Origin of the sequence: Streptomyces sp. NPDC050610, from assembly GCF_040654875.1 — a bacterium.
Lineage (GTDB): Bacteria > Actinomycetota > Actinomycetes > Streptomycetales > Streptomycetaceae > Streptomyces.
Genome location: NZ_JBFAIV010000003.1, coordinates 1 through 115343, shown reverse-complemented (window position 1 = coordinate 115343; position 115343 = coordinate 1). Strand labels below are relative to the sequence as shown.

Here is a 115343-nt window from a genome sequence, read left to right as displayed (position 1 = left end):
CTCGCTGACCTGGAATGTGGGCTCGGCGGGTGGCCTTCCGGTCGCCTGGTGTGACGTACGCCGTTGGGGAGCTTGCCCCGACGTGGTCGTAACCGGCTCGTGGTCGTGGGCTCGTCGCTCGGCGGCCTCCTGAGTTCGTCACTTCATGCCTTTTCGTGACTCTTCATGACTTTTCGTTCGCGCTTGAGGCTGGTCGCTCTCTCGTCTCGGCTTCGCCTAGGTCGGCCTTGCCAAGCGGAACGTCGTTCCGTATCATTAGCGGAGCGATGTTCCGCTTCATCTATGGAAGCAGAACAGGGGCGATCGGCCGGGCCTGCGGTGTTACGGACCGCCGGCCCCGCCGAACTCAAGAGTGCGAAGGCATTGAACGGAGTGCGAAAGCACTGAATGGAAGGCGCGTCCATGTCCGACCCACGGGTCAAGGCGGGTGTGCTGCTCGCCCTGACCGGTCTGGGCGGCAGCCTGACCCCGTTCGCGGCCGAGCACCTCCCCTTCATGAGGCCGTCCTTCGGCACCATGACCGCGCCGGCTCTCATCGTCGCCGGGGACCGCGACGACTCCGCGCTGTCCACTCGCGGACCGGACTGGTTCACCGACCCCTACACCTACAGCCCGGGAGACAAGAGCCTGCTCACACTGTTCGACGCCGAGCACTCCCTCGGAGGCATCCCCGGATACGAGGCCGCCGAGACGACGGACGAGAGCCCCGCACGCGTCGCCCTGCTCCAGCGGCTCACCACGGCCTTCCTGCGCAGCGCCCTCAATCCCGAGGACGCCGGCTGGCAGGCAGCGGCTGCCGCTCTGGCGGAGGACCCCGACCCGCTGGGTAAGTTGCAGAGCAAGTAGCCGACCAGTTCCGAGCCTTACGGGCGCCGGCTGGGCGGGTCCGCCACGGCGGTCGGCGTCCGTGGCGGTGTCTCGTAAGGCGGCGCCGAGCGGGTCGAGCGCGGCGCCGCTCGGCTCGGCCACGCGTGCCCGCGCGCAGGCAACGAGAACTGAGCCTGTGCCGCAGCCCGGTCACGGGGCGGACAGCCATGGCTCAGGACCGGTGGCGGCGGCTCGTCACCTTGCCCGTTACGCGGCATTGGCCGGCCGGCGATCGGGCAGGGCACCGCAGCGGTGTTCCTGCCGACCGCCGGTGTCTCAACTGTCGATCTAGTGTGGTGTTTTGGCCTCGGCGTCGGATCAGGGGAGGCGGTCGCGCGTATTCCGTAGCGAGTGCGGGATGGAACGGCTAGGCGTCGACCAGCCCCAGGACGCGCAGTCGCAGCTTCGTGGCCTCGGCGAGGTCCTCCGAGACCACGCAGAAGCAGACATCCTGATGGGCGGTGTCGAAGGCGGTGCTGATGACGACACCGGTGCGCGTGTCCTGGCTGTAGGCGAGACCGGCCTCCGTCAGCGCGGTGACCGCCTGGTCGAATGAGGTGACCGGCCAGGCGACGTGTTCCAGCAGGACGCGGCGGTCCGGGTAGTCCGGTCCGACGATGCGCGCACCGATCTCCGCGTAGATGTGGGTCGAGCCGGTGGTGCGGCTGTTGAACTCGGTGAAGTACAGCTGCCCGTCCGGGGTGACGATCGCGTCGGTGCTGACCGTGCCTCGGTAGCCCATTGCGCGCAGGGGCTCGCAGAGTTCGCGGCCTCGTGCGAGGAGTTCGGCGGTCAGTTCCGGGCGGACGGTGCGTACGGGCATGATCTGCGCGCTGGGGGTCGGGTCGTAGATCATCTCCCCTTGTCCGGCCGGCTCGGTCCCCGTGTCGGTGAGCTTGAACTCGGCGAAGAGCGCGGTGGAGTCGGGGAAGTACCGTTCCACCACCAGGCGGTGGCGCCCGCCGCTGGTCAGCCGGCCCCAGTTGTCCCGTAGGTGTGCGGCGACGGCGCGCCGGTCGCTGAGGACGGTCAGATGTTGTGCGCCCCATGCGGTGATGCCGCCGAACGGGCTGAGGATTTCGTTGCCCCGGGTGGCCTGGCGGTACTCGTGCTTGACGATGACGGGATGTTCTCGCTCGAACAGGACGTACACCGCCCGTGCCGCGGTTTCCACGTCGGCGCACACCGTGCCGTCGGGGATCGGGGTGCCCGTACCGGCAGCCAGGGCGCGGAAGACGGCCTTGCTGTTGGCCAGAGAGCCGCCGCCCTGGGCGATGAAAGCGTGTCCGGCCACCGCGTCCAGCAGGCCGAGTCCACGGGCCAGTTCCACCGCGGCCGGGTCGGGGTGCAGCGGGATCACTTCGTCGACCCGGCGGCCCGTCAGCGCGGCGCGCACGCGCTCGTGGAGGGCGGGGTCGGCGAGCGTCGCCGAGGTCAGCGCTGCGGAGCCCGGTGAGGTGACGACGGCGAGGGAGGCGGGGTCGGTGCCGGTGAGGGCCGTCACGTAACGGACGAACGAGTCGTCGGGAGCCTCCGGGAGGACGAGGACGTCGTGGTCCCGGGCGAAGAAGAGGGCGCGCTTGGCATGCCAGCGCACGGTGGCCAGCCGTTGTTCACCGGCGTCCTCCAGATCTTCGGTGAAGTCGTTGCCGATGAGCAGGCGAGACATCGAAGCGTCCCTTCTCAGAGGTATCGGAGGTTTCGGAGTTCTCGGGGTTCTCGGAGTGTCGAAGGAGGCTGCGGGGCGGGGGTGACTCCCGAGGGCGTCGGCGGGCGGGGATCACAGCGGTTGTCCGGACTCCGTCTCGGGGCCGGGCGGGGTGCGGGACTGGAGACGGGATGCTGTGTAAGGGCCGGACGGGGTACGAGGTTCCGACTCGGGTCCGGGTGGGAGGCGGCTGTCCGCCGCGGCCGGCGCAGCGTCGTCGACGGTGGGCGGGACGGCCGACCGGGAACAGCAGACGGCGATCAGGAACGCGAGGGCCGCCGTGGCGGCGGGCAGGGCGAGGGCGCGGGCCGGGCCCAGGGCCTCGACCACAGTTCCGGAGAGCCAGCCGCCCGCCGCCGCGCCCAGCGCCATGGCCGCGGTCTCCGCCGCCATGCCTTCGGTGAGCAGGTGCGGGGGCAGCAGCCGCTCCATCAGTACGAGGCCGGAGATGCCGATCGGGGCGACGGTCAGACCGGCGACGAACATCGCCGCGGTCAGCGCCCACACGCCCGGGGACAGGGCGAGGGGGACCAGGCCGACGACCTGGACGCCCAGGCAGCGGAGCCACAGCACGCGCGGGGCGGTGCGCCAGGTGCGGCTCCCGTACCAGAGTCCGCCCGCCATGCTGCCGAGAGCGAGCATCGCGAGCAGGGGACCCGACAGGGCGCGCGAGCCCAGGTTCTCGGCGCGGGCGACGACGGCGAGGTCGAGGACGCCGACGCCGACGAGGTTGCAGAAGGACACGGCGAAGATCACGGTCATGCCGGGCACGGCGAGCGCGGTGCCGCGGTGCGCGGGGTTCCGCCGGGGCGGGGGCTCGGTCGCGCGTTGCAGTGCGAGTGCCGTCGAGCCGCCGACGGTCAGTACCAGGCAGCACAGCAGTCCGGCCCAGGGGCTCAGACGCGTGGCCAGCGCGGTGACGAGGACGGGGCCCGCGATGAAGGTCACCTCGTCCAGCACCGCCTCGAAGGAGAAGGCGGCCTCCAACGTGACCGACGGCGGTGGTGACGGGCTTGGGATTCTCTCTTCGGTGGTCACCTGGCCGTTGGCGTCTGACGATCCTTTGGCTTCTCTATCCCCTTTATCCCCTTTGGCTTCTTCGGCCTTTTTGAGCCCTTGCGGTCCTTGAGGTCCTTTAGGTCTTTTGGGGCCTTTTCCGGCCGACGGTCCGGGCTCGGCGAGACCTGGGACGGTTGAAGGGAGTACGTGCGCCCATCGCGTACGCACCATCGTGCCGGTGGACGGCCGGGAGGCGCCCGTGACGGCTCCCGCCAGGCACAGCAGCCACACCGAGGCGGTCGTGGCGGACATGAGCGTCAGCAGGCCGGCGCCGTGCGCGGCGGCGGAGGCGAGCAGCACGCGGCGTTGTCCGAAGCGGTCCACCAACCTGCCCGCCAGCGGTGCGGTCAGCGCGTAACCGAGCATGGTCACGGCGGCGACGACGCCGGCCGTCCGGTAGGAACCCGATCGCGCGGAGATCAGCAGGACGACGCCGAGTCCGAGCATGGGCACGGGCAGCCGGCCGATGAAGGCGGCGGCGCTGAAGCGGGCGGCGCCGGGGACCGCGAGGAGAGACCGATAGGTACGGATCAAGAACGAGCCCTTTCGAAGCGGCCCGGCGGTGCGGCCACGCCGTCTGTGTCCATGCCGTCTGTGTCCGTACCCTCTGCGGTCATGCCACCTGTGACCAGGCCGTCCGTGTCCACGCCGTCTGTGGTCGCAGAGGTCTCGGACTCTAGGCGGTCGCGCAGAGCCCGGAGGAGCGCGAGGGCGTCCTCCGCCTTGGTGTCGGGTGCGCGCTCGGCGAAGTAGGCGGCGATCCCGTCCGTCGCGAAGCCTTCGGCCGCCAGCATGCGCAGCACGTTCACCACTGTCCGCCGGGGGAAGTGCAGCGACTTGGCGAGGGCCAGGAACCGTTCGCCGGCGGCGGCGTCGAGTTCGCCCGTGGCGATTCCGGCCCGGACGGCGAACCGGAGGTTGATCAGCGGCTCGGAGGTCGCGCGCAGGGTGTCGGGATCGTAGACGAGGGCCACTTCGTCGTCGGCGTCGACGGCCCCGGAAGCGTAGGCGTCGAAGATGCGGCCGACGCCCGTCACCCCGAACGGGAAGCACTCGGCGGCACGGAGCGCCCCCATGCTGGACGAGCCGTAGACAGGGATGCCCGCGTCGACGGCGCGCAGCACCTCCTTGGGGGAGACGGCCAGGCTGTCGAGGAACCGGCCGTCCACGATGCCGATCAGACAGGGCGGCCGGGGCCGGGCGAGCAGGGCGTCGATGTCGCCACGGACGACGGGCGGCAGGAATTCGGCGTCGAGCGTACGGGCCGCGACGGCGCGGCCGAGGCTCGGGCCGAGGAAGACCACCGGGTCCAGGTCCATGCGGAACGCTCCCAGATGTCAGGCCGAGGGGATGGCGGAGAGGTCCGGCGGGGTGACGAGCAGCTCCTGAACGGCCGTTCGCCACGCGTGCGCGGCGCGCGGCCCGATCCGGCAGTAGTCGGTCGCCCAGGATTCCAGCCCGGGCGCGATCACCCGTACGACATTGACCGGAATCTGCGGGGGCGACAGGTCGACCACGACGACCCGCGGGATGCCCGCTTCGCACAGCCGGCCGAGCATGAGGTCGATGTCCGCCCGTACGTCGTCGGAGGGGAAGGCGGGGACGTCCGCCATGGCGACGGTGCGGCTCGCCGGCTGCCAGGCCCAGGTGCTCTTGTCCACGGACGCGGAACGCCGCACGTGCAGCTCGTACTTGGTGACCCGCGTGCCGGGCAGGGTGATGTCCTCGCGCATGGCCTGGATGTCGACGGCCCGGGCCTGGGCGCATTCGCTGAGTGCGCGCAGCAGCGCCACCTCGGGGTCGGGGTGGGTTCCGTAACCGCAGTGTCCCTGCGAGGTGGCGGGTCCGATGTCCTCGCTCGTCGCCGCGAAGAAGGTGGGGATGCCCAGGGGAGAGGTGACGTCGATGGCGCGGACGTCGATGCCGGCCGCGTGGAAGCGGGCGAGCATTTCCTGTGCCGCGGGCGGCGCGGTCTCCAGCCGCAGATGCGGGTGGCGGCCGCGGAGCCGGTCGACGGTGCCGGGCGAGGCCCGCTCCTCGCCGGCCAGCACCTGCGGGAGGTAGTTGCTCACGAGCTCGGCCAGGGTCATCGAGTCGCGCTCGATCAGCTCGCACAGGGCGTGGCAGATCGCCTCCTCAAGGCTGTTGCCCGAGGCCAGGCCCGTGGTGGTGGCGATGCGGTAGCACGGTTCCTCGTGCAGGCGGGCCTGGTAGACGGCGCCGTCCTGCGGGACCAGGACGTGCTCTTCGCCCAGGAGGTCCCAGCCGCGGAGCCAGGACATGGGGTTGTCGTCGCGGTATCCGGGGGCGAGTTCGAGGGTGTATTCGGCGGGGTGCATGACGGTCTCGCCGGCCGCGGCGAGTTCGTCATAGGAGGCGACGAGGTCGGGGCGGACGGGCAGCCAGGCCGAGTACCGCTCGATCGCCTCCATCGCGGCGCTGACCTTCGCGTCGATGGGGGTGGCCCCTTTGCCGCTGTACACCGAGATGCTGTCGTTGGACCTCGGGATGACGGCGCTGTACACGGGGATACCCAGGTAGTCCAGTCCGGTGATGTCGGCCAGCCGGGTGATGCCGGCCCGGCGCAGGTGGGGGCTGATGCGCTCCCAGGTCTCCCGGGTGGTGACCTCGCGGTGAACGCCGGGACCTGCGGCCTTGGGGGCATGAGCCCGTATTCTCACGCTCTCTCCGTCTCCTTCTCTTCCTCTTCCCGCTCTTCCTCTTCCCTCGTTCTCTCCGCCTTTTCCGCCCAGCCCTTTTCGCCTCCTCTGCCCACTCGTCCGAGCCGCGACGTGAGACACCGTGAGGTGCCGCGAGATGTGGCGGGGGCCGTGGAGGGGTTGTGCAAGGACGCGCCGTGCGAGGACGGTCGCGAGCCCCTGCCCGTTCTGGGGCGGACAGGGGCCGGTCCCCGGGGCAGCCCTTCCGCGGCCGCGGGCGGTGAGACCCGACGCTCCGGCCCCCGGGGCGCGGAGGGTTCAGCGAACGGTCTGGGCTCGCGGTGCCGAGAAGTGGGCGTCGCTGGTGCCGCGTACGGTCTGGGCACGGGGCGCCGAGAAGTGCGTGTCGCTGGTGCCGCGTACGGTCTGGGCTCGGGGCGCCGAGAAGTGGGCGTCGCTGGTGCCGCGTACGGTCTGGGCTCGCGGCCCCGAGAAGTGGGCGTCACTCGTGCCGCGCACCGTCTGCGCCCGCGGCCCCGAGAAGTAGGAGTCCGTCGCGCCGTGGACGGTGGCGTTGGAGCGTTCCTCCAGGAAGGCTTGCAGCTGCTCCGGGTTCACGTGTGCGAGCTCGTCGAGCCTGAGATCCGATTCTTTCCTCATCAAGGGCCCTTTCCTTTCCTTGCGCGTTTGGACGGCCGACCACGGTCGACAGCGTCGGGAATATCGCACTGCCCCGCACGGGAACGTCATTCCGACTCCACTCCTGCCGAGTCGTGCGTCAATTTCCATGCCACCGTTGGTAGTATTGCCGGCCGGATGCGTATGGAGGTCGAACGGTAATACGCATTCTCCGGACTTCCTGGATGGCGGGAAGAAGGCATTTCCTCCGGCAGGAGGCCATTTCGTCACGATGGCACAGTGGGCAAGTCCAGTCAACACCCGGTCAAGATGGTGGAGTTGGCCCCCGAGAGGCGTCGGTCTGGCGGGCGTAACATTTCAGCCATGTTGCGCGGCTGATGGTTTCGCCCGTGATCCATCTGTTTTCAGGGAATCCGAACGCCCGGCCGCCGAAGATCAAAAAGTCCGGCGAGGGGGTCGAGAGCTTCCGTGGAGGAAAGTCGGGATCTTCGGATTGGGCATTGCCGAACCTCCTGGCCGCTCTGTATAAAGGGAAACCCGCCAGTCCTCGGCACTCCGTCACCCATCCATTCATCAGTCCCGGCGTCCGCTATCGGGTATCGGGATTCGGTGATCTTCGTTACCCGCCGCCGTTCCCACCGCCGCGATGTCGTTTCCGCTGCTCGCGATGGGGTGCGCCCGGCGTCTCGCGGGCCGCTGAAAGCCCAGGCCCCCGGCAGCACCGCACGTCCGCGACACTCAGGCCCTTCCGCGACACCCAGGCCCTTTCGAAGCCCCGAGGAGAGCCCATCGATGCGGCTGAACAGCTACGACGAATGGTCGCCACTGCGTGAGGTCGTGGTCGGATCGGCGTCGAACTACACCTCCCATGAACGCGAGCTGTCGTTCGAGCTGTTCTTCCACGAGAACTTCGCCGAATCCACCTGGTATTATCCCCGGCTCACCACGGGCGGCGGGCAGTCCGCCGCGACCGGCCGCGCACTGATCAAGCAGCGGTATGTCGACGAGCTGAACGAGGACATCGAGGGCATCGTCAAGACCCTGGAGGATCTGTCGGTCACCGTCCTCCGGCCGCTGGAGCTGGACGCCCGTACGACCGAAGTACGGACCCTCGCCTGGTCGGCGGCCGTGGTGCCGCCCCTGAATCTGCGGGACAACACGCTCATCGTCGGCGACGAGATCATCGAGACGCCTCCGATGATCCGTTCCCGCTACTTCGAGACGCAGTTCCTCACTCCGGTCTTCGCCGACTATTTCCGTCAGGGCGCCCGGTGGACGGTGATGCCCCGGCCGCTGATGACCGACGCCTCTTTCGACCCCTCCTACGCGAAACGCACGGCGACGGCCGAACCGATCGGCGAACCGCAGGCGTCCCCGTACGACGTCGGCCACGAGATGATGTTCGACGCCGCGCAGTGCCTGCGGCTCGGCCGGGACATCGTCGCCAACATCTCGACGGCCAATCACGCCCTGGGCGTCGACTGGCTGGAACGCCATCTGGACGGCCGGTTTCGCATCCACCGGGTGTACGGGATCAGCGACAGCCACATCGACAGCATGGTCCTCGCCCTGCGTCCGGGCACCCTGCTGGTGCGCTCCGCGGAGATCGCCGACGTGCTGCCGGAGCGGCTGCGCGCCTGGGACCTCATCGTCGCCCCGCCGCCGCAGTCGGACAGCTTCCCGCCGTACGACGATGACGACCTCATCCTGACCAGCCCGTTCATCGATCTGAACGTCCTGTCCGTCAGCCCCGACACCGTGCTGGTCAACGAGGCGTGCCCGGAGCTCGTCCGGACGCTGGAGCGGCACCGCTTCACCGTCGTGCCCGTACGCCACCGGCACCGGCGGCTGTTCGGCGGCGGCTTCCACTGCTTCACCCTCGACACCGTCCGGGACGGCGGCCCGGAGGACTACCTCCACGGCTGCTGACCGCAGTCCGCTGACCGTCGATGACGTCGATGACAGAGCGAGCCCCTCGGCCACGGGAAGAGAGCGACGATGGACAGGACGACGGAGAGACTGGACCGGGCGAAGCTGGAGAACCTCGCCCTCGAACTCACGGAGCGTCAGTTCGGGGCCGTGCCCAGGCTCCGCGAGTGGCACGAGGGCACGTGGACCGACCGCGAGTTCTACAAGCGGTACATGATCGAGGTCGTCCTGCAGATCCGGCTCAACAACGTGGCCGACGCCTACGCCCTGTACAAGGCGAGCTCCGGCGACTACCGGCTCGCAGGCAAGCTCGCGCGTTACCTCGCGGACGAGATCGGCCACGAGGGCATGTTCGTGAAGGACCTGGCGGGGCTCGGCGTCTCCCTGGAGCAGATCGACGCGACCAGGGTCCTTCCGGCGACGGCGAAGACCATGGGCTATCTGCGCCTGGCCACCGACGAGCGCGGGCCCGCGCCGGTCGCCTTGTGGGACTGGTATCTGGAGTGGTGGTCGGACCGCTATATGCAGGCCATCACCGACGCCGCGGCGAAGGAGTTCGGCATCGCCTGCACCAGGGGAGCACAGGCCCACATCGAACTGGACGACTCCCACGGCCACGACGACATGATGTTCCAGACGACCGCGCAGGCCGTGGAGGCCTACGGGTCGGCGGCAGATGCCTACGCGGACCTGGAGATCTACATCGACCTGGGGACGGAGCAGTACCGCCAGCTCTTCGCCGCCGCCGCGGCGGTCGCTGAGGGGAGCGACATGGCAAGCGACAAGGCGGTCGCTGAGGGGAGCGACACGGCAAGCGCTACGTCCGACGCCCAGGGCACGTGAACACGGCCGCGGCACAAGGAGATACGACCGGGCCGGCCGTCGCCGAAATATCCCCGGCGGGGCTCCGGTGAGTGAAGCGCCGCGCGCCGGTCGCCCGCTGCTGACCGATCTGACGGAGGCGGCGGGTCTGACGGCCGCTCCCGAGGCGGCCACTGTGGTGTGCCTGCCGTACGCCGGCGGCGGGGCGTTCGGCTACGTTCCCTTCGCCCGCGCCCTGCACGAGGCCGGCAAGCCGCTCCGGGTGCTCGCGGCGGATCTGCCGGGGCGCGACCGCGACGACGGCCGGCCGGCCGTTCCGGCGGACCGGCTCACCGCGGACCTGGCCCAGGAGATCGCCATGGCGGTGCCGAGCGATACGGATGTGGTGTTGCTGGGGCACAGCTCGGGCACCGGGCCGGCCCTCACCGCCGGTATGGCCCTGCGCGCCATGGGCCGTCCCCCCGCCCGCTTCGTGGCCGTGGCCGCCCTTCCTCCCGCCCCGGGCCCGGACGGCCATCCCGCCCGCGCGGCCGCCGCCCTGACGGACGCGGAGCTCTTCGCCCGGTTCGCCGCCGAAGCCGAAACCGTCCCCCACGCTGACGCCGACCGGCCCGGAACGGACCAACTGCCGCCCGAAGAACGGGCCGACATCGCACGAGCCTTCCGCTACGACGTCCTCACCGCGCTGGACTGCTTCGCCTCGGCCCGGCACGAGGCCGGCCGGAACGGCGCCGCCGCCCTCGGCTGCCCGGTCACCGTGCTCCTCGCGGCGGACGACCGGTCTGTAGCGGACCGTCGGCGCGACACCCGGCAGTGGGCCGTGTTCGGTACGGCCCTGCACGTCGAGTGGACCGCCGAGGGCGGCCACTACCTCAACACGAGCCGCCCGCGGTTCCTCGCGAGCGGCATTCCGTACGAGTATCCCGAGCATCCCGAGCGTCCAGAGTGTCCCGACGCCGTCCCCCGTCCCGAGGAGCCAGGCCATGCCCCGTACGACGGACCCTGAATACGACGTGATCGTCGTCGGCGGCGGGCCCGGCGGTTCCACCGTCGCGACACTCACCGCGATGCGCGGGGCCAGGGTGCTGCTCCTGGAGAAAGAACGGTTCCCCCGCTATCAGATCGGGGAGTCCCTGCTGCCCGCCACCGTCCACGGCATCGGCAAGCTCCTGGGCGTCCTGCCCGAACTGGAGGCGGCACGTTTCACGACCAAGCGCGGCGGCACCTTCCGCTGGGGCAAGAACCCGGAACCGTGGACGTTCGCCTTCGCCGTCTCGTCGAGATTCCCCGGCCCCACCTCCACGGCCTACCAGGTCGAGCGCATGAGGTTCGACCAGATCCTGCTGGACAACGCACGCCGCAAGGGCGTCGAAGTCCGCGAGCGATGCCCGGTCGTGGACGTCCTGGAAGCGGGCGGTCGGGGGACGGATGCGCGTCGCGACGGCCCTGGTGAGCGGGGGACCGGCGAATGTTCCGACGACCCTGACGGGCGGGGGACGGATGTGCGCTCCGACGACTCTGACCGGCGGGTGACCGGCGTGCGCTTCGACGACCCCGACGGCACTCGCCGAGAGGTCCGCGCACGGTTCGTCGTCGACGCCTCCGGCAATGGCAGCCGCATCCACGGCCGCACCGGCGGCCGGCGCGTCTACTCCGAGTTCTTCAAGAACATCGCCCTCTTCGGCTACTTCGAAGGCGGCAGCCGCCTCCCGGAACCGAACAGCGGGAACATCCTCTGCGCTGCCTTCGACTCCGGCTGGTTCTGGTACATCCCCCTCACCGACCGGCTCACCAGCGTCGGCGCCGTACTGCATCACGACGCCCTGGACCGGGTCCAGGGCGACCGCGAGAAGGCACTGGCCGGGCTGATCGAGGAGTGCCCGCTCATCGCCGCGTACCTGGCCGACGCCCGCCGCGTCACCACCGGGCCCTACGGCGAGGTCCGCGTCCGCAAGGACTACTCCTACTGCCAGGAGAAGTTCTGGCGGCCGGGCATGGCCCTCGTCGGCGACGCGGCCTGCTTCATCGATCCGGTCTTCTCCTCGGGCGTGCACCTGTCCACCTACAGCGCGCTGCTGGCGGCCCGGTCCATCAACACGGTGCTGAGCGGCGGCGCCGGAAGCCCCAGTGAGACACGGTGCTTCGAGGAGTTCGAGGCGCGCTACCGCGACGAGTTCGGACGCTTCCACGACTTCCTGATGTCCTTCTACGACATGCGCCAGGACTCGGACTCCTACTTCTGGTCCGCCCGCCGGATCACCCACGCCACCGGATCGCCCCTGGAGGCGTTCGTCGAACTGGTCGGCGGCGGCGCCTCCGACGAAGGGGCCCTGTTCGACTCGCCGTTCGTCGACGCGACGCTCGAAGCCGGCGCCAAGGTCCAGGTGCAGGCCGCCCTGGGGGAGAGCTTCGACGACGAACCCATCCGCGAGAACGGCCTCGTCCCCTCCCTCGACGGCATGCACTGGACCGATCCCCGGACCTGATCCCGCGCCCCCGGGGGCCACGGCCCCCGGAGCGGCGTCCGCGCTCCCCACCGGAAGGCGATCTGTCACGTGAGAATGCCGCGCCCCTCGACGATCCACGGTCTCTTCGCGGAACAGGCCGCGTGCTGCCCCGACGCCGTCGCCGTCGAGGACGGCGAGCGCGCGCTCACCTACGCGGAGCTCGACGCCCGCGCGGACCGGCTCGCCCACCGGCTCCTGAGCCTGGGCGTGGGAGCGGAGTCCCGCGTCGCCATCCTCCAAAGGCGTTCCCCCGCCCTCGTCGTCTCCCTCCTGGCCATCCTCAAGGCGGGGGCCGCCTACGTCCCCCTGCACACCGGCTACCCGCCCGCCCGCCACGCCCTGGTGGCGGCCGAATCCAGGGCTGCCGTCCTGCTCGTCGACAAGAGCTTCCACCCCGTCGGCTTCGACCACGACGCGCAAACCGTCGTCGTCGACGAGAACCCGCCCCTGGACCCGGCGCCGCACGCGCCGCCACCCGCGCCGGGGGACGGCCAGACCCTGGCGTACGTCATGCACACCTCCGGCTCGACGAGCGCCCCCAAATGCGTCGCCGTGACCCACCAGGCAGTCATCGGCCTTGCCACGGACGCCAGTTGGGTCGACGACGCTCACCGGGCCGTGCTCTTCCACGCGCCCTACGCGTTCGACGTCTCCACCTACGAGGTGTGGGTACCACTGCTCAACGGCGGACGGATCGTGGTCGCCCCCGACGAACCCCTCGACGGAGCGCTGCTGAACTCCCTGCTGACCCGGCACGGCGTCACGGCGGTGCACGTCACCGCCGGCCTCTTCGCCGCCCTCGCGAACGACACCCCGGAAGCCTTCGCCCCCGTACGGGAGGTGCTCACCGGCGGCGACGTGGTCCCTCCCCAGGCGGTGAACCGGGTCCTCGCGGCCTGCCCCGGAATCCGGGTCCGGCACCTGTACGGGCCCACCGAGACCACGCTGTTCGCCACGCACCTGGTGGTGGAGAAGTCCTGGGACAACGGGCGTTCCCTGCCGTTGGGCCGGGCGCGCACCGGCACCAGGACGTACGTGCTGGACAGCGCGCTCGCCCCGGTGGCGGAGGGGGAGACCGGTGAGCTGTACGTCGCGGGCCATGGCCTCGCGCGCGGCTACCTGGACCGCCCCGGCCCGACCGCGGAGCGCTTCGTGCCCGACCCCTACGGCCCGGCGGGCGAACGCATGTACCGGACCGGTGACCTGGTGCGCCTCGGTCCTGGGGGCGCGTTGGAGTACGTGGGGCGCGGGGACGGCCAGGTGAAGATACGGGGCTTCCGCGTCGAACTCGGCGAGATCGAAGCGGCCCTCGGCAGGCAGCCCGGCATCGGCCGCGCCGCCGTGGCGGCGGTCCGTGACCAGGACGGGACGAATCGGCTCATCGCCTACGTGGTGCCCGAGCCGGACCACGCCCCCTCCGAACCAGCGATCCTTGAACTCCTGGGGACCACCCTCCCCGCCTACATGGTCCCCGCGGCGGTCGTCGTGCTGGCAGCCCTGCCCCTCACCCCCAACGGCAAGGTGGACCGCGACGCGCTGCCCGCCCCCCGGCGGACAGCCCCCACCGGCCGGGGCCGCCCGCCGGGCACCGAGCGGGAGAAGCGACTGTGCGCGTTGTTCGCCACCGTGCTCGACGTCCCCGAGGTGAGCGTCGACGACAACTTCCTGGAACTGGGCGGCGATTCCCTGCGCGCCTTCCGGCTGGTCCGGCTCGTGACGTCGCACTTCGGCATCCGGCCGAGCCTGCGGCAGGTACTGCGCACTCCGACGGTGGCGGCCCTCGACGCGTGGCTGGAGCGGCAGAGCGAGCAGTAGAACGGGCGGCGGGTGAACGGGCAGCGGGAGAACGGGCGGTGGAACGAGCAACAGGCCCACCGTCTTGGCGACTTCGCCACTGCGCACCCGACGCCGTCCACTCCGCCCGGCCGCGAACCCACGCCCGTACGGCTGACACGCCGGCTGAGGACCTACGGGCCGGGCGGAGGTGATCAGGCCGCGGCCCGGCTGCCGATCGTCAGCTCGACCTCGTTTCCCTTCGGGCTGAACTCCCGGATGATCCAAGTGCGTTGACCGATCTCCGTGCCCGCGCCGGTGGTGTAGGCCGGGACAGCGAGGAGAGGTCCCGCCGGGTCGTCGGTACGCAGCTCCGCGTCGGCGCCCACCGCATCGGAGAAGCGCAGGTCCACGCCGATAGGCCAAGGGGCGGCGGCGAAGCCCTGCGGATCGGGCAGCCCCTGTAGCCGGCAGCGGGCGTCCGGGAACAGGTGGGTGTGACCGCACAAGGCGGGGAAGGTCTCGCCCTCGGTCGGTCCGGTGGCGGGTTGCGGCATGGCGGGCTCCGGGAGGCGCGGCGGCGGCGAGGCTTCGTAGTGTGGCGGACCGTGCCGGTGCATCCCGGTATGCCCGGCCGCGCGATTCCCGCCGTCACCTGGTCGGAGCCGCGGGAAGCCGCTGCGCGCCCGGGCACGGCGGGCAGCGGCGCGGGTACCGATACCGGCTCTACGGAGGGTCGATGCCGGGTTGTTCCCCGCCATCCTGGGCCGCGCGGGCGCGGCTGGTGGTGATGGTGCTCGCGCCGCAGGAGGTGACGGTCAGGGAGTGGTGGTCGATCGGAGGGCGTCCGAGTCGGTCCCAGGCGGTGTAGGCGGTCTCGATCTCGTGCCAGAGGCGGCGTGGTCCGTGCTGGCGGACCCGGAAGGAGGCGGCGTCGAGGCCGTCGTAGTCGACGCTCGCCCAGGACGTCCCCTCGGTGTCGGCGATCCACAGCCGGGTGTGCACCGCGTCGGGCTCGGGGGAGTCGTCCCAGGAGAACCAGGCGCCGGGCACGGTCAGGCCGAGGTGGAACTCGGCGTCGAGGTCCCCACCGGCCACCGCCCACGGTGAGAGCGGCGTGCGCGTCTCGTCCGGTTTCCGGCCGGGGCGCAGGAGGTCGCGGTCGAGTGCGACGTCGGTGTCCTGGCCGCGCAGCACCATGTAGGAGCCGAAGGCGGTGAACGGGCCGGAGGCGGTGCCGTCCGGGCGCCGGGTCAGGGCGAGAGTGCCGTAGCAGCACCACGGGCTGTCCCACGGGGTGATGATGCGTCCGTCAGGGGCGGTCTGGGCCGGCCAGGCGGGCGGTACGGCGCGCACCGAGCAGGTGGCCAGGATCCGCTCGTAGGGGGCGGCGGCAGCCCAGCCCGCGGCTCCGTCCGCCAGGACGCGGCGGGGCGCGAACCCGGCGGCTGTCAGGTTGCGGCCGGCCTGGGCGTACAGGGCGGGGTCGAGTTCGACGGTCGTCACCTGGTCCGCACCCAGCCGCGCGCACAGCAGTGCCGCGTTGAACCCGGCGCCCGTGCCGATTTCCAGGACCCGCATGCCGTCGTCGAGGGCGGCCAGTTCGAGGGCGCGGACGACCATGGACGGCATGGACGCGGACGACGACGGGAGGCGGGTCCCGTCGGCGGCGGTCCGGAACCGGGTGACCAGCGGGGTGTCGGTATAGGCCGCCGCCAGCCACCCACGGGGGTCCGCTCGCCGGTCGCGGGGCGTGTAGCCGCCGTGCCCGTCCCGGACCCACACCCGGTCGGGGAGGAAGAGGTGGCGGGGCACAGTCCGCAGGGCGTCCGCGTACGGAGCGGGAACCGGCCGGTGCAGTTGCTCGGCGATCTGCCCGAGCAGCCCCTCCGTCAGGTGCGTCGGCGCGCCATCGGCCGCGGCCGGACCGGTGTCGGGCACGGCCACCGCTACTGGTCGTCCGGCGACGGAGCGGGTGAGGGAGACGGGGGCGGCGGCACGGGCCGGTTCGGCTGATGCCCGTCGTCCCCGATCGGCGACCGGTGCTTCCAATCCATCCTGACCTCCCGCTTTCCGCTCTCACGGTAGAGGCCGCGGCCCCGGCCGGGCAGGGCGTACCGAGGGCGGTTCGGAGATGACCTCACGCCCCTGGCCGGTCCGTGTCGAACACGGGGCCGCGAACGGCACGGTCGCGAACCCAGGGCCGTGAACGCGCGGTCGTGAACACGGAGCCACGAACGCACGGTCGCGAACACGAAGCCGACCGCGAAGATACAGATCTGCCGCCCGCCCCCGGGGAGCGCCCGTAGGGCTCAGTGCCCGCCGACGGCGGCCGGTGCGCGTTCCGGCAGGTGGCGGGCTTCTCCGGTCAGGTGCGTGTGAGTGGGGCAGGGCGGCCGGGCCCCGCGTCGTACGGCTGAGCCTCAGCCGACCACGGTGACCCGTACCCCGAGGTCGCCCATGGCCGAGAGTTCCCCCGTAGGCGCGTCGGAGTCGGTGATGAGGGTGTGGACGTCGCCCGTCGGGCAGATCTTGGCGAAGGTGGTTCTGCCGATCTTGGAGTGGTCGGCGACCACGACCGTACGGCTGCTGTGGAAGGCGAAGGCGCGGTCGGTGGCGGCCTCCAGCTGGTCGTGTGTGGTGCAGCCGTGGGCGGCGCTGATGCCGTCCACGCCGAGGAACGCGATGTCGGTGTGGTGGTCGGCGAGGGTCTTCTCGGCGATGGGGCCGACGAGTTCGTAGCTCTGGCTGCGGGCGGTGCCGCCGATCACGATCAGGGTGACGGTGGGGCGGAGCACCAGGTTCGCCGCGATGTTGACGGCGTTGGTGACGATCGTGACCGGCCCCCGGTCGGCGAGGATTCTGGCCACTTCCGTGGTGGTGGTGCCGCCGGTCAGGCCGACCACCGCCCCGTCGGGCACGAGGGCGGCGGCCGCTCTCGCGATGGCCTGCTTCTGCGGGGAGCGCTGGTCGGCGCGGTGCTGGAGCGGCAGTTCGATGCTCAGCCCGCTGGGGAGCGCGCCCCCGTGCGTACGGTCGAGGAGCCGCTGCTCGCTCAGGTGCCGCAGGTCGCGGCGGACCGTGGCCGCCGAGACGCCGAGCAGCCGCGAAAGCTGCGTCACGTCGGCACTGCCCTGCGCGGCCACGTGGTCGAGTATCCGCGCGTGGCGGTCGTTTCTGAGCACGGTGCGAGCATAGCCATGACGAATACGTCCGCTCATGAACGCGCACAGAATGCGCGTACTGATGCGCGGATCGACGGTAGTTAAGTCAAAACCGATCTATTGACATGGCTGAATACGCTCGCTTTACTCCCTGACAACGCCGGTGCCGAGCACTTGGCGCAGAGGTACGCCCAGCCGGTAGTTGGCCCCACGCCATGAGCCCGGACTGAGTCGCCAGGGCCCTTTCCGGGTTCCGAGGCGGGGACGTGCCCCCTCCACAGCTGGAGCTCAACGATGAGTTTCAACCGCATGGTGCGGAAGTCCATGACGGCCGCCGCGGTCCTCTCGGCCACCGCGTCGGCCTGCCTGCTGGCCCCGGCCACCGCGTCGGCCGCCCAGTCCGGCATCACACTGCCCACGCCGCACGTCAACTTCGATTACCAGATCGGCGGCGCGTACACCCCGCCCTCCGGCGTGAAGGCCGTCAGCCGCGACTACACGGCGGACCCCGCGCCCGGTCTGTACAACATCTGCTACGTCAACGCCTTCCAGACCCAGCCGAAGAAGGAGGGCGACTGGGACTCCGACCTGTTGCTCAAGGACGGCAACGGTGACGTCGTCTACGACGGCAAGTGGGGCGAGGCCATCCTGGACATCCGCACCCCCGCCAAGCAGAAGCGGATCGCCGCCAAGGTCAACGGGTGGATCGACACCTGCGCCGCCAAGGGCTTCCAGGCCGTCGAGCCCGACAACTACGACACGTACGACCGCTACAAGAAGTTCCTGAACAAAGACCAGGCCAAGGGCCTCATCACGCTCCTGTCCCAGCACGCCCACGCCAAGGGTCTGGCCGTCGCGCAGAAGAACTCCCCGGACCTGGCCGCCGACCACAAGGCGACCGGGCTGGACTTCGCTGTCGCCGAGGAGTGCGGCCGGTACGACGAGTGCGAGAAGTACACGAAGGCCTTCGGCTCCCGGGTCTTCGTCATCGAGTACACGGACAAGGGCATGAGCAAGGCCTGCTCCGCCTGGGGCGACCAGCTGAGCATCGTCCAGCGCGATGAGGACGTCACCCCCAAGGGCGACAGCGAGTACGTCCGCAAGACCTGCTGAGTCGAGCGCCGGGTTCCGGGTGGCCGGAACCCGGCGTTTTCCGCGTGCCGGCCGCTCCGCCGCCCACCTTTACCGTCCCCTCCCCTTCCGCTCCCCCTTTGCCGTCCCCTTCTATGTTCCCCGCCGGCACCGCCCCGTCCCACGGCGGCGCCGGCCCGACGCAGGGCGCCAAACCCCTGGAGGTAGTGATGACAGCAGTCCCCCGAGCGCCCGGCCGACCGTCGCGGCGCGGTGTGCTGCGCGTCGGCGGCGTCGGCGCCCTCGCGGCGGCGGCCGGCGGCGCCCTGTCCGGCTGCGCGGCGGACACCGCGAGCGGGGTCGGCGCCGACGGCCGCGTCACGATCCAGATGTGGCACGGCCAGAACGACACCGCCGCCAAGGTCATGAAGAGCCTGGCCACCGAGTTCGAGCGCACCCACCCGAAGATCCGGGTGGACATGGGCGGCGGCGTGCTGTCCGACACCATGCTGCAGAAGGTGACCGCCGCGCTCGCCTCCGGCTCCTACCCCGACATCGCCTATATCTTCGGCTCCGACCTCGCGAACGTGGCCCGCAGCCCGCAGGTGGTCGACCTGACCGAGAAGGTGCACCAGGGCCCGATGCCGTGGCGCAACTTCCACGCGCCGGCCCGCGAGGCCGTCACCGTCAACGGCAAGGTCCGCGCGCTGCCCGCCCTCCTCGACGCCATGGCCGTGGTCTGCAACAAGAAGGTGTTCGCCGACGCCGGGGTCGACCTGCCCAAGCCGGGCTGGACCTGGGACGAGTTCACCGACATCGCCCGCCGCCTCACCAGCCCGGCCAAGGGGCGGTTCGGCACCGGCTGGCCCGGCACCGGTGACGAGGACACGGTGTGGCGGCTGTGGCCGTTGGTGTGGGACCTGGGCGGCGACGTCATCGCCGAGGACGGGAAGAGCATCGGCTTCGAGAAGGCGGGCCCCCGCGCCCTGGAGGTCCTCAAGAAACTGGCGGACGACAAAAGCGTCTACATCGACCCCAAGCCCGGCAGCGAGCAACTGGACCAGGTCTTCCTCTCCGACCGGATGGGCATGTCGCTGTCCGCTCCCTGGGCGCTTCCGGACATCGTCCAGGCGAAGCTCGACTACCACGTCGTGCCGATGCCCACCTTCAGCCGCCGCCCCGTGACCATCTCCGGGCCCGACACCTGGGTGCTGTTCGACAACGGCGAGGCCCGCGCGGAGGCCGCGTTCGAATTCGCCTCCTGGCTGACCCAGCCCGCCCAGGACAGCCGCTGGGACATCGAGGCGGGCAGCCTGCCGCTGAGCCGCCGCAGCGAGGACCGCCCCGCCTGGCGCGAGCATGCCGCCCGTACGCCCGGCATGTCCGTGTTCACCGAAGCGGTCACCTCGGCGCGGGTACGCCCCGTGCACCCGGCCTACCCGCGCATCTCGCGCTCCCTGGGGCAGGCCATCATCGCCGTGCTGCTCGGCCGCAAGAGCCCCGCAGCCGCGGTGCGCTCCTGCGCCGAGGAGTCCAACGCCGCCCTGCTCATACCGCGCTGAGGACCCGATATGCCCCAACTCCCCTCGCCTCTGACCCTGCCGCGGAAACGGTCGGAGCCGCGCGCCCTGCGCCGCCGGCGCCGCAAGGAGTCGGCCACGGCCTGGGCGTTCATCACGCCCTCCGTGATCGTCATCCTCGGTCTGAGCGTCCTGCCGGTCATCTGGTCGCTGCTGCTGTCCTTCCAGGCCGATGACCTCGTCACCCCGAGCCGCTGGGTGGGCCTGGAGAACTACCACGCGCTCAGCCAGGACCCGAACTTCCACCAGGCCGTGCGGAACACCCTGCTCTACACGGTGCTGTACGTGCCCCTGAGCATCGCCGTCGGGCTCGCCCTGGCCCTCGCGCTCAACCGGCGCATCCGCTTCGTCGGGCTCTACCGGACGCTGTTCTTCGTCCCGTTCGTCATCTCCGCCACCGCGCAGGGCGTGCTGTTCTCCTTCATCCTCGACCCGCAGTTCGGCGCGGCCAACTCCGTCCTGAACCACCTGGGCATCTCCCCGCAGGGCTTCCTCACCGACCCCTCGCAGGCGCTGCTCGTCCTGGTCGCCATCACCCTGTGGAGCGGTACGGGCCTGTGCACCGTCATCTACCTGGCGGCGCTGCAGGACGTCCAGCCGTCCCTGGTCGAGGCCGCGCGCCTGGACGGCGCGGGCCGGCTGCAGATCCTGCGGCACGTGACGCTGCCCTCGCTGGCGCCGGTGAGCGTGTTCCTGCTGCTGTGGCAGACCATCCAGTCCCTCCAGGTCTTCGACCTCGTCTACGTGACCACCAAGGGCGGGCCCCTCGGATCGACCACCGTGATCGTCTACTTCATCTGGGAGCAGGCCTTCAAGGAGTTCACCGCCGGGTACGGAGCCGCCGCCGCCTACGTCCTCGCCGTGGCGCTGATCGTCGTGGGCGTCGTGATGCGCGTGGTCCGCCGCGAGCGCACCCCCCGTCGTACGAAAGCAGCCGCCTCATGACCGCGACCACGACCGAGTCACGGGTCTCCTCCCGTCCGAGCGCCCTGCCGGCCGAACGGCGCCGCTTCCGGCTCCCGTTCAGCGGCTGGCACCTGGTGCTCGCGCCGCTGGGCCTGCTGTTCGCGCTGCCGCTGATCTGGCTGCTGCTGAGCTCGTTCATGAGCAACGCCGAGATCAACCGCTTCCCGCCGGCGCTCTGGCCCTCGAAGATCGACTTCGGCGGGTACAGCTACGTCCTCGGCAACGCCAAGTTCGTGCGCTGGCTGCTGAACTCGGTCATCGTCTCCGCGGTCGCCGTCACCTCCAACCTGGTGTTCGGCGTGCTCGGCGGCTACGCGTTCGCCCGGATGCGGTTCTTCGGCTCGCGGTTCCTGCTCGTCCTGATGATGGCGACGATGGCGATCCCGTTCCAGCTCACGATGATCCCCACCTTCCTCGTCATGAAGAAGCTCGGGCTCATCGACACCCTCGGCGCGCTGATCGTGCCCGCCCTCGTCACGCCGTTCGCGGTGTTCCTGCTGCGGCAGTTCTTCCTGTCACTGCCCCGGGAACTGGAGGAGGCCGCCTGGATCGACGGCTGCTCCCGGCTGCGCGTCATCTCCTCCATCATCCTGCCCCTCGCGCGGCCCGCGCTCTCCACCGTCGCGGTGCTGACCTTCCTGACCACGTGGAACGACCTCACCTGGCCACTGATCGCCATCAACCACGACACGCAGTACACGCTGCAACTGGGCCTGACCACCTTCCAGGGGCAGCACCACACCAGGTGGTCCGCGGTGATGGCGGGCAACGTCCTGACGATCCTTCCGGTGCTCGTCGCGTTCCTCTTCGCGCAGAAGGCCTTCATCCGCTCGGTCGCCTCCAGTGGCCTCAAGGGCTGACCGCCCGGTTGCCTCCAGCGGCCTCAAGGGCTGACCGCCCAGTCGCCTCCGGCGGTCCCGAAGGCCGACCGCCCGCCGCCGCACCCGTTCTAAGGACCGCGATGCCCACCGCGTACGACCTGCTCGTCATCGGGGACGCCAACCCCGATGTCGTCCTCGGCCCGCTCGCCGAGCCGCTCGCCTTCGGCCGGCGCGAACAGCTCACCGACTCCGGCTCCCTCACCGCCACCAGCGGCCGCGACGTGCCCGGCGAGCTGTTCGCCGCGAGCCGGCACGTCCACGCCGCCTCGTACTTCCCGCAGCCCAAGCTCGCCGAGGACCTGCCGGAGCCGCTGCGCGCCGCACGCGCGCACGGCGCCACGACGTCCCTGGACACCCAGGACGACCCGTCGGGACGCTGGGACGGGGCCGCCCTCGACGCGGTCCTCGCGGAGACCGACATCCTGCTGCCCAACGCCCAGGAGGCGATGCGCCTCGCCGGTCCCACCGCCGATACGCCGCGGCAGGCCGCCGCGGTCCTCGCCGGCCGCGTGCCGCTCGTAGCCGTCAAGAACGGCTCGGACGACGCCCTGTGCCACGACGGCCGCACACTGATGAGCGCACCGGGCATCCCCGTGACGCCGACGGACACCGTCGGCGCCGGGGACAGCTTCGACGCCGGATTCATCGCCGCCACTCTCCAGCACCAGCCTCCGCACCAGGCACTGCGGTTCGCAGCCGTCTGCGGAGCCCTGTCCACGAGGGCCCACGGCGGCACCGCCGCCCAGCCCACCTGGGACGAAGCCCTCAACCACCTCTCTCCCATCGGAGCGCTCACGTCATGACCCAGCCCAAGATCGCATTCATCGGCGCCGGAAGCGTCGTCTTCACCCAGGGGCTGCTCGCTGACCTCTTCGCCTTCCCCGAGCTGAAGAACGCGCACATCGCCCTGCACGACATCGACGCCGAGCGGCTGACCACCGCCGAAGCCGCGGCCCGCTACATCGCGCGCGAACTCGACGCCGACGCCCGCATCACCGCCCACGCGGACCGCCGCGAATCCCTGGCCGGCGCGGACTTCGTCATCAACATCGTGCAGATCGGGATGGGCGAGTCGACCCGTACCGACTTCGACGTCCCCGCCCGCCACGGGGTGCGCCAGACCATCGGCGACACCCTCGGCATCGGCGGCATCTTCCGCGCCCTGCGCACCTTCCCGTTCCTCAAGCAGCTCGGCGAGGACATCACCGAACTCTGCCCCGACGCGTGGCTGCTCAACTACACCAACCCGATGGCCATGAACGTCCAGTACCTCACCGAGGCCACCGGCCTGACCAAGGTGGTCGGCCTGTGCCACTCGGTGTACTGGACCATGCAGGACCTGGCCAAGCTCGTGGACGTCCCCTACGAGGAGATCACCTACCAGGCCGCGGGCGTCAACCACCAGGCATGGGTGCTGCGCTTCGAGCACAACGGCACCGACCTCTACCGCCGCCTCGACGAACTCATCGCCAAGGACGAGCAGTTGCGGCGCCGGGTGCGCGTCGACATGTACCGGCGGCTCGGCTACTACCCGACCGAGACCAGCGAGCACTCCTCGGAGTACGTGCCGTGGTACCTGCACCACGACAGCGAGATCGACCGGCTGCGCCTCCCGATCGGCGCCTACGTCGGCATCGTCGACGAGAACGTCGCCGAGTACCACCAGACCCGTGACGCCCTCGCCGCCGGGGCCCCGCTCACCGTCGAGGGCACCATGGAGTACGCCCCGCAGGTCATCCACAGCATGGTCACCGGCACCCCGCGCACCATCTACGGGAACGTCCCCAACCGCGGCCTGATCGACAACCTCCCGGCCCACGGCGTGGTCGAGGTGCCCTGCCTGGTCGACGCGGCAGGCGTCCAGCCGACCCGCGCCGGCGCCCTGCCGCCGCAGCTGGCCGCCCTCAACCGCACGTATCTGAGCATGAACAACCTCGTCGTACGCGCCGCCGTCGACAACGATCCGCGGCACATCCGGCACGCGGCCATGACCGACCCGGCCACCGCCGCCACGCTTACCGTGGACCAGATATGGCGGCTCTGCGACGACATGGTCCGCGCCCACGGGGACCTCCTCCAGCCGTCGCTGCGGGTCGCGCTGGCCGACGACTGATCCGGGGCGGGCCCGGTTCCCGAACGGGTCGAGGCGGCGGCCGCTCTCGGTTTCACGTCCGTGATGTACGACGGCGCCGCCCTGTCCTGGGAGGAGGACGTCGCCAACACCCGCCGCATCACGCACCACTGCCGGGAGCACGGCGTGTTCCTGGAGGCGGAGCTGGGCGAGATCGGCGGCGAGGACGGCGCCCACGCGCCGGGGGTGCGTACGGACCCCGGCGAGGCCGTGCGGTTCGTGGCGGACACGGGCGTGGACGCCCTCGCGGTGGCCGTCGGCGCCTCGCACGACATGACGGAGCGCACCGCCCGCCTCGGCCCGGAACTCGTAAGGGAGTTGCGCGCCGCGGTGCCGGTGCCGCTCGTCCTGCACGGTTCGTCCGGGGCCGCCGCCGCGACCCTGGCCGCGGCGGCGGCCGCCGGAATCCGCAAGATCAACATCTTGACGCATCTCGACGCACCTCAACGCGGTCTTCACCACGGCCGTGCGTGACGTACTCGACAGCGGGCCCGTCCTCGACCCCCGGCGCTACGTGAGCCGGGGGCGCGAGACGGCGGCCGCCGAAGTCGCCCGGCTACTGCGGCTCTTCGCCTCTCCCGCACCGGCCCCGGCGGCCTCGCAGCCAGGTCCGGTCCTCGCCTGAGGCACCGGCGGCCGCGTGCCGGAAGACACCGGGAGTACGTCCGGCAGACCAAGCTCCGCGTCCGCGCCGACGGTTCAGGTGCGGCCGGGCACGCGGGCGCCGCTCGCCGGCGGATCGCGCCGATGCCACCGGCCCGACGGCCGTGTACTCCACCGCGCTCAGGCCGCCGCGGGCGCGTGGCGCCGGGCGCGGTCCGGGACGGACCGCTGCCGTTCCGCGGTGACGCCCGCCGACAGCGGTGAGGCGGTGGTGGGTCGGCCCGCCGGCGTGAACCCAGGCGGCGACGCCTCTCACGGCATGCCCTGACCCGCGAGCCCCGCCTTCACCGGAACCGGACACCGGCCCTGGCCGGTCCAACCGTTCTCCACGCGCTCCTTGAGCCGTTGCGGCACGAACTCATCGCCGCCGGACGGGCCGTGGCCATCGGGCCGCCCCTCGACTACGCGACCGGCCTGCGCCCCAGCCTCACCACCATCCCGCTGCGCGGAGTCGAACCCAACCAGGTGGTGCTCGCCACGCGCGCCGGCGACCGCAGCCGTCTGGTCACCGCTCTCCGTAGACACGCCGAAGCGCTGCTCACCGGAACCCACCAGACCGGAGCCGTACGCAGTACGTGATCCGGTTCGCGCCGGACGCGAGGACGGCCTTCGGCTGGTCCTGCGCTCTCGATCGAGGGTGCACATGACCAGCGCGAAGGCCGTGGAGAGGCGACCGAGCCCCGATAGGTCCGGTGGCAGCCGTCTGCCGTCTGCCGTCTGCCGTCCTCAGGACCGCGTCGGCGAATCAGCTCACCACGTTGTGGCGGGGCGCCTTGACCCGCAGGACGATCAGCAGCGCGGAGGCGACCAGGACGATGCCGGAAATGGTGAATACGGTGACGGTGCCGCCGATGCCGAACATCACGCCGCCCGCGGCAGCGCCGCCGGCGATGGCGGACTGCACACCGATGACCACGAGCCCGCCCGCGCTCTCCGCCTGGTCGGGCGCCATGCGAGTGGCCCAGTTCGACAGAGCCACGGCTCCCCTGGCCGGGGCGGCGAGGGCCAGCGCCGGATGAGAGGGCGGAGCCGGGCCGCGTACCGGGCGGGCCGCTGACCGTTTGGGCTTCCGGGAGCTGCGCGACGTCCGAGAACCATCAGCAGCGGCCTATTCGGTGCCCGCCGGCTCGAAGTGGTGTCCCGCCTCCGCGAGCCCCTTCGGCACGGCCTCGGCGAACGCGGCGATCGACTCGTTGTGGCGGCTCGGCACCCACACCACGGACGTCTGCCACGTCAGCGCCGTCCCGTTCAGCGGCCGCCACACCAGCCCCTCGGTGAGCGGGGAGGACGGGGCCTCGTTGAGGTGGATGCCGCGGCCGGCGAGCACCAGGCCGTGGACGAAGTTCGGGTTGCGCGCGTGGCGGATGGAGCCCGGGAGGTAGCCCTCGTCGCGGCAGATGGTCAGCATGTGGTCGTACAGGCGCGGGGCCATCGCCCGGGGAAAGATCACCAGCGGCGCCCCGTTCAGGTCGCGCAGCCGGATGGGGCCGTCGCCCGCCGCGGCGGCGTGGTCGGCGTGCAGCACCACGCCCAGCTCCCGTCGGGCGACGGGGCCGGATTCGAGGCCCACGGTGTCGGAAGGGTGGCGCACGACACCGGCGTCGAGTTCGCCGTTCCGCAGCCGCGCCAGCTGCTCGTCGGTCGTGAATTCGTGGATGTCGAGCAGCACGTCCGGCGCCCGTAGGGCGAACTCGGCGGTCAGGGTGCGCAGCACCCGCGGCTCGGTGTCCGGCGGCACGCCGGCTCGGAGCATGCCCGCCTCGCCGGGTCTGATCCTGCGCATCGCGTCCCGGGCGTCCTCGACTCCGGCGAGCACCGGCCGTACGTGCTCCAGGAGCAGGGCGCCGGCCTCGGTGAGCTGGACGCGGTGTCGGGTGCGGTCGAAGAGCCGGACGTTCAACTCCCGTTCCAGGTCCTGGATGCGCTGCGAGAGCGGTGGCTGGGCCATTTGCAGCCGCGCCGCGGCCCGGCCGAAGTGCAGTTCGTCGGCGAGTACGGCGAAGTACCGCAGGTGACGGAGCTCCATGAGCGAACCATATCGCTGCGATATCACCGTCAGTCCCCATTGGTGTTGGCTGGATCACATCGACGCCTGTTTGCATGGCTGCCCACGGGACGTTCCCCACCGGACACCGGCCCGTCACCCTCCCCTCTGGCCCCGGACGTGCACCGGTGGCCTCCGTATGCCTCCCGAAAGGTCTGCCACATGGCTGAGAACAGCACCGCCGGCACCGTCATCGTGTCCCGCCACCCGGTGACCTCCCTGCCCGACGACGTCCACGTCGCCGAGGTCACCCTCAACCGCCCCGACAAGCTCAACGCGTGGACCGGCGAAATGCGCGCCCAGCTCGTCGCGGCACTTCAGGAGACCGGTCGCGACGAAAAGTGCCGCGCGGTCGTGCTCACCGGCGCCGGACGCGCCTTCTGCGCCGGACAGGACCTCGCGGAGACCGCGGCCATCGACCCCGACGACCACGCGGCCGCCGAGGCGTGGATCGACGACTTCGGCCTGCTGTTCCGCACCGTGCGCGGCCTGGACAAGCCGGTCATCGCCGCCGTCAACGGGGTCGCCGCCGGTTCCGGTTTCCAGTTCGCTCTCCTCGCCGACCTGCGCATCGGCCACGCCGGCGTCCGGATGGGGCAGCCGGAGGTGCTCTCCGGCATCCCGAGCATCACCGGCATCTGGGCCATGCGCGGCATCCTCGGCCGGGCCAAGACCGCCGAGTTCGCCCTCACCGGCCGGCTCGTCGGCGGGGCGGAGGCGCAGCGGCTCGGTCTGCTGTCCCTCCTCGTCGACGAGGACCAGGTCAAGGCCGAGGCGCTGGCCGAGGCCGCCCGCCTCGCGGAGCTGCCGGCGGGCGCCCTCGCGCTGACCAAGGGCCGGCTCCGCGAGCTGGACGACGCCGGTCTCGACGAAGCGATCGACGCCGCGAAGAAGGTGCACATCGCCGCCTACGCCACCGGTGAGCCGCAGCGCGAGATGGCCCGCTTCCTCGCGGGACGCCGCCGCTGACCCCACCGCACCGGCTGTAGCCCCAGGGTGCCGCCGCGACCGTCCCGCTCCCGCGTACAAGAGGAACTCTCATGTCGACCACCGCATCGCCGCACCCCGGCGCAGCCCTCTCCGGCGAAGGCGAACAGGCCTACCGCCGCCTCGTCGATGACCATCAGTGGCAGGTCCCGGACCGGTACAACATGGCAGCGGACGTCGCCGACCGTCATCCCGGCGACCGGCTCGCGCTCGTCTTCGAAGACCACACCGGCCACCGCGAGGAGGTCCGCTGGCAGCAGATCCAGGACCGTTCGCGGCAGATCGCCGCCCACCTCCACGCGCTCGGCGTGCGCAAGGGCGACCGGGTCGCGGTCCTGCTGCCGCAGCGACCCGACACCCCGGCCACCTACCTGGGCGTCCTGCGCACCGGCGCCGTCCTGGTGACGATGTCCCTTCTCTGGGCCGACGAGCCCATCCGCTACCGGCTCGCCGACTCCGGCGCCGCAGTGCTGGTCACCGAGACGGCCGCCCTGGACCGGACGGAGGGATTCGACGGCGTCGTCGTCAACGTCGACGACCCGGCGATCGCCGCGCACCCGCCGGAGTACGAGACGGCCGACACCGCCGCCGACGACCCGGCCCTGATCTTCTACACCTCCGGCACGACCGGCGAGGCCAAGGGCATCGTGCACGCCCACCGCACCCTGCTCGGGCACAACGAGTTCCACTACTGCCACGACCTGCGGCCCGGCGACGTCTTCTACGGCGCCGGCGACTGGGCCTGGTCCATGGCCAAGCTCATGGGCCCGCTGCGGGCGGGCGCCGTGCACCTGGTGTACCGGCCCGCCGGCGGCTTCGACCCCGAAGGGCTGCTGGCGAGCATGGCCCGCAACAAGGTCACCACGGCCCTGGTCAACCCGACCTTCCTGCGCAAGATGAAGCAGGACGTTCCGGACGCGGGCAGCCGCCACCCCCAGTCGCTGCGGGTGGTGTGCTGCTCGAACGAACCGCTCACCACCGATCTGATCGACTGGTTCCAGTCCGAGTTCGGCGTCACGCCGCTGGACTACTACGGTTCCACCGAGTCCTACCCCCTGCTCGGCAACTTCCCCGGGATGCCGGTCAAGCCCGGTTCCATGGGCCGCCCGCTGCCCGGGTGGGACGTCGCGCTGCTGGACGCCGACGGCCAGGAGGTCGCCGGCGGGGAGCCCGGCGAGATCTGCCTGCGGGCCGGATCGAACCCCCAGTTCCCGCTGGGCTACTGGAAGCGGCCCGAGGCTTCCGCCGAGTCGTTCGGCGGGACCTGGTACCGGACCAAGGACCAGGCCGTGATGGACGAGGACGGATACTTCTGGTTCCTCGGCCGCACCGACGACGTCATCAAGACGTCCGGGTACCGTGTCGGCCCGTACGAAGTGGAGGCAGTCCTGCGACGTCACCCCGCCGTCGCCGACGCCGGAGTCGTGGGCGTTCCCGACCCCGTCCGCGGCCAGGCGGTCAAGGCGTGGATCGAGCTGAACCCCGGCCATGAGCCGGATGAGAGCCTGGCCGCGGACATCACCCGTTTCGCCCGCGCCGCGCACTCCAAGTTCGCCTACCCCCGGCAGATCGAATTCGTCGACGAACTGCCCCGCTCGGCCACCGGCAAGATTCAGCGGGCCGCCCTGCGCGCCCGCGACCTCGACTCCGCCGCCCCCGCGGCCGTGACGCCACCCCGGAAGGACGGCCGGCCATGACCATCGACAACCACTCGCCCTCGGCGCCCTCCGTCGCCGCCGAGGAGGCCCCCGGCCAACGGTCCGTGCACCGGAAGGTCGCCGCGGCGACGGCCGTCGGCAACTTCGTGGAGTGGTTCGACTCAGGGGCCTACGCCATCATGTCCGCCACGATCGCCGGGCTCTTCTTCCCGCAGTACGACAAGACCGCGGCGCTGCTCGCGACCTGGGCCGTCTTCGCGGGCGGGTTCATCGCCCGGCCGGCCGGCGCGGCGTTCTTCGGCCGTTACGGCGACCGGATCGGCCGTAATCGCATGCTGGCGCTGAGCGTGCTGTGCATGAGCGGTTCGACGCTCCTCATCGGCCTGCTGCCCAGCTACACGACACTCGGCATCGCCGCCCCGATCCTCCTCTTCCTGCTGCGGGCCATGCAGGGCTTCTCCACGGGCGGCGAGTACACCGGCGCCTCGGCGTTCATCATGGAGTACGCGCCGGAGGGCCGCCGTGCCCGGTACGCGTGCGTGGTGGCGCTGACCGTCGGCCTGGCGTCCGTGGCCGGAGCGCTCACCGGGCTCCTGATCACGTCGACGCTCGACGACGGGTCGCTGCGGAGCTGGGGCTGGCGCATCCCGTTCCTGCTGGCCGGTCCGCTCGGATTCATCGGCCTGTTCCTGCGCAGCCGGATCGACGACACCCCCGTCTTCCGGGCGATGGAGGAACGCGACAGCGTTCAGGACGCCCCGCTGCGCGAGGCCTGGCGGGTCTGCCGCAGGCAGGTACTGACGCTGTTCGGCTACAGCATCACCAACGCCGTCGGCTACTACCTCATGAGCAGCTACATGATCGCGTACATGTCGGAGGAGGTCGGCTACACCAAATCGCAGGCCATGCTGACGAGCGTGCTGGCCATGCTCGCCTACTGCGCGGCGTGTCCGGCGGCGGCCGCGGCCAGCGACCGGTTCGGCCGCAAGCCGATGCTGCTCGTGGCGTGCGGCGGCTTCGCGGTGATGACGCTGCCCGCGTTCTGGCTGATCGGCACCGGGCTGCCGGGGGCCATCATCGGCACGGCCGTCCTCGCGGTGCTGGTGTCGATCATCGGTACGTCCAACGTGCCCGCGATGGCCGAGGCGTTCCCCAGCCAGCTCCGCGCCAGCGGTTCCGCCATCGGCTACACGGCCGCGTATGTGCTCTTCGGCGGCACCGCACCGTTCGTGGCCACCGGCCTCGTCTCCCTGGCGGGCACGCCACTCGCCCCCGGCTTCTACCTGATGGCCCTGGCGGCCGTGTCGGCCCTGGTGGTGCTGTTCTCCTTCCGCGAGACAGTGCGGCTGCCGCTGACGCGGACGACGGTGCTGGAGAAGTAACGGCGGACCCGGAACCCCGTGCTCGAAGAACGAACGGTCTCGGGGGTACGGGGGTACGGGGGTGACCGGTGCTGGGTGCTGGGTGCCGGATGTCGGGTGCCGGTTTCCGGAGACATCGCACGCCCCGCGGCCGCGAATCCCGAATCCCCAGCGCGGACACGCAGGCCGCAGCCGGTAGTCCAGAGGGCGGCCCCGGCCTTACTCGGTGCGCCGTCCGAGGCGCAGGACACTCAGGTAGCGGCGGGAGGCTCGGTCGCCCATCCGCGTGCGGACGCGCTCGGCGATGGCGCCGAGCAGAGGTTCGCGGACATCCCGGTCGAGCCTCCGGTACAGCGACAACGAGCGAAGGTGATCAGCGAAGCCGTCCCCGTTGAACCACTGAACGGTCGGGTACCAGCGCACGGCCGGCGAGCCGAACAGTCCTCCGGGACCGTCGGCCAGGCCCCAACCCCCGTCGGCGGTGCGCACGTCCTCCTCCAGCGGGGGATGACCCCAGCCGGGGCTTCCGGGGCAGAACCGCTCGTGGAGATCGGCGGTCTCGGCATACACCTCCGGCTCTCCCGGCCGGCGGACGACGACGTGGCCGAGCAGTGCCGCCCAGCCTCCGGGATGGAGTACGTCGTGCGCTCGCCGCCAGCCGATCGACGGGTCGACCCAGTGCCACGACGACGCGGCCACGAGGACATCGAAGCGTCGACCGCGGTCGTCCCACTCCTCGAACGTCGACGTCTCGACTTCGGCGTTGCGAAGGGAAGCGAGCCGCCGGCGAGCGAGTGCGGCCATGCCCGGGCCCGGCTCGACGGCGGTCACCGAACATCCGAGCGCTGCCAGCGAGCGCGTCGCCTGACCGGTACCGCAACCCACCTCCACCACCGACGACCTTTCGGTCATGCCGGTGAGGGTGACAAGGTCCGCGAACAGTTCGCCGGGGTACCCCGGCCGGACCCGGTCGTAGAGCTCGGGCACCTCGTTGAACACCCGGCCGAGGCCATGTCGATTCGGGTGCGTCCGCGGATCATCAGTCACGAGTGCGCAAGCTATGAGGCTCGTCCACGGGGACACCACTGGTTTAACGGCAGCCGAGGCGCGTCGCCGCGTCAGCGCAGGGTGTATCCGCCGTCGGGGTACAGCGTCGACCCGGTCGTATAACCGTTGGTGAAGAGGAAGAGCACCGCGTGCGCCACCTCGTCCTCCGTACCGAGCCGGTGCAGCACGGTGTCGTGGCGGTACTGCGCGAACGCGGCCTCCCGGTCCGGCGCCGGCCGGTGGGCCCAGAGATTCCCGTCGATGGTGCCGGGCGAGACGACATTGACGCGCACCGGCGCGAGTTCCACGGCGAGCCCGCGGCCCAGCCCCTCGATCGCGGCATTGCAGGCCGCGTAGGCCGGTGCCGGGCCGGGCGGTCGCGCCCCGGCCGCCCCCGCCATGAGCACGACCGACCCGTCGGGCGACAACTTCGGTGCGGCGTGCCGCACCGCGTGGTACTGACCCCAGAACTTGGAGACGAAGGGACTTTCGGCATCCTGCGCACTGAGCTCCCGCAGCGCGCCGACGCGGTAGGACGCCGCAGAGGTGAACAGGTGATCCACCTGGTCGAGCCCGCCGAAGAACTCCGCGAGCGACGCCTCGTCGGTCACATCGACGGTCCGCCACCGCGTACCGCCGCCCAACTCCCGCGCCGCCGCGGCGAGACGCTCCGCCGTACGACCGCCCAACACCACACGCGCTCCGGCGGCGACGGCCTGGTGAGCCACGCGCAACCCGATTCCCGAACCCCCACCGATCAGGACGACGGCGCGGTCGCTGAGCAGGCTCTCCTGCGATGGACGAGCGGACGGTGACGACATGAAGCACGCTCCTTGGTTTGCTCCTGGCGGGGACGGACCAGCACGGTGAACGCCCTTGATCCATTTACTGATGATTTCAGAATCAGACTCTCTGTGAGGTCCTTGCCGTAGAGCTGGAGACGTCGCAGACCGGTCACGTGGTAGGCATGGGCAAATGATCGGTCGCCTCCCGCTCGACGAGCAGTTTGCCGCCCTGAAGTCCGCGCTGGCCCGTAATGAGGTGCTGGTGGAGGTGCTGAACCGCACGGCGGGGCTGGGGCTGCCCGACTGGTACGTGACGGCGGGGTGCCTGTTCCAGACCGTCTGGAACGTGGTCACGGACAGGCAGCCCACCACCGGAATCAAGGACTACGACGTCTTCTACTTCGACGACCGTGACGTGTCGTGGCAGGCGGAGGACACGGTGATCAAGGCCGCGCGCGAAGCGTTCGCCGGGCTGCCGGCGGAGGTCGAGGTCGAGGTCGAGGTCCGCAACGAGGCCCGTGTCCACCTCTGGTACGAGCAGAAGTTCGGCGTCGCGTGCGCTCCGCATGCCTCCACGGAGGCGGCGATCGACAGCTTCGCCGCGACCACGTGCTGCCTGGGTGTGCGACTGGAGCCGAGCGGCCGGTGGCGCGTCTATGCGCCGCACGGCCTCGCTGACGTATTCAACCTCGTCGTACGCCCCAACCCGGTGCTCGCCCCGCGCGAGGTGTATGAGACCAAGACGGCCCGCTGGCAGCAGCAATGGCCTGAGCTGACCGTTCTCGACTGGCCGTCGCGGCCTGCCGGCCTGATGCCTTCTTCGTCTTGAGACGCGCGGCCGCGCGGGCCGGCCGACAGGTCCGCGCGCCCCTGTAGTCGCGGGTGCGCCGCGTGCCGGCAGCTCGCCGATGCCGAGAATCCCGTGCGGACCACGGTCCTGCTGCGTACGTTGCGAAGTCTGTCCGTGAAGATCAACACGCACCCCGTCGGAGCGATGTCACCGGCGCGCAGTGAGAAATGGGCCTGGGCCGGGCTCGGAAGCAGGCCCTCCGCTCGAAGGGGATACGGCGAGAGAAAGAAGGAGGACTTACCGTGCACGCAGCAGCGGAGGCCGCTACCAAGCAGGTCGTCACCGGCTTCATCGACGCGATCAACTCCCGCAGGGCCGAGGGCTTCCCGCGTTACCTGGCCGCCGACGTGATCGACCACAACAAGATCATTCATGGTGAGGCGAACGAGCCCGGCGCCGCGTTCGACGGGTTCCGGCAGCAGCTCGACGCCTTCGGCGTCTTGAACGCGGCCCCCCAGCAGTTGATCGCCGAGGGCGACACCGTCGCAGCCCGCATGCTGGTCTCCGGAACGCACACCGGCCACCACTCGCGGATGCCCGAGCCCACCGGGCGCTCCTTCGAGGTCGAGCAGATCTGGATCTTCACGGTCCGGGACGGCCGGATCGCCGAAATCCGCGCCGTCAGCGATCGCCTCGGCATGTTCCTCCAACTCGGCTGGGATTGGCCCGCGGCCGACTGACTGAGCTTTGCCCTGGCCAACGGATTTGTCGTCGGTCACGGATACGGCAGTCGTCCAGGAGCCCTGGGGTCAGACGGTCACGCTGTCTTCTTCGAGAAGCCGACGTGCGGCGTCCCGTAGCGGATGACGACGGTGGGGAAATCCGGTCGACAGGCGGCCTGCGGCGCACTGTGATGGCCCTTGCTGCTCGCCGCGCGGGCGGGCCGGCTCAAGGAGCTGTTCTTGGCGACCGAGAGAACCGCGGACCCCCGCCCCTCGATCGATGCCGCACTGGTCAGACGCCTGGTCGATACGCAGTTCCCGCAGTGGGCCGAGGCGCCCCTGGAACTGCTCGACCCGGCCGGCTCGGACCATGTGATCTACCGGTTGGGCGAGGAGTTGTCCGTCCGGCTGCCCCGTCATATCGATGCCGTCGGGCAGGCCGGGAAGGAGTCCGAGTGGCTGCCCCGGCTCGCCCCGCACCTGCCCCTGGCGGTCCCTGTGCCCGTGGAGGTGGGGGAGTCCGGCTTCGGTTATCCGTGGCCGTGGGCGGTCTCCCGCTGGCTGGACGGAGAGGTGGCGACCGTCGAGGCACTGGCCGATTCGTCCGCGGCCGCCGTCGAACTGGCCGAGTTCCTGACCGCCCTGCAACGGTTCGAGCCCGAGGAGATTCCGGCCCGGGGAGCCCGGGAGGATCTCACCGTCCGGCCGCTGGTCGCGCGGGACCGGGCTACGCGGGCCGCCATCGAGGAGGTCGCCGGAGAGTTCGACGTCGCGGCCATGACCGAGTTGTGGGGCGCGGCGATCGGCGCCCCCGGATGGGACGGTCCTCCGGTCTGGCTCCACGGCGACTTCCACACCGGCAACCTGTTGACCGTCGACGGCCGCCTCAGCGCGGTCATCGACTTCGGCGGACTCGGCGTCGGCGACCCGGCCTGCGACCTGATGATCGCCTTCACCCTGATGTCGGCCGGGAGCCGGGCCGCCTTCCGAGCCGCGCTCGGCGTGGACGACGCCACCTGGCTCCGGGGCCGCGGCTGGGCGCTGGCCACGGCCCTGAACGCCTATACCTGCTACGCCGCAGGCAACCCCCGCATCGCCGCGCAGACCACCCGTCAGATCACCGCGGCCCTCATCGGCTGAGCGGCCGGAACCACCGACAACAAGCTCCTCGTCCTGCGGCCACACCGGCACCGGCACATTCGACCTCCGCTGTGCGGCACCCGACCCCCGTCAGCCTTCCCGCCCCGGCGAGCACGGCCCGTGGCACGGCCTGCCCGCAGAGCGTCCCCGGCTTCCCGGTGTGGCCGCAGGTGCGGGCGCCGCCCCCGCGCGGCATGCTGAGTCCGAGCGCGATGTCCGTTCTGTCCCCTGATGTGAGGAGAGCGGCGGTGTCTGCGGGTTCTCTCGCCATCAAGAGCGCACGCGCCGTCACGGCCGGGTACGGCCCGGCGGGCCGGGCCTTCGGCCGTCTGGTCGCCACTGACGAACTCGTGGAGGACATCGCCCCGAAACGTCACCCGAAGGAGCCCCAGGACACGAAGGAGCCCCAGGACACGGCCGGGGACGTCCCCGCGTCCTTCATCCGGGAGAAGCTGGGCATCGAGTCCGTCGCGACGACACACACCACCGACGCCCTGACGGCCCAGGCTCTGGCAGATGATCCCGGCGGCGGCACGGCCGGGCCCGCGCATCCCCTGTTCAACCCGGACATCGACGCGATGACGACCCAGGCGCTGCGCCTGGCCCTGGACGACCACACCCGCGTCTCCCGCCGGCCGGGGAGCCCGCCGGGAACGCTCGCCGGGCACATCCACGTGTCCTGGTCGGGCGACGACCGGCTGATGTTCGCGCTCGCCGAAGCGCGCCGCGACGTCGGATGGCACACGCCCGGCCTGTCGTCCCTGCACATCCTGTCCGGGTGCGCGGGGCTGTTCGAAGCCCTGGACTACGCCCAGTACCTCCTGCACCACGCGGCCGCCCGGAACGACGAGAACGCCCTGGTCTTCCTCACCGCGAGCAACGACCTGTCCGCCATCGCCCACACCCGCAGACCCCTCCCCGCCCCGCAGAACGAGGACCTCGACCAGTGGCTCTTCCCGGCGATCTTCGGAGAAGGAGCGGGCGCCATCGTTCTGGGACACCCGGACCGCGATGGTGGGGACTGGGTCATCGAGGACTACGGGGCCGAGCCGGTCACGGAGGACTGGCGCGTGACCATGCCGCCCGACCAGAACACCCCCCACATGGTCATCAGAGCACGCGGCGTCGGCGCCACCTACCGCACCCACGTCCCCCTCGCGGCGCGGCGCGGACTCGCCGCGCTGCAACTGGACACGTTCGACGAGCTGCACCGGCTCTGCCTCCACGAATCCAACCCCCGCATGCTCGCCGAGGTCGCCGCCGGACTCGGCGCGCCCGGCGCCGCGGTGCACAGCATCAGCTCGACCGTGGGAACCCTGGCCGGCGTCTCCGTCTTCGCCCTCCTCGACGAGGCCTTCCACTCCCACCGGCAGTCGCCCGACGCCCGTGACGCCATCGTCTGCGCGCTCATCGGCGACGTCGGCGGATCAGTCTCGGCCGGCCACGCTTCCCTCCGCTACAGCCGACCCCGATAGAGGTCTGGAGCAGTGCCCTTGTACCCCACGTGTTGTCGCCCTGTCAGCGTGACGCCCACGACCGTCGCGGCCGGCCGAGCGGCTGTTCGAGGGACGTCCCCGCTGTCCTCCGTTCGCCGGAAACGCGGCGGCGACGGGTCCGCACTGGGCGGGGACGGGCACTGCACTGCTCGGTGTAGGCTGCCCGCGGAGGTTTCAGATGAGCGCTGCGGGAATGGAAAAGACGGTCCGCGAAGGGTCGGCGCAGAAGCGGGCCGCGATCCTCGCGGCCGCTCGCGAACTGTTCGTACGGCAGGGGGTGGACCGTGCCAGCATGGATGCCATCGCGGCCCTGGCCGGGGTGTCCAAGCGCACCGTGTACGACTACTTCGGTGACAAGCGGAGCCTCTTCGTGGCCATCCTCGCCGACGTGTCCCAGTCGCTCGCGGACACTGCGTGCCGGGCGCTCGAAGAGCACCTCCCGAAGGACGCGCGGATCACGACGGTGCCGCGGCTGGAAGAGGCGCTCACCGCTCTGGCCGTCGACCTCGGCGCCTCGATCGTCGGCTCCGCCGACTACGCCGCCGGGTTCGCCCTCGTCGCGCAGGAGCGCCTGCGGACGCCGATGACCGACGACGACATCGCGACGGCGGCGGTCGAGGAAGTGTTCATGGAACGCATCGCCCTCTTCGCCGATGCCGGGCTCCTGGACATGGACGACCCGCGCGTGGCCGTCTCCCAGTTCCTCGCGCTGACCGTGCTGCTGGCCTACGAACGCCAGCCGATCCCCGCCAAGGTCGATCCGCAACGAACCCGCCGCATCATGATCGACGGAGTCCACACCTTCATCCGCGCGTACGGCGCGCGCTGACCGCCTGTCCTCCCTCCGGGCTCGGCTGCGGACGGCCGCGACACGCGGGGCGCCCTCCGTCCGTACGGTCACCGCAGGCCGCCGGAAGCGGGCGGCTTCAGGTGAGGGGAGAGAACGGCGTCGGCCAGGCGATCAACGAGGTCGCTTCGAGGATCTGCTCCGGAGCGCCGGGCGGCGGCCACTGCCCGGTCGCGTAGAGGTCCTGGCGGAGGGCGACACGCTCGTCGAGGCTCTTGAACGGCCAGATCTGGATGATGCGGTCGGGGCCGTCCAGCGCGTACATCACCACGGTCAGCGGGTCGACGCGGTGCCTTCCCGGCAGCGCCTTTCGCCAGCCCGCGATCGTCGCGGGCAGGCCGCCGGGCCGGAGGTGGTAGTCGCGGATCTCGTACACCGGCCCGAACTCGCCCGTACGCACCGGCGGTACGAAGGGGAACGGCGCGAAGCTCTGCATCGTCAGATCCGTCAGGTGATCACCGGCGCCGAACGGCCGGTCGCCGGCGCGCGCCCGCATCCGCTCCCGCGCCAGTTCCGCGTCGTCGGTGAAGGCGCGCAGGACGAGGATGCGCCCGAGCGGACCGTTCTCCGTCTGCCAGCAGCCGAGGAACCTGCCCTGCGCGTCAGGGCTGTTGACCCACGGCTCGATACCGGCGGCCGCCCGCTCGCCGTCGAGCAGGCGGAAAGCCAGGGTCGTCAGTTCGTACCGGATGTTCTGCTGCTCCTGGCCGACGTCTTCCCCGCTGATCGGCACGGGCTGTGTCATCGCTGTGCTGCTCCTCTCGTCCTCTGCACGCTCTCCGGCTCCTCTTCAGCGCGCCGTGACCGGCGTTGTGCCGGCAGAGTCGTCACGTCCGTCACCGTGAACAACCCCTGGCCGGGGACGTGTTCCCCGCCAGAGCCGGGCATCGTGATTCCAGCTCGCCGTCGCGCCGTGCGTACGGTCGGCAGTTCGGGGAGGCGCTCGCCCCCGAACGCGGGGCGAGGGGCCGGCGTCGCCCGCGCAGGTGCGGGGCCTCCCGTTCCACCGACCGATGTCAGGTAGTGGTCAGTTCCTCGATCCGTTCGGCGAAGCCGGGGGTGGGCAGGGGGAGGTCGACTTCGTCGACGTACTCGACCGCGTTGGTGACATAGCAGACGACGGCCTCGGTGGCGGTGGGGGCCGGGCAGCCGTCCATGACGACCTCCAGGTCGATTCCCCAGGTGACGACGGTGTCGTACGCGCCGGCGACGCCGGTCCGGCGGTGCCCCGCCCGGTCGGCGACCGTGGCCGCGTCGGCATTGGCGTCGGCGTCGGCCTGCGCGTGCCACCAGGCGGCCTCGTGCACTTCGGCCAGTGCCATGTGGTGCAGGAAGAGGCAGTACGAGGCGGAGGTGTCGCCGGCGCCGGCCGCGTACTGCCACCAGAAGCGGGCGCTGTCCTCCCGCCCGGCCAGTTGCAGGACGCAGGCCAGCACCCTCGCGCCGGCCGGCTCCGGGAGGCGGGCCGCCCCGATGAACATGGTCATCTGATGCAGCGCCTCGGGCTGGCCGACCACCAGCCGGCACAGCCGCCGCAGGTCCTCGGCGGCCTCCCGCATCTGCCGCGCCTCGGCCTGCTCCCGGTCGCTGCCGCGCGGCGGCCGGCCGAACGCCTCCTCCAGCCGGACCGCGGGCTGGAGGGCGTCGTCGAAGGAGAGCGCGCCGCGCAGCAGCTGGTCGGCCAGCCGCGCGGCCACCCGGGCCTCGCCGGCCGCGACTTCCTGCGCCGTGTACGGGGCGGACCGCAGCCGCGCCGTCGCCAGTTTCTCGGCCAATGCCTGGTCAGTCTTCGAGGCGGGCATCGTCGGCTCCTTCCTCAAGCAGCCCCAGCTCCTGGCGGAGCCTGCGCCGCGCGTACCGGGCGGTGGAGCGGACTCCGGCCTCGGTGATTCCGAGGGTGCGGGCGGTCTCCGCGGTGCTGTAGTCCAGGCTGTAGCGCAGCAGCATGACGTCGCGCTGCCGCTCGGGCAGGGTTCCGATGGCCTGGTAGAGCGCCAGGGAGTCTTCGAGCGCGCCGATCGGGTCGATGACCGTGTGCAGGGTGTGGGTCTCGAACGCGGCGAAGTCGACGACGACCGGGCGCCGGCCGCGGGCCCGGGCGAAGTCGATGGTGCGGTTCTTGACCACCTTCCACGCGTACGCCTCGGCCACCGGCTGCCTGAGCACCAGCGGCCACTGGATGCACAGCTGCTCGAAGGCCTGGTCGACGGCTTCCTCCGCGTCGTGCCGGGAGCCCAGGTAGAGCTCCGACCAGCGGACGTAGGCGCCGCGGTAGAGCTGGTGGAAGGCCTGGAAATCGGCGGGCAGGCCGGGAATCGCGACCACGCCGGGGTGCTGCCGGCCGAGGTAGCCGTCGGGGTCGTCGCTCACCGCAGCCTCCTGCCGCCACGCTCGCGGGCCTCGGCGCGGGCCAGTTCACTGGCGCCCGCCCGTACCGAGACGGCGGCGAGCCGTCGCAGCAGCATCCGTACATCAGCGCCGATCACGCGCATCGCGACCAAGGCCACAGCCCAGTCACGCACGAGATGAACATTCACGGACCTTGGAGTCCCCTCCAGTTGTCACCGGCGGTGCCTCCCCGTTCAGCACCGAAGGGCTTTCGAGCCCTCTGACACCAATAGCGTTCACCGGCGCGTCAGCGTGCATCGGATAACAGTAAAATCTTACGGAGCGCTACTCGCCGGTTACCCATGTGATCAACTAGTGGAACGCGGCCCTGCCTTCGGGTGGCGGCAGCGGCTGCCTCCTTGTGGTTCCGCACCCGGTGATGTTCCAGGCGGGGAACAGCAGCCTGTCGCCGGTCTCCGCGTCCGCGGCGGCGAGGAGCAGGGCAGTGGCAGCCGGGGGCCTTGGTTCGCCGTCAGCCGGGCATGGTCCGGCCCCGCTGAACCCGGCGTCGCGGAAGATCTCCACGTCCACCAGCGGGTCGGTGCGCCCGCGCTCGTACCGGATCAGCGCGAGCAGCGCGGCCGGCGCGGTCCAGCCGGTGCTCGGCCCCTTGAGGAACGGTGCGCCACCGCGCGCTGCACCTTCCTGCACCCTGCCGCCCGGTTGTGGCTCGCGGAGTGGTCGCGCACCTGCGCGCCGTGGACGCCGCGTACCCCGAGGCTCCGGAACTCCGTGAACTCCTCGCCGAACTCGACGAGCGGAGCGAGGAGTTCGCGGGCCTCTGGCGGTGCTACGACGTCCGAGCCCGTACGAACGGCCGCAAGGTCTACGGGCATCCGCACGCCGGGCGGATGGCGCTGACGTACGAGGCTCTCGACGTGCCCCGTAGCGGCGGACAGTGCCTGGTGATCTACCAGGCGCCGCCGGGCAGCAGGGACCACGACGCCCTGCTGCTCCTGGCGGCCTCAGCGGCATGCGCGCCCGGGCCGGGTCGCCTGGGCGGAAGTGCCGCTCGTCCGGCACCGGTCCTGCCCGGGTGACCTGCTTCCCCGGGGACTTCCTCTCCGGTGGCTTCCTCTCCGGTGGCTTCCTGCCCGGGTGACGTCTCGTCAGCGGAGGTCGCGGATGAGATCGCCCATGATGGCGTCCACCCTGTCGGAGTCGAACGTCTCCGATCCGATCAGCAAGGTCACCGCCCGTCGCCCGTCATCGGTGACCGCGTTTCTCACCTTGTGGCCGCTCTCCATATAGCCGCTGTGGCCCCAGGTGACGAACCCCGGGACGCGCTCGTAGTGCTCCACGCCCAGGCCGTACCGCTCGCCCGACGAGCCGTCCGGAACGGTCTGCTTCATCTCGGCGAGCTGGGCCGGGGCCAGCAGTCTCCCGGACAGCAGCGCGGTCCAGAAAGCGGTCACGTCGCGACCGGTGGAGACCAGCGCCCCCGACGCGTCGGCCGCGGAGGTGTTCCACTCCGTCCTGTCCACCAGAGTGCCGTCCCGGTCCACGTAACCTCGCAGATCCGGTTCGGGGAGCGTGGTCCGGTCGCCGGGCCAGTAGGTCCCGCTCAGTCCGAGGGGCTTGATGATGCGCTGCTCGATCTCGGTACCGATGCCGTGGCCGGTGACCTTCGCGACGATCAGGCCGGCCAGGTTGTAGTTGGTGTTGGAGTAGGAGAAACCGTCGGGAGTCCGGTCATCGGGCGGGGGCAGGGCCAGCGCCTGCTCGACGGTCCGCAAAGGGTCGAAGTGATCCCAGCGGTGCGCGTCCAGGTCGTCCCAGAACGGCGCGTCCAGGTAGTCGGGCAGGCCGCTGGTGTGCCGCAGGAGCTGCCGGACCGTGATCTTGCGCCCGTCGTAGCGCTCGTTGCGCACGAGACCGGGGAGGTAGCGGTCGACGGAGTCGTCGAGCTCGACCTTGCCCTCGCCGACGAGCTGGAGCACGACCGTAGCCGTCCAGGTCTTGGTGTTGCTGGCTATCCGGCTGTGCTCGCCGCCGCCGACCGCGCGGCCCGTCGCGAGATCGGCGAGGCCGACGCCGCCGCTCCATTCGCCGCAGCGCGGGCTCTTCACCGCCACGCTGATCCCCGAGGCGCCGACTTCCCCGAGCGCCTTCATCGCCGTCCGGACGGGTCTGAGGTCGCACCGCGGCGCGTCGGCCGACGCGGCGGGCGCCGTCACCAGAGAGGCGGTGAACGCCACGGCCGCGACGGCACCGGTTCCGTATCGCATGATGCCTCCTTTGGTAGGAGTGATGAATGCGGGGACGGGTTGGTTCCGCCGGGGCGCCGGCCCGCTGCTGACCGGCCACCGGTCGGCCATTGGCTGGCGCCGGGCCGCGCCGCGAAGCGCGGTGGCCACGTGGAGCCCGGGCCGCGCCGCGCCGGGCCGGGCCGGGCCGGGCCGGGCCGGGCCGGGCCGACGGCGGCGGGGCCCGGTTACGTCACGAACGGGTTCTGGTCACGCCACCAGACGCAGCCAGGCCGCGGCGAGTGCGGCGTGACCGGCCGGTGTGGGGTGTACGCCGTCCGCGGCCCAGTGCTCCGGTCCGGTCGTCGCGGCGAGTTCGGCGAACAGGCCGTCGGCGGCCAGCAGATGCGCGTTGTACTCACGCGCGAGCGCGCGTACGGCCTGGATCTTCGGGTCGAGGTCGGCGCGCCACTCCTTCTGGCCCTCTATTCCGACGAGTGAGTCGACGACCTCCAGGACGCGGGGGATCGGCAGGAGGAACGGTTCGATGAGGATCAGGTCGACGCCGGCCTCGGCGAGAGGCGCCAGCAGGCGGCCGTAGCCTGCCGCGTACTCGTCCGCGGTGATCACGTAGCCCTCCGGCGCGTACGTGTGCCAGCCGACGTCGTTGACGCCGACGAGGATCGACACCACGTCGGGGCGCGCGTCGAGCACATCTTTCTGCCATCGGGCTTCGAGATCCATCACCTTGTCGCCCGCGATCCCGGAGTTCAGCCAGGTCACGGGCCGGTCCGGGTGCCGGAGCCCCCACTCGCCCGCGATGCGGAGCGGATAGCCGAATCCGAGCCCCTCCTCACTGTCCAGCCGTTGGCAATCGGTGATCGAATCGCCGGTGAACAACACGGTGCTGCCCGGGCGGATGGTGATCGTCATGCGTACTCCTGAAATTCGGCTGAGATTGGTATTCGGGTTGCTATTGGGTCGGGGTCGGGGTCGGGTGGGCTGGGGTCGGGGGAGGGGAATTCAATGTGGGTGGTTGCGTACCGGAAAGGCTGATGGCTTCAGGCGCCCGGACTTCCGAACCAACGGACGGCAGCCCGCTCGAAAGCCGCACGGTCAGGTTCGCGATCACCCACCCAGGCGACCGCGCCATCGGGCCGGATGAACACGGCGCCCAGCCCGAGGTCGTCTCTCGCCGAACCGGCTACGTACCGCAGCTGGCTCTTCCAGCCCATCGCGGAACCGTGCAGGCATTGGTCGACGCTGAAATCCAGCACGACGCCGCGCCCGTCCCGCATCAAGCCGCCGACGCGAGTACCGTCCTCAAGACGCAGATCCGGGGCGTTGCGGCCGACCAATGGGTGATCGCCGCCGAAGTCGTAGCGCTGGGAAGCCCCCGATATCCTCTGGAACGCGTAGGTCGTTCCGTCACGGGTCCCGAGCAGATCGCGCATCACCCGCTGAATCGCCTGGCTGTGCGGGTCCGGGCGCATGGCCGCCGCCTGGGCGCGCGTCCAGTCGAGAACCGCCGCGCCGACCGGATGCCGCTCATGGGTGTAGGTGTCGAGAAGCCCGTCCGGCGCGTGCCCGTGCGCCGTCGCGGCGAGTTTCCAGCCCAGGTTCATGGCATCGCCGAGGCCGAGATTGAGCCCTTGTGCGCCAAGAGGGGAGTGGATGTGAGCGGCGTCGCCCGCGAGCAGGACGCGGCCCCGCCGGTAATTCGTCGCCTGCTTCGCCCGATCGGTGAAGGTGGATACGAGCTGGATATCGTTCAGTGTCACGTCGGTGCCGGATACCCGGCGCAGAACCGCCTGGAGATGTTCGCGACTCGGCTGCTGAGAGCGGTTGAAAGCACCGCCGTCGCATTCCAGCATGCCGACGTACCCTTCCGCGCCCGTCCGGAGGTACATGCCCGTCGGCGTCAGCTGGAACCCCGGGCGCAGTTTCCCGGGATCGGCGATGGTGGCCAGCATGGCGTAACCCGTGAACTGCGGCTCGGTGCCGACGAATTCGAAACCCGCCGACCGGCGCACCGTGCTGCGTCCGCCGTCGCAGCCGACGAGCCGGCGCGCCGCGTATTCCCGCTCGCCGGCCCGTACGACCACGCCCTCGTCGTCCTGGGCGATGGCCGTGACCGGCACGCCACGCCTGATCTCCACGCCGAGCGCGGCCGCTTGCTCGGACAGCACCGTCTCGACCGCTTCGAGATGCGTCATCAGACTCTCCGTCGCCCGGCCGGGAAGCCGGAACGGCAGCGCGGCGACGTCGACGTCGGCCGGATCGAGCATCATGCCGGCGAAATGGCCCACGCTGCGTGGAGGTGACGGCTCATCGGCGTCGAGGTCCGTATCGAGGTCCGTATCGAGATTCGTGTCGAGGCCCTCGTCGGGAGCGTCGTGGATGCCCGACGCCCTCAGCAGCCGTCCCAGCATCCCGCGGCGGCGGAACGCCTCGACCGACGCGGCGGACAGGCCGCGCATCCCGAGAGGGTGTGCTTTCCAGGGGGAGCGAAGATCCGGTTCCCGCTCCAGCACCAGGACGGAGCAGCCCGCCAGGCCGAGTTCGCAGGCCAGGAAGAGACCGACCGGGCCGGCGCCCACGATCGCCACGTCCACCGCATCTCCTGCGTCGGCCATGCCTGTCACGCCGTTCCTGCCTGCGTGCACGAGAACTCGATTCCCTTCCGAAGAGCTATGGCAACGTTCGGATCGGCGCGTGAATTCGGGGATCGGCCGGGTGAGGGGATCACCGTCCGAATACCGTGGTTCATCGGGTCCGCTCGTCCTGGGTGAAGAAATCGATGGCGTCCTGGGGCGTGGCGTTATCGGCTGCCGCGGATTCCGCGGCGGCCGCGGCGCTGCGGGCGAACATCACCTGCTCGTACGAGGTGAGCGCGGCCTCGACGTCGTCGGGGTGCGCGGCGAGGGCCTGGCCGAGTTCGGCGGCGTCCAGCATGGCGAAGTTGGCGCCTTCTCCGTCCTGGGCCGCCAAGTGGGCCGCGTCCCCGAGAAGAGTCACCCCCGCCACCCGGTCCCAGCGGTGTCCGCCCGGCAGCGCGTAGCGGGGGCGCAGGGTCGGCGCGGTATCGCTATCGGTGATCAACGCGGTGAGTTCCGGCGCCCAGCCGTCGAATTCGGCCGCGATCCGCGCGGCAGCCGCGCCGCCGTCGGTGGAGTCGGTGAAATCTATATCGGCGAACCACTCCTGCGGCTTGGGCAGTATCGCGTAGGTGTGCAGGGTCCCGCCGCTTTCCCGGTGAGCGTGGATTTCCTGTCCGCTCGGGTCGAGCGCGATCATCGTCCCGTCGCCGACCGCTTTCGCGGCGGCGGGGTGGCGGGTGTCGGCGTCGAACAGCCAGGTCTCGACGAACGACACCCCGGTGTACTCGGGTGCGGCGTCGGAGAGCAGCGGCCGGACCTGTGACCACGCGCCGTCCGCGCCGACCAGCAGGCTCGTGGTGACGCTGGTGCCGTCGGCGAAGACCACCTCGTGGCGTCCTCCGCCGAGGGAACGGGCGCCGCTGACCTTATGACCCCACCGGACCGTGCCGACCGGGAGCGAGTCGAGCAGAATCCGCCGCAGTTCGCCGCGCTGCACCTCGGGTCGGCCGCCCGTACCGTCGTCCGCCTTGTCGAGCAGGACGTTCCCGGTCCGGTCGAGGATGCGCATCGCCTGGCGGCCCTCCAGGATGATGCCGCGAAACTCGTCCATCAATTCCGCTGCTCGCAGCGCCAGTTGGCCGTTGTAGTCGTGGATGTCGAGCATCCCGCCCTGCGTACGGTCCGTAGGAGACACCTCCGCCTCGTAGACCGTGGACGGGATGCCGTGTACGTGCAGGACGCGGGCCAGCGTGAGGCCGCCCATTCCGGCGCCGATGACCGCGACAGGGCTGTTCATGGTGGTGGTTCCTCCGGGATCGAGGCCGCCCGGTACGCTCCGGCCGGCCGCCTCTGGGATGTCGGACGCCCAGAGACTGACCCGGGCCGCTCACACGGGGCGCACACCGCACTGACAGCGATGCTCACGGCGCTGACACCGGCCCATACCGCGCCGACACCAGCACGCGTGAGCACCGACACCGGCTTGCAACGCCCGGACCGTCAGGCCGCCGCCCTGATTTGGGGACCGGACGCCGCGCACGCGAAGATCGGGGGATGGACGGGGATACGCGGCTTCGCGTCACGCTGCTCGACGCCTTTCAGGCATCTCGCGGGGACGCCGCCCTGCCCGTTCGGGGCGCGCGGTTGCAGGGGCTGTTCGTACGGCTGGCGCTCGCCGGCGGGCGTACGGTCGAGCCCGCGGTCCTGGTCGAGGCGATCTGGCCCGAGGAGCCGCCGGCCGGCCCGGCCCACGCCCTGCAAGCCCTCGTCTCACGGCTGCGCCGGGCCCTCGGCGCGGCCGGCGACGTCGCGCAGGCCGCGGGCGGCTACCGGCTGGCCGTGGAAGCGGCCGACGTGGACGCGCTGCGGTTCGAACAGCTCGCCGCCGCCGGGCGCGAACGGCTGCGCGCCGGCGACCCGAACGCGGCGGCGGCCGTACTCGGCGAGGCCGTGGCGCTGTGGGGCGACCGCCCCGGCGCCGAGCCCGCAGCCGTCGCCGCGGTGGCGCCCGCCGCCGCGACCCGGCTGGCCCACGCCTCGGTCGACGCCGTCGCTGACCTCGCCGCCGCCGAACTGTCCCTGGGCCGCGCCGACGCGGCCGCCGCCCGCCTGACCGCCCTGCTCGCCGAGCAACCCGTCCACGAGCGGGCGGCAGCGCTGCTCATGGACGCGCTCGCCGCCCAGGGACGCCAGGCCGATGCCCTCGCCCTGTACGAGCGGGTCCGCGAGACCCTGGCCGACAGCCTCGGCGCCGATCCGGGCGCAGCCCTCCGCGAACGCCACCTGAGCCTGCTGCGCGCGGAGCGGCCCGCCGCCCCGGCCGCCGACGTCAAACGGCCGTCTCCAGCCGTCGATACTGCGCCTCCGGCCCTCGACACGGATCGGACCGGCCCGAGCAACCTGCCCGCGCCGCTGACCAGCTTCATCGGGCGCGACGACGACCTCGCCCGGATCGACGCGCTGCTCGCCGCCGGGCGCCTCGTCACCGTGCTCGGCCCCGGCGGCGCCGGCAAGACGCGCCTCGCCGTCGAGGCCGCCCGCCGCCACCGCCACGAGTACCGCGACGGCGCCTGGATGATCGACCTCGCCTCCGTCACGGAGCCGGCCAAGGTCGGCGCGGCCGTGCTCGCCGGGACCGGGCTGCGCGGCGGCGCGATGTTCGAGGCCCGGACGCGGATCGAGGGCGATGAACTGGACGTACTCGCCGACCGGCTCGGCGGCCGGGAGAGCCTGCTGCTCGTGGACAACTGCGAGCACCTGATCGACGCCGTGGCCCACCTGCTCGCGGCGCTGCTCTCCCGCTGCTCCGGGCTGCGTGTGCTCGCCACGAGCCGCGAACCCCTCGCGGTCGACGGTGAGGCGCTCGTACCGCTCGGCCCGCTCCGGCTGCCCGGCCCGGACGACGGCGTCGAGGAGACCCGGGGGGCGGCGGCGGTACGCCTGTTCGCCGAGCGGGCCGCGGCCGTACGCCCCGGCTTCGAGGTGGACGGGGGGACGCTGGCCGAGGTCCGGCGGGTGGTCCGCGGCCTGGACGGGATGCCGCTGGCCCTCGAACTGGCCGCGGCCCGGCTGCGGACGCTGTCGCTGCCCGAGCTGGCCGACGGGCTGCCCGACCGGTTCCGGCTGCTCACCACCGGCAGCCGCACCGCGCTGCCCCGGCACCGCACGCTGCGCGCCGTCATCGCCTGGAGCTGGGAGCTGCTGAGCGAGTACGAGCGTACGGTCGCCGAACGCGTATCGATCCTGCCCGGCGGCGTCACGCCGGCCTCGGCCACCGCGGTCTGCGCGGGTACCGCGGTGCCGGCCGCCGAGATCCCCGAGCTGCTCGCGGGCCTGGTCGACCGGTCGCTGCTGCAACTCGCGCCCGAACCGGGCCGCTACCGCATGCTGGAGACGCTGCGCGAGTACGGCGCCGACCGCCTGGCCGATACGGGCGGCCTCGGGGCCGTACGCGACCTGGCCGCCGGGTACTTCGCCGAGCTGGTGGCCCGCTGCGAGCCGCGGCTGCGCGGGCCCGGCCAGCCGGCCGCCATGCGTGAGATCAGCGCCGAGTACGACAACACGCTCGCCGCCCTGCGCCGCCGGTGCGACGCCGGAGACGCCCCCGACGCGGTCGCCCTCGCCCTGAACCTGACCTGGTACTGGCAGATGTTCGACCGGCACTCCGATGCGGCCTACTGGCTGGGCGAGGCGCTGGCGGTGCCCGGCGGCGAGCCGTCGCCCGATCGCGACTGCGCCCGCGCGATCCACCTGCTCAACCGGCTCGGCCCCCGGACCGGGGCGTCCGCCGCCGAGGCCGCGGGCGACCGGGCCGAGCTGCACGAGCTGGCCGACCGGCTGCTCACGGACCCGGAGCTGCCCGGTCCGTACGGCGCGCTCATCGCGCTCCCGTTCGCGTTCCTGCAAGAGGAGAAGACCACGCCCGCGATCATCGAGCACCTGGCCGGGGGCGATGACGTGTGGCTCTCCGGACTGGCCCGCATGTTCCGGGCCAGGTTCGCCGAGAACGCGGGCGAGCTGGAGAGTACGCGTACCGACGTGGAGGCGGCCCTGGCCTGCTTCCGGCAGGTCGGCGACCTCTGGGGGCAGGCCAACGTGCTGCCGATGCGCGCCCAGCTGCGGCAGTACGACGGCGACCTCGACGGCGCGCTGGCCGACCTGCGCGAGGTCCGGGCGCTGGAGGGCGAGTTCGGCGCGCTCAGCCTCAGCGACGAGGCGTTCAGCGACCTGCGCTGGATCGACCTGCACCTGCGGCGCGGCGACACCGACCGGGCGACCGCGACGATCGACTCGGCCCGGGGGCGAGCGCTGCGCGCGAACATGCCGGAGATGCTGATCCTGGTCGACGTGTGGGAGGCCCTCCTCCTGGTGCGGCTCGGCGACCTGGACCGGGCGCGGGAACTGCTCGACGCCGCCGAACCGGGTCTGCGCGGCGCCGCGCCGTTCCCCGGCGACCACGCGCGGGCGCTGCTCGGGAGCGTACGGACCTCGCTCTGCCTGGAGTCGGGCGACCTCGCCGGCGCGCGGCGGGCGCTGGCGGCGACGTACGCGGCGGCGCTGGCGACCCGGGACATGCCGATCCTGTCGCTGGCGGCGGTGAACGCGGCCGCGCTCGCCGACGCGTACGGGCGGCATCACGAGGCCGCCGTCCTGCTCGGCGCGGCATCCCGGCTGCGCGGCGCTCACGACCGTACGGACCGTCAGGTCCGCGCCCTCACCCGCCGGGGGAGGGTCGCGCTGGGGGAGAAGGTCTTCGACGCGGCGTACGGGAGGGGATGGGGGCTGGACGGGAAGACGGCGGTGGGGGCGGTCGATCCGGTGCTGCTGGCACGGGAGTTGAGGGGGAATCAGCCGAGTCCCGAGTGACTCGACTCGACTCGACTCGGCTGGTTGGGAAGGGTGGCTGACGTCCCGTCAACATCGGGCCCCTTCTGCCGGCCCGCGCGCCCTCGGCCTGTTCGCGCCCGTGAGCGCCCCTCGCTCCCTCCGGCGCGCTGCTTGACGACGATGGCGCCAGGGAAGACTGGCTGCCGCGCGCCGAAACCTCAGCGTGCCGACATGGGGGCCGTCATGACCACGACGAGGACATCGGCGCACAGGCCGCGAGCGGGCGTCGTGCTCGCCGCGTTGACCACCATCGCGGCGGTGGCGGGCTGCGGCGGCCCGGGCGGGGGCGGCGGGGCCTCCTCGCCCCATCGGCAGCCTTCGAAGTCCACTTCCGAACAGCCCACCTCCGGGGAGGCGTCGGCGGCGGTGTCGGCGGCGGACGGGCGCGACGTCGGCGCTTGTGCAGACGGCGACTGCGAGATCGCGGTATCCGAGCCGGTGTCGTTCCGTTTCAAGGGCCCCGCGGGACCGGCGACCCTCTCCGTGACCGAGGTCGGCGTCAACAAGATCGAATACACGGTGAAATCGGGCAACGGCCGCATCGGAGGCGGGGCGACCGGCCGGGGGCAAGGGTGCCTCACCGTCGTCCGCAGCACCGGTGGCGGCAGCTCCTGCGGGGGCCTTGGGCCCGCGGCCCGGCCGAGCCCCCAGCCCCACGCCGTGGTGATCCAGGCGGCGACCGGCGCGGACGGTACGGCGACCCTCGACATCGTGTCCGGCTGACGGCCATTCAGCGCGGGCTGCCCACGACAAGTGCGTCGAGCACGTCGAGCGCGTACGAGCCCTCGGCGTCGGCGCGTACGAGCCCTCGGCCCGGAAGGGGACCCGGAAGAGGGCCCGGAAGGCGGCTCGATCCCGGACGTCCCGCGTCGGGCGCGTACGGGCGGCCCGGGAAACGGCTCGGCCTTGTGTGCCGACCTGTCATGGTCGGCACACAAGGCCGGTGACTCCTCCAGCGACTCCTGAGACGGACGTGCCGTAAGACTGACGTGCCCCACCTCGGGCCGGCGTGCCGCGCCTCAGGAGGACGCGCTGCGCCGCGGGCGGAAGTCCTCAGTCCGTGCCGGATTCCATCGCCACGCGGTCGAGGAGCTCCTCGTCGCCGGAGACCGCGCCGCGTGAGGCGATGGCCTCGGCGCCGCCCTGCGACATCGCGCCGATCAGCCCGGTCGAGGCCGCCTGGGCGGCGCCGACGAGCGCGGCCTGGCCGCTGCCGACCATGCCGAGGCCCGCGTACTGCTCCAGCCGGGCGCGCGAGTCGGCGATGTCGAGGTTGCGCATGGTGAGCTGGCCGATCCGGTCCACCGGGCCGAACGCCGAGTCCTCGGTGCGCTCCATCGACAGCTTGTCGGGGTGGTAGCTGAAGGCCGGGCCCGTCGTGTCGAGGACCGAGTAGTCCTCGCCGCGCCGCAGCCGCAGCGTGACCTCGCCGGTGACGGCCGCGCCGACCCAGCGCTGGAGCGACTCGCGCACCATCAGGGCCTGCGGGTCCAGCCAGCGGCCCTCGTACATGAGGCGGCCGAGGCGCCGGCCTTCGTTGTGGTACTGGGCGAGGGTGTCCTCGTTGTGGATCGCGTTGACGAGGCGCTCGTACGCGGCGTGCAGCAGCGCCATGCCGGGGGCCTCGTAGATGCCGCGGCTCTTGGCCTCGATGATCCGGTTCTCGATCTGGTCCGACATGCCCAGGCCGTGGCGGCCGCCGACGGCGTTGGCCTCCATCACCAGGTCGACGGCGGAGGCGAACTCCTTGCCGTTGATCGTCACGGGGCGGCCCTGGTCGAAGCCGATCGTCACGTCCTCGGCGGCGATCTCGACCGACGGGTCCCAGAACTTCACGCCCATGATCGGGTCGACGGTCTCGACACCCGTGTCCAGGTGCTCCAGGGTCTTGGCCTCGTGCGTGGCGCCCCAGATGTTGGCGTCGGTGGAGTACGCCTTCTCGGTGCTGTCCCGGTAGGGCAGCTCGTGGGCGAGCAGCCACTCCGACATCTCCTTGCGGCCGCCGAGCTCGGTCACGAAGTCGGCGTCGAGCCAGGGCTTGTAGATCCGCAGCTGCGGGTTGGCGAGCAGGCCGTAGCGGTAGAACCGCTCGATGTCGTTGCCCTTGAAGGTCGAGCCGTCGCCCCAGATCTGGACGTCGTCCTCCAGCATCGCCCGGACCAGGAGGGTGCCGGTGACGGCGCGGCCGATCGGCGTGGTGTTGAAGTAGGCGCGGCCGCCCGAGCGGATGTGGAAGGCGCCGCAGGCGAGCGCGGCGAGGCCCTCCTCGACCAGTGCGGCACGGCAGTCGACGAGGCGCGCGATCTCGGCGCCGTACGCCTTGGCGCGGCCGGGCACCGAAGCGATGTCGGGCTCGTCGTACTGGCCGATGTCAGCGGTGTAGGTACACGGGACGGCACCCTTGTCGCGCATCCAGGCGACGGCGACCGAGGTGTCGAGGCCGCCGGAGAAGGCGATGCCGACGCGCTCGCCGGTGGGCAGTGAGGTGAGGACCTTGGACATAGGAAGAGTATGCCTCACTATGCATGATCATGCAAAGCCCCGATCTGGTCTCCCGGTCGCGTCCGAGCGTACGGAGGGGCGGGGAGGGGGCAGGGGTGGGGGAGGGGTGAAAGGGGGGAGCGTCACCACTCCAAGGAGTGATGATGCTGCGGTCAACCGTTCATAGGGTGAATGTGCAGCCGGGGACGAGTCGAGACGCGTGCGGCGTTCCACCGCCGACCGGCTCGGACCGTTCCGACAAGCCGGACTCAGGAGGTCTTCATGCACAACACCCACGGGCGAGCGGCCGGACCGGGGGGCGGCGTCGACGACGGTGCGGCCTTCGACTTCATCGTGTGCGGCGCGGGCTCGGCGGGCTCGGTGGTCGCGGGGCTCCTCTCGGCCGACCCGGCCGCCACCGTGCTGCTCCTGGAGAGCGGCGGCGACGACGACTCGGACTTCGTACGCGACCCCGACCTGTGGCCCGCCAACTTCGGTACGGAGCGGGACTGGGCGTTCACGACGGAGCCCAACCCGCAGCTGAACGGGCGCCGTCTCGCCTACTCCATGGGGCGCGGGCTGGGCGGTGGCGGCAGCGTCAACGCCGGGGTGTGGGCGCGCGGCCACCAGGTGGACTGGGACGGCTACGCGGCCCGGGCCAAGGACGAGCGCTGGGGATACCGCGACGTACTGGCGGCGTACCGGCGCATCGAGGACTGGCACGGCGCCCCCGACCCCGGTCGGCGCGGCTCCGGCGGACCCGTGAGCGTACGGCCCTCGCAGGACGTGCACCCCCTGTTCTCCACCATGCTCGACGCCGCCGAGGCCCAGGGCATCCCGCGCTTCGACAGCGCGAACGGCGCCCTCATGGAGCAGGCCCGAGGGTGCTCCGTACGCGACGAGAACATCGAGGCCGGAGAGCGCCGGAGCCCGTACCGCGCCTACGTCGCCGACCACCTCGACCGCCCCAACCTCACCGTCCTGCGGAATACGACGGTCTCGCGCGTCCTCTTCGACGGCCGCACCGCCGTCGGCGTGGAGGCGGTGAGCGGGGACCGCGTCACGCGGTTCCGCGCCGCGCAGGAAGTCGTGCTCAGCGCGGGCGCGATCAACACCCCGGCCGTACTGCTGCGCTCCGGCATCGGCGACGAGGCCGGTCTGCGCCCGTTCGGCATCCCGGTCGTCCAGCACCTGACCGGAGTGGGCCGGAACCTGGACGACCACATCCGCTTCGGCTGCGTCTGGGAGACCCACGACATACCGATGCCGCCGCCCACGCGCAGCCAGGCGGTCTGCTTCTGGGAGGACGAGACGCGGCCCGGGTCGCCGGAATTCTTCCTGTACCTCTCTCCCACGGGCTCGGTGTCCCCCGAAAGCGCCGCCCAGTACCCGCTGCCGGAACGGGCGGTCACTTTCCTCCCTGGCATGCGGCAGCGCAGCAGGGGCCAGGTCTCCCTCGCGGGCACGGACCCGACGCTCTCCCCGCGCGTCGACACGCGTTTCCTCTCCGACCCCGACGACGTGACCTCGGCGCTGGCCTGCATCGCCATGGCCCGCGAGGTCGGCAACTCGACCGCGTTCGCCCCGTTCCTCAAGCGCGAGGTCGCACCCGCGAACTCGACCCGGGCCGAGGTCGAGAGCTTCCTGCGCAACGCGGTCGAGACCTTCTGGCACCAGTGCGGCACCGCGAGGATGGGCGTCGACGGCGACGCGGTCGTGGACGGGCGGCTGAGGGTGCACGGCGTCAGCGGGCTGCGCGTAGCCGACGCCTCCGTCCTGCCGCACGTCACGCTCGCCAACACGACGGCTCCGTGCGTCGTGGTGGGGGAGACGGCGGCGCGCATGATGCTCGCGGAGCACGGCGCCTGAGCCGGCTGCGTGCGCTCGGCGGTCTTACGGGCGCGGGTCGACCGTTGTACGGGCACGGGCCGACCGCTGTACGGGCACGGGTCGGCCTCACGCGTGGGGCCGGCCCGTGCCGTCGTGGCCGCTGCCACCCGTAACCGCTGGTCAGCGGCGTATGGCGCCGTACCCGTACCCGTACCCGTCTCCAGCGGCGTAAGCGGCCAGGCCATCGGCCATCCGCTGCATGAAGCGCGCCAGATACCACCGCCAGAACGGTCCCGAGAAGCGCGCCTTCGGTTCGAAGGCCGCCGACCAGACGATGTCGGTGCCGCCCTGCGGCGCCTGAGAGAGTTCGACGGTGCCCCGGTAGGACCGGAAGGGCCCGCTCTCGTTCTCGTACACGAACCGCCGGTCGGCGACGAGTTCGACGACGCGCTCGCGGGCGATCGCCTTGCCGGTACGGAAGACACGCACGTCGCCGACCTGCTGGGGGCCTTCGAGGACGCCGCCGCCCTCGGCCTCCGCGGCGTCGATCGCCGACCACGTCGGCCAGGCGGCCGCGTGGAGGAGAACGCCGAAGACGGCGAAGGGCTTCGCCGGCGACTGCGCGGTCACGGCATAGGTGCAGGGCTTGGTGAAAGGCATCGCCCCACGCTAGGACGGCACGGCCCGCTCGGGACATGCTCCGGATTGCGGACCTGTCGGCGAATTCCTGCGGTAGGCCGACGGCCGGACGCCGACGTGCGCGAGGAAGGCCGCGGACAGGCTGCCGGGGCCGGCGAATCCGCAGCGTCCGGCGATCTCCCCGATGGTGAGGCCGGTGCCGTCGAGCAGCCGCCGCGCCCGCTCGATACGCAGCCGCGTGAGGTACCGGTGCGGCGTCTCGCCGGTGGCTTCGCGGAACACGCGAATGAAGTGGTAGACGCTCAGGTTCACTTCGGCGGCGACCTCGGCGAGCGTCAGCGGATGGGACAGCCGCTCGCGCATGACCGCGATGCCGTGGCGCACCGCCGTGCGCTCGGGCCCCGGTACGCGCTGGTCCCGGCCTTGCGTCAGCAGGTGGGCGGTGAGGAAGGCCGCGGCCGACTCCGCGTACACGTCGTTCGCGCCCGTGGCCGCGGGCAGTGCGCGTACGACCTGTTCGACCAGCGCGTCGCCGGCCCCCAGCCCGGCAGCCAGCGCCTCGAAGTCCGGTCCCGGCAGGGCCAGTTCGGCCGCGACACGTTCCACGGCCGCGCGCGGGATGTGCACTTGGACGGTGTGCAGCGTGGACCTCGCGCAGTAACCGCGCACGGTCGGGCGGCCGGGCAGTACGAGCTCCAGCCGCCCGGCAACCCACCGCCGACGCGTCGCCCTCCCGCCGGCGCGCACCCGCATCTCCGCGTCCCCGCTCGTGCAGAGCACGAGATGCAGATCGGACACCCCGGGCAGCGGGAACTCCTCCGCCTCCCGGCTGTGCACGAACCGCTGTACCAGCAACGACCGCCAGCCGGCGTCCTGCCAGCTGCAGTAGGTGCGCCGGACGAACCTGTCCATGTCGATCCCGGCGTACGGCGCCAGGTCGAAGTCAGTCGTGTCGAACACCCCACAACCCTAGGCGCGCCACGCGGCGGAACGGCGGTTCAGGGCTTGGGCAGGGTGCGTTCCGCCGGGCATGGCGGTGCAGCGGTACGCGCGGGAGTGCCGGGCGTACGGAAGGGCGTTCCGGCCTCTCAGGGCGATTCGTGTCCTTGTTGGCGACGTCGGGGGCGATTACGTTGCGCGTGAATGAGGCCATGGCTTATCGCTGAGGAGTGCGTGTCTTATGTCTTCCCTGTCGATCGACGGCAAGTGCGACGCGGCGTTCGCCGATGTGCGCGAGGTGTTCGCGCGGAACTTTGCCGACGGCCTGGAGCTCGGGGCGCGGGTGGCGGTGGTTCTCGACGGGGTCGTGGTCGTGGACCTGTGGGGCGGGTACGCGGATCCGGGGCGCGGTGTTCCGTGGAGCGCTTCGACGCTGGTGAACGTGTGGTCCTCGACCAAGGGGGTGGTCGCGCTCGCCGCGCACCTGCTGGCCGACCGCGGGCTGCTCGACCTCGACGCCCCGGTGGCGCGGTACTGGCCCGAGTTCGCGGCGGGCGGCAAGGCGGAGCTGCCGGTGCGGTATCTGCTGAACCATCGAGCCGGCCTCGCCGGGCTGCCGGAGCCGTTCAGCGCGGAGGAGCTCTATGACTGGGGCGCTATGACGTCCCGGCTGGCGGCCGCCGAGCCGTTGTGGGAGCCGGGGACCGTATCGGGCTACCACGCCATGACGTACGGCCACCTGGTCGGCGAGGTCATCAGGCGGATATCGGGCCGGACCGTCGGGGAGTTCATCCGCGACGAGCTGGCCGGCCCCCTCGACGCAGACTTCCACATAGGGCTTGCCCCCGCTGAGGACGGGCGCGTCGCGACCCTGGTGCAGGCGCCGCCTCCGCCGGGAAGCGAACTGGAGGAGCTCTTCGCGAAGCTGAGCCCCATCGCCCTCGCCGCCCTCGCCGGCCCCGGTGCGGGCCCCGAGATCGCGAACACTCCGCAGTGGCGGCGGGCCGAGATCCCCGCCGCGAACGGGCACGCCACCGCGCTCGCGCTGGCGCAGCTCTACGGCGCCTACGCCGGCCGCTCCGCTGTGCTCAGCGCCCGGCAGGCCGACCTCGCGCGGCAGGGGCAGGGGCGCTGCCTCGACCTGGTGATCGGCGCCCCGCTCGGCCGCGAGTCGGAGTTCGGACTGGGCGTCATCCTGAGCGGGGAAGAGGGAAACTACGGGCCCAATCCGCGCGCCTTCGGATTCGACGGATACGGCGGCTCCTTCGGAATGTGCGACCCCGAGGCGGGCATGAGCATGGGGTACACCATGAACGTGATGGGCCATCACGTACTGAACGACCCGCGGAAAACCGGCCTGATCGACGCTGTTTACGCCGCGCTGTGAGCCGGCTGAATCACTGATTCCCGCCATTGAGCGAGAGTGAGTGAGAGGGGGCCGCCGGCCGGTGGCCCCCTCTTTTCACTGCCCAACAGTGCAGTGACCGCTTCCCCTTCGGGTACCCCGCTTGGCTCCCCTCCCGCCGCCCTACATCTTGTGGCGAGGACAGAGGTTTCGCGCGCTACGCCGGGAAACCGCCACACCCGCCAGGACCGGAAGGGGTCTTGTCATCATGGTTTCCGAGGCCGAGCCAACGCAACACATCTCACGCGACGACGTGCGCGACACGATCGGCCGGATCTGGAAAGAGGTCCTCCGCCTCGAAGAGCTCGGCGACGGCGACAATTTCTTCGAGCTCGGCGGGCACTCGCTCACGGCGTCGCAGGCGATCGCCCGCATCTCGCGCACGCTGCGCGTCGAGGTCCCGATGGCCGACTTCTTCGAGCGGCCCACCGTCGACGACCTCACCGACTTCGTGACGCGGCACCAGGAATCCGCGGCACAGGCTTCAGTGGCGCACGCCCCAGCCGCGCACGCCCCAGCGGCGCAGCTCGCCACGGTGCGGGCCGCCGCCGCGCTCGAACCCGCCGGGCTCACCCCCGCCCCCGCCCTCGGCCACGAGAAAGGCGCGTCCACATGAGCGCCGGCGCGCTCTCGGCGCTCTCCTCCGCCCAGCAACGCCTCTGGTTCCTCTGGCAGTTACGGCCCGACGGCAACGAGTACAACGTGCCGCGCGCCACGCGCCTGCGCGGCCCGCTGGACGTGCCCGCCCTGCGACGCGCCCTCGACCGGCTGGTGGATCGGCACGACGTGCTGCGCGCGACCTTCCCGACCGTGGACGGCGCGCCCGCTCTGCGAATCTCCCCGCGGGGCGGAGTGCCGCTGGCCCTGACCGATCTGAGCCGGTCGCCGGCCGCGGCACGGGAAGCCGCCATGGGCGAGGCGGTGACCCGCGCCGCCCTCGCCCCCTTCGACCTGACCAACGGCCCGGTGTTCCGCGCGGAGCTGATCCGGCTCGCCGACGACGACCACGCGCTGGTCCTCGCCTTCCACCACATCGTGGTCGACGGCTGGTCCCTGGGCATCCTCGACCGCGAGCTGTCCGCCCTGTACCAGGCCGCGCTGAGCGGCGCCGCCGACCCGCTGCCCGCGCCCGCACGCTCGTACCAGGAGTACGTGGCCGCCGAGCGGCGCCTGCTGGACGGGCCGCGCAGCCGCGAGGCACTGGACTACTGGCGCTCCGAACTCGCCGGCGCGCAGCTCAAGCTGCCGCTGCCGACCGACCGGCCGCACCCCGCCGCGCAGAGCTTCGACGGCGACAGCCGGCCCTTCGCCCTGCCGCCCGAGCTCGGGAAGCAGCTCGAAGCCGTCGCCTCCCGCTACCGCTCCACCCGGTTCATCACGCTGCTGGCCGCCTACGCGGTCCTGCTGTCCCGGCTGGCCTCGACGCCCGATCTGGTCATCGGCGTGCCGGTGAGCGGCCGCACGGAGCTGGAGGTCGAAGGCACTGTCGGGCTGTTCGTGAACATGCTGCCGCTGCGTGTCCGCTGCGCGCCGGACACGGCCTTCGGCACGCTCGTACAGCAGGTGCGCGACACGTTCCTCGCCGGTCACGAGTACCAGGACCTGCCCTTCCAACTGCTGGTCGAGGAGTTGCAGCCGGACCGTTCGACGGCCCGGCACCCGCTCTTCCAGACCGTGGTCACCTATGAGGACCTGCCCGAGTCGGGCGCGCTCCTCCCCGGGCTCGACTCCTCGCCGCTGCCGCTGCCGATGGAGACTGCCAAGTACGAGATTGCGCTGCATCTCGCGTGGCGCCGGCAGGGCGGCGCCGAGGCGTGGGTGGGCTACCAGACGGACGTCTTCGACGGCCGCAGCGCCGAGCTGACCGGCCTGCGGTACGTACGCCTGCTGGCCGCCGCGCTCGCCGCGCCGGAGGCCCCGATCGGGGAGCTGCCCGTGCTCGGCGCGGACGAGGAGCGGGCGCTGCTCACCGACTGGTCCGGCGCCGCGGACAGCGCGCGCGAGCCTTTGGGGGGCCGCGTCGACCAGCTCTTCCGGCGTCAGGCACGCGCCCACCCGGACGCCGTCGCCGTACGGACCGCGGAGGGCGCCCTCACGTACGCCGGGCTCGACCGCGCCTCCGACGAGGTCGCGGCCGGGCTGAGCGCGGCGGGCGCGGGGCCGGGCGCCCTGGTGGCGGTCTGCCTGCCGCGCGGCGCCGAGCTGGTGACCGCGCAGCTGGCCGTCCTCAAGTGCGGCGCCGCCTATGTCTCCCTGGACCCCGCGCACCCCGCGTCCCGGCTGAACGCGATCCTCGCCGAGGCGCGGCCGCCGCTCGCCCTGGCCGATGCCGAGCGCGCCGAGACCCTGCACGGCACGGGGGCCACGGCCGTCCGTACGCTCGACGCCGTCCGCGTGCCGGAAGCGGCGCCGCCGCCCGAGCCGCGGACCGGGCCCGGCGATCTCGCCTACGTCATGTACACCTCCGGTTCGACCGGCGCCCCCAAGGGCGTGATGGTCGAGCACCGCGCGCTCGCGAACCTGGTGACCTGGAGCCGCGAGGAGTTCGGCCTCGGACCCGGCGACCGCGGCACGCTCATCGCGGCCCCCGGATTCGACGCCTCCGTCTGGGAGATCTGGTCCGCCCTGACCGCCGGCGCCACCCTGGAGATACCCGACGCCGAGACCGTGCCGGACCCGCCCGCGCTTCGCGCCTGGCTCGTCGAACACGGAGTCACCAGCGCTTTTCTGCCGACGCCGCTCCTGGAGCGGATGCTCGGCACCCCGTGGCCCGCCGGGTCGGCGCTGCGGACGGTGCACGCCGGCGGCGACCGGCTGCACGGAACGGGCGACCACACGCTGCCCTTCCGTCTCGTCAACAACTACGGCCCCACCGAGAACACGGTCATCGCCACCTCGGGAACCGTCACACCGCAGGGCGAGGCGCGCGGAGCGCTCCCCGGCATCGGGCGGCCGATCACCGGGACCGAGGCGTACGTGCTCGACGCCGAGCTGCGGCCGGCGCCGGTGGGCGTGCCCGGCGAGCTGTACCTGGGCGGCGCGGGCCTGGCCCGCGGCTATCTCGACCGGCCGGCGCTGACCGCCGACCGGTTCGTGCCGCACCCGTACGCGTCGACGCCGGGCGCGCGGCTGTACCGCACGGGCGACCTGGTGCGCTGGCGGGCCGACGGGAGCCTGGACTTCCTGGGCCGCAACGACCACCAGGTCAAGATCCGGGGCGTACGCGTCGAACTGGGCGAGATCGAGAACGTGCTCCGCGCCCACCCGGGCGTACGGGAAGCGGCCGTCATCGCCACCGCCCCGGACAGCCCCGCGGGAACCGGACTCGTCGCCTACCTGGTGCCCGCCGACGGCTCGCCCGCACCCGAACTCGCGGACCTCCACGACCACATGGCCCGGCGCCTGCCCCGCCACATGCACCCGCGCGGATACCTCACCCTGCCGTCGCTGCCGCTCACCCCCAACGGCAAGATCGACCGTACGGCGCTGCCCCAGGACGCCCTGGAACTCGTCGCCCCGCCCGCCGCCCGCCGCCGCCCCGAGGCGCCGCTGGAGCGCCGGATCGGCGCCGTATGGGCCGAGGCGCTCGGCCACGAGTCCTTCGGGACCGACGACAACTTCTTCGACGTAGGCGGCCACTCGCTGCTGCTGGCGTCGGTCCGCGACCGGCTCGCCGAGGAACTGGGCAGCCCCGTGCGGATCGCCGACCTCTACGCGTCCCCGACCATCGCCGCCCTCGCCCGGCAGCTGACCGGCGCCGGAACCCCCGCCCCGGCTCGTACGGGCGGCGAGAAGCGCACCGCCGGGCGCCGCGGCGCGGCCCGGCTGACGGCCATGCGGGCGCGCACCTCCCACGGAAGGGCTGAACGACAGTGACGACCGCCGACCAGGCAGACAACAACACCGACCCCCACGCCGCCGACCCTCATGCCGCCGACCCTCATCCCGCCGACCACCCCGCCGCCGACCACCTCGCCGAGACCGACGACACCCACATCGCCGTCGTCGGCATGGCCTGCCGCTTCCCCGGAGCCACCACCCCGGAGGAGTACTGGCACAACGTGCTGAACGGCGTCGACGGCGTACGGACCCTGACCGACGCCGAACTGGCGGCGTGGGGCGAGGACCCCGAGCGGGTCAAGGACCCGCGCTACGTGCGCCGGCACGGCGTCGTGGAGAACATCGGCGACTTCGACGCGGACTTCTTCGGCATCACCGGCCGCGACGCCGACCTGCTCAACCCCCAGCACCGGATCTTCCTGGAGTGCGCGTGGGAGGCGCTGGAACGGGCGGGGTACGACCCGCGCGCGGTCCCGGGCACCACAGGGCTGTTCGCCGGGGCCGGCCGCAACGGCTACGCCTCGGTCGTACGGGCCCGGCCCGACCGCTTCCCCGGCGTCGACGACCTCGCCCTCAGCCTCGCCAACGACCCCGAGCACCTGTGCACCCGCGTGTCGTACCTGCTCGGCCTCACCGGCCCGAGCATCGCCGTCATGACAGCGTGCTCCACCTCCCTGGTCGCCGTGCACGAAGCGGGCCGGGCGCTGCTGGCCGGTGAGTGCGACACGGCGCTGGCCGGCGGCGTCACCGTGCGGGCCCCGCTCCTCGGCTACGCCCACCGCGAGGGCGGCACCCTGTCGGCCGACGGCTACTGCCGCACGTTCTCCGCCGACGCGCGGGGCATCGTCGGCGGCGACGGCGCCGGGATCGTCGTACTGCGGCGGCTGCGGGACGCGATCGAGGACGGCGACCACGTGCACGCGGTGCTCCGCGGCTCCGCCGTCAACAACGACGGGCGCGAGCGCGCGGGCTACACCGCCCCCGGCGTACGGGGCCAGGCGGAGGTCATCCGCCGGGCGCACATCGCCGCCGACGTGTACCCCGGCGACATCTCGTACGTGGAGGCGCACGGCACCGGCACCCCGGTCGGCGACCCCATCGAGGTCACCGCGCTGACCCAGGCGTTCCGCGAGGGGTACGCCGAGGACGAGACGGCCGCGAACGGAACCGTGGGGCTGGGCTCGGTCAAGACGAACATCGGGCACACCGACACCGCCGCCGGAGTCGCGAGCCTCATCAAGGCCGTACTGGCGCTGGAGGACCGTACGCTCCCGGCCACCCTGCACTTCACCGCGCCGAACCCCGCCATCGACTTCGAGAGCACCCCCTTCAGCGTCAGCACCCGCACCCGGAAGTGGGAGACGACCCGGCTGCCGCGACGGGCCGGCGTCAGCTCCTTCGGCATCGGCGGCACCAACGCGCACGTGGTGCTGGAGGAGCCGCCGGCACCCATGCCGGCCCATCAACTCAGCGCCCCTGCCGCACAGTTGCTGGTGCTGTCGGCCCGGACGCCCGCCGCGCTCGACGCCATGGCCGAGCGGCTGGCCGAGCACCTGCGCCGCCGCCCCGAGCTGCCGCCGGCCGCCGTCGCCCGGACGCTCCAGACGGGCCGGCACGCCTTCGAGCACCGCCGGTACGTCGTCTGCTCGGACCACGCGGAGGCGATCGAGGCACTGTCGGCCCCGCACGAACGGGGCGACGGCGCCGCCGAGCCGCCGACCGTCTTCTCCTTCCCGGGCGGCGGCGCGCGGTACGTCCATGACGCCCGCCCCCTGTACGCCGCGCTCCTGGCCTTCCGGGACGCGGTCGACGCGTGCTGCCAGGAACTGCCCGCGCGCCTCGGCCCCGACGTGCGGCGGCTGCTGACGCCGCGTACGGACACCGGGCCCGACACCGCGCCGTCCCCGGAACTGGTCCACGCGACCGGCTTCACCGTCGAGTACGCGCTCGCCCGCACCCTCATGGACTGGGGCGTCGCCCCCGCGACCGTGACAGGGCACGGCCTGGGCGCGCTGACCGCCGCGACCGTGGCCGGCGCGCTGCCGCTCGCCGACGCGCTGACCATCGCCGCCGCGGCGGCGCGCGGCGAAGCCGCCCTGCGCGACGCGGTCGCGTCGGCCCAGTGGCGGACCCCGGCGACCGGCTGGACCCACGCCGCCTCCGAACTGCCCGTATCGCCGCGCGAAGCGGCCGACCCCGGCTTCTGGGCGGGGCTTCTGGACGGGAGCGCGCCGCGCCCGGACAGCGCGCCGGCCGCCGCCGGCCGGCACCTCGTGGAGATCGGGCCGGAGGAGCCGGGCGGCGATGTGCTCGCCGCGCTGCTCGACGCCGCGGGGCACGCGTGGACCGGCGGTGCGACCATCGCCTGGGACCGCCTGCACGACGGCACCGACCGGAGCCGGGTGCCGCTGCCCACCTACCCCTTCGAGCGCCGCACCCACCTCGTGCGGCCCGAGCCCAGCACCGGGGCGGACACAACCGCACCGGTAGCACCGGCCGCCGCGCCCGCGACGGACGGACCGGCCGACGTGGACGCGGCCCTCCTCGTCCTCTTCCGCCAGGTGCTCGGCATCGACGAGGACGTCACCGACCCGGACTTCTTCGAGCACGGCGGGGACTCGCTCGCGGCCGTCGAACTCGTCTCCCTCATCGAGAACGCCTTCGGGGTCGCGCTGCCGCTGGAGGACGTGTTCGAGACTCCGACGGCCGGCGGTCTCGCCCGCGCCGTCGAGGAACTGCTGGCCGCCGCCGACGCGTCGGCGACCGAAGCCGGGGGACTCGCGGGCGGCGGCCAGGCCGGAGGGCTCGCATGATCGACCACGCCACCCTCCCGACGGGACCCACCGGCCCCGCGGAAGCCGTCCGACCCGGCTCAGTCGCCCAGCCCGCCGAAACCTACGACGCGGCGCGCACGTACAAGATCCTGCCCGCGTCCTTCGCCCAGCGGCGGCTGTGGTTCCTGGACCAGCTCGACTCCGGCAACAGCGCCTACAACTTGGTGGCCGCCCTGCGGCTGCGCGGCGCGCTCGACCTGCCGGCGCTGCACTGGTCCCTCAACCGCATCGTCGACCGGCACGAGGCGCTGCGCACCGTGTTCCGGGCCGACGCGGCGGGGGAGCCCCAGCAGCACGTGGCGCCCGGCCTCACCATCCCGCTCCCGGTCACCGACCTGACGGGGGAGCCCGAGGTCGGACGCGCCGAACGGGCCCGGACCCTCATCGAGACGGAGACCGAGCACGTCTTCGACCTCGCGCGGGGGCCGCTCGTCAAGACCCTGGCGGTGCGCCTGGGGGAGCGGGACCACGCCCTGGCCGTCATCTGCCACCACACCGTCTGCGACGGCTGGTCCATGGCCCGCCTCTTCGAGGAGCTGTCCGAGCTGTACGCGGCCCGAACGGCCGGACGCGAGCCGGACCTGGCACCGCTGCCCCTCCAGTTCGGCGACTACGCGGCCCGTCAGCACCGCGACCTCGCGGGCCCCGAGGCCGAGCAGGCCCTAGACCACTGGCGTACCCGGCTGGCCGGCGCGCCCGCGCTGCTGGAGCTCCCCACCACCTACCCGCGGCCCGCCGTGCAGGGCTTCGACGGTGCGTCGCACACCATGACGATCAGTCAAGAGACGTGGCAGGCAGTACGGTCCGCCGCGCGGCGGCACAAGGCCACGCCGTTCATGGTGCTGCTGTCGGTGTTCGCCCTCCAGCTCTCCCGGCTGTCCGGCGCCGAGGACCTCGTCGTCGGCAGCCCCAGCGCCGGGCGCGCCCGTTCCGAACTGACCCCGCTGATCGGGATGTTCGTCAACACCCTGCCGCTGCGCGTCGACTTGACCGGAGACCCCTCGTTCGACGATGTGCTGCGCCGGGTCCGACGCGGTGCGCTGGACGCCTTCCCCCGCCAGGACGTGCCGCTGGAACGGATCGTCACCGAGCTGGGCCCGGAGCGCGAGCGGAGCCACGACCCGCTGTTCCAGGCGATGTTCGCGGTACAGCAGCCGCTGACCACGCCCGATCTGGTCGGCCTGGACGCCGACGTCTTCCCGGTGAGCCCGCGGACGACCTTCACGGACCTGTGGCTGGAGATCCGGCCGCACGACGACGGCGCGGACTGCATATTCCGCTACCGCACCGAGCTGTTCGACGCGGCCGCCGTCCGGCGCATCGCCCGGCAGTACCGGCACGTCCTGCGCACCGCCCTGGACGAACCGGGCACACCGCTTTCCCGCTTCTCCCTGGTGGACGAGGACGAGGCCGATCTGCTGCTCGCCCAGTGGAGCCGGGGCCCGGCCGCGTACCCCTGGGACGGCCCGGTGCACGAGGCGATCGACCGTCAGGCGCGGCGCACCCCCGACGCGACCGCCGTCGCCTTCGAGGGGGACCGGCTGAGCTATGGTCAATTGGCTTACAGGGCCATGCAGTTGGCGCGACATCTGGTCGAGCGCGTCGCGGGTGCGGATGCCCCGGTCGCCGTCTGCCTGCCGCGCGGCCCCGGCCTGGTGACGTCCGCCCTGGCGGTCCTCGCCGCCGGGAGCGCCTACCTGCCGCTGTCCCCGGAGGACCCGCCCGCCCGGCTCGTACAGATGCTGCGCGCGGTCGGCGCGGCGCACCTGCTCACCACCGGCGGACTCGCCCCGCTCCTCGCCGACGCCGGAGTACCCGCCACGGCCGTGGACGCGTTCTCCTGGGCGGACGGGCCACGGGACGGCACGCCGCTGGCGAGCGGCCCCGTCCGGCCCGACCAGCTCGCCTACGTCATCCACACCTCCGGCTCCACCGGCACGCCGAAAGCGGTGGGCGTACCGCACCGGGGCCTGGCCAACCGGGTCCGCTCCATCCAGGCCACCCACGGCCTCGACCCCTCGGACCGGGTGCTGCACAAGACGCCCTGCACCTTCGACGTCTCCGTCACGGAACTGCTGTGGCCGCTGACGACGGGCGCCGCCCTCGTCGTGGCCGCGCCGGGCGGGCACCGCGACCCCGCGTACCTCGTCGAGCTGATCGAACGGGAGCGGGTGACCACCGCGCACTTCGTGCCGCCGCTACTGGAAGCGTTCCTCGAAGAGCCCGGCCTCGACCGCTGCGCGTCGCTGCGGCGCGTGCTCTGCAGCGGCCAGGAACTGCCCCGCACGACGCGCGACCGCGCCCTCGCCCGGCTCCCGGCACGGCTGTACAACGCCTACGGGCCGACGGAGGCATCGGTCGAGGTGACCGAGTGGGAGTGCTCGGCGACGGCCGCGAACGCGGGCGGGGGCGCGGGCGCGGAGCTGGCCGAGGACGTACGGGTGCCCATCGGGCGGCCCGTCGCGGGGGCCGAGACGTATGTGCTCGACGGCGAGCTGCGGCCGGCGCCGGTGGGCGTGCCCGGCGAGCTGTACCTGGGCGGCGCGGTGCTCGCCCGCGGCTATCTGGGCCGGCCCGCTCAGACCGCCGACCGGTTTGTGCCGCACCCGTACGCGCCGACGCCGGGCGCTCGTCTCTACCGTACGGGCGACCTTGTGCGCTGGCGGGCCGACGGGAGCCTGGACTTCCTGGGCCGCAACGACCACCAGGTGAAGGTGCGGGGCGTGCGCGTCGAGCCCGGCGAGATCGAGAACGCCCTCCGCGCCCACCCGGGCGTACGGGAAGCGGTCGTGATCGCCACGGTGCCGGACGGCGCCGGCGGGACCGAGCTCATCGGCTACTGCGTACGGCAGGGGGCGGAGCGGGCGGGAGGAGCCGCCCTCGCCCACGGCGCTTCCGTCGCCTCCTCCGCCGACGACGCTTTCGTCACCGCGCTGCGCGCCGAACTGCGCGACCGGCTGCCCGGATACATGGTTCCGGCTCATCTCGTGATCCTCCCCGCCCTGCCGCTCAACGCGAGCGGCAAGGTCGACCGCGCGGCCCTGCCCGCACCCGCCGCGGGCGCCGCCGCGCCGGACGCAGTCCCCGCGCACGACCGGGTGGGCCCCAGGAACGACACCGAACGGACGCTCGCCGACATCTGGGCGCAGGTGCTGGGCCGCCCGCAGACCGACGTCGACGAAGACTTCTTCGCCGTCGGCGGGGACTCCCTCAAGAGCATCCAACTGGTGCACCGGGCCCGTGAAGCCGGGATCGTCCTGCGCGTCGGCGATGTCTTCCACCACCCCACGATCAGCGAACTCGCAGACCACGTACGGCAGTCCACCGCGTCGCGCCCCGCGCCGACCGAAACCCGGGAGGCCCGGTGAAGAGCCCCTGGCTGCTGCGCTTCCCACCGCGCCCCGACGCGAAGGTGCGCCTGGTGTGCCTGCCGGGGGCGGGCAGCTCGGCGTCCATGTACTACCCGTGGTCGACGGCGTTTCCCCCGGAGGTGGAGGTCTGCGCCGTACAACTCCCGGGGCGTGGCGGACGGTTGCGTGAGGAGCCGTACCGGCGCATGGAGCCCTTGGCCGACGCGCTGGCCGAGGTGGTGCGCGCCGAGTGCGACCGGCCCTTGGTCCTCTTCGGCCACAGCCTCGGCGCCCTCATCGCGTACGAGGTGGCCGCCCGACTGCGCGACCGGCACGGCGGCGGCGCGGCCGCCCTCATGGTGGCCGCGCACAAGGCGCCCCACCTCGGGAGCGCCCGCGTGTCCGTGAACGATCTGACGGACCATGACCTGCTGGCCTTCATCGACCGGCTCGGCGGCACGTCCCCGGCGGTGCTGGCCCGGCCGGAGATCAGAGCGCTCGCGCTGCCCGCTCTGCGCGCCGACTTCGAGCTGGACTACACGTACGCGTACCGCGAGCGGCCGCCTCTGGCCATTCCGGTCAGCGCGTTCGGCGGCACGGCGGACGCCATCGTGTCCGAGGCCGAACTGGCGGCCTGGGAGCCGCTCACCACCGGCGCCTTCACCCACCGTCAGCTGTCCGGCGACCACTTCTTCCTCACGGCGCCCGAGGGTGCGGCGATGCTGTCGCTGATGCGTGGGCAACTGCTCGAACTCGCCGGGTGCGAGCAGGCTCAAGTACCTGATCACCCCGAAGGGATGGCGCGTTCCGATCGGCCGGGGTATCCCGACCGATCGGGACAGGCCGATCGACCTGAACCTCACGAATGGCCCGTACGGCCGGACTCCGGCGCCGCCCTCGGCGACCGGCTCAGCAGAGAGGACCGCGTTTCCCATGTTCGAGGATGACGACCGCCGCTACACCGTGGTCCGCAACCACGAGGACCAGTACTCCATCTGGCCCGAGGACCGCGCGGCCCCCGACGGCTGGGAGCCCGTGGGCGTGACCGGCCCCAAGAGCGAGTGCCTGTTCCACATCGACGACGTGTGGACCGATCTGCGGCCCCTGAGCCTGCGCCCGTAGCGCCCGTTCGTTCCGCCCCTTCGCCCGCTCGCTCCGCCGCGAGTCGGCGAGGCGGCGGCGAAGCACCGTACCGAGCCGTAACGAGGAGGAAGGCAGCACGTGTTCGCACAGCTCACCCTGCACCGCCTATTCGAGGAACAGGCCGCGCGCACCCCCGAAGCACGAGCCGTGACGGATGGTCGGGGAACCCTGACGTACCGACAACTCAATGACCGAGCAGACCGGTTGGCGTCCGCCATCACTCGGCACGCACCCGCCCCCGGCACCCGAGTGGGCCTGTATCTGCGGCGCGGCAACGACGTGGTGGCCGCCGCCATCGCCGTCCTGAAGGCCGGCTGTTCGTACGTGCCGCTGGACCCGGCCTACCCGCCGGAACGGGTGCGGTACATGGCGCGCGACGCCTCCCTCGACCTGGTGGTGGCGGACCAGGACGCCTCGGCGGTGCTGCCGGACGCCACCGTCATCGATGTCGAGGACGCCTGCCGGCAGGCCCCGGCCCCGCGCACCGGGCAGCCGGCCGTGGCCCCGGACGCACCGGCCTACGTCATCTACACGTCGGGATCGAGCGGCGACCCCAAGGGCGTCCTGGTCTCCCACCGGAACGTCACGGCGCTGCTCGACGCCTGCGACCAGGTCTTCGACCTGCGCGGCGACGACGTGTGGACGCTGTTCCACTCCCCGTGCTTCGACTTCTCCGTATGGGAGATGTGGGGCGCCCTGGCCCACGGCGCCCGGCTGGTCGTGGTGGAGCCCGACACCGCCCGTTCACCCGACGCGATGCTCGATCTCGTCGTCGCCGAGGGCGTCACCGTCCTCAACCAGGTTCCCTCGGTGTTCCGTTACCTCTCGCGGTCGGCGGTGGCCAGAGCGGAGGAGACGGGCGAAAGGCCGGAACTGCCGCTGCGCTACGTCATCTTCGGCGGCGAGGCGGTGGACCTCGAAGCGGTGCGCGCCTGGCGCCGCGTGCAGGGTACGGGGGCCGAGTTCTTCAACATGTACGGCATCACCGAGACCACCGTGCTCGCCACCTGCCGTCGGCTGCCCGAGAACGAGATCGACGCGCTGCCGGAGCGCTCCGGGGGCGTAGTGGCGGCGTCGGCGGACGGGCTCCCCGCCGCCGGAGTCTCCCCCGACCCGGAGCTGAACATCGGACGCCCGCTGGACGGCTTCGAGGTGGTGCTGCTCGACGAGTGGGGCGGCCGCACCCCGTTGGGACGTATCGGTGAACTGTGTCTCTCCGGCGAGCAGTTGGCCATCGGCTATCTCGGGCGCCCGGAGCTGACCGACGAGCGGTACCCCCTCCTCGACCTCGCGGGCACCGGGGAGTTCCGGCGCTACTACCGCAGCGGCGACCTGGCCGTCGCCCTTCCGGACGGTACCTGGGAGTTCGCGGGCCGGGCCGACGACCAGGTGAAGATCAACGGCTACCGGATCGAGACCGGCGAGATCGAGAGCGCGCTGCACGGCACCGAGGGCGTACAGGACCTCGTGGTCCTGCCGGTCACCAGCCGCATCGGCGAGCGCATGCTCACCGCCTTCTACGCCCCGGTCCCCGGCGCCTCCGACGGCGATGACGAGGGTGGCGACGAGGGCGAGGCGGGCACCGGCGGCGGGCGGGACGTGCTGGCCGAACGGCTCACGGCCCGTGCCAAGGAGTCGCTGCCCGCCCACATGGTGCCGCGCCGCTTCGTGCGGGTGCCCGCGCTGCCGCTGACCCCGTCGGGCAAGACCGACAAGCGCGCGCTCACCGCGCAAGCGTCATGACCCACGGCTGGAGGACGACCCATGGCTGACACGACCGACGACCGGCCGCACGGCCGCCGCACCGGGTGGGCCGCACCGCAGGACGAACTCCCGCTGTCCGCCGTACAGGAGGCCATGTGGATCGCCTGGCAGCGCGATCCCGAGCGGTGGGAGCACATCATCCCGCTGGCCCTCGACGTCAGCGGAGACCTGGACGCGGATCGACTGCGTTCCGCTGTCGGGGAACTGACGCGACGTCACCCCATGCTACGGGCCCGAGTCGTCGAGACCCGCACCGGAACCCGCCTGTCCTGGTCCGGCCCGGACCGCCCCGTTCCCTTCGCTGTCCGCACGGTGACCGCCGGGCGTTATGACGCCATCGTGGCGGCACGGGCCCCCTTCGACCTGAACCGAGGGCCGCTGGCACGGGTGGAGGTGCTGCACGGGCCGGACTACACGCTGCTGCTGCTCACCGTCCACCACCTCGTCCTGGACGGAACCTCGGTCCCCCTGCTCCTCGACGAACTGCGCCGGGCCTACGGCGGGGAATCGCTCGGCGAGCCGGACGCCCTCGGCCCGTACATCGCCCATGCCCAGCGCTCGTGGGAACTGGCACTCGGCGCTGAGGGCGAGTCGCTGCGGGACCACTGGCGCACCGCCCTGACCGGCGACGCCCCGGCCCGGCCGCTGCCCGTACGGGCCGGGGCGGACGGCTACCGGCAGTTTCCGCAGCCCATCGACCCGCAACTGTCCGGCCAGGTACGAGCCTTGGCGCGACGACTGGGCGTCACCTACTTCACCGTCATGTTCGCCGCGCTCTTCGTGACGCTGCACCGCCACACCGCCTCGGACGACCTGATCGCGTCGGCGCCCTACCACGGGCGTTCGGACCCCGCCCTCGGCGGGCGCGTCGGCTTCTTCGTCAACGTCCTCCCGTTCCGGCAGCGCGTCGACGGCTCCCGCACCTACGCGGAGCTGGCGCGCGATCTGCGAGAGCAGGTGCGCGCCGGGGCCGACCACGGGGACCTGCCGCTGCCCGCGATCCTGCGGGCGGCCGGCCTGTCCGGTCCGGCGGGGAGCGACCGTACGCATCAAGTGGTCCTCCAGTACTTGCAGTTCGGCCACTTCGAGGACGGCGCCTGGCGCGGCGGGCCCGATGTGGGGCGGTTGCGGTTCGACGGCGGGGAGGCGCCGTGCGAGCTGAGGCTGCTGGACCTCACGGACGTACCGGACTACCGGCTCACCGTTCTGCTGATGGAGGACAGTCACGGCAGCCGCATGCTGTGGAAGGACCGGGACGGCTCGCTCGGCCCGGAATTCCTCGCCTCGCTGGCCCGTGACCACCTGGCCGTCGTGGCGGACATGGTCGCCGCCCCGCACCGCACCGTGGCAGAGGGGCTGGCACTGCTGCCCGCCGTCAGTGTGCCGCCCGCGCAGACCGAGGCCGCCGCGCCGGCCCCGTCGGTACGGTCCTCCGTCAGCGAGCGGCGCTCGCCGGACGTCACCGCCCCCGCCGCCTCGCCCGCGACGGCGCGCGGTCTCACCTCGCCCACCGCGGTCGGGCTCGCCATGATCTGGCAGAGCGTGCTGGGCGTGCCGGTGGCCTCGGCAGACGACTCCTTCTTCGAGCTGGGCGGGCACTCCTTGCTCGCGACCACGCTGCTGACCCGGGTGGGCAGGCGCTTCGGCGTCGACCTGTCGATCCGCGACCTCTTCACCCACCCCGGTTTCGGCGAGCTGGTGGGAGTGATCGACCGCGCGGCCGCCGAAGCGCCGCCCGCCGTCCCGGCTGACACCGCCCCGGCCCGCCCGGAGTCCGACGGCGTCTTCCCGGCCTCCAAATTCCAGGAGAGCATCTGGCTCGCCCAGCGCCTGGACCCGGTCCACGCGACGTACCACGTGCCGCTGTCCTGGGAGGTGGACGGAGAGCTGGACCCGGCGGCGCTGCGCGACGCCCTCGCCGCCGTAATCGGCCGGCACGAGATTCTGCGCACCCGCTTCCTGGACCGCGACGGCCGGCTGTTCCAGGAGGTGACGCTGCCGTGGACCCCCGAGATCGAGCGGGCCGACCTCACCGGGCTGACCGGGCCCGAGCGGGAGGCGCGGCTCGGTGCGTGGGCCGACGAGGCCGCGTCCGCCCTGATCCCGGCGGACGGACGGCTGCTGCGCGCCGCGCTGTTCACCGTCGGGCCGCGGCGCCATGTCCTGTCCCTGTGCGTCCATCACCTTGTGCTCGACGGCGAGTCGGTGCCGGTTCTCATACGGGAGTTGGAGCGCTGCTACGCGCCGGCCGACCCGGACGCGGTTCCGCCGCCGCCCCCGCGCCAGTACCGCGACTTGGTGGCAGCCGAGAACCAGGAGACGGGCGCGGCCGACGATGTGGCGTACTGGTGCCGCCAGTTGAAGGGCGCTCCCAGCACCCTAGGGCTCAACGCACCTGCGATTTCCGAGCCGTTGGGGAACCTCGGGCTGGCTATCGAGCCCGAGGCGGCGCGCGAGCTGCTGCCCGTACAGGGTGCGGAGAAGGTCTCGGCGTTCATGATCCAGTCGGCCGCGGTCGCCGCGGCGCTGCACCGCTGGACGGGGCTGACGGACCTCACCTTCGGCATCCCGGTGGCCCATCGCGGGCCGGCCGCTGCGCAGGACGTCATCGGGCCGTGCCTGAACACGCTGGTGCTGCGCTCCCGGTGCGCCCCGGACATGACGCTCGCCGATCTGCTGCGCGTGCTGCGGGAGGAGATCATCGATGCCTTCGAGCACCGGGCGGCCTCGTTCGAGGACGTGGTGCGCGGCCTCGCGCCGAGGCGGTCCCCGGGACACACCCCCTACGCCGACGTCCTGCTCAACAGCGTCAGCCTGACCAACTGGTCGGGTTGGCTGGGGGACGCGCGGATGAGCCCGGTGGATTTCGTCGCGCGGCGCACGGAGACCAGCAAGTTCCCTGTGACCATCACCTTCGCGGAACGGGACGCCGCCCTGCGGGGCTCCTTGGCCTACCGCGGCGACCGGGTCGGCGCCGACGCCGCCGGACGGCTGGCGGACGGGCTCTCTACAATCCTCAACCATTTCCGGACGCTGCTGCCGGAATCGGTATTCGGCCACGACGTCGGCGAGTCGGCCGCAAGGAACGGAGCGAACTCATGAGGAAATTTCGGTTCGGCGTCAATCTGAATTCAGCCACCAGCCACCAGGAGTGGACGGACAAGTGCCGTGCCGCGGAGTCGCACGGATTCGACGTCCTCACCGTTCCGGACCATCTCGGGGTGCAGGCGCCGTTCCCCGCGCTGGTCGCCGCGGCGGCGGTGACGGAAAGCGTGCGAGTTTCAACTTTCGTGCTCAACAGCGCTTTCTGGAACCCGGTTCTGCTGACTCGCGAGGTCATGACAACCGACCGGCTCACCGACCGGCGGCTCGAAGTGGGGCTGGGCACCGGATATGTGCGTTCGGAGTTCGACAAGGCGGGTTTGGACTGGGGAACGGCCGGCAGTCGGGTGGACGGATTGGAGCGGACTGCCGCCGAACTGACCCGGCTGCTGGCCAACCCCCGCGAACTGGGGGACACCCAGCCGCCGTCCCGGCCACCCCTTCTCATCGGCGGCAACGGCGACCGGGTGCTGGGACTGGCCGCGCGCCACGCCGACATCGCCGCGTTCACGGGCGCCGTACTCAAACGCGGCGCTACGCGCGGCACCCTGCAACTTCTCGACGCGGACACGGTCGCGGAGCGGGTGGCCTACTTCGAGAAGGTCGCAGGCGACCGCGCGTGCGAGATCGAGCGCAACATCCTGGTGCAGGCCGTGGTGGTGACGGACCGGCGGCGGGAGGCGGCGGAGACGCTGAGCCGCCGGATGCCGCACCTGACGGCCGATCAGGTCACGGACGCGCCCACGGTGTTGATCGGAACGGCGAAGGAAATAGCGGAACAACTGCTGGAACGCCGGGAGCGCTACGGATTCTCATACGTAAGCGTGCATGAATCAGCTATGACGGAGTTCACACCGGTGATGGAGTCGCTTTCCGGACAGTGAGTTTTGGACAGCGAGTTTCCGGACGGCGCGTTTCAGGGTAGGGAAGTGGGGCCAAGGCAGGGCGTGGTACGCGCTTCTTCGTCGGCCGGGTATCGCCCGGGGCGCTGAATATAGGCACCCTGACGCGGCATCTCAGGGCAAGACTTGACACTCTGTATATGGAATACAGGATTCCATCGGGTTACGTTGAGCGGGCCATGTGATCCGTGCGTGCCTGGGAGTGCAGTCTTATGCCCGTCGAACAGTTATCCCCTTGTGTTATGACACCGTCCTCCGCAGAGGGCCGTCCTCCCGCAGGGGACGACGGGCGGATTGCGCAGGGCGCGCGTAAGGGGAGTCCTTGAGAATGTCGATTGCCGTAGCCGTGCTCGCCGATGACCCGATAACCGAAGAAGGCGCCATCGTGCGCTTGAACTCTTATGACGAGATTGCCGCGCGTTCCCTGGATTCGCGCCACGCCGCCGATGTCCTGCTCGTGCTGGCCAGCGAGGTGACCGGGGACATGCTGACCAGGGTGGCGCGAGTACACCGGGAGAGCGGGGGCGGAGGGCGCAGGCTGCCCGTGGTGCTCGTGGCCAACGAGTTCCCGGAGCACTCCATGCTCCGCGCGATCAGCCTCGGGCTGGTCAGCCTGTTGTACCGGAAGGAGAGCAGCTTCAACGCCATCGCGCGCGCCGTCGTATCGGCCGCGCGCGGCGGCGCGAAGCCCGGCGGCGACGGGGTGCAGCAGCGGCTCATCGGCCAGATCAAGTCGATCAGGGACAACGCCCTCCTCCCGCACGGCCTCAACGTCGCGGGCATCGGAGCCAGAGAGGTCAACGTGCTGAGACTGCTGGCCGACGGACTGAGCACCAAGGAGGTGGCGGGCCGGATCGGCTGTTCCGAACGCACCATAAAGAGCGTCATCCACCAGCTCGTGGCCCGCCACAACCTCAAGAACCGCACGCACGCCGTGGCGTTCGCGCTGCGCACCGGAGTTCTGTAACGCGCAGGAGTCACCCCCCACCCGCGGCCGGCGCCGGCCGCGGGTTTTTCGCGTGCCGCGAGGGCTTGCCGCCGCTAGGACTTGCCGGAGTCCGTCAGGCCGCCCAGGAAGTCGATCAGCGCCGCGTTGACCTCGTCGGGCCGCTCCTGCTGGGTCCAGTGACCGCAGCCGGGAAGCAGCACGCTGCCGCGCAGCTTCGGCGCGACGGCGGTCAGGTTCTTGAGGTACGCCTCCATGCCGTGGAAGGACGTCACCATGTCCCGGTCCCCGTAGACGTACAGCGCGGGCACCTCGATGCGCAGGCCCCGGAACGCGGCCGTCAGCTCGTGGTTGCGCTCAATGTTGCGGTACCAGTTGAGGGGCCCGGTGAAGGCGCTGTCCCCGTGTTCGGCGTAGTCCCGCGCGAACGCTTCGATGTCGTCCGGCGTCAGCCAGTCGGGCAGCCGCTCCGGCTCCGGGATCGTGTCCAGCAGCGAGGCGCCATCGGGAACGACCCAGGGCCGCGGCACTGCCGTGCCCGGATTGTCGCCCGACCCGCTGAACAGGATGCGGCGGAACGTAGAAGCGGGATCCCGCGCCAACTCGGCGTCCGCGACGCCTGGTTGCTGGAAGTAGAGCTGATAGAACCCGTCGCCGTATTGCTCCCGGCTGTCCTCCAGCGACCCCAGCCCGGCAGGCGGCGCCGGCGGCACACTGAGCCCGGCGACACCGCGTACGACATCCGGCCGCAGCAGCGCACTCGCCCAGGCGACCGGCGCCCCCCAGTCGTGACCGACGACGACCGCCCGCTCCTCGCCGAGCGCGTGGATCAGGCTGATCACATCGCCGGTGAGATGCAGCAGGCTGTACGCATCGACGTCCTCGGGCTGCTCGCTGCGCGCGTACCCCCGCTGATCGGGAGCGACCACCCGGTAGCCCGCCGCGGCCAGCGGCGCGAACTGGTGCCGCCAGGAATACCAACTCTCGGGAAAGCCGTGCAACAGCACGACGAGCGGCCCCTGCCCCTGCTCGGCGATGTGCAGCCTGACTCCGTTGACCTCGACAAAACTGTGCTCGACCGTGGAGCTCACGCATCCTCCAAACGTCCCAAAGGGGCTTGGACTTTACCCGGCACGGCACACGGTCGGCGAGGGGGGTGCGTGTACGGAGGCGAGGGCCTACGGCTCGGCGCTCACCCCGTCACGTACGCGGTCCTGCGCGACCATCAGCTTTCAGCGGCGTACCGCACGAATCGCGCCCAGTTGTGGGGCTTGATGGTGAGGTGGGGGCGGGTGGTGTTCTTGGAGTCCCGTACGCGGATGGCTTGTTCGGTGGCGGCGACCTCGATGCAGTTATCGCCGGCCGTGCCGCTGTGGCTGGACTTGAACCAGGCGGGTTCGGTCGTGGTCATGGTGCTCCTCCGATCTGCTCCGCTGAGCCCACGGAGCCCAGGTGGGCTCGGAATGGAGCGCCGCGCACTTGCGTGACTGTCAGGCTTCGGCGGCGTACCGCACGAATCGTGCCCAGTTGTGGGGCTTGATGGTGAGGTGGGGGCGGGTTGTGTCTTTGGAGTCCCGTACGCGGATGGTCTGTTCGGTGACGGCGACCTCGATGCAGTTGTCGCCTTCGGTGCCGCTGTAGCTGGACTTGAACCAGGCCGGTTCGGTCGTGGTCATAGCGCTCCTCTGATCCGCTCCAGCAGGCCACGCAGTCGGTAGGGCTGCCTGTGAACGGAATGTCGCGTACGGCTACCGTACGTGCCTTCAGGCGGAGGGTTTCCGCCAGCGGCCGGCTCAGTGGCCCAGTCGCGCCAGTGCCTGTTCCGGGTAGCGGCCGCCGGCTACCGCGTCGGCCGGGACGGTGGCTCGTAGCAGGGTGATCTGTTCGGGCGACAGGGACACTTCCGCCGACGCGGCGTTCTCTTCGAGGTAGCGCGTGCGCTTGGTGCCGGGGATGGGGACGATGTCGTCGCCTTGTGCCAGGAGCCAGGCCAGCGCCGCCTGGGTGGGGGTGCAGCCGATCTGGGCCGCTACCTCGCCGATGGCGCGCACGAGCGCCAGGTTGCGGTCGATGTTCTCGTCGGAGAAGCGCGGCCAGCGGCGGCGGTTGTCGTTCTCTCCCAGGTCCGCGCGGGAGGCGACGGAGCCGGTCAGCATGCCGCGGCCCAGCGGGGAGTACGCGACGACCGCTATGCCCAACTCCCGGCAGGTGTCCAGGAGTTCGCCCTCCACCACGTCGCGGGTGAACAGGGAGTACTCCAGCTGGATGGCGCTGATCGGGTGCTCGGCGTGCGCCCTGCGGAGGGTGTTGCTGTTCACCTCGCTCAGGCCCAAGTGGCGCACCTTGCCCGCCGTCACCAGCTCGGCCATCGCGCCCACCGTCTCCTCGATGGGGACCTCGGGGTCGCGGCGGTGGACGTAATAGAGGTCGAGACGGTCGGTCCCGAGGCGGCGCAGCGAGGCGTGGCAGGCCAGCGGTACGTACGCGGCCGAGGTGTCGACGCCGTCGACCCGGCCCGTCTCCGGGTCGTGGCGCAGGCCGAACTTGGTCGCCAGCACCACCTTGTCGCGCCGCCCCGCGCCGCCGCCCAGCCAGCGGCCCACCAGCTCCTCGTTGGCTCCGCGGCCGTATGCGTCCGCCGTGTCCAGCAGGGTGACGCCCAGCTCGGCGGCCCGGTCCAGGGTCCGCTGGGACTCGGCCTCGTCGGGGACCCCGTACGCGATGGACATGCCCATGCAGCCGAGGCCGATCGCCGACACCTCCGGGCCGTCGGTTCCCAGCGTGCGGTACCTCATCGCGTGCTCCTGTTCTCCGGGGATGCGGGATTCTCGTCGTCTGTGTGGTCTGTTCGGTCGGTGGGGGCGGTCGCGTCCGCGGGGGCGGCCGGCTCCGGCGGCAGCGACCTGTACGCCCGTGCCACGCTCAGCAGCCACGCCACCTCGCCCGCGTAGTCGCCCTCCTTCGCCGACGACGGCTCCGGGACCACCGGGTGCGCACCGACCGGCGCGTTGTCGTGCTTCGCGCGCAGCGCGGCCTGTACCGCCGTGGCGTGCACGGTCGCGCGCAGCTCCTCGCCGGACAGGCCAGCCCGTTGGGCGGTGCGGCCCGCCGCGGCCATGGCGGCGGGTTCCATGTACGGGCGCAGGACGAGCAGCCCGTCCTGGATCTCGATCACCTTGCGGTAGAGGCGGTAGTTGATGTCACGCGGCACGAAGCGGGACAGCCGGGCCAGCCGCGTCGGCGGCTCCGGGCTGAGGGCGATGTGCGGCAGCGCCCCGTACAGCGCCTGCCACAGCGGGTGCAGCCGCTGGTAGGACCGGAAGTTGCGCACCAGCCGCCGCCAGTCCGAGAGCCGGGGCCCCCAGGACGGCATGGTGAGCCCCGCCACCAGGAACGAGATGCCGATGCCGTTGGCCACCGGCGTCAACAGCTCCCAGTCGAGCGGTTCCAGCCCCGACTGCACGGCGATCAGGGACGCCGCGCGGTTGAGGCAGTAGATGAGGCACGCCCCCGCGCCGATGCCCGTGCTGAACAGGCCCCGGCGCAGCCACTGCCGGCCGGCGACCCGCCCGTACCGCAGGCACAGACGCATGATCTCGACCATGCCGGAGCCGAAGGCGCTGACGTAGAGCAGGAGATAGCCGGCGACCAGCGGGCGGTGCGCGTTCTGGAGCAGGTAGTGGGCGCTGCGGCCCTGGGACTGGGACCCGGCGACCGCCCACAGCGTCAGCATCGCGGCCGCGCACAGCGCGGCGATCACCAGCCGCACCAGCGCCCGCCGGCCCGCCTCCTCGCGGGGGTAGACCCAGTAGACGATGGCGATCAGGAAGGCCGCGCTGGAGCAGACGCCGCCCAGCAGATGGATGCCGAGCGCGCCGAGGTTGGGGACGCCCAGCGCGCTGTCCACGGTCGCCGAGACGGTGGGGGTGGACAGCGTGAAGGAGATCCCCTTGCAGGAGAAGGCGATGATCAGGGCGATGAGCGCCGGGTCCCGCCGGTGGTGGTGCACATCGCGGAGCTTGTAGAGCAGAGCCAGCGCGCAGAGAGCGGCACACGCCGGGAACACGACACTCTTGACACCAAGCAACAGGTCCTCCGGGCCGTCACAACACTGCCATCGATAATGCGCCGCAAGGCGTCGTGCGCGGGCTCAGTCCGGCGGATTCAGCGAGTTCTCGATACGGGCGACCGCGTCCGCGTGATCGGACGGCACGGCCCAGACGGACTCGACCGGCGGTCGGGTGACGCGCTCCAGAATCAGCGAGGCGACCATCTCCGCGGCCTGCTCCTCCTCGGTGGTGTAGCTGGTGCGGCCGAGCACGTCCCGTACCCGCTGCGGGTCGAGGTGCGGCACGAACGACTCGATGCCCATCGAGTCGGCCCCGGCGGCATCCGAGTGGCAGCACAGCATGTGCGCGAGCTCGTGGGCCACGATGTGGTCCCGGTGGAGCGCGCTGACGTTCGCCTCCACGACGATGAGGTCCATATCGTCCATGGCCAGCCACATGCCGCAGGGGCTCTGCGCGCCCAGGGCGACCGACATGAGCTGGATGGGCCGCCCGCGGTCCCGGCTCAGTTTCTCGGTGAGCGTGGCGATCGTGCACCCGTCGGGCAGGTCCAGACGCGCCAGGTGCGCTTCCGATGTGCGACGGAGTTCCTTATAGTCCTTGTGACCCTTTTTGCGTGGCCTGCCATGGGCCTTGGAGGGTTGCGAGTCCTGCGACATGCGTCCTCCTCGAAGCCGCCGAAACCGATGCTCCACCTGCCGAGCGATGGTAACTACCCCAGTCGGCGCCCGGACAATGGTCTTGGCCGAAAGCCCATGTTGGCCGGAACCGCCCGCCGCGCTCCTGGGACCCGGCCGGAGCACGGTACATGAAGGTCGCCGGGGTGTCCCGGCCCCATGATCGGTGGCCGGTCCGGGCCGGCCCATGGACCCGACTGTCTTAAAGAGACGCTTCGGCGGGGGAAGGGTGGTTGCGGCCGGAGCGGTGTATGTGCTCCCAGCGTCGCACGCACCGCAAGGGGCGAGGTCCGAAGCGCCCGTTTCCGCCGTGTGAGGGTCCGATCTCGGAGCGTCTGTTGCCCGCCGGGCGGGGGCCCGGCCCTGGAGCGCCCGTTTCCGTCATACGTCGCCCTGCCCCGGAGCCCGCCCTACCCCCGCGCGTCCTCCTTCACCATGTCGGCGCACCTCTCGCCGATCATCATCGTCGTGATGCACGGATTGACCGCGGGCAGAAACGGCATCACGGACGCGTCGGCGACCCGCAGCCCCCGTACGCCCTTCACCCGCAGCCGCGGGTCGACGGCCGCCGCCGGGTCGTCGGCCGCGCCCATCCGGACCGTGCCCGCCGGGTGGTAGACGGTGTTGTGGGTCTTGCGGAGGTAGTCCAGCAGCTCCTCGTCGGACGCCGCGCCGGGGCCGGGGGCAAGCTCCGCGCCCGCCCAGCCGGCCATCGGCGCCTGGGAGACGATCTCGCGGGCGAGCCGCAGCCCGTACGTCATCACCCGCACGTCGTGCTCGTGCGTGAAGTACCGCGGATCGACCCGCGGCTTGTCCCGGAAGTCGCGGGTCCGCAGCCGTACGGTGCCCATGGAGCGGGCCCGGGTGACGTTCGGCGTGAGGCAGAAGGCGTTCTCCGAGGTCGGATAGCCATGCCGGTACGTGTTCATGTCGAACGGCACCGAGCCGTAGTGGAACATCAGGTCCGGGCGGTCCAGGCCCGGCTCGGTGTCGGCGAAGACGCCGATCTCCCACCACTGGGTGGAACGGGTCACCATGGGCTGCCGCGCCTCCCACATGACCAGGCCCTCCGGATGGTCCTGGAGGTGGGAGCCGACCGCGGGGGAGTCGACGCGCACCTCCACGCCCGTCTCGCGCAGGTGCCCGGCCGGGCCGATGCCCGAGAGCATCAGCAGCTTCGGGGAGTCGATGGCCCCGCACGCGACGACGGTCTCGCGCCGCGCCGCGACCGTACGGGTCCGGATCAGGTCCGGCGCCAGGTACTCGACCCCGATGCACCGCAGCTCGCCGTCACCGCCACCGCCACCGCCACCGCCGTCGCCGTCCAGGACGAGCCGCTTGGCCTGGAGCCCCGTACGCACCTCAAGATTCGGCCGCTTCCCCAGGACCGGGTGCAGGTACGAGACCGAGGCCGACGAGCGCGTACCGTCCTCGCGGGCGTTGATCTGGAACCAGTTCGCGCCGCGCACCACCGTCTTCCCGGTGTTGAACGGGGTCGTGGGGATGCCCGCGTCCGCGCAGGCCGCGAGCAGTGCCGAGCCGCAGGGGTCGTTCGGCGGCACCGTGCGGATGGTGACCGGGCCCGTACGGCCGTGGTGGTCGCCGGGCGCGTCGTTGCTCTCCAGCCGCCGGTAGAGCGGGAAGCAGTCCGCCGCGCTCCAGCCCGTACAGCCGCTCGCCGCCCACTCGTCGAGGTCCTCGGCCGGGGCCCAGAAGGCGATGCAGGAGTTGTGCGAGGAGCAGCCGCCGAGCACCTTGGCGCGGGCGTGCCGCATGAAGCTGTTGCCGTTCTCCTGCGGCTCCACCGGGTAGTCCCAGTCGTAGCCGGATTCCAGCAGCCCCATCCACTTGTCGAGCCGCAGGATGTTCTCGTCGCCGACGTCGGACGGGCCGGCCTCCAGCACGCAGACGGTGACGTCCGGGTCCTCGGACAGCCGCGCCGCGACGACCGCCCCGGCCGTGCCGCCGCCGACCACCACATAGTCGAACTCGTCCGGGGCGTCATCCGGCCCCACAGTGTTCTCTCGCCGCATGGCCGTACTCCTGATCAAGTGGTGGTCGGGGCGGCGGGCCCCTCGGCGGCGTGCCCGGCGAGCACGCCCGTGCGTTTGCGCTGGACGAACCAGTAGTAGGCGAAGCCGCCGACGGCGACCACGCCGATGAACAGGAACGCGCCCCAGCGCAGATACCAGTGCTGCGGGCCGGTCGCGTTGTAGACCGCGGCTCGCGGCCAGGCGAGGTTGAGCGACATGGCGCCGCCCCACAGCACGGCCAGGACGTTCACCGGCATACCGAACTTTCCGAGCGAGAACTTGCCCCGGGCCGGCTCCCACCGGCCGCGCAGTCGCTGGATCAGCATCGGCAGGGTGACCAGCAGATACGCCAGATAGATCATGATGATCGCGATGCTGGTGATCACCGAGAAGATCTGCGGCTGGTTCACATTGATCACCAGGATGGCGACCGCGATGATCCCGATGACGACCGCCGGCAGCACCGGCGTCTGGAAGCGCGGGCTGACCCGGGCGAGCAGCGAGGCGGCGGGCAGGTTGGTGTCCCGCGCCATCGCGAACGCCAGCCGGATGCCCGCGGTGTGCACGGCCAGCGCGCACACGGTGATCGCGATGACCACGCACCACAGCACGATCTGCCCGATCGTCGAGCCGAGGGTGCTGAGCACCACGTACTGGAGGCCGTCCACGGAGAGCTCCCGCGCGTGCAGGTCCGGCACGGCGAGCAGGGCGAAGAGCAGGATGAGCCCGCCGATGAGGAACGAGGCGAGGAGCGCCCGCAGGATCGCGCGGGGCGCGTTGCGGCCCGGGTCCACGGACTCCTCGCCGAGGGAGGAGGCCGTGTCGAAGCCGTACATGACGTACGCGGAGGCCAGCGCTGCGGTGAGGAACGCGCCGAGGTAGCCGAGCGAACCGCCGCCGCCCAGCCCGTTCGTCTCGGTCACGGCGGCGGGGCCGCGGGTGATGTGCGCGGCCAGCAGCACGATCAGCGCGACGGCGGCGATCAGCTCGATGGCGACGCCCGCCGAGTTGATCTGAGCCATCAGTTTGACGCCGAAGGCGTTGACGATGGTGGTGAACGCGATGAGCACGGTGCCCAGCAGCACGGCGTTGGCCGCCGCGTCCGTCTTCCCGGTCCCGTCGCCGATGAACTGGAACCAGCCGGAGATCTGCGGCAGCGTGACCTGGTAGGCGAGGGCGACCGCGGCGAGCGACACCATGGTCGCGGTCATCATCATCCAGCCGCCGAGCCAGCCGACGTGCGGGCCGCCGAGTTTCTTCGCCCAGTTGTAGACCGACCCCGCGACGGGGTAGCGGGCGGCCAGCTCGCAGAAGCACAGGGCCACCGTGAGCTGCCCGCAGAAGACGATCGGCCAGGACCACCAGTAGGCCGGGCCGCCGTGGCTCACGCCGAAGTAGAAGAGCTGGAAGGTGCCGGTGAGGATGGAGATGTAGCTGATGCCGGCGGCGAAGGTGTGGAAGTTGCCCAGGGTGCGCTTGAGCTCGGGGCGGTAGCCGAGTTCGGCGAGCGAGTCGTCGTCGTGGGAGGCGTCGTGCAGGTCGGCGTGCGGGTCGTGGGGGCCGTCGTGGGGATCCCCGTGTGGGGCGTCCTGCGGGTCGTCGTGCGAGTCGCTGTACGTACCGCCGGGTGAGCTCACTCGAACCACCGCTGTGGGCGGGGCGCCGTGTTCCGCCAGATGTGCTTGGCCTCCTGGTACTCCGCCAGCCCGGCCGGGCCCAGCTCCCGCCCCACCCCCGACTGCTTCATGCCGCCCCACTCGGCCTGCGGTACGTACGGGTGGAAGTCGTTGATCCACACGGTGCCGCACCGCAGCCGCGCGGCGACGCGGTGCGCGCGTTCGGCGCTCTGCGTCCAGACCGCGCCGGCCAGGCCGTAGACGGTGTCGTTGGCGAGCGCCACCGCCTCCTCCTCGTCGCGGAACCGCTCCACCGTGAGCACCGGGCCGAACGACTCGTCGCGCACCACCGACATCCCCGGAGCGCACTCGTCCAGGACGGTCGGCGGGTAGTAGAAGCCGCCGCTCAGCGCCGGGTCCTCGGGGCGCGCGCCGCCGAGGCGCAGCACCGCGCCCTCCGCCAGCCCCGCCGCCACGTACGCCTCGACCTTGTCCCGGTGCGCGGCCGAGATCAGCGGGCCGGTACGGGCGTGCTCGTCGAACGGGCCGCCGAGCCGGATCTCCCGCGCCCGCCGCACCACCTCGTCGACGAACTCGTCGTGCAGGGAGTCCTCGACCAGCAGCCGCGCCCCCGCCGAGCAGACCTGCCCGGAGTGCAGGAACACCGCCATCAGGGCGTAGTCGACGGCGGTGTCGAACTCGGCGTCGGCGAAGACGATGTTGGGGTTCTTGCCGCCCAGCTCCAGGGCGATCTTCTTCACCGTCGGCGCGGCCGCGGCCATGATGCGCCGCCCGGTGACCAGGCCGCCGGTGAAGGAGACCAGGTCCACCCGCTCGTCCGAGGTCAGCGGCGCGCCTGCGGTGTCCCCCGCGCCCAGCACCAGGTTGGCGGCGCCCTCGGGCAGCCCGGCCTCGGTGAGCGCCCGCATCAGCAGGATCGCGGTGTGCGGGGTCAGCTCGCTGGGCTTGAGGATGAAGGTGTTGCCGGCGGCGAGCGCCGGGGCCACCTTCCAGGCCGTCTGGAGCAGCGGATAGTTCCAGGGCGTGATCAGCGAGCAGACGCCGACCGGCTCGTGCACCACCCGGCTGTCGGTCTCCGGGCTCCCGGCGTCGACGACCCGGTCGGTGCCGCCGGCGGCGCCGAGGTTGCCGAAGTAGCGGAAGCAGTTCGCGATGTCGTCCATGTCGTACTCGCTCTCCACGAGCCGCTTCCCGGTGTCCAGGGACTCGGCTCTGGCGAACGCGTCCTTGTCGCGTTCGAGCAGGCACGCGACGCGCAGCAGCAGCCGGCCGCGCTCGGCGGCCGGGGTGCGGGGCCAGGGCCCGCGGTCGAACGCCTCGCGGGCGGCGGCCACGGCGGCGGCCGCGTCCTCGGGGCCCGCCTCGTCCACGGTCGCCACCAGGGTGCCGTCCGCCGGACAGCGAATCTCGCGCGTACGGCCCTGGGCGGCCGCGGTCCACTGACCGCCGATGAACAACTCCGGCATGGGGTCCCTCCGGGCTCAGGTCGCTGTGCACGGCTCATACCGATGCGCACGGTTGAATCGATACGCTCGGTTATGTTGATGTGTACTTGACACATGCGTCGAATGGGGCGGGTGCGGGCGGGGACGGCTGTGACGGGTTCACGCTGAGCCTAAGCGGAGCGGGACGCACACACACGGTGTGCGCCGCCGTTCGGTCGACGGGCACCGGCCCCGAACGGCGGGCCTCGGGCGTACGGCTCGTCCGGGGTCCGCTTGGCCCGGGGGCCGCCTGTCCCGGTCCGGATGATCCCTAAGGGGGTCCGGCGCCTCCCGGGATCCCGATGATCACCCAAGCGGTGGGCGGTTGCGGGTGGACTAAAGATGGGTCGCCGCCCGGATTCGTACTGCCGAAAGAGTAGGGGCAAGTCCCTCCGTGCGGACGACGCAGGAAGCACCGGCCGCGAGTCATTGTTGGAGGTATGAACGATGACCGACGGACCCGGCGAGGCGAGACATGAGCCCACTCGTGCTCTCGGTACTGCTCTGCGTGGTCTCCGCCGTCTGCTACGCGGCCGGAGCCATCGTGCAGGAGCGCGTCGCCGCCACCGGCCCGAACGGTACGTACGCGCCGCTGGCCCAGCCCCGCTGGTGGGGCGCGGTGGTCCTGACCGGCGCGGGGGCCGGGCTGCACGTGGCGGCGCTCGCGTACGGGCCGCTGAGCCTGGTGCAGCCGCTGGGAGCGCTCACGATCGTCTTCGCGCTCCCGATGGGCGCCCTCGTCGTCCGCCGCCGCGTCGCCGCCGCGGGCTGGCGCGGCGCGATCCTCGCCTCCGTCGGGCTGGCCGGACTGATGTCGCTGACGGGCGAGGCGCGCGCCGGAGAGTCCCTGGACACCGCCGAGCGGCCGGTGCTCGCCGTCGGCGTGCTCGTCGCGGCCGCGCTGCTGGTGCTGGGGGCGCGCTGGGTGCGCCGCCCGGTCGTCCGGGGCGTGGCACTGGCCGTGGCGGCGGGCGCCGTCTTCGGCATGGCGTCCGTGTTCACCAAGACCGTCGCCGAGGGCTGGGGCGACGGCGACACGTTGTCGGTCCTCGCGCCCAGCATGGCGGCCGTCGCGGTACTGGCGGTGTCGGGGCTGCTGCTCTCGCAGGCCTCCTACCGGGGCGCGGGGCTCGCGGCGCCGCTCGCCACGGCGACGGTCGTCAATCCGGCCGTCGCGGCGGCCGTGGGGATAGTGGCGATGGGGGAGCGGTTCCGGTACGGGCTGCCGGGCGGCCTGCTGGCGCTCGCCGCCGCCGCGGTCGCGGCGACCGGAGTGGTCATGCTGACCGTCGAGGGCAGCAAGCACGGGCCGGAAGATGCGGAAGGGCCGCGCGGGCCGCAGGGGCCGGGCGGGACGCGCTCGCGGACATCGGTGCCCCGGCCGGCACGGGAGCTGTCGCAGGCTTCCGCCTCTGCCGTGCCCGGGCCTGGGACTGCGCCTGGGGTCGCGCCGTCCTCCGCGCCTTCGGCGGCGCGCAGGTCACGGCTCCGGCTGCCGCGCGGTGAGCGGCTGCCCGCGCACAAGGAGTCGGCGAACGGGGAGCAATCGGCGAACGGGGAGCAGCCGGCGAACGGGGACGGCACGGGCCTGGTGGCGGCCGGCTCGAAGACCGCCTCGAAGTAGCTCGACGTAGCAGGCAGCCGGCCTCGAAGCAGCGGCAGTAGCGGCGCCCGGCGGGACGGCGGCACCGTCCGGGCCGAGCCGCCGCGGGGCCGCCGCGGGCTCGTCCGGGCCGGGTTCCGGAGGCCGTCATTCCATGATCAAGATTACGGAATTGTCACTGCCGACCCGTATGTTGATCCGCATGAAGCACCGGAAAACCAAGGGGCAGGGGCAGGGGCTGGCGCGCTCGTCGGCGCTGATGGCGGTGGGCACGGTGATCTCCCGCGCGACGGGGATGATCAGGCTGCTCCTCCAGGCGGCGGCGCTCGGATCGGGGCTGCTGGCCAGCACGTACACCACGGCCAACACCGTGCCCGCGAGCCTCTACTTCCTCATCATGGGCGGGGCGCTCAACGCCGTGCTGGTGCCGCAGCTCGTACGGGCCCGGCTGGAGCAGCCCGACGGCGGGCGGGCGTACGAGCAGCGGCTGGTCACCCTCGTGGTGTGCGTGCTCGTGGCGGGGACAGCGCTCGCCGTGTGGGCGGCCCCGGAGATCGTCAGCGTGTATATGCGCGACACACCGGACCAGCACGCGGCGTACGAGCTGACCGTGGTCTTCGCGCGGTTCCTGCTGCCGCAGATCTTCTTCTACGGGCTGTTCGGCATACTCGGCCAGATCCTCAACGCGCGGGGCAAGTTCGGCGCGATGATGTGGACGCCGGTGCTCAACAACCTCGTCCTGATCGCCATGTTCGGCCTCTACCTCGGCTTCGTCGCCGCGCCCGACAGCGTCCAGGACATCACGGCCGCGCAGGTGCGGCTGCTGGGCATCGGCACCACGGTCGGCATCGCGCTCCAGGCGCTCTCGCTGATCCCCTACGTGCGCGAGGTGGGCTTCCGGTTCCGCCCCCGGTTCGACTGGCGCGGGGCCGGGCTGCGCAAGAGCGCCGCCGCCGCGCGCTGGACGCTGCTGTTCATCCTGGTCAACCAGGTGGCCATGACCGTCGTCACGAACTACGCCAACGCCGCCGACCTGGAGAGCCCGCAGGGCGGAGTGGGCAACTCCGCCTATTTCTACGCACAGAACATCTGGACCTTGCCACAAGCGGTCGTAACGGTCTCAGTGGTCACGGCCTTGCTCCCCCGCCTCACGCGTGCCGCCGCCGAAGAACGGCTCGACGACATGCGCGACGACCTCTCCCGCGCGCTGCGCGTCAGCGGCGTCGTCATCGTCCCCGCCGCGTTCTTCTTCCTGGTCTTCGGCCCCCAGCTGGCGGCCCTGTTGATCGGCCACGGCACCGGGGACGCGGCCTCGGCGGAACCGGCGGGCAACATGCTCCAGGCGTTCGGCCTCGGCCTGATCCCGTTCTCCGCGCAGTACCTGCTGCTGCGCGGCTTCTACGCCGTCGAGGACACCCGTACGCCGTTCTGGATGGCCGTATGGATATCCGGCGTCAACGTCGCCCTCGCCACCGCCTGCCACCAACTGCTGCCCGTGCGCTGGGCCGTGACCGGCATGGCCGCCGCCTACGGGGTCTCGTACGGCGTCGGCCTCCTGATCACCGCGCTGCTGCTGCGCCGCAAGCTGGCGGGGCGGCTCGACGGCAAGCGGCTGTGCCGGACGTACGGCAAGCTGACGCTCGCGGCACTGCTCGCGGGCGCGGCCGGACTCGCCGCCGCCCACATCTCCAGCGGCCCCGCACTGGCGCTGGCCGCCGGGGGAGTGGTGATGGCCGGCTTGTTCGTGCTGCTGGCGAAGGCGCTGCGGATAGGCGAACTGCGCAGCCTGCCCGGCCTGGGCTGAGGTGTCGGCGGGGGGCGGGCCACCGCAACGGGCCGCCCCCGCGCCTCTGGCGCACCCGCGCCCGAGCGGTTCGGCCCGCCCGGCGGTGCCAGCCCATTGCAGCGGTGCCGGCCCTTGCAAAGGGCGGGCCCCGCGTCCGGCGGGCGGGCCCGGGCCTCGCGCCTGGTGGATCGCCCCGGTGGACGGGTCTTGCGCCGGGCGGACCGGTGGACCGGCCCCACGCTTGACCGGTTCGGGCCCGGTGGACCGATCCCGCGCTTGGCCGGTTCGGCCCGGCGGGCTGGCCCCGCGCCAGCCGGTTCCGCCCGCGTGGTGGTGTCGGCGTCGCGGTGGTCTGCCCGGTCCCTGTCAGGGGCGTTCGGCCGGGTTCAGGTGGTCAGGGGGCGTCATCGGCAGGGTGAAGCCGATCTCGGCGCCGCCGCCCATGCGGTTCGCGGCGTGCACGGTGCCGCCGTGCGCCGCCGCGACCTCGCGGACGATGGCGAGGCCGAGCCCCGAGCCCGGGAGGCTGCGCGCGGTGGAGGCCCGGTAGAAGCGGCTGAAGAGGTGCGGGAGGTCGGCCTCGTCGATGCCGGGGCCCCGATCCCGTACGTCCACCCGGCCGCCCGAGACCACGATCTCCAGCGGATCGGCCCGGTCCTGGTCGAACTTGGCGGCGTTCTCCAGCAGGTTGGAGATCGCCCGCTGGACGGCGGGCGGCCAGCCCAGCACGGTGGCCGGGGCCGCCGTCCGCACGGTGACCGTACGGCCGGTGCGGCGGCGCGCCAACGCGGCGGCCCGCTCGGCCGCCTCGCCCAGCGCCACCGGCACCGGGTCCCCGGCCTCGCCCTGCCCGGCCGCCAGCTCCACCAGCTCGTTGACCAGGTCGGTCAGCTCCCGCGCCTCGTCCGTGAGGTCGGACAGCAGCTCGTCGCGGACGTCCGGCGGCAGCTGGTCGTAGCGGCGCAGCGTGGAGAGGTTCGTACGGAGCGACGTGAGCGGCGTGCGCAGCTCGTGACCGGCGTCCTGGACCAGCCGGCGCTGGTCCTCCTCCGAGTGCGCGAGCCGCCCGAGCATGTCGTCGAACGCCCGGCCCAGCCGCCCCACCTCGTCCTGCCCGCCGACCGGCACCTCCATGTCGAGGCGCCCCGTCGCCGCGACGCCCTCGGCGACGCCCGTCAGCCGCACCAGGCGGCCGGTGATGCGGCGCGCCAGCCACCAGCCGACGATCGAGGACGCGGCGATCAGCGCGGCCACGAAGAGGACGGTGCGCTTCTGGAGGTCGTTGAGCAGGTCCTCGGTGTCGCTGAGCTGCTGGGCGACCTGCACCGCGCCCCGGCCGCCGCCGAGCGAGACGGTCGCCTGGCGGTAGTCGTCGCCCTCGACCTCGCCCCCCACGAACCGGACCACCCCGGCCCGGCGGTTCTCCGCCAGCGCCCGGTCCGTGGCGGACACCGGCAGCGTCGGCTGCCCCGTGTCCGCTATCCGCCCCTGGGCGCCGAGCACCTGGACGACCGTACGGGTGGGGCGGATCAGATCGTCCCGCGGGCCGTCGTGGTCGGGGTCCCCGGAGACGTAGTCGGCGGGGAAGAGCGCCTTGTGCGTGACCTGCTGGCGCAGGTCCTGGACCACCTGCCGGAAGACGGACTGCTGGTCGACGCGGACCAGATGCGCGGCCGCGTCGTAGCTGAGGAACCCCACCAGCCCGGTGACCACCGTGGTCACCAGCGCGAAGGAGGCGGCGAAGACGGTGCGCAGGCTCGGGCGGGGACGCGGCCGCAGACGCAGGTTCACGGGTCAGGAGGCCCGCAGGGTGTAGCCGACCCCGCGCACCGTGTGGATCAGCGGGGACAGCTCGGGCAGATCGACCTTGCGGCGCAGATAACCGATGTAGACGGCGAGGTTCTTGGAGCCCGGACCGAAGTCGTAGCCCCAGATCCGGTCGTAGATGGTCGAGTGGTCCAGCACGATCCCGGCGTTGCGGACCAGCAGCTCCAGCAGGTCGTACTCGGTCCGGGTCAGCTCCAGCTCCCGCCCGGCCCGCCACGCCCGCCGCGCCGACGGCTCCAGCCGCAGATCCGCGACCTCCGGCACCGCCCCCGCGACCGTGGGGCCCGGCGCGACCCGGCGCAGCAGCGCCCGCAGCCGCGCGAACACCTCGTCGACGTCGAACGGTTTGGCCACGTAGTCGTCCGCGCCCGCGTCCAGCCCCGCGATCCGGTGCGCCGTCTCCACCCGGGCCGTCAGCATCAAAATCGGCGTCCGGTCGCCCTCGGCGCGCAGCACGCGGCACACGTCCAGCCCGTCCACGCCCGGCATCATCACGTCCAGCACGATCACGTCCGGCCGGCTCCGGTGCACGGCGGCCAGCGCCTCCACGCCGTCGGCCACCGCCGTCACGCGGTACCCCTCCAGTGCCAGGGCGCGCTCCAGCGCGTGACGGATGGCCCGGTCGTCCTCGGCGAGCAGCACGGCGTAATTCACCGGGCCAAGTCTGCCAAGGCGGCGACGGGCGATCGGCGCTGCCCCTGTCCGTCGCGTCCCGTACGCCCCTGTCGTTCCCCTTCTCTTACCCGTTCTCTTACCCGGCTCTTAATGCGGTCACGCTGCCGGCTTACCTGCCTGGGCCACCGTGAGCACGGTGCCGGGAGCGCCCCGAAGAGCCGTGCCGGGCTCCTGACCACGTAAGACTCCCGATCACGCAAAGGCCCCCGATCACGCAGAGACCCCCGACCGCGCGCGGCCGCCGACCACGCGAGGCTCCCGACCACGCGAGGCTCCCGATCAGGCGAGGCCTCTGACCCCGTAAGGCTCCCCGACCACGCAGACCGCTCGGCAGACCCCGGAAAGACACCGCATGAAGATCGCATTCCTGCTGCACAACGCCTACGGGATCGGGGGCACCAACCGCACGACCTTCAACCTGGCGGCCGCCCTCGCCGACCGGCACCAGGTGGAGATCGCCTCCATGACCCGGCACCGGGACGAACCGGGGCTCGCGCTCGACCCGCGCGTACGGATCGTGCCGCTGGCCGACCTCCGGCCGCCGGGCGGCACGGACCAGGCGGCCGGAGCCGACGACGCGTGCACCGAGGGGGCCGGCCCGGCCGCCTTCGCCGCCGAACGCCACCACGGCCCGTACAGCAGGCTCGCCGAACGGCGGATCGCGGACTACCTGCGCCGCTGCCCGGCCGACATCGTCATCGGCACCCGGCCCAGCGTCAACATCCACCTCGCCCGCTTCGGGCCCCGCCGGGCGCTGCGCATCGCACAGGAACACCGCTCGCTCGACGCGCACCCCGAGCGGCTGAGGCGCGAACTGGCCCGCCACTACCGCTCGTTGGACGCCCTCATCACGACCACCGAAGCAGACGCCGCCGCCTACCGGGAACGGATGCCGCTGCCGGGCGTACGGGTCCTCGCCGCGCCCGACAGCGTCCCCGAACCGCCGGGCGCGCCCTCCAGCGGCACCGCGAAGGTCGTCGTGGCGGCCGGACAACTCGCCCGCGGCAAGCGGTTCGACCTGCTCATCGAGGCGTTCTCGGCCGTCGCCGCCAAGTGCCCCGACTGGCGGCTGCGCATCTACGGCGGCGGCGCGGAGCGCGACCGCCTCGAACTGCTCGTCGCCGGGCTCGGACTCGGCCGCCACGTCGAACTCATGGGCCCGCACGCCCCGATCGAGGCGGAGTTCGCCAAGGCGTCCATCGCGGCCTTCGCCTCCGAGACCGAATCCTTCGGCATGACGATCATCGAGGCCATGCGGTGCGGGCTCCCCGTCGTCTCCACCGACTGCCCGCTCGGCCCCGCCGAGATCATCCGCGACGGCGTCGACGGGCTCCTGGTGCCCACGGGCGACGGACAGGCCCTCGCCGCCGCCCTCCTCGACCTCATCGGCGACGCGCCCCGTCGCCGGGCCATGGCCGCCGCCGCGCTCGACGGCTCCCGCCGCTTCGACCCCGCCCCGATCGCGCGCGGCTACGAGCGGCTCTTCGCCGAACTCGACGCCACCCGGCGCCGGCGCGCCGTGCGGCGCGGCTACGCGGCGGCCCGCGCCACGTTCCGGGCCATCGCCCGGCGCGGCACACGCCCGCGGACGCCGGGGGCCCCGACGCCCGGACGGGCAGCGGCCGGTGCCGAGGGCATGGGACCCGCGCGCCGAACGGACAGCGGCCATACCGACAACAGCGGCACGGCCCGCGGCGGCGGTGGCGACGCGCCTGCACCCGGCGCGGCCTCGCCTCGCGGCACCGCCCTCCGGTGGGCCGCACCCCAGCCGGGCGAGCGGCGATGCGCCGCCGCTGCCCCTCCTGCGACCGCCCCGCGCCGCCCCGCGCGCCGCATCGGCGTCCGATGGTCGTCCGCCCAAGGCCGGGCCGCCCGCCGCGCCGCCGCCGACGGCGCGACGGCCGCGGCACAGCGCCGAGCCGCCGCGCGGGCCGCCCGGCAGAGTGCCCGGCAGAGCGCCCGCAGAAGGGGTCGCGCCACCGGGGCGACGACGGTCCAGCCGACGGACGTACGGGTGAACGGGCCCCGCCGGGGCGCCACTTCGCGGCTGCGTACGCGCCGGAGGGCCGTTTCACCCACGGGCGCGCGCTGGGGGAACGCCGCACGGCTGAGTACGCGTCAGGTGAACGTCCCATGGATGAGCGCGCGTCGGGGGAACGCCTCACGCATAGGCGCGCGCCGGAAGGGCGTCTCACGGGCGGGTACGCGCTGGCGAGCCGCCCTGCCCGCGCGCACGCCCCGAGGGGCTGTCCCGCGCATGGGCACGCGCCGGGAAACGGCCTGGCGCATGGGTACGCGCCGGGTCGCCGAGCGGCTGTTCGCCCGCCGCCGGGCAGGGGCGGTTCGGCGGGCCGCTCGTCGGGGGACCGGGCCGTGGGGCGCTGGTCTGCCGTTCGGCCCGCGACGGGGCGGTGCGCCGGCGGTTCTTGCCGTAAGGGGGCGGGCAAGCCGGTTCGACGTACGGGCGGCCACCGTGGAGGGGAACGGGCTGTGGGCCGGTCTCGTCGCGTGGTTCCTCGCACGGCCCGGAATGGGCGGCCGTACGGCCGCCGACGCCGTTCTCGCGGACCGCGTCCGCCCGGCCTTCCCGCGATTCGGCGGGCAGCCGACCGGCGGCCTCTGCGGCAGGCTCGCCAACCCGCGCTTCCCCCGCCCCTTCGGCGGTCCCGGCGCCGGGGCGTGCGGAGAGCCGGGGTGAGCGGTGACAGCGGCATACGGCCGGGGGCCGCTCCGTGAACTGGCTGCACGCTGCCGCCTTCGGGGCGGTGCAGGGGGTAACCGAGTTCCTGCCCATATCGTCCAGCGCGCATCTGCGGATCGCCTCGGCGCTGACGGGATGGCACGCCCCCGGCAGGGGGTTCACCGCGGCCACCCAACTGGGCGCGGAAGCCGCCGTACTGGTCTATTTCAGACGTGACATCGGCGCGATGGCGCGGGCTTGGGGGCGTTCGCTCGTACGGCCCGCCGCCCGCGCGGACCCCGACGCGCGCCTCGGCTGGAGCATCGCCCTCGGCAGCGTCCCCATCGGCGTGCTCGGCCCCTCGCTGCACGACACGATCGCGCCCGCCTTCCACGACCTGCGGTTCGTGGCGCTCGGCCTCATCGTCCTGGGCATGCTCCTGGCGGTCGCCGACCACTGGGCGCGGGGCGACCGGGCCGCGCCCGAACCGAGGTTGCGCGACACCGTCCTCATCGGCCTCGCGCAGACCCTGGCGCTGGTGCCGGGGGCTTCGCGTACGGGCGGCAGCCTGGCGGCCGCGCTGTTCGCGGGGTACGGGCGGGTGGCGGCCGTGCGTTACTCGCTGCTGCTCGCCGTCCCCGCCGTGCTCGGCTCCGGGGCGTACGGGCTGGTCCGCGGGGCTGCCGCGCACAGCGGCGGGTACGCGCCGGGCGCGGTGGCGACGGCCCTGTTCGCGGCGGCCGTCGCGGGGGCGGTCGGGCACGCGGCGCTGACCTGGTTCATGAGGTTCATCCGAGGGCACACCTTCGGCGGGTTCATGGTCTACCGGACCGCCGCCGGGTTCCTGCTCCTCGCGCTGCTCGCCGCAGGTTCGCTGCCGGTCATGGCCTGACGGATGCGGGCTTACGAGCCCCGAATGTGCTGTGGGGCAAGAGCGGTGGCCGGAGGCGGCCGCCATGGATTGTCAGTGGTCTCTGGCACGCTCGGACCATGACTGAGATCCCCGTCGAAAACTACGCGCGGACCTGGGGCGACGGAGCGCGGGCCGAGCCGCCGCTCACCGGCGACGAGCGCACCGCCTTGACGTCCTCCCTCGACTGGCACCGCGCGACTTTCGAGCTCAAATGCTCCGGCGTGCCGCTGGACCGGCTCTCGGAGAAGGGAATCCCACCGTCCGGGCTGAGCCTGCACGGCCTGGTCCGCCATCTCGCGGCGGCCGAACGCTGGTGGTTCCGCATCCAGTTCGCGGGGGAGCGGGTGCCGCAGCTCTACTACTCCGACGACGAGCCGAATCAGGACTTCGACGACCTGGACGGCGATGTCAATGTGGCCTTCGCGGTCTGGCGCGCGGAGTGCGAGTGGGCCCGCGAGATCGTCGCCGAGGCGGATTCCCTGGACGCGACCGGCATCCGCCGGCGCACGGGCGAACCCATCTCGCTCCGCCGGATACTCGTGAACATGATCGCCGAATACGCCCGCCACAACGGCCACGCCGACCTGTTGCGCGAGCGGATCGACGGCGCCACGGGCCACTGAGGCGCCGGACGGCCCCGGTCGTCCCGGCGCGCTCCAAGACCTCCGGGCCGCGGGTGATATGGCGCGCTCGCGACGCGTGACCGCGACGCGTGACCGCGACTGCGCAGCGGCGCCGCCGAGCCCGAGCCGTAGCCCGCTTCCGGGGTGGACCGCTTATGGAGTCGCCAGCACCCGGCTCGGGGGGCGGTCGCAGGCTCGGACCGGACGGTGCGGGGAGGGGCTTCGGCGGACCGCCAGCAGCGCCATGTCGTCGGACGGCGGACCGCCGACGTGCCATCGCACATCGCGAAGGAGGTGGTCGAGCAGTTCCTCCGGAGCCGCGCCGCCGAACCGGGCGAGGCGGGCGGCCGGGTCGTAGAACGCGCCGCGGGCGTCGCGCGCCTCGGTCACGCCGTCGGTGAGCAGGAGCAGGGTCGCACCGACGGGCAGCGGCAGCGTCTCGGTGGCCGCGGGGCCGGGGCTGAGCGCGCGCAGCCCGAGCGGCAGGCCGCGCCGCCGCGGCTCCAGGCGCCGTACAGTCCGGGGGCCGAGCAACAGGGGCGCGGGGTGGCCGAGGTTGAGCAGCCGCACTGTCGCGCCGTCCGCCGGGATCTGCGCGAGGACGACGCTGGCGAAGTGCTCGCCGCTGTCCCCCGCACCGGCACTGTCACCCGTACCGGCACCGGCCCTGTCACCGGCAGCGGAACGCCCGCTGCCGGCCCGGCCCGTATCGCCATCGCTCATCGCCCAGGCGCGCCCCGCACCGGCTGCGTCGCCCGCGACATCTGCCTGTACCGGTATCCCGAGGCCCTTGGTGTCACCCCACCCGGGCGCCGTCTCCAGGGCGTCGGCCAGCGCGGCCAGCGTGGGCGCCTCACCGGCCGCGGCGTCGAAGGCCGCCAGCAGCGCCGCGGCGCCCGCGGCGGCGCGCGGCCCCTTGCCGCGTACGTCGCCGATCAGCAGCCGGAGCCCGTACCGGGTGACGCGCGCGGCGTGCAGATCGCCGCCGGAGCGCGTGGCCCGGTCGGCGGCGACATTGCGTGCCGCCGTCGTCAGCGAGGTCATCGCCGTGCCCATCGCCTCAGGCGTCCCGCAGCAGCGCCGCGAGATCGCTGTCGACGTCGAGATGTCCGCTCTCGGTGCCCGCGGGCACCAACTCGTAGGAGTGCCGCAGGAATAGGCGCAATTCCGTCGTATCGATCTGAATCATCGCCATGCCCTCCAGGGCATGGAATTCCAGCACGGTGCGGTCCGCGCCGCACGGCCATACGTGGACATCGCCTGCGCCGACCGGCTCGTTCAGCCCGGACGCCAGCAGGTCACGGGCGAAGGTCCAGGCCACTTCCGCGCCGTCGAGCGACGCGGTGGCCGGGAAGGTGATGCGTACGGCGAAAGGGTCGGCGGGCTCGTACCGCAGGCCGGCGGGGATCGCCCGCTCCAGCGGTGCGGACGCGATAAGGCGGACCTGGACGGCTTGGTTGATGACAGTGGACAACGCCTGCTCCCTTGCTTTTGGTGCGGGTCCTTGTCTCTACGACCCCTAAGACGGCCGCTTCATTACGCCAGTGCACACGATTCCACTGTGACCTGCGTCACCCCCAATTATTGGATGGGATATTTCCCCTTTACGCTTACGAACTCGATGCAAATGCCTCCAAGCCCGGGCGGACCTGTCATGCACTCCCGTCCCCAGGAGAGGCACCGACAGGGGTGTTTCACCATGACCGACGGTTCCATATCGCTGGACGAGGACGGCTACACGCGGCTGTTCGAGCAGGAGCACCCGAGACTCGTCGCCTACGCGCGTACTCTCACTGGCAACTCCTGGCTCGCCGAGGACCTCGTGGCCGAGGCCCACTTCCGCATCTGGCGCCGGCTGCGGGCCGGGCATGTCATCGACAATGTCCCCGCGTACCTCACTACCACCGTCAGAAACCTCTCCACCACCGTCGGTCGGGCGAACCGTGAGATTCCGCAGGACCCGGAAGACGGGCACGCCTGGTCCGAGGAGCCCCGGACGGCCGAGGACCCGATGCAGCGCGTCGCCTACGTCGACCTGCTGGCCAAGGTGATGGAACAACTGCCGCGCCGCTGGGTCAAGGCCCTGTGGCTGGCCGAGGCCGAAGACCAGCCGCTGGAGGCGGTGGGCCGGCAGATCGGCGCGGGCAGCGGGGCGACGGCGGTACTGCTGCACCGGGCCCGCGAGGGCATGCGCCAGGCGTTCCTGCGGACCATGCCGGGCACCCCGTCGAGCGCGTCCTGCGAGGGGCACTGGGACCGGATGCCCGCCCACGTACGGGGTGCGGCGTCGGCCAAGCAGGCGGACGGGCTGGACTCCCATGTCTCCAATTGCCCCGACTGCCGCGACCGCATGGCCCTCCTGATGCGGGCCAACACCCGGCTGCCCGCGCTCGTCGGCCCGGCGCTGCTGGCCCTGCTCGCGGGCGGCACGGCGAAGTTCCTGGTACCGCTCGCCGGTGCGGGCGCGGCGGCGGCCGCCGCGGGGCAGAGCGGTCAGCAGACCGGGGCGGGCGCGGCGAAGTCCGTACGGCACCTGCTGCGCGGCCAGGTCGGGCAGGCCGGGCCGGTCGCGGCCACGGTCGCCGGGATCGGGGTGGTGGCCGTCGCGGGCGTCGCCGTCGCGGCGGGCATCGCCCTGACCGGCGGGCCGGGGACCCTGCCGCAGCAGCGGGCGGCGGCCCCGTCGGCCAGTGCGGCACCGGGGCAGGGCGCGGGCGGCGGCGGTGGGGACGGTACGGGAGGGGCTTCCGGCTCTGACGGGTCGGCCGGCGATGCCAGCGGCTCCGGCGTTTCCAATGGAAACGGTGGAAACAGCGGTACCGATGGCTCCGGAGAAGAAGAGCGGGTGAGCGGCGGGGCACGGGCGAAGCGCCCCCTGCCCGCGCAGCGCACCCCCGGCAGCGGCGAGCGGACCGGCGGCATCCCGGGTCCGACCGGCCCCGCGCCCTCTTCCTCCGCCGTCGTGCCGCCGTCGACCCTACCGGCGAGCGCCTCTCCGACGCCGACGGGGACGCCGACCGGGACACCCACCCCGACCCCGACCCCGACCCCGACCCCGACCCCGACCCCGACCGCGACGGGGACGGGTCCGACGCCCACGGGGTCGCCCTCGCCGACCACCGCGCCCCCGACCCCCACGGCCCCTCCGACCACAGCGCCGCCCACGACGGCCCCTCCGACGACGCCGCCGCCCACCACCGAGCCGCCGACCCCTACGCCCACGCCGAAGCCCACCCCCACGCTTCACTGCGAGTGGTACCACCTCGGTCACTGGAAGGTGAGGGTCTGCTGGTACCAGTAGGCAGCCGGGCGGTTCCCTTGTGTGCGTCGGACGTGCCCCTCGGCCCATGGACGGGTGCCCCCGGCGTCGGCTAGCTTCCCGGGCCATGAGGGCCATGGGGATGTTGAGACGTGCAGTGATCGCAGCGGTCTGCGGGACGGCGGTGTCGACAGCCGCCACGGCACCCGCCCAGGCCGCACCCGCTCCGACCGCACCCGCCCAGGCCGCTCCGGCCGCGCGCGGCGGCGGCCTGGACAAGGCGGGGCCGCTCTCGTGGCGGGCCACTCCGAGCGGCACCGACGCGCGGCTGCGCGGGCTCGCCGCCGTCAGCCGCACCGCCGCCTGGGCGGCCGGGACAAAGGGGACCGTGCTGCGGACGCTCGACGGCGGACGCCACTGGCGTGATGTCTCGCCGCCCGGCGCGGGCGAGCTGGAGTTCCGGGACATCGAGGCGTTCGACGCCCGCCACGCCGTCGCGCTGTCCATCGGCGAGGGCGCGGCCTCGCGCGTCTTCCGTACGGACGACGGCGGCGCGACCTGGACGGAGAGCTTCCGCAACGCCGACCCCAGGGCCTTCTACGACTGCATGACCTTCTTCGACCGCCGCGACGGCATCGCGCTGAGCGACCCGGTCGACGGCAAGTACCGCGTCCTCGCCACACACGACGGCGGCCGCAACTGGCGCGTCCTGCCCTCGGACGGCATGCCCCCGGCCCGGCCGGGCGAGGCAGCGTTCGCGGCGAGCGGCCAGTGCCTGGTCTCCGCCGGCAGCCGCGACGCGTGGATCGCCACCGGCGGCGCGGCGGCCTCCCGCGTCTTCCACTCCGCCGACCGGGGCCGCACCTGGACGGTCGCCGAGGCCCCCTTGCCCGCGGGCGACCCGGCGCGCGGGGCCTTCGCGCTCGCCTTCCGGGACCGCACGCACGGCATCGCGGTCGGCGGCGACTACCGCGCCGGGCAGCCGTCCCCGAAGGCGGCAGCCGTCAGCCGGGACGCCGGCGCGACCTGGGCGTCCGCCGCACGGCCGCCGGCCGCCTACCGCTCCGGCGTGGCCTGGCTGCCGCACACCCGCACCGTCGCGCTCGCCGTCGGCCCGGCCGGCAGCGACATCACCGTGGACGGCGGACGCACCTGGCACGGGTTCGACTCCGGCTCGTACGACACCGTCGACTGCGCCCCCGACCTCGGCTGCTGGGCGGCCGGGGAACGGGGGCGGATCGGCCGGCTCGCGCTGTCGGCCCGGTAGTCCCCGGTAGTCGCGGAGGCCGTGGCGGGTTACGGCAGCTGCTGCCGGTACGCGTCGAGCGCCGGAGCCGTCTTCGTCATCACGAACTCCGTGATCTCGTACTCGCACACCCCGGCCACCACGAACGGGTCGCTCGCGGTGATCTCCGCCATCTTCCCGCGGTCCTCCCCGACGGCCAGGATGATGCCGCCGTCGCGCGGCTGCTTGCGGCCGGAGGCGATGAAGACACCGGACGCGTAATGCGCGTCGAGCCAGGCAATGTGCTCCTCCAGCGCGGCGTCGATGCGCTCAAGAGGGGCCGTATAGGTCAGTTCCAGTACGAACATGAGGCCACGCTACTGGACCGGCCCGCGGCCCGGCCGACCCCCGTCCGGCCGGGCCGCGGCGCCGAGGACGATCTCCAGAAGGTCTTCCGGCGCCTCGGCCATGACGTCGTGGCCGGTCGGCAGGGTGTGGGTATGCCAGCCGGGTTGGGCGCGCACCCGCCCGTAGAAGCGGATGAAGGGGTTCTGCGGATCCTGCGTGAGCAGCACGTAGTCCCTGCGCCGTGCCTCGTCCGGGGCCGCGGCGAGGCGGACCGGCTGGAGGAACGAGGCGAGCGGGTGCCTGGTGGTCCGCGGGCCGAAGAAGGGCGGCGGAGCGACGGACCAGCCGTCCGCCGCGGCCCCCTCGATGTACCACTGGCGCTGCACCTCGTCGCCGAGGCTCCAGCAGGAGTCCCCGTCGCCCGGTACGAACGCGTCCACGTACATCAGGGCGGCCACCCGGCCGGGAACCCGGTCGGCGGCACCGGATATCACCATTCCCGCGTAACTGTGGCCCACGAGAACGGCGTTGTCGATCTCCTCGTTCCTCAGCAGGGCGACGACGTCCTCGATGTGGGTGTCGAGGTTCACCGAACCGCCCAGCAGATGGCTCCGCTCGCCGAGGCCGGTCAACGTCACCGCGTACGCCTCGTGACCGTGCTCCCGCAGCCGCCGGGCCAGCGGCTGGAACCACCAACCGCCGTGCCAGGCACCGGGGACGAGGACGAATACCGCCATGGCAGGGCCCCCTTCCGTCTTCTCCTCAGCCTGCCTCGGGGCGGTCGAGGATACGCAGCCAGCTGCCGTCCGGCTGACGGCGCGCCACCTGGGCCCGGCCGCCCGTGCCGTCCGCCGCGCGGGTCGAGGTGAGCGCGAGGTCGCCGTTGAACACGGTGGGCATGGACTCCTCCAGGTCGAACCGCGGGCGCGGGGCGAGCAGTCGCTCAAGGGCCGCGCGGATCGCGTCCCGCCCCACGGTCTGCCCGCCGGGCGGGAAGGCGAGCACCGCGTCGGGCTCGTAGAGCGCCGCGACCCCCTCGACATCACCCGCGTTCGCCCGCTCCACGAACATCCGGGCCAGGTCCTCGGGATGGGTGGCGATCTCGCGTGCGGCAGTCATGTGCGTTCCCTTCGCGTCCGGTTTCTCGGGCTCACCGGGCTTGCCGCCCGGCGGGCTGATACGTCAACGGTCGTCCACCGGCAGTCAGAAGTCCAAGAGCTGGATCGTCTGACTACTAGAATCAGCACTTATGGAACTGAGGCAGTTGGAGTACCTCGTGACCGTCGTCGAAGAGGCGAGCTTCACCAAGGCCGCGGCCAAACTGCACGTAGCGCAGCCAGGCGTGAGCGCCCAGGTCAGACAGCTCGAACGAGAGCTGGGCCAGAGCCTGCTGGACCGCTCGGGACGCACGGTGCGTCCGACCGGGGCCGGCGCCGCCGTCCTCCCGTACGCGCGCGCCGCGCTCGCCGCCGTCGCAGGTGCGCGGCACGTCGTCGATGAACTCACCGGGCTGCTGCGCGGCCGCGTCGCCGTCGGCATGGTCACCTCCTGCGCGCCCCTCGGCCTGCCGGACCTGCTCGCCGACTTCCACGAGGACCACCCCGGCGTGGAGATCAACCTTGTCGAGGACAACTCCGACCGGCTGGTCGCCGCGCTCCGCGCCGGCCGCCTCGACACCGCGGTCATCGGGCTCGCCGGACCCACCCCGCAGGGCATCGGGACCGAGACCGTCGCCGACGAGCCGATCGTCGCGGCCGTCGGCCACGGCGATCCCCTCGCCGGGCGGACCGGACTCGCCCTCGACGCCCTGCGGGACCGGGCGCTGATCAGCCTCCCGCGCGGTACGGGCCTGCGGACCTGCCTCGACGAGGCGTGCGCCGCCGCGGGGTTCGCGCCGCGCATCGCCTTCGAGGCGGGCGACCCCAACGTCCTGGCCCAGCTCGCCGGCCGGGGCCTCGGCGTGGCGATCCTGCCCGGCTCCCTCGCCGCCTACCACCGGGCGACGCTGCACACGATCACCTTCACGGGTCCCGAACTGCGCGGCCGGCTGGCCCTGGCCTGGCGGAGCGAGGGCCCCGCCAGCCCGGCGGCCCGAGCCCTGATCGACCGCGCCCGCCGGGCACTGGGCCCGGCGCGGCCCTGACGCACTGTCAGGTGGGTGTCGCGTCAGAGTGCGGGGAGTCTCCACCGGGGATCAGACGCGGCGCGTCTCCACCAGGGGTCAGGTGTGGCGCGTCTCCACCGGGGGTCAGGCGCGGCGCGTCTCCACCAGGGACCAGACACGGCGCAGCTCCACGAGGAATCAGGCGCGGCGCGTCTCCACCAAGAAGCAGCCGAACTCCACCGCCCGTACGTGCACGGCCGCCACCAGCGGGTTCTCGTACAGTTCGGCCAGGCCGCGCTCGATCGTCAGGCCGGCGTCGGCTCCGGCGCTCTCGCCGTCGATGAGGCGGCCGCCCAGGATGGAGCCCTCCGCGGTGTAGGCGCGCAGGACGCGGCGGGTGCCGCGCATGGTGTCGGGGAAGGCGTCGCCCGCCCAGCCCCCGCAGTCGCCGGGGTGGATGAAGACCGGGCCGACCTCGTTGTACGGGCCGGGCTCGGCGGCCGTCTCGTGCGCCCAGCGCCGCAGCGGCGCGTACGACACCAGCGCCAGGCTCTCGCCGGGCTCGCTGCGGCCCAGGCAGCAGCGCAGCGGGTTGCCGCCCTCGCCGTCCTCGGTGACGGGTCGCGGCGCGTTGCCCGCGTCGTCGCGGACGCGGAGCTCCTTGAGGGTGTGCGGGTCGATGGCCCGTATCTCGTACTGATCGCTCATGCCGCCCATGCTGCGTACGGGTTCGCGCGAGCGCCGGCGGATATCGGCCGGAGTCCTGGAGCCTTCGGCGAAGTGCTCGAAGGCGCGCCGACGCCGCACCGAAAACCTTGACAGTAGACCGGCCCTGGGTCAGATTCAGCCTCAGAGGTAGGACGTCCCATGTCCCTGAAATGGCGGTATTACGGAACTCATCCACCACCCCTGAATTCCGCCGCCCCGTATCCCCCACCCCTCCACATCCTCCGATGCCGATGCCGATGCCGATGCCGATGCCGATGCCGATGTCGATGCCGATGCCGATGCCGATCCCCGGTCCTGATTCCGATCCCTCCGAATTTCACCGTCCCCCGAATCCCCGCCCCTCCCCGAATCCCGCTGCTCCATATCCGCCGCCGTTTTCCAACGCCCCCGCCTCCCACCGGAAAGCTGGACCTCGCGATGCGCCTCCCCACCCCCCTGTCCGGCATCGTCCCTCCGCTCTGCACCCCTCTGACCCCGGCCGGCGACATCGACACCGCGTCCCTCGCCGCCCTGGTCGACCGGACCGTCGGCGCCGGAGTGGACGCCGTCTTCGCGCTGGGCTCCAGCGGGGAGACCGCCTATCTGAGCGACGCGCAGCGCCGCACCGCACTCGCCACCGTCGTCGCGGCGGTCGACGGCCGGGTGCCCGTATTGGCCGGGGCCGTCGACATGACCACCGCCCGCGTCATCGACCAGGCCCGCGCCGCGGCCGGCCTCGGCGCGGACGGGATCGTCGCCACCGCACCCTTCTTCACCCGTACGCACCCCGCCGAGATCTCCGGCCACTTCCGACGCCTCCGTGACAGCGTCGACCTGCCGCTCTTCGCCTACGACAACCCCGCCGCCGTGCACACCAAACTCACCGCCGCGACGCTCCTGCCGCTCGCCGAGGACTCCACCCTCGCCGGTCTGAAGGACAGCAGCGGTGACGACGGGGCGCTGCGCCGCTTCCTCGTCGAGGCGGGCCGCCGAGGTCTGCGCGGCCGCTTCTCCGTCCTCACGGGCTCCGAAACCACCGTCGACGGGGCCCTGTTGGCGGGCGCCGACGGGGCCGTACCGGGGCTGGGCAACGTCGATCCGGCCGGTTACGTACGGCTCTACCGGCAGGCCCGCGCCGGCCGGTGGAGCGAGGCCGCCGCCGAACAGGACCGGCTCACCGCCCTGTTCGCCATCACCGACGCGGGCGATCCGGCGCTGATGGGCGGCAGCTCCGCCGGGCTCGGCGCGTTCAAGGCCGCGTTGCATCTGCTCGGCGTCATCGACTGCCCGCTCACCGCCGCGCCGCAGATCCCGCTGCCGGCCTCCGCCGTCAAGTCCGTGCGCCAACTCCTCGACGAGGGCGGCCTGTCGTGAGGGCGCGGCCCTGGTACCGCGAGGTGTCCGGGGCCCAGTGGAAGTCCCTGGCCGCGGCCTGGACGGGCTATCTGCTCGACGGGTTCGACTTCGTCCTGATCACCCTCGTGCTCACCGAGATCGCCGACGAGTTCGGGCTCTCCGGCGTCGAGGCCGCGAGCCTCGTCTCCGGGGCCTTCATCACCCGCTGGCTCGGCGGGGCGCTGCTCGGTGCGCTGGGCGACCGCTACGGACGAAAACCCGCCATGATCGCCAGCATTCTGCTCTACTCCCTCGGCACCTTCGCCTGCGGCTTCGCGTGGGGGTACAGCAGCCTGTTCATGGCGCGGCTGCTGATCGGGATGGGCATGGCGGGGGAGTACAGCGCCTCCGCCACGTACGTCCTGGAAAGCTGGCCCGTCCGGCTGCGCCACCGCGCCTCCGGCTTTCTGATCTCCGGCTTCTCGGCGGGCTCGGTGCTGGCCGCCGAGCTGTACCAGTGGGTGGTGCCGAACTGGGGCTGGCGCTGGATGTTCTGGATCGGCGTGCTGCCGGTGTTCCTCGCGCTCTGGCTGCGGCGCGCGCTGCCGGAGGCCGCGGAGTGGCACGCGCGGGTGGGGGAGCGGGCGGCGGCGGGTGCGGCGCGGCCCAATCCGTTCGGCGCGCTGTTCACCGGCCGCCGCCGCACCGCGCTCAACCTCGCGTTGACGGCCGCCGCCGGGGGATCGCTGTTCTGCGTCTTCACGCCCGTCGGCGCGGGGCTGGTGCCCTGGCTGGCGGTGGTCGCGGCCGGTTCCCTGCTGGCCTTCGGCGCGCAGCTCGGCGGCCGTCGGCGCTGGATTCTGTACGTGTCTTTGATGATCACTGTGTTCTGCGCCTTCCTCTACAGCTGGCCCATCCAGGCGCTGCTGCCGACCTACTTGAAGACGGAACTGGGCTACCGGCCCGGGCAGGTCGCCGACGTGATGTTCTATGCCGGTTTCGGCACGATGGCCGGGTGTGTCCTCGCGGGCTTCGTCGGGGACTGGATCGGCACCCGGCGCGCGTACGCCTGCACGCTGCTCGCCTCGCTGGTCTTCGTCTTCCCCGTCTTCGCGGTGCGGGGCAGCCTGGTGGGGCTCGGGGTGCTGCTGTTCTGCCTGCTGGCGCTGAGTCAGGGCATCTCCGGGATTCTGCCGAAGTACATCGCGGGACACTTCCCGACCGAGAGCCGGGCCGCGTCGCTCGGCTTCGTCTACAACACGGGCGCGCTGGGCGGCGCGGTCGCGCCGGTGCTCGGCGCTCGGCTGGCGCAGGGCATGGAACTGGGCCGGGCGCTCGCCGTGCTCACCTTCGGGCTGACCCTAGTGGTGATCGTGCTGGTCGGCTTCGGGGTGCCGAGCCGGCTGGCCCGGCTCACGGACCGGGCGGGCGGCCAGGACCACCTGGTGCCCGACGCGCCGCGGGCTCCGGCGGGCGGCGGGCTGGAGCCGGACGCGGGCTGACGGGGCGTTCGCCGGGCTGACCAGGCAGGTGTCGCGGGAGTCGGCCAAGGCCGCAACCGGCGGCGGGATTTCGCCGTACGCGCGGTGGCCGGGGCTTGTGGAAAGTGGAACGCGTTCTTAACATCGCAAGTGTTACAGCAGTTGTGTCATATGGCTGGGGGCTGGATGACAGCGACACACAGCGGCCCGTTCGCCGGTCCGCTCGCCGGAGTGCGAGTGGTCGAGCTCGCCGGAATCGGGCCGGGCCCGTTCGCCGCCATGCTCCTCGCCGACCTCGGCGCCGACGTCGTGCGCGTCGACCGCCCCGACGGCGCCGGCCTGGCCATCGACCCGGCGTACGACATCACCAACCGCAACAAGCGCTCCGTGATCCTCGACCTCAAGACGGCGGCCGGCGTCCGGGCCGCCCTCGAACTCGCCGAGCGCGCCGACGTGTTCATCGAGGGCTACCGGCCAGGCGTCGCCGAACGGCTCGGCGTCGGCCCCCAGGACTGCCTCGCCCGCAACCCCCGGCTCGTCTACGGCCGGATGACCGGCTGGGGCCAGCAGGGCCCCCTCTCCGAAACCGCCGGACACGACATCGGCTATATCGCCATCACCGGCGCCCTCGGCATGATCGGCCCCGCCGACGGCCCCCCGGCCGTCCCCGCCAACCTCGTCGGGGACTACGCGGGCGGCTCCCTCTACCTCGTCATCGGCGTGCTCGCGGCCCTCCAGCACGCCCGCACCACCGGGGAGGGCCAGGTCGTCGACGCCGCCATCGTCGACGGCACCGCGCACCTCACCGCGATGATCCACGGCATGCTGGCGGCCGGCGGCTGGCAGGACCGACGCGGCGCCAACCTGCTGGACGGGGGAGCGCCGTTCTACGGCACGTACGAGACCGCCGACGGCGGATACATGGCGGTCGGCGCGCTGGAGAAGCGCTTCTACGCCGAGTTCACGGAGCTCCTCGGCATCGCCGACCAGGCGCCCGCCCGCGACGACCCCGCCCGCTGGGCCGAGCTGCGCACCGCCGTCGCCGACCGGTTCAGAGCCCGTACGCGCGCGGAGTGGACCGCCGTGTTCGCCGGCTCGGACGCGTGCGTCGCCCCGGTGCTCTCGCTGCGCGAGGCCCCCGCCCACCCGCACCTCGCGGCCCGCGGCACCTTCGTGGACCACGGCGGCATCACCCAGCCCGCGCCCGCCCCGCGCTTCTCGGCCACGCCCGGCGCCGTACGCAGGCCGCCGTCCCGGCCCGGCGCGGACACCGCCGACGTGGCGCGCGACTGGGACCTGCCGGACCTCGACCGGCCTTGAACGACTGGGGGAGGGTGAGCACCGACGGCCGGATTCAGACGATCGACGGCGGCACCACCGGGACCATGACGGCGGCACCACCGGGACCGTGAAGGACACCGTCGGCCGGTCCCCGTCCGTCCGAGGCTCTCCCGAGCTCTCCCGTCTCCCGAATCCTCTGGAACCCTGAGCCGTCCCGAGCCCCCTGATCCCCATCCCTCCCGAAAGGCCCGAGACCTTGAGCACCGAAGCGTACGTATACGACGCGATCCGCACCCCGCGCGGCCGCGGCAAGGCCAATGGCGCGCTGCACGGCACCAAGCCCATCGACCTCGTCGTCGGCCTCATCCACGAGCTGCGCCGCCGCTTCCCCGGCCTCGACCCGGCCGCCGTCGACGACATCGTGCTCGGCGTCGTCAGCCCGGTCGGCGACCAGGGGTCCGACATCGCCCGGATCGCCGCCGTCGCCGCCGGGCTGCCCGACACCGTCGCGGGCGTACAGGAGAACCGCTTCTGTGCCTCCGGGCTCGAAGCCGTCAACATGGCTGCCGCCAAGGTCCGTTCCGGCTGGGAGGACCTGGTGCTGGCGGGCGGCGTCGAGTCGATGTCCCGGGTCCCGATGGCCTCCGACGGCGGTGCCTGGTTCGCGGACCCCATGACCGGCTTCGCGACGGACTTCGTGCCGCAGGGCATCGGCGCCGACCTCATCGCCACCGTCGGGGGGTTCTCCCGGCGCGACGTCGACTCCTTCGCCGCGCTGTCCCAGGAACGTGCCGCGGCGGCCTGGAAGGACGGCAGGTTCGACCGCTCCGTCGTGCCCGTACGGGACCGCAACGGCCTCCTCGTCCTCGACCGCGACGAACACATCCGGCCGGGCACCACCGCCGAGTCGCTGGCCGCGCTCAAGCCGTCCTTCGCGGCGATCGGCGACGCGGGCGGCTTCGACGCCGTAGCGCTCCAGAAGTACCACTGGGTCGAGCGGATCGACCACGTCCACCACGCGGGCAACTCCTCCGGCATCGTGGACGGCGCGGCCCTCGTCGCCATCGGCAACCGCGAGGTCGGCGAGCGGTACGGGCTCGCGCCCCGCGCCCGTATCGTCTCCGCGGCCGTCTCCGGCTCCGAGCCCACCATCATGCTCACCGGCCCCGCGCCCGCCACCCGCAAGGCCCTCGCCAAGGCGGGCCTGACCATCGACGACATCGACCTCGTCGAGATCAACGAAGCCTTCGCGGCCGTGGTGCTGCGCTTCGCGCGCGAGATGGAGCTGCCGCTCGACAAGATCAACGTCAACGGCGGCGCGATCGCCATGGGCCACCCGCTCGGCGCGACCGGCGCGATGATCCTCGGCACGCTCGTCGACGAGCTGGAACGGCAGGACAAGCGGTACGGCCTCATCACGCTCTGCGTCGGCGGCGGCATGGGCGTCGCCACCGTCATCGAGCGCCTGTGAGCGCCGGCGCCCGGCCCCCGGCACGGCGCTGACCGCCGCCCGCCCCCCCCGAACCTCATACGGAGACCGTGACATGAGCCAGAGCAGCACCATCCGCTGGGAGCAGGACGGCGACGGCGTCGTCACCCTGACCCTCGACGACCCCGCGCAGTCCGCCAACACCATGAACGCGGCGTTCCAGGCGTCCCTGCACGCCGTCGCCGACCGGCTGGAGGCCGAGCGGGAGACCGTGCGCGGCGTCGTCTTCACCTCCGCCAAGAAGACCTTCTTCGCCGGCGGCGACCTGCACGACCTCATCGCCATCACGCCCGACGAGGCGCAGCGGGCGTTCGACACGAGCATGGGCATCAAGCACGACCTGCGCCGCATCGAGACCCTCGGCGTCCCCGTCGTCGCCGCCATCAACGGGGCGGCCCTCGGCGGCGGTTACGAGATCGCGCTCGCCTGCCACCACCGCGTCGCCCTCGACGCGCCCGGCTCCAAGATCGGCCTGCCCGAGGTCACCCTCGGGCTGCTCCCCGCCGGCGGCGGCGTCACCCGCACGGTACGGCTCCTCGGCATCGCCGACGCGCTCCTCAAGGTGCTCCTCCAGGGCACGCAGTACACGCCCAGGCGCGCGCTGGACGCCGGGCTGATCCACGAACTGGCGGCCACCCCCGAGGAACTGCTCGCCAAAGCCCGCGACTTCATCGCCGCCCACCCCGACTCCCAGCAGCCCTGGGACGTCAAGGGCTACAAGATCCCCGGCGGCACCCCGGCGAACCCGCGCTTCGCCGCCAACCTCCCGGCGTTCCCCGCCAACCTGCGCAAGCAGACCGGCGGCGCGCCCTACCCGGCCCCGCGCAACATCCTCGCCGCCGCCGTCGAGGGCTCCCAGGTCGACTTCGAGACCGCGCAGACCATCGAGGGCCGCTACTTCGTGGACCTGGTCACCGGCCAGACCGCCAAGAACATGATCCAGGCGTTCTTCTTCGACCTCCAGGCCGTCAACTCCGGCGCCAGCCGCCCGGCCGGACCGGCACCGCGCACCGTCCGCAAGGTCGCCGTGCTGGGCGCCGGGATGATGGGCGCGGGCATCGCCTACTCCTGCGCCCGCGCCGGCATCGAGGTCGTACTGAAGGACGTCACCCCCGAGGCCGCCGCCAAGGGCAAGGCGTACTCCGAGAAGCTGCTCGCCAAGGCGCTCTCCCGCGGCCGTACGACCGAGGCGAAGCGCGACGCGCTCCTCGCCCGCATCACCCCGACCGCCGACCCGCAGGCCCTCGCCGGGTGCGACGCCGTCATCGAGGCCGTCTTCGAGGACGCCGCCCTCAAGCACAAGGTCTTCCAGGAGATCCAGCACATTGTCGAGCCCGACGCGCTGCTGTGCTCCAACACCTCCACGCTGCCCATCACCGACCTCGCCGAGGGCGTCGAGCGGCAGCGCGACTTCATCGGACTGCACTTCTTCTCGCCCGTCGACAAGATGCCGCTCGTCGAGATCATCAAGGGCGGCCGGACCGGGGACGAGGCGCTGGCACGCGCCTTCGACCTGGTACGCCAGATCCGCAAGACGCCGATCGTCGTGGGCGACTCGCGCGGCTTCTTCACCTCGCGCGTCATCGGCCAGTTCATCAACGAGGGCGTCGCGATGATCGGCGAAGGCGCCGACCCCGCCTCGGTGGAACAGGCCGCCGCCCAGGCCGGCTACCCGGCGAAGGTCCTCTCCCTGATGGACGAGCTGACCCTCACCCTGCCCCGCAAGATCCGCGACGCGACCCGGCAGGCGGTGGAGGAGGCGGGCGGCGCCTGGACCGAGCACCCCGCCGACGCCGTCATCGACCGGATGGTGGACGAGTTCGGCCGGCCCGGACGGAGCGGCGGCGCGGGCTTCTACGACTACGCCGACGGCAGGCGCACGGGCCTCTGGCCCGGCCTGCGCGAACACTTCGCCCGCCCCGGCGCGGCCCCGATCCCCTTCGAGGACATGAAGGAGCGGATGCTGTTCTCCGAAGCACTCGACTCCGTCCGCTGCCTGGAGGAGAACGTCCTGACCTCGGTCGCCGACGCCAACATCGGCTCCATCCTCGGAATCGGCTTCCCCGGCTGGACCGGCGGCGTACTCCAGTACATCAACGGCTACGAGGGCGGCCTCCCCGGCTTCGTAGCCCGCGCCCGCGAACTCCAGGAGACGTACGGGGCCCGCTTCGCCCCGCCGGCCCTGCTGCTCGCGAAGGCGGAGGCGGGGGAGCGGTTCACGGACGAGTAGCGCGGCCCGCCCGCGTCCACCGGCGGGCCGTCGAAGCGCCACGGATAGCCTGCGCGCATGCAGCGGATCCAGCGAGCCGCCGGGACGGTCATCGGCTCAGCGGTGGGCGACGCCCTCGGCGGCCCCTTCGAATTCGGCCCCCGAGGAGCGTTCTCCGCACGGTTTCCCGTGCCCGGCGCCGGCGACGAGATGAGCGGTGGCGGCGGCTGGGACCCGGGCGAGGCCACCGACGACACGCAGATGGCCGTCCTGGTCGCGGAGTCACTGCTGGAGCGGGGCGGGCTGGACCTGCCGGACATCTTCACCCGCTTCCAGCGGTGGGCGGCGTCCGAACCGAAGGACATCGGCCTGCAGACCGAGGACGTCCTGACCAACGGAGAGCCCTGGGACCTCGCGGCCGCCGCCCATTTCCGGGTCAACCGGCGAGCGGCGGGGAACGGCTCTCTGATGCGGGCCTCGACCGCCGCGGTCCACTTCGCGACGGCCGGCCGAGAGGCCACCATGGAAGCGGCCCGCCGCATCGCCGCCCTCACCCACGGCGACCGCGCGGCCTGGGAAGGAACCGCCGTCTTCCACGAACTCATCCGCGTCGCGCTCGACGGCGCCGACCCCCTCACCGCGCTCCCGGACGCCCTGGCTCTCGTTCACCCCGACCACCGCGAGCACTACGCCTCGAACCTCGCTCCCGACTGGCACCCCGACGACGCGACCGAGTTCAACGGCGCGGTCTGGCCTTGCCTGGGCTCGGCCGTCTGGGCTCTGCGCACCACCGGCACTTTCGAGGACGCGATACGCGCGGCGATCGACCTCGGCGGCGACACGGACACCGTCGCCGCGGTGACCGGAGGTCTGGCGGGGGCGTACTACGGACTGGACGCTGTCCCCGCACGCTGGACCCGGCAGCTGCACGTCCCCCTCCCGGGGTTCGGGGGGCGGGTGCTGCACCTGCCGGATCTGCTCGGCCTCGCCCACCGTCTCGGGGGCTGAACCGGCTCCTCGGGTCAACGCCGGCATGCCGCATGGTTCACGCGGGCTGTGGTCGGGCCCGGCGGCGTGCCATGAGGAGTTTCACGCAGGGTTTCTCCACGTAGGCGTGGAGGAGGACGGCGCTTACGAAGGAGATCGCCATGACCAGGGCGCCCTGGGCGAATGGTGACAGGGGGTGGGGGGCCAGGAAGTAGTTGAGGCCGAATATAACCATTTCGTGAGTGAGGTAGAAGGCGAAGGAAACCTCCCCCAGGTACACCAGGACGGGGTGGCGGAGGAGGGACCGTTTTCCCCTGACGTCGTTGCGGGCCAATGCGGCTATAAGGAAGGTGTAAGGAATCACGGTGCACGCGTTCCAATGGAATACGTAGGGAACGGCGAGCGACAGTACGAAGACGGCTATGCCGGAGAGTACGAGGCTGACGACCGTTCCGGGGCCGCGCCAGTGACCGCCCTTGACGAGGAGTGCGAGGACGATGCCGATCGCGAACTCGACCAGGCGCACGGGCGGCAGCATGTAGATGAGGTACTTCGAGTTCCAGCCCGTCGCGCCTTCCAGGAAGTTCGTCAGGAACGGGAACAGTATGACGGCGAGGTTGCCGGCGATCAGCGTGGTCCACAGGCCGCGGACGGAGAGGCGGCGGAGCAGCGGGACCAGGAACGGGAAGCAGAAGTAGAAGAAGAACTCGCAGCTCAGTGACCAGGAGACGCCGTTGAAGCCGAACCACCAGTCAGCGCGGTTCGGTATCCACGCCTGGGTCAGGCTCAGGTTTCCCAGGGCGATGGACGAGATCAGCGGCTTCCCCTCCCATACCAGCAGCAGCGCGGCCACGAGGAACGTCACGGCATGGCTGGGGTAGATGCGGGCGAACCGGCGTCTCCAGAAGCTGCCTGGTCTGTCGCCGATCCGTGCCGACCAGACCAGTACGAATCCGGACAGAATGAAGAACAGTGAGACCGCGGAAGGACCGCCCAGCGTGATCTTCTTCAGTATCTCGGCGCGGTGCGCCGAGGTGGTGTAACCCGACTCGTGGGCGAAGTGGTAGCAGAAGATGAGCAGCGCGGCGTACCAGCGCAGCCCCGTGAGCGAATCCAGTCGCGTCTGCACGACCGCCTGCGTGACGGGTCTGCTCGGAGCGGTGTCGGTTATCGGGGTCATCGGTGGTCCAGGGGGAAGGGAGGAACGCGAGCGGGCCGTTCCTCCGCGCTGCTGTGGCGACAGAGGTGGAGCGAGAGGGAAGCAGGCGGTCATCAGCCGGCGCTGAAGAGGACGGGTGTACCGGCCGTCGCGTCACAGGTCCGCGCCCACTTGTTGCGGGAGCGCTCCCGTGGCGCCGTCGGTCGCGGCCGATTCGCCGAAGCCGGAGTCGATGCCGCGCGTCAGGAGAACTCGGCGGCCCGCAGGTGGGGATGGGGACGGTATCCGGCTTCGGCCGGGGGTGCGCCGAGGTTTGTGACGCGAATGCCGCGCGCGCGGCGTATCGACGGAAGTTCCTTCCTGATGGCATGCGGACACGGCGAGATCCGCGTGCTGTCTGCAGAATAGTGCGCAACACGTGAAGGAATCTACATCGCGCATCCGCAATTAACCGAATGACGCCCTATTTAAAGACTCGGCAAAGGGTTTTCCATGCGTGCAACCTCCACGTCATTTCCATACGTAGGGCCGCGAAGTCGCCGACCAGGAATGGGGATTTCCCGTTGCCGTATTGACCGTCCGCTCACTCCTCCGCGTATGTCGCGCGGAGTTCCTCTTTCAGCGACCTCTGGAAGGCCGTCACCAGCGCCTGGACCACCAGCGGCTGCATATGCGCCGACAGCGACTTCATCGCCGCCACCTGCTCCGCGTCCGGCTCCGGCTCCCGCTCCCGGTACGGGCCCCACACCTCGTCATGGAAGAGCCGCGTCAGCTCGCGCGCCGTCGAGCGGGTGTGCTGGAGCAGGACCGTACGGGCCGCCAGGATCGTCTCCAGGGCGATCGGTACGTCCAGCAGCCGCACCCCGAGGTGCAGCAGCCCCGGATCGACCTGGAAGACGTCCGGTTCCTCGGTCCGCACCAGCACGCTCATCGCCGCGAGGCGGTCCAGGTCCTGCCCGGTCAGCTCACGCCCCACCCGGCGCTCCAGTTGGCGCAGCGTCGCCTTCTCCGCCTGGTCGGGCGCCCAAGTGGCGACCAGCGCCCGGTGGATGGCGAGATCCTGGGCGCTGAGGTCGGGCGGCAGCTGCCGCAGATAGCGCTCGATAGCCGCCAGCGTCATGCCCTGGTGCTGCAACTCCTCGATGAGCGCCAGCCGGGAGAGGTGGTCCGGACCGTAGCGGCCGATGCGGCGGGGGCCGATCTCGGGCGGGGGCAGCAGTCCGCGCGTGCTGTAGAAACGGATGGTGCGGACCGTGACGCCCGCGCGGGCGGCGAGCTCGTCGACGGTGAGGTCGGTCGCGGACTCATGCATGTTGAACAGTATTGCTGTCTCACCAGAGTTGTGAAAGAAGACCTGCGCCGAGAGCGTGCAGGCGGCAGCGGGTGCCGCGGTCATCGTGGCGCCGCCCGGGCTTGAGCCGCCCTTGAGGTTCCGCGCATCCGATTCTCGACATATGCGCGCAAGCCAGTGAGCGTCCCGCCGCAGTGTGATCCAGCACACAGACAGGTGCGCGGCTACAGGGGGAAGGTGTGCCGCTGACCCGCCCCGTGTGACGCGCGGGGCACGGGTGACAGCACGACATCACCTGACCGAAGGCGAGACACCACAGTGCGCACCGAAACCGTCCAGGACGACACGCCACAACCTCCGGACGGGGGAAGTGCGCCCCCGGTCGACGCCGGGGACGCCGGATACAGCAAAGGGCTCAAGCACCGCCATGTGAACATGATCGCGATCGGCGGCGCGATAGGCACCGGCCTCTTCCTCGGCGCCGGCGGCCGGCTCGCCTCCGCCGGACCCGCGCTGGCCATCGCGTACGCCGTCTGCGGCCTGTTCGCCTTCTTCGTCGTGCGCGCCCTGGGCGAAATGGTCGTGCACCGCCCGTCCTCCGGCTCCTTCGTCAGCTACGCCCGTGAATTCCTCGGCGAGAAGGGCGCGTACGTCGCCGGGTGGATGTACTTCCTCAACTGGTCGACCACCGGCATCGCGGACGTCACCGCCATCGCGCTCTACACCCACTACTGGTCCCTGTTCACCAGCATTCCGCAGTGGGTGATGGCCCTCATCGCCCTCGCCGTCGTCCTCGCGGTCAACCTCATCTCGGTGAAGATCTTCGGTGAGCTGGAATTCTGGTTCTCGATCATCAAGGTCGCGGCCCTCGTCGCGTTCATGTGCATCGGCATCTTCCTGCTGGCCACCAGCCACAAGGTCGGCGGACACACCCCGGGCCTCAGCGTCATCAGCGACAACGGCGGCATCTTCCCGGTCGGCCTGCTGCCGGTGGTGGTCGTCCTGCAAGGCGTCGTCTTCGCCTACTCCGCCGTCGAGATGGTCGGCGTCACCGCAGGCGAGACCAATGATCCGAAGCGGATCGTGCCCAAGGCCGTGCGCTCCATCATGTGGCGGGTGGGCGTCTTCTACGTCGGCTCCGTGGTGCTGCTCGCGCTCCTGATGCCGTGGAAGGGGTACTCCGCCAACGAGAGCCCGTTCGTGACCGTCCTGTCCAACGTCGGCGTGCCGGCCGCCGGCGATGTGATGAACCTGGTCGTACTGACCGCGGCGATGTCCAGCCTCAACTCCGGCCTGTACTCCACCGGTCGCATCCTGCGCTCCATGGCGATGTCCGGCTCCGCCCCGAAGTTCACCGGCGTGATGAACCGTCACCAGGTGCCGTACGGCGGGATCCTGCTCACCTCGTGCGTCGGCGTGCTCGGCGTCGGGCTCAACTACTGGCTGCCGAAAGACGCGTTCGAGATCGTCATCAACATCGCCGCGCTCGGCGTCGTCAGCGCCTGGTGCATGATCATGCTGTGCCACCTGGCCTTCGTGCGCCAGGCCCGGCGGGGCCTGCTGGAACGGCCGAAGTTCCGCCTCCCCGGCACGCCGGTCACCGACATCGTCACGATCGCCTTCCTGCTCGGCGTGATCGTGCTCATGTGGTACGACGGCGGCGTCGGCCGGCGCACGGTCATGATCATCCCGATCCTCGCCGCCGGCCTGGTCGCCGGCTGGTTCGCCACCCGCGGCCGGGTCGCCGAGGCGGCCGCCGAGCGCAAGCGCCTGACCGAGAACGGCGGCTGAGGGCTGCACGGCCTCACCGGCCGGGGTGCGGGTGCTGCGCGCCGGGTGCGGGGTGTGGGTGCTGCGCGCCGGGTGCGGTGCCGGGTCGGGTACGGGGCGGTGGGGTCCCTACGGGGCTGCATGATTTACGGGCCCGTG

Annotated in this window: 96 protein-coding genes and 1 pseudogene (1 of these 97 running past the window's edge); 54 read left to right on the top strand and 43 right to left on the bottom strand. The window is 72.1% G+C overall.

Annotation, left to right across the window (positions count from 1 at the left end):
- Both AB0I22_RS04865 and AB0I22_RS04860 read left to right on the top strand, forming a co-directional pair.
- Nucleotides 1–54, top strand: partial view of a nucleotidyltransferase family protein gene (locus tag AB0I22_RS04865; protein ID WP_363129202.1) — the final stretch only. The gene continues 651 nt to the left of window position 1, outside the view; only the last 54 of its 705 coding nucleotides appear in the window; its start codon lies off the left edge, out of view; it ends in the stop codon at nucleotides 52–54.
- 348 nt (nucleotides 55–402) lie between these two features.
- Nucleotides 403–846: pseudogene (locus tag AB0I22_RS04860) on the top strand (chlorophyllase); the annotation flags it as partial.
- A gap of 388 nt (nucleotides 847–1234) precedes the next feature.
- On the opposite strand, the gene AB0I22_RS04855 reads toward AB0I22_RS04860, so the two are convergent.
- From AB0I22_RS04855 to AB0I22_RS04835, 5 genes are all read right to left on the bottom strand, one after another.
- On the bottom strand, nucleotides 1235–2536 hold the full coding sequence (locus tag AB0I22_RS04855; RefSeq protein ID WP_363129201.1) for a peptide ligase PGM1-related protein: 1302 nt from the start codon (nucleotides 2534–2536) through the stop codon (nucleotides 1235–1237).
- Nucleotides 2537–2647: 111 nt separating this feature from the next.
- Nucleotides 2648–4168, bottom strand: a complete 1521-nt coding sequence (locus tag AB0I22_RS04850) for an MFS transporter (RefSeq protein WP_363129200.1) — start codon at nucleotides 4166–4168, stop codon at nucleotides 2648–2650.
- Complete coding sequence (locus tag AB0I22_RS04845; protein ID WP_363129199.1) at nucleotides 4165–4953, bottom strand: TfuA-like protein; 789 nt, start codon at nucleotides 4951–4953, stop codon at nucleotides 4165–4167. Before AB0I22_RS04845 ends, AB0I22_RS04850 begins: the two co-directional genes overlap by 4 nt.
- A gap of 18 nt (nucleotides 4954–4971) precedes the next feature.
- Nucleotides 4972–6315, bottom strand: coding sequence for a YcaO-like family protein (locus AB0I22_RS04840; protein WP_363129198.1), 1344 nt, complete (start codon nucleotides 6313–6315; stop codon nucleotides 4972–4974).
- 297 nt (nucleotides 6316–6612) lie between these two features.
- The gene (locus tag AB0I22_RS04835) at nucleotides 6613–6954 is read right to left on the bottom strand and encodes a thiovarsolin family RiPP (RefSeq protein ID WP_363129197.1); all 342 of its coding nucleotides are present in this window, start codon (nucleotides 6952–6954) and stop codon (nucleotides 6613–6615) included.
- Nucleotides 6955–7725: 771 nt separating this feature from the next.
- On the opposite strand from AB0I22_RS04835, the gene AB0I22_RS04830 reads away from it, so the two are divergent.
- The 5 genes from AB0I22_RS04830 (at nucleotide 7726) to AB0I22_RS04810 (ending at nucleotide 14006) form a co-directional block, all read left to right on the top strand.
- Nucleotides 7726–8862 carry a glycine amidinotransferase gene (locus tag AB0I22_RS04830; RefSeq protein WP_363129196.1) on the top strand — a complete coding sequence of 379 codons (1137 nt, stop codon included), beginning with the start codon at nucleotides 7726–7728 and terminating at the stop codon, nucleotides 8860–8862.
- A 69-nt stretch (nucleotides 8863–8931) separates the two neighbouring features.
- On the top strand, nucleotides 8932–9705 hold the full coding sequence (locus tag AB0I22_RS04825) for an iron-containing redox enzyme family protein (protein WP_363129195.1): 774 nt from the start codon (nucleotides 8932–8934) through the stop codon (nucleotides 9703–9705).
- A gap of 67 nt (nucleotides 9706–9772) precedes the next feature.
- Nucleotides 9773–10690 carry an alpha/beta fold hydrolase gene (locus AB0I22_RS04820; RefSeq protein ID WP_363129194.1) on the top strand — a complete coding sequence of 306 codons (918 nt, stop codon included), beginning with the start codon at nucleotides 9773–9775 and terminating at the stop codon, nucleotides 10688–10690.
- Complete coding sequence (locus AB0I22_RS04815) at nucleotides 10668–12170, top strand: tryptophan 7-halogenase (RefSeq protein WP_363129193.1); 1503 nt, start codon at nucleotides 10668–10670, stop codon at nucleotides 12168–12170. The genes AB0I22_RS04820 and AB0I22_RS04815 overlap by 23 nt, the downstream gene beginning before the upstream one ends.
- Nucleotides 12171–12245: 75 nt before the next feature.
- Nucleotides 12246–14006 (top strand): non-ribosomal peptide synthetase, encoded by a 1761-nt coding sequence (locus AB0I22_RS04810; RefSeq protein WP_363129444.1) that lies wholly within the window; start codon nucleotides 12246–12248, stop codon nucleotides 14004–14006.
- Between the two features lie 173 nt (nucleotides 14007–14179).
- On the opposite strand, the gene AB0I22_RS04805 is transcribed toward AB0I22_RS04810, so the two are convergent.
- From AB0I22_RS04805 to AB0I22_RS04795, 3 genes are all read right to left on the bottom strand, one after another.
- Nucleotides 14180–14521 (bottom strand): hypothetical protein, encoded by a 342-nt coding sequence (locus AB0I22_RS04805; protein WP_363129192.1) that lies wholly within the window; start codon nucleotides 14519–14521, stop codon nucleotides 14180–14182.
- A gap of 169 nt (nucleotides 14522–14690) precedes the next feature.
- Nucleotides 14691–15905, bottom strand: coding sequence for a methyltransferase (locus AB0I22_RS04800; RefSeq protein WP_363129191.1), 1215 nt, complete (start codon nucleotides 15903–15905; stop codon nucleotides 14691–14693).
- A 482-nt stretch (nucleotides 15906–16387) separates the two neighbouring features.
- Nucleotides 16388–17149 (bottom strand): DeoR/GlpR family DNA-binding transcription regulator, encoded by a 762-nt coding sequence (locus tag AB0I22_RS04795; RefSeq protein WP_363129190.1) that lies wholly within the window; start codon nucleotides 17147–17149, stop codon nucleotides 16388–16390.
- A gap of 273 nt (nucleotides 17150–17422) precedes the next feature.
- Between AB0I22_RS04795 and AB0I22_RS04790 the strand changes: the two genes are divergently transcribed.
- From AB0I22_RS04790 to AB0I22_RS04750, 9 genes are all read left to right on the top strand, one after another.
- Nucleotides 17423–18241, top strand: a complete 819-nt coding sequence (locus AB0I22_RS04790; protein WP_363129189.1) for an endo alpha-1,4 polygalactosaminidase — start codon at nucleotides 17423–17425, stop codon at nucleotides 18239–18241.
- 188 nt (nucleotides 18242–18429) lie between these two features.
- On the top strand, nucleotides 18430–19761 hold the full coding sequence (locus AB0I22_RS04785; protein ID WP_363129188.1) for an extracellular solute-binding protein: 1332 nt from the start codon (nucleotides 18430–18432) through the stop codon (nucleotides 19759–19761).
- 9 nt (nucleotides 19762–19770) lie between these two features.
- Nucleotides 19771–20724: a sugar ABC transporter permease gene (locus AB0I22_RS04780; RefSeq protein WP_363129187.1), complete on the top strand. Its 954-nt coding sequence runs from the start codon at nucleotides 19771–19773 to the stop codon at nucleotides 20722–20724.
- The gene (locus AB0I22_RS04775) at nucleotides 20721–21605 is read left to right on the top strand and encodes a carbohydrate ABC transporter permease (RefSeq protein ID WP_363129186.1); all 885 of its coding nucleotides are present in this window, start codon (nucleotides 20721–20723) and stop codon (nucleotides 21603–21605) included. Before AB0I22_RS04780 ends, AB0I22_RS04775 begins: the two co-directional genes overlap by 4 nt.
- 101 nt (nucleotides 21606–21706) lie before the next feature.
- On the top strand, nucleotides 21707–22429 hold the full coding sequence (locus AB0I22_RS04770; RefSeq protein ID WP_363129185.1) for a carbohydrate kinase family protein: 723 nt from the start codon (nucleotides 21707–21709) through the stop codon (nucleotides 22427–22429).
- Entirely contained in the window at nucleotides 22426–23739 is a 1314-nt protein-coding gene (locus tag AB0I22_RS04765) for an alpha-glucosidase/alpha-galactosidase (protein ID WP_363129184.1), read from the top strand. The genes AB0I22_RS04770 and AB0I22_RS04765 overlap by 4 nt, the downstream gene beginning before the upstream one ends.
- A gap of 63 nt (nucleotides 23740–23802) precedes the next feature.
- The gene (locus AB0I22_RS04760) at nucleotides 23803–24231 is read left to right on the top strand and encodes a class II fructose-bisphosphate aldolase (protein ID WP_363129183.1); all 429 of its coding nucleotides are present in this window, start codon (nucleotides 23803–23805) and stop codon (nucleotides 24229–24231) included.
- Nucleotides 24224–24382 (top strand): hypothetical protein, encoded by a 159-nt coding sequence (locus AB0I22_RS04755; protein ID WP_363129182.1) that lies wholly within the window; start codon nucleotides 24224–24226, stop codon nucleotides 24380–24382. Before AB0I22_RS04760 ends, AB0I22_RS04755 begins: the two co-directional genes overlap by 8 nt.
- A gap of 383 nt (nucleotides 24383–24765) precedes the next feature.
- The gene (locus AB0I22_RS04750) at nucleotides 24766–24999 is read left to right on the top strand and encodes a hypothetical protein (protein ID WP_363129181.1); all 234 of its coding nucleotides are present in this window, start codon (nucleotides 24766–24768) and stop codon (nucleotides 24997–24999) included.
- A gap of 166 nt (nucleotides 25000–25165) precedes the next feature.
- Here AB0I22_RS04750 and AB0I22_RS04745 read toward each other — a convergent pair whose 3' ends face one another.
- Together AB0I22_RS04745 and AB0I22_RS04740 are read right to left on the bottom strand one after the other, a co-directional pair.
- Nucleotides 25166–25399, bottom strand: coding sequence for a hypothetical protein (locus AB0I22_RS04745; protein ID WP_363129180.1), 234 nt, complete (start codon nucleotides 25397–25399; stop codon nucleotides 25166–25168).
- 129 nt (nucleotides 25400–25528) lie between these two features.
- Entirely contained in the window at nucleotides 25529–26446 is a 918-nt protein-coding gene (locus tag AB0I22_RS04740) for a LysR substrate-binding domain-containing protein (RefSeq protein ID WP_363129179.1), read from the bottom strand.
- A 180-nt stretch (nucleotides 26447–26626) separates the two neighbouring features.
- Here AB0I22_RS04740 and AB0I22_RS04735 point away from each other — a divergent pair, with 180 nt between their 5' ends.
- The 3 genes from AB0I22_RS04735 (at nucleotide 26627) to AB0I22_RS04725 (ending at nucleotide 30491) form a co-directional block, all read left to right on the top strand.
- Nucleotides 26627–27433 carry an enoyl-CoA hydratase/isomerase family protein gene (locus tag AB0I22_RS04735; protein WP_363129178.1) on the top strand — a complete coding sequence of 269 codons (807 nt, stop codon included), beginning with the start codon at nucleotides 26627–26629 and terminating at the stop codon, nucleotides 27431–27433.
- 71 nt (nucleotides 27434–27504) lie between these two features.
- Complete coding sequence (locus tag AB0I22_RS04730) at nucleotides 27505–29148, top strand: AMP-binding protein (RefSeq protein WP_363129177.1); 1644 nt, start codon at nucleotides 27505–27507, stop codon at nucleotides 29146–29148.
- The gene (locus AB0I22_RS04725; protein ID WP_363129176.1) at nucleotides 29145–30491 is read left to right on the top strand and encodes an MFS transporter; all 1347 of its coding nucleotides are present in this window, start codon (nucleotides 29145–29147) and stop codon (nucleotides 30489–30491) included. Before AB0I22_RS04730 ends, AB0I22_RS04725 begins: the two co-directional genes overlap by 4 nt.
- Before the next feature lie 198 nt (nucleotides 30492–30689).
- Here AB0I22_RS04725 and AB0I22_RS04720 read toward each other — a convergent pair whose 3' ends face one another.
- A complete protein-coding gene (locus AB0I22_RS04720) occupies nucleotides 30690–31517 on the bottom strand; it encodes a class I SAM-dependent methyltransferase (protein WP_363129175.1) in 828 nt (275 codons plus the stop codon).
- 71 nt (nucleotides 31518–31588) lie between these two features.
- Nucleotides 31589–32338, bottom strand: coding sequence for an SDR family oxidoreductase (locus tag AB0I22_RS04715; protein WP_363129174.1), 750 nt, complete (start codon nucleotides 32336–32338; stop codon nucleotides 31589–31591).
- 154 nt (nucleotides 32339–32492) lie between these two features.
- Here AB0I22_RS04715 and AB0I22_RS04710 point away from each other — a divergent pair, with 154 nt between their 5' ends.
- The 5 genes from AB0I22_RS04710 (at nucleotide 32493) to AB0I22_RS04690 (ending at nucleotide 37279) form a co-directional block, all read left to right on the top strand.
- Nucleotides 32493–33131: a nucleotidyltransferase family protein gene (locus tag AB0I22_RS04710; RefSeq protein WP_363129173.1), complete on the top strand. Its 639-nt coding sequence runs from the start codon at nucleotides 32493–32495 to the stop codon at nucleotides 33129–33131.
- Between the two features lie 263 nt (nucleotides 33132–33394).
- Nucleotides 33395–33832, top strand: coding sequence for an ester cyclase (locus tag AB0I22_RS04705; RefSeq protein ID WP_363129172.1), 438 nt, complete (start codon nucleotides 33395–33397; stop codon nucleotides 33830–33832).
- Between the two features lie 222 nt (nucleotides 33833–34054).
- The gene (locus AB0I22_RS04700; RefSeq protein ID WP_363129171.1) at nucleotides 34055–34954 is read left to right on the top strand and encodes an aminoglycoside phosphotransferase family protein; all 900 of its coding nucleotides are present in this window, start codon (nucleotides 34055–34057) and stop codon (nucleotides 34952–34954) included.
- 248 nt (nucleotides 34955–35202) lie between these two features.
- Entirely contained in the window at nucleotides 35203–36429 is a 1227-nt protein-coding gene (locus AB0I22_RS04695; RefSeq protein ID WP_363129170.1) for a hypothetical protein, read from the top strand.
- Nucleotides 36430–36628: 199 nt separating this feature from the next.
- On the top strand, nucleotides 36629–37279 hold the full coding sequence (locus AB0I22_RS04690) for a helix-turn-helix domain-containing protein (RefSeq protein ID WP_363129169.1): 651 nt from the start codon (nucleotides 36629–36631) through the stop codon (nucleotides 37277–37279).
- Nucleotides 37280–37376: 97 nt separating this feature from the next.
- Here AB0I22_RS04690 and AB0I22_RS04685 read toward each other — a convergent pair whose 3' ends face one another.
- From AB0I22_RS04685 to AB0I22_RS04665, 5 genes are all read right to left on the bottom strand, one after another.
- The gene (locus AB0I22_RS04685) at nucleotides 37377–38042 is read right to left on the bottom strand and encodes an NIPSNAP family protein (RefSeq protein ID WP_363129168.1); all 666 of its coding nucleotides are present in this window, start codon (nucleotides 38040–38042) and stop codon (nucleotides 37377–37379) included.
- A gap of 271 nt (nucleotides 38043–38313) precedes the next feature.
- On the bottom strand, nucleotides 38314–39099 hold the full coding sequence (locus tag AB0I22_RS04680; RefSeq protein ID WP_363129167.1) for a hypothetical protein: 786 nt from the start codon (nucleotides 39097–39099) through the stop codon (nucleotides 38314–38316).
- Nucleotides 39080–39667 carry a sigma-70 family RNA polymerase sigma factor gene (locus AB0I22_RS04675; RefSeq protein WP_363129166.1) on the bottom strand — a complete coding sequence of 196 codons (588 nt, stop codon included), beginning with the start codon at nucleotides 39665–39667 and terminating at the stop codon, nucleotides 39080–39082. The genes AB0I22_RS04680 and AB0I22_RS04675 overlap by 20 nt, the downstream gene beginning before the upstream one ends.
- Entirely contained in the window at nucleotides 39664–39819 is a 156-nt protein-coding gene (locus tag AB0I22_RS04670; RefSeq protein WP_363129165.1) for a hypothetical protein, read from the bottom strand. The genes AB0I22_RS04675 and AB0I22_RS04670 overlap by 4 nt, the downstream gene beginning before the upstream one ends.
- A 178-nt stretch (nucleotides 39820–39997) precedes the next feature.
- Nucleotides 39998–40336, bottom strand: a complete 339-nt coding sequence (locus AB0I22_RS04665) for a hypothetical protein (RefSeq protein WP_363129164.1) — start codon at nucleotides 40334–40336, stop codon at nucleotides 39998–40000.
- Nucleotides 40337–40350: 14 nt separating this feature from the next.
- On the opposite strand from AB0I22_RS04665, the gene AB0I22_RS04660 reads away from it, so the two are divergent.
- Entirely contained in the window at nucleotides 40351–40725 is a 375-nt protein-coding gene (locus AB0I22_RS04660; protein ID WP_363129163.1) for a hypothetical protein, read from the top strand.
- A 69-nt stretch (nucleotides 40726–40794) separates the two neighbouring features.
- Here AB0I22_RS04660 and AB0I22_RS04655 read toward each other — a convergent pair whose 3' ends face one another.
- The 4 genes from AB0I22_RS04655 to AB0I22_RS04640 form a co-directional block, all read right to left on the bottom strand.
- A complete protein-coding gene (locus AB0I22_RS04655; protein WP_363129162.1) occupies nucleotides 40795–41913 on the bottom strand; it encodes a serine hydrolase domain-containing protein in 1119 nt (372 codons plus the stop codon).
- Nucleotides 41914–42141: 228 nt separating this feature from the next.
- Nucleotides 42142–42804 (bottom strand): SGNH/GDSL hydrolase family protein, encoded by a 663-nt coding sequence (locus AB0I22_RS04650; RefSeq protein WP_363129161.1) that lies wholly within the window; start codon nucleotides 42802–42804, stop codon nucleotides 42142–42144.
- A 128-nt stretch (nucleotides 42805–42932) separates the two neighbouring features.
- Complete coding sequence (locus AB0I22_RS04645; RefSeq protein ID WP_363129160.1) at nucleotides 42933–44486, bottom strand: FAD-dependent oxidoreductase; 1554 nt, start codon at nucleotides 44484–44486, stop codon at nucleotides 42933–42935.
- Nucleotides 44487–44637: 151 nt separating this feature from the next.
- The gene (locus AB0I22_RS04640; RefSeq protein ID WP_363129159.1) at nucleotides 44638–45768 is read right to left on the bottom strand and encodes an NAD(P)/FAD-dependent oxidoreductase; all 1131 of its coding nucleotides are present in this window, start codon (nucleotides 45766–45768) and stop codon (nucleotides 44638–44640) included.
- A 257-nt stretch (nucleotides 45769–46025) separates the two neighbouring features.
- On the opposite strand from AB0I22_RS04640, the gene AB0I22_RS04635 reads away from it, so the two are divergent.
- Nucleotides 46026–49337: a BTAD domain-containing putative transcriptional regulator gene (locus AB0I22_RS04635; protein WP_363129158.1), complete on the top strand. Its 3312-nt coding sequence runs from the start codon at nucleotides 46026–46028 to the stop codon at nucleotides 49335–49337.
- Nucleotides 49338–49541: 204 nt separating this feature from the next.
- The gene (locus tag AB0I22_RS04630; protein ID WP_363129157.1) at nucleotides 49542–50081 is read left to right on the top strand and encodes a hypothetical protein; all 540 of its coding nucleotides are present in this window, start codon (nucleotides 49542–49544) and stop codon (nucleotides 50079–50081) included.
- A gap of 330 nt (nucleotides 50082–50411) precedes the next feature.
- Here AB0I22_RS04630 and argG read toward each other — a convergent pair whose 3' ends face one another.
- Nucleotides 50412–51860, bottom strand: coding sequence for an argininosuccinate synthase (gene argG / locus AB0I22_RS04625; protein ID WP_363129156.1), 1449 nt, complete (start codon nucleotides 51858–51860; stop codon nucleotides 50412–50414).
- A 261-nt stretch (nucleotides 51861–52121) separates the two neighbouring features.
- On the opposite strand from argG, the gene AB0I22_RS04620 reads away from it, so the two are divergent.
- Nucleotides 52122–53708 carry a GMC family oxidoreductase N-terminal domain-containing protein gene (locus AB0I22_RS04620; RefSeq protein ID WP_363129155.1) on the top strand — a complete coding sequence of 529 codons (1587 nt, stop codon included), beginning with the start codon at nucleotides 52122–52124 and terminating at the stop codon, nucleotides 53706–53708.
- 141 nt (nucleotides 53709–53849) lie between these two features.
- Here AB0I22_RS04620 and AB0I22_RS04615 read toward each other — a convergent pair whose 3' ends face one another.
- Together AB0I22_RS04615 and AB0I22_RS04610 are read right to left on the bottom strand one after the other, a co-directional pair.
- Nucleotides 53850–54329 carry an SRPBCC family protein gene (locus AB0I22_RS04615; RefSeq protein ID WP_363129154.1) on the bottom strand — a complete coding sequence of 160 codons (480 nt, stop codon included), beginning with the start codon at nucleotides 54327–54329 and terminating at the stop codon, nucleotides 53850–53852.
- Nucleotides 54330–54338: 9 nt separating this feature from the next.
- Nucleotides 54339–55268 (bottom strand): AraC family transcriptional regulator, encoded by a 930-nt coding sequence (locus tag AB0I22_RS04610; protein ID WP_363129153.1) that lies wholly within the window; start codon nucleotides 55266–55268, stop codon nucleotides 54339–54341.
- Between the two features lie 220 nt (nucleotides 55269–55488).
- On the opposite strand from AB0I22_RS04610, the gene AB0I22_RS04605 reads away from it, so the two are divergent.
- The 11 genes from AB0I22_RS04605 (at nucleotide 55489) to AB0I22_RS04555 (ending at nucleotide 74554) form a co-directional block, all read left to right on the top strand.
- Nucleotides 55489–56634, top strand: a complete 1146-nt coding sequence (locus AB0I22_RS04605) for a serine hydrolase domain-containing protein (RefSeq protein ID WP_363129152.1) — start codon at nucleotides 55489–55491, stop codon at nucleotides 56632–56634.
- A 226-nt stretch (nucleotides 56635–56860) separates the two neighbouring features.
- Nucleotides 56861–57268 carry a phosphopantetheine-binding protein gene (locus AB0I22_RS04600; RefSeq protein WP_363129151.1) on the top strand — a complete coding sequence of 136 codons (408 nt, stop codon included), beginning with the start codon at nucleotides 56861–56863 and terminating at the stop codon, nucleotides 57266–57268.
- Nucleotides 57265–60528 carry an amino acid adenylation domain-containing protein gene (locus AB0I22_RS04595; protein WP_363129150.1) on the top strand — a complete coding sequence of 1088 codons (3264 nt, stop codon included), beginning with the start codon at nucleotides 57265–57267 and terminating at the stop codon, nucleotides 60526–60528. The genes AB0I22_RS04600 and AB0I22_RS04595 overlap by 4 nt, the downstream gene beginning before the upstream one ends.
- A complete protein-coding gene (locus tag AB0I22_RS04590) occupies nucleotides 60525–63305 on the top strand; it encodes a beta-ketoacyl synthase N-terminal-like domain-containing protein (protein WP_363129149.1) in 2781 nt (926 codons plus the stop codon). The genes AB0I22_RS04595 and AB0I22_RS04590 overlap by 4 nt, the downstream gene beginning before the upstream one ends.
- Nucleotides 63302–66694, top strand: a complete 3393-nt coding sequence (locus tag AB0I22_RS04585; RefSeq protein WP_363129148.1) for an amino acid adenylation domain-containing protein — start codon at nucleotides 63302–63304, stop codon at nucleotides 66692–66694. The genes AB0I22_RS04590 and AB0I22_RS04585 overlap by 4 nt, the downstream gene beginning before the upstream one ends.
- Nucleotides 66691–67623 carry an alpha/beta fold hydrolase gene (locus AB0I22_RS04580; RefSeq protein WP_363129147.1) on the top strand — a complete coding sequence of 311 codons (933 nt, stop codon included), beginning with the start codon at nucleotides 66691–66693 and terminating at the stop codon, nucleotides 67621–67623. Before AB0I22_RS04585 ends, AB0I22_RS04580 begins: the two co-directional genes overlap by 4 nt.
- A complete protein-coding gene (locus AB0I22_RS04575; RefSeq protein ID WP_363129146.1) occupies nucleotides 67610–67798 on the top strand; it encodes an MbtH family protein in 189 nt (62 codons plus the stop codon). Before AB0I22_RS04580 ends, AB0I22_RS04575 begins: the two co-directional genes overlap by 14 nt.
- Nucleotides 67799–67897: 99 nt before the next feature.
- Entirely contained in the window at nucleotides 67898–69562 is a 1665-nt protein-coding gene (locus AB0I22_RS04570) for an amino acid adenylation domain-containing protein (RefSeq protein ID WP_363129145.1), read from the top strand.
- 21 nt (nucleotides 69563–69583) lie between these two features.
- Nucleotides 69584–72685: a condensation domain-containing protein gene (locus AB0I22_RS04565; protein WP_363129144.1), complete on the top strand. Its 3102-nt coding sequence runs from the start codon at nucleotides 69584–69586 to the stop codon at nucleotides 72683–72685.
- On the top strand, nucleotides 72682–73569 hold the full coding sequence (locus AB0I22_RS04560; RefSeq protein WP_363129143.1) for an LLM class F420-dependent oxidoreductase: 888 nt from the start codon (nucleotides 72682–72684) through the stop codon (nucleotides 73567–73569). Before AB0I22_RS04565 ends, AB0I22_RS04560 begins: the two co-directional genes overlap by 4 nt.
- A gap of 346 nt (nucleotides 73570–73915) precedes the next feature.
- Complete coding sequence (locus AB0I22_RS04555; protein WP_363129142.1) at nucleotides 73916–74554, top strand: LuxR C-terminal-related transcriptional regulator; 639 nt, start codon at nucleotides 73916–73918, stop codon at nucleotides 74552–74554.
- A gap of 74 nt (nucleotides 74555–74628) precedes the next feature.
- Here the strand turns inward: AB0I22_RS04555 and AB0I22_RS04550 are convergent, their stop codons facing one another.
- From AB0I22_RS04550 to AB0I22_RS04510, 9 genes are all read right to left on the bottom strand, one after another.
- The gene (locus AB0I22_RS04550) at nucleotides 74629–75624 is read right to left on the bottom strand and encodes an alpha/beta hydrolase (RefSeq protein WP_363129141.1); all 996 of its coding nucleotides are present in this window, start codon (nucleotides 75622–75624) and stop codon (nucleotides 74629–74631) included.
- Nucleotides 75625–75758: 134 nt separating this feature from the next.
- Nucleotides 75759–75944 carry a DUF397 domain-containing protein gene (locus AB0I22_RS04545; RefSeq protein WP_363129140.1) on the bottom strand — a complete coding sequence of 62 codons (186 nt, stop codon included), beginning with the start codon at nucleotides 75942–75944 and terminating at the stop codon, nucleotides 75759–75761.
- Nucleotides 75945–76023: 79 nt separating this feature from the next.
- On the bottom strand, nucleotides 76024–76209 hold the full coding sequence (locus AB0I22_RS04540; RefSeq protein WP_363129139.1) for a DUF397 domain-containing protein: 186 nt from the start codon (nucleotides 76207–76209) through the stop codon (nucleotides 76024–76026).
- Between the two features lie 117 nt (nucleotides 76210–76326).
- Complete coding sequence (locus tag AB0I22_RS04535; RefSeq protein WP_363129138.1) at nucleotides 76327–77328, bottom strand: aldo/keto reductase; 1002 nt, start codon at nucleotides 77326–77328, stop codon at nucleotides 76327–76329.
- The gene (locus AB0I22_RS04530; protein WP_363129137.1) at nucleotides 77325–78599 is read right to left on the bottom strand and encodes an MAB_1171c family putative transporter; all 1275 of its coding nucleotides are present in this window, start codon (nucleotides 78597–78599) and stop codon (nucleotides 77325–77327) included. The genes AB0I22_RS04535 and AB0I22_RS04530 overlap by 4 nt, the downstream gene beginning before the upstream one ends.
- Nucleotides 78600–78683: 84 nt before the next feature.
- Nucleotides 78684–79259 (bottom strand): toxin, encoded by a 576-nt coding sequence (locus AB0I22_RS04525; RefSeq protein WP_363129136.1) that lies wholly within the window; start codon nucleotides 79257–79259, stop codon nucleotides 78684–78686.
- A 428-nt stretch (nucleotides 79260–79687) separates the two neighbouring features.
- Nucleotides 79688–81310: a GMC oxidoreductase gene (locus tag AB0I22_RS04520; RefSeq protein WP_363129135.1), complete on the bottom strand. Its 1623-nt coding sequence runs from the start codon at nucleotides 81308–81310 to the stop codon at nucleotides 79688–79690.
- Between the two features lie 14 nt (nucleotides 81311–81324).
- On the bottom strand, nucleotides 81325–82848 hold the full coding sequence (locus AB0I22_RS04515) for an amino acid permease (RefSeq protein WP_363129443.1): 1524 nt from the start codon (nucleotides 82846–82848) through the stop codon (nucleotides 81325–81327).
- Between the two features lie 95 nt (nucleotides 82849–82943).
- Complete coding sequence (locus tag AB0I22_RS04510) at nucleotides 82944–84413, bottom strand: aldehyde dehydrogenase family protein (RefSeq protein WP_363129134.1); 1470 nt, start codon at nucleotides 84411–84413, stop codon at nucleotides 82944–82946.
- 493 nt (nucleotides 84414–84906) lie between these two features.
- On the opposite strand from AB0I22_RS04510, the gene AB0I22_RS04505 reads away from it, so the two are divergent.
- Together AB0I22_RS04505 and murJ are read left to right on the top strand one after the other, a co-directional pair.
- Complete coding sequence (locus tag AB0I22_RS04505; RefSeq protein WP_363129133.1) at nucleotides 84907–86055, top strand: DMT family transporter; 1149 nt, start codon at nucleotides 84907–84909, stop codon at nucleotides 86053–86055.
- A gap of 181 nt (nucleotides 86056–86236) precedes the next feature.
- Nucleotides 86237–87838: a murein biosynthesis integral membrane protein MurJ gene (gene murJ / locus AB0I22_RS04500; protein ID WP_363129132.1), complete on the top strand. Its 1602-nt coding sequence runs from the start codon at nucleotides 86237–86239 to the stop codon at nucleotides 87836–87838.
- Between the two features lie 348 nt (nucleotides 87839–88186).
- On the opposite strand, the gene AB0I22_RS04495 is transcribed toward murJ, so the two are convergent.
- Both AB0I22_RS04495 and AB0I22_RS04490 read right to left on the bottom strand, forming a co-directional pair.
- Nucleotides 88187–89611, bottom strand: coding sequence for a HAMP domain-containing sensor histidine kinase (locus tag AB0I22_RS04495; protein WP_363129131.1), 1425 nt, complete (start codon nucleotides 89609–89611; stop codon nucleotides 88187–88189).
- A gap of 3 nt (nucleotides 89612–89614) precedes the next feature.
- Nucleotides 89615–90301, bottom strand: a complete 687-nt coding sequence (locus AB0I22_RS04490) for a response regulator transcription factor (RefSeq protein WP_363129130.1) — start codon at nucleotides 90299–90301, stop codon at nucleotides 89615–89617.
- Nucleotides 90302–90674: 373 nt separating this feature from the next.
- Here AB0I22_RS04490 and AB0I22_RS04485 point away from each other — a divergent pair, with 373 nt between their 5' ends.
- The 3 genes from AB0I22_RS04485 to AB0I22_RS04475 all read left to right on the top strand — a co-directional run bounded on the left by AB0I22_RS04485 (nucleotide 90675) and on the right by AB0I22_RS04475 (nucleotide 94538).
- Nucleotides 90675–93020, top strand: a complete 2346-nt coding sequence (locus AB0I22_RS04485) for a glycosyltransferase (RefSeq protein WP_363129129.1) — start codon at nucleotides 90675–90677, stop codon at nucleotides 93018–93020.
- A gap of 34 nt (nucleotides 93021–93054) precedes the next feature.
- Nucleotides 93055–93894, top strand: coding sequence for an undecaprenyl-diphosphate phosphatase (locus AB0I22_RS04480; RefSeq protein ID WP_363129128.1), 840 nt, complete (start codon nucleotides 93055–93057; stop codon nucleotides 93892–93894).
- 98 nt (nucleotides 93895–93992) lie between these two features.
- The gene (locus AB0I22_RS04475; RefSeq protein ID WP_363129127.1) at nucleotides 93993–94538 is read left to right on the top strand and encodes a DinB family protein; all 546 of its coding nucleotides are present in this window, start codon (nucleotides 93993–93995) and stop codon (nucleotides 94536–94538) included.
- A gap of 153 nt (nucleotides 94539–94691) precedes the next feature.
- Here AB0I22_RS04475 and AB0I22_RS04470 read toward each other — a convergent pair whose 3' ends face one another.
- Nucleotides 94692–95594, bottom strand: a complete 903-nt coding sequence (locus AB0I22_RS04470) for a PP2C family protein-serine/threonine phosphatase (RefSeq protein ID WP_363129126.1) — start codon at nucleotides 95592–95594, stop codon at nucleotides 94692–94694.
- Nucleotides 95595–95598: 4 nt separating this feature from the next.
- On the bottom strand, nucleotides 95599–96012 hold the full coding sequence (locus AB0I22_RS04465; RefSeq protein WP_363129125.1) for an SsgA family sporulation/cell division regulator: 414 nt from the start codon (nucleotides 96010–96012) through the stop codon (nucleotides 95599–95601).
- A gap of 225 nt (nucleotides 96013–96237) precedes the next feature.
- Here AB0I22_RS04465 and AB0I22_RS04460 point away from each other — a divergent pair, with 225 nt between their 5' ends.
- Together AB0I22_RS04460 and AB0I22_RS04455 are read left to right on the top strand one after the other, a co-directional pair.
- The gene (locus AB0I22_RS04460) at nucleotides 96238–97839 is read left to right on the top strand and encodes a sigma-70 family RNA polymerase sigma factor (RefSeq protein ID WP_363129124.1); all 1602 of its coding nucleotides are present in this window, start codon (nucleotides 96238–96240) and stop codon (nucleotides 97837–97839) included.
- 94 nt (nucleotides 97840–97933) lie between these two features.
- Nucleotides 97934–99064: an oxidoreductase gene (locus tag AB0I22_RS04455; RefSeq protein WP_363129123.1), complete on the top strand. Its 1131-nt coding sequence runs from the start codon at nucleotides 97934–97936 to the stop codon at nucleotides 99062–99064.
- 29 nt (nucleotides 99065–99093) lie between these two features.
- Here AB0I22_RS04455 and AB0I22_RS04450 read toward each other — a convergent pair whose 3' ends face one another.
- From AB0I22_RS04450 to AB0I22_RS04440, 3 genes are read right to left on the bottom strand one after another with little or no spacing between them, the layout of a single operon-like run.
- Entirely contained in the window at nucleotides 99094–99390 is a 297-nt protein-coding gene (locus AB0I22_RS04450; protein ID WP_363129122.1) for a YciI family protein, read from the bottom strand.
- 9 nt (nucleotides 99391–99399) lie between these two features.
- The gene (locus AB0I22_RS04445) at nucleotides 99400–100107 is read right to left on the bottom strand and encodes an alpha/beta hydrolase (protein WP_363129121.1); all 708 of its coding nucleotides are present in this window, start codon (nucleotides 100105–100107) and stop codon (nucleotides 99400–99402) included.
- Between the two features lie 25 nt (nucleotides 100108–100132).
- Nucleotides 100133–100489, bottom strand: a complete 357-nt coding sequence (locus AB0I22_RS04440) for a nuclear transport factor 2 family protein (protein WP_363129120.1) — start codon at nucleotides 100487–100489, stop codon at nucleotides 100133–100135.
- A gap of 130 nt (nucleotides 100490–100619) precedes the next feature.
- On the opposite strand from AB0I22_RS04440, the gene AB0I22_RS04435 reads away from it, so the two are divergent.
- Entirely contained in the window at nucleotides 100620–101513 is an 894-nt protein-coding gene (locus AB0I22_RS04435; RefSeq protein ID WP_363129119.1) for a LysR family transcriptional regulator, read from the top strand.
- Between the two features lie 159 nt (nucleotides 101514–101672).
- Here the strand turns inward: AB0I22_RS04435 and AB0I22_RS04430 are convergent, their stop codons facing one another.
- On the bottom strand, nucleotides 101673–102182 hold the full coding sequence (locus tag AB0I22_RS04430) for a DUF1203 domain-containing protein (RefSeq protein ID WP_363129118.1): 510 nt from the start codon (nucleotides 102180–102182) through the stop codon (nucleotides 101673–101675).
- 438 nt (nucleotides 102183–102620) lie between these two features.
- Here AB0I22_RS04430 and AB0I22_RS04425 point away from each other — a divergent pair, with 438 nt between their 5' ends.
- From AB0I22_RS04425 to AB0I22_RS04400, 6 genes are all read left to right on the top strand, one after another.
- The gene (locus AB0I22_RS04425) at nucleotides 102621–103556 is read left to right on the top strand and encodes a dihydrodipicolinate synthase family protein (protein ID WP_363129117.1); all 936 of its coding nucleotides are present in this window, start codon (nucleotides 102621–102623) and stop codon (nucleotides 103554–103556) included.
- A complete protein-coding gene (locus tag AB0I22_RS04420) occupies nucleotides 103553–105019 on the top strand; it encodes a sialate:H+ symport family MFS transporter (RefSeq protein WP_363129116.1) in 1467 nt (488 codons plus the stop codon). Before AB0I22_RS04425 ends, AB0I22_RS04420 begins: the two co-directional genes overlap by 4 nt.
- Nucleotides 105020–105184: 165 nt before the next feature.
- Complete coding sequence (locus AB0I22_RS04415) at nucleotides 105185–106318, top strand: CaiB/BaiF CoA-transferase family protein (RefSeq protein ID WP_363129115.1); 1134 nt, start codon at nucleotides 105185–105187, stop codon at nucleotides 106316–106318.
- A gap of 217 nt (nucleotides 106319–106535) precedes the next feature.
- Nucleotides 106536–107750, top strand: coding sequence for an acetyl-CoA C-acetyltransferase (locus AB0I22_RS04410; RefSeq protein WP_363129114.1), 1215 nt, complete (start codon nucleotides 106536–106538; stop codon nucleotides 107748–107750).
- A gap of 73 nt (nucleotides 107751–107823) precedes the next feature.
- Nucleotides 107824–109998 carry a 3-hydroxyacyl-CoA dehydrogenase NAD-binding domain-containing protein gene (locus AB0I22_RS04405; RefSeq protein ID WP_363129113.1) on the top strand — a complete coding sequence of 725 codons (2175 nt, stop codon included), beginning with the start codon at nucleotides 107824–107826 and terminating at the stop codon, nucleotides 109996–109998.
- A 57-nt stretch (nucleotides 109999–110055) separates the two neighbouring features.
- Nucleotides 110056–110985, top strand: coding sequence for an ADP-ribosylglycohydrolase family protein (locus AB0I22_RS04400; protein ID WP_363129112.1), 930 nt, complete (start codon nucleotides 110056–110058; stop codon nucleotides 110983–110985).
- A 37-nt stretch (nucleotides 110986–111022) separates the two neighbouring features.
- On the opposite strand, the gene AB0I22_RS04395 is transcribed toward AB0I22_RS04400, so the two are convergent.
- Both AB0I22_RS04395 and AB0I22_RS04390 read right to left on the bottom strand, forming a co-directional pair.
- Entirely contained in the window at nucleotides 111023–112144 is a 1122-nt protein-coding gene (locus tag AB0I22_RS04395) for an acyltransferase (RefSeq protein WP_363129111.1), read from the bottom strand.
- A gap of 562 nt (nucleotides 112145–112706) precedes the next feature.
- Nucleotides 112707–113435: a MerR family transcriptional regulator gene (locus AB0I22_RS04390; RefSeq protein ID WP_363129110.1), complete on the bottom strand. Its 729-nt coding sequence runs from the start codon at nucleotides 113433–113435 to the stop codon at nucleotides 112707–112709.
- Between the two features lie 297 nt (nucleotides 113436–113732).
- Between AB0I22_RS04390 and AB0I22_RS04385 the strand changes: the two genes are divergently transcribed.
- Complete coding sequence (locus AB0I22_RS04385) at nucleotides 113733–115205, top strand: amino acid permease (protein ID WP_363129109.1); 1473 nt, start codon at nucleotides 113733–113735, stop codon at nucleotides 115203–115205.
- The last annotated feature ends 138 nt before the right edge of the window (nucleotides 115206–115343 follow it).

What these genes read in the sequence shown, in the direction of transcription:
- AB0I22_RS04535 (WP_363129138.1), bottom strand. Translation starts at nt 77,328, where the DNA reads ATGAGGTACCGCACGCTGGGAACCGACGGCCCGGAGGTGTCGGCGATC.
- AB0I22_RS04605 (WP_363129152.1), top strand. Translation starts at nt 55,489, where the DNA reads ATGTCTTCCCTGTCGATCGACGGCAAGTGCGACGCGGCGTTCGCCGAT.
- AB0I22_RS04435 (WP_363129119.1), top strand. Translation starts at nt 100,620, where the DNA reads ATGGAACTGAGGCAGTTGGAGTACCTCGTGACCGTCGTCGAAGAGGCG.
- AB0I22_RS04725 (WP_363129176.1), top strand. Translation starts at nt 29,145, where the DNA reads ATGACCATCGACAACCACTCGCCCTCGGCGCCCTCCGTCGCCGCCGAG.
- AB0I22_RS04560 (WP_363129143.1), top strand. Translation starts at nt 72,682, where the DNA reads ATGAGGAAATTTCGGTTCGGCGTCAATCTGAATTCAGCCACCAGCCAC.
- AB0I22_RS04415 (WP_363129115.1), top strand. Translation starts at nt 105,185, where the DNA reads ATGACAGCGACACACAGCGGCCCGTTCGCCGGTCCGCTCGCCGGAGTG.
- AB0I22_RS04635 (WP_363129158.1), top strand. Translation starts at nt 46,026, where the DNA reads ATGGACGGGGATACGCGGCTTCGCGTCACGCTGCTCGACGCCTTTCAG.
- AB0I22_RS04790 (WP_363129189.1), top strand. Translation starts at nt 17,423, where the DNA reads ATGAGTTTCAACCGCATGGTGCGGAAGTCCATGACGGCCGCCGCGGTC.
- AB0I22_RS04405 (WP_363129113.1), top strand. Translation starts at nt 107,824, where the DNA reads ATGAGCCAGAGCAGCACCATCCGCTGGGAGCAGGACGGCGACGGCGTC.
- AB0I22_RS04440 (WP_363129120.1), bottom strand. Translation starts at nt 100,489, where the DNA reads ATGACTGCCGCACGCGAGATCGCCACCCATCCCGAGGACCTGGCCCGG.
- AB0I22_RS04730 (WP_363129177.1), top strand. Translation starts at nt 27,505, where the DNA reads ATGTCGACCACCGCATCGCCGCACCCCGGCGCAGCCCTCTCCGGCGAA.
- AB0I22_RS04525 (WP_363129136.1), bottom strand. Translation starts at nt 79,259, where the DNA reads ATGTCGCAGGACTCGCAACCCTCCAAGGCCCATGGCAGGCCACGCAAA.
- argG (WP_363129156.1), bottom strand. Translation starts at nt 51,860, where the DNA reads ATGTCCAAGGTCCTCACCTCACTGCCCACCGGCGAGCGCGTCGGCATC.
- AB0I22_RS04470 (WP_363129126.1), bottom strand. Translation starts at nt 95,594, where the DNA reads ATGGGCACGGCGATGACCTCGCTGACGACGGCGGCACGCAATGTCGCC.
- AB0I22_RS04740 (WP_363129179.1), bottom strand. Translation starts at nt 26,446, where the DNA reads ATGGAGCTCCGTCACCTGCGGTACTTCGCCGTACTCGCCGACGAACTG.
- AB0I22_RS04640 (WP_363129159.1), bottom strand. Translation starts at nt 45,768, where the DNA reads ATGAACAGCCCTGTCGCGGTCATCGGCGCCGGAATGGGCGGCCTCACG.
- AB0I22_RS04445 (WP_363129121.1), bottom strand. Translation starts at nt 100,107, where the DNA reads ATGGCGGTATTCGTCCTCGTCCCCGGTGCCTGGCACGGCGGTTGGTGG.
- AB0I22_RS04430 (WP_363129118.1), bottom strand. Translation starts at nt 102,182, where the DNA reads ATGAGCGATCAGTACGAGATACGGGCCATCGACCCGCACACCCTCAAG.
- AB0I22_RS04845 (WP_363129199.1), bottom strand. Translation starts at nt 4,953, where the DNA reads ATGGACCTGGACCCGGTGGTCTTCCTCGGCCCGAGCCTCGGCCGCGCC.
- AB0I22_RS04655 (WP_363129162.1), bottom strand. Translation starts at nt 41,913, where the DNA reads ATGCGATACGGAACCGGTGCCGTCGCGGCCGTGGCGTTCACCGCCTCT.
- AB0I22_RS04780 (WP_363129187.1), top strand. Translation starts at nt 19,771, where the DNA reads ATGCCCCAACTCCCCTCGCCTCTGACCCTGCCGCGGAAACGGTCGGAG.
- AB0I22_RS04615 (WP_363129154.1), bottom strand. Translation starts at nt 54,329, where the DNA reads ATGCCTTTCACCAAGCCCTGCACCTATGCCGTGACCGCGCAGTCGCCG.
- AB0I22_RS04540 (WP_363129139.1), bottom strand. Translation starts at nt 76,209, where the DNA reads ATGACCACGACCGAACCGGCCTGGTTCAAGTCCAGCTACAGCGGCACC.
- AB0I22_RS04595 (WP_363129150.1), top strand. Translation starts at nt 57,265, where the DNA reads ATGAGCGCCGGCGCGCTCTCGGCGCTCTCCTCCGCCCAGCAACGCCTC.
- AB0I22_RS04765 (WP_363129184.1), top strand. Translation starts at nt 22,426, where the DNA reads ATGACCCAGCCCAAGATCGCATTCATCGGCGCCGGAAGCGTCGTCTTC.
- AB0I22_RS04650 (WP_363129161.1), bottom strand. Translation starts at nt 42,804, where the DNA reads ATGACGATCACCATCCGCCCGGGCAGCACCGTGTTGTTCACCGGCGAT.
- AB0I22_RS04455 (WP_363129123.1), top strand. Translation starts at nt 97,934, where the DNA reads ATGGGGATGTTGAGACGTGCAGTGATCGCAGCGGTCTGCGGGACGGCG.
- AB0I22_RS04710 (WP_363129173.1), top strand. Translation starts at nt 32,493, where the DNA reads ATGATCGGTCGCCTCCCGCTCGACGAGCAGTTTGCCGCCCTGAAGTCC.
- AB0I22_RS04575 (WP_363129146.1), top strand. Translation starts at nt 67,610, where the DNA reads ATGTTCGAGGATGACGACCGCCGCTACACCGTGGTCCGCAACCACGAG.
- AB0I22_RS04390 (WP_363129110.1), bottom strand. Translation starts at nt 113,435, where the DNA reads ATGCATGAGTCCGCGACCGACCTCACCGTCGACGAGCTCGCCGCCCGC.
- AB0I22_RS04630 (WP_363129157.1), top strand. Translation starts at nt 49,542, where the DNA reads ATGACCACGACGAGGACATCGGCGCACAGGCCGCGAGCGGGCGTCGTG.
- AB0I22_RS04835 (WP_363129197.1), bottom strand. Translation starts at nt 6,954, where the DNA reads ATGAGGAAAGAATCGGATCTCAGGCTCGACGAGCTCGCACACGTGAAC.
- AB0I22_RS04600 (WP_363129151.1), top strand. Translation starts at nt 56,861, where the DNA reads ATGGTTTCCGAGGCCGAGCCAACGCAACACATCTCACGCGACGACGTG.
- AB0I22_RS04690 (WP_363129169.1), top strand. Translation starts at nt 36,629, where the DNA reads ATGAGCGCTGCGGGAATGGAAAAGACGGTCCGCGAAGGGTCGGCGCAG.
- AB0I22_RS04685 (WP_363129168.1), bottom strand. Translation starts at nt 38,042, where the DNA reads ATGACACAGCCCGTGCCGATCAGCGGGGAAGACGTCGGCCAGGAGCAG.
- AB0I22_RS04855 (WP_363129201.1), bottom strand. Translation starts at nt 2,536, where the DNA reads ATGTCTCGCCTGCTCATCGGCAACGACTTCACCGAAGATCTGGAGGAC.
- AB0I22_RS04620 (WP_363129155.1), top strand. Translation starts at nt 52,122, where the DNA reads ATGCACAACACCCACGGGCGAGCGGCCGGACCGGGGGGCGGCGTCGAC.
- AB0I22_RS04775 (WP_363129186.1), top strand. Translation starts at nt 20,721, where the DNA reads ATGACCGCGACCACGACCGAGTCACGGGTCTCCTCCCGTCCGAGCGCC.
- AB0I22_RS04395 (WP_363129111.1), bottom strand. Translation starts at nt 112,144, where the DNA reads ATGACCCCGATAACCGACACCGCTCCGAGCAGACCCGTCACGCAGGCG.
- AB0I22_RS04680 (WP_363129167.1), bottom strand. Translation starts at nt 39,099, where the DNA reads ATGCCCGCCTCGAAGACTGACCAGGCATTGGCCGAGAAACTGGCGACG.
- AB0I22_RS04810 (WP_363129444.1), top strand. Translation starts at nt 12,246, where the DNA reads ATGCCGCGCCCCTCGACGATCCACGGTCTCTTCGCGGAACAGGCCGCG.
- AB0I22_RS04520 (WP_363129135.1), bottom strand. Translation starts at nt 81,310, where the DNA reads ATGCGGCGAGAGAACACTGTGGGGCCGGATGACGCCCCGGACGAGTTC.
- AB0I22_RS04805 (WP_363129192.1), bottom strand. Translation starts at nt 14,521, where the DNA reads ATGCCGCAACCCGCCACCGGACCGACCGAGGGCGAGACCTTCCCCGCC.
- AB0I22_RS04450 (WP_363129122.1), bottom strand. Translation starts at nt 99,390, where the DNA reads ATGTTCGTACTGGAACTGACCTATACGGCCCCTCTTGAGCGCATCGAC.
- AB0I22_RS04545 (WP_363129140.1), bottom strand. Translation starts at nt 75,944, where the DNA reads ATGACCACGACCGAACCCGCCTGGTTCAAGTCCAGCCACAGCGGCACG.
- AB0I22_RS04785 (WP_363129188.1), top strand. Translation starts at nt 18,430, where the DNA reads ATGACAGCAGTCCCCCGAGCGCCCGGCCGACCGTCGCGGCGCGGTGTG.
- AB0I22_RS04425 (WP_363129117.1), top strand. Translation starts at nt 102,621, where the DNA reads ATGCGCCTCCCCACCCCCCTGTCCGGCATCGTCCCTCCGCTCTGCACC.
- AB0I22_RS04830 (WP_363129196.1), top strand. Translation starts at nt 7,726, where the DNA reads ATGCGGCTGAACAGCTACGACGAATGGTCGCCACTGCGTGAGGTCGTG.
- AB0I22_RS04460 (WP_363129124.1), top strand. Translation starts at nt 96,238, where the DNA reads ATGACCGACGGTTCCATATCGCTGGACGAGGACGGCTACACGCGGCTG.
- AB0I22_RS04505 (WP_363129133.1), top strand. Translation starts at nt 84,907, where the DNA reads ATGAGCCCACTCGTGCTCTCGGTACTGCTCTGCGTGGTCTCCGCCGTC.
- AB0I22_RS04585 (WP_363129148.1), top strand. Translation starts at nt 63,302, where the DNA reads ATGATCGACCACGCCACCCTCCCGACGGGACCCACCGGCCCCGCGGAA.
- AB0I22_RS04760 (WP_363129183.1), top strand. Translation starts at nt 23,803, where the DNA reads ATGTACGACGGCGCCGCCCTGTCCTGGGAGGAGGACGTCGCCAACACC.
- AB0I22_RS04715 (WP_363129174.1), bottom strand. Translation starts at nt 32,338, where the DNA reads ATGTCGTCACCGTCCGCTCGTCCATCGCAGGAGAGCCTGCTCAGCGAC.
- AB0I22_RS04770 (WP_363129185.1), top strand. Translation starts at nt 21,707, where the DNA reads ATGCCCACCGCGTACGACCTGCTCGTCATCGGGGACGCCAACCCCGAT.
- AB0I22_RS04475 (WP_363129127.1), top strand. Translation starts at nt 93,993, where the DNA reads ATGACTGAGATCCCCGTCGAAAACTACGCGCGGACCTGGGGCGACGGA.
- AB0I22_RS04735 (WP_363129178.1), top strand. Translation starts at nt 26,627, where the DNA reads ATGGCTGAGAACAGCACCGCCGGCACCGTCATCGTGTCCCGCCACCCG.
- murJ (WP_363129132.1), top strand. Translation starts at nt 86,237, where the DNA reads ATGAAGCACCGGAAAACCAAGGGGCAGGGGCAGGGGCTGGCGCGCTCG.
- AB0I22_RS04825 (WP_363129195.1), top strand. Translation starts at nt 8,932, where the DNA reads ATGGACAGGACGACGGAGAGACTGGACCGGGCGAAGCTGGAGAACCTC.
- AB0I22_RS04510 (WP_363129134.1), bottom strand. Translation starts at nt 84,413, where the DNA reads ATGCCGGAGTTGTTCATCGGCGGTCAGTGGACCGCGGCCGCCCAGGGC.
- AB0I22_RS04400 (WP_363129112.1), top strand. Translation starts at nt 110,056, where the DNA reads ATGCAGCGGATCCAGCGAGCCGCCGGGACGGTCATCGGCTCAGCGGTG.
- AB0I22_RS04485 (WP_363129129.1), top strand. Translation starts at nt 90,675, where the DNA reads ATGAAGATCGCATTCCTGCTGCACAACGCCTACGGGATCGGGGGCACC.
- AB0I22_RS04815 (WP_363129193.1), top strand. Translation starts at nt 10,668, where the DNA reads ATGCCCCGTACGACGGACCCTGAATACGACGTGATCGTCGTCGGCGGC.
- AB0I22_RS04565 (WP_363129144.1), top strand. Translation starts at nt 69,584, where the DNA reads ATGGCTGACACGACCGACGACCGGCCGCACGGCCGCCGCACCGGGTGG.
- AB0I22_RS04555 (WP_363129142.1), top strand. Translation starts at nt 73,916, where the DNA reads ATGTCGATTGCCGTAGCCGTGCTCGCCGATGACCCGATAACCGAAGAA.